Annotated in this window: 105 protein-coding genes and 2 tRNA genes (1 of these 107 running past the window's edge); 49 read left to right on the top strand and 58 right to left on the bottom strand. The window is 65.6% G+C overall.

Annotated features, from left to right (window positions below; genetic code table 11):
• On the bottom strand, positions 1–426 hold the 5' end (the start) of the coding sequence (locus AC3WOB_RS29225) for a glycosyltransferase family 39 protein (RefSeq protein ID WP_492276956.1). The gene continues 1152 nt to the left of window position 1, outside the view; the window shows 426 of its 1578 coding nt (coding positions 1–426); it begins with the start codon at positions 424–426; its stop codon lies off the left edge, out of view.
• A 1-nt stretch (position 427) separates the two neighbouring features.
• Complete coding sequence (locus tag AC3WOB_RS29220; RefSeq protein WP_013391460.1) at positions 428–1480, bottom strand: glycosyltransferase family 2 protein; 1053 nt, start codon at positions 1478–1480, stop codon at positions 428–430.
• Between the two features lie 257 nt (positions 1481–1737).
• On the opposite strand from AC3WOB_RS29220, the gene AC3WOB_RS29215 reads away from it, so the two are divergent.
• The 5 genes from AC3WOB_RS29215 (at position 1738) to AC3WOB_RS29195 (ending at position 5911) form a co-directional block, all read left to right on the top strand.
• Positions 1738–2235 carry a GNAT family N-acetyltransferase gene (locus AC3WOB_RS29215; protein WP_013391459.1) on the top strand — a complete coding sequence of 166 codons (498 nt, stop codon included), beginning with the start codon at positions 1738–1740 and terminating at the stop codon, positions 2233–2235.
• 187 nt (positions 2236–2422) lie between these two features.
• The gene (gltS, locus tag AC3WOB_RS29210) at positions 2423–3631 is read left to right on the top strand and encodes a sodium/glutamate symporter (protein ID WP_013391458.1); all 1209 of its coding nucleotides are present in this window, start codon (positions 2423–2425) and stop codon (positions 3629–3631) included.
• Positions 3628–5133: a TAXI family TRAP transporter solute-binding subunit gene (locus tag AC3WOB_RS29205; protein WP_492276955.1), complete on the top strand. Its 1506-nt coding sequence runs from the start codon at positions 3628–3630 to the stop codon at positions 5131–5133. Before gltS ends, AC3WOB_RS29205 begins: the two co-directional genes overlap by 4 nt.
• Before the next feature lie 42 nt (positions 5134–5175).
• On the top strand, positions 5176–5442 hold the full coding sequence (locus AC3WOB_RS29200) for a hypothetical protein (RefSeq protein WP_207470912.1): 267 nt from the start codon (positions 5176–5178) through the stop codon (positions 5440–5442).
• Positions 5443–5446: 4 nt separating this feature from the next.
• Positions 5447–5911 (top strand): YaiI/YqxD family protein, encoded by a 465-nt coding sequence (locus AC3WOB_RS29195; protein ID WP_492276954.1) that lies wholly within the window; start codon positions 5447–5449, stop codon positions 5909–5911.
• Between the two features lie 24 nt (positions 5912–5935).
• Here the strand turns inward: AC3WOB_RS29195 and AC3WOB_RS29190 are convergent, their stop codons facing one another.
• The 7 genes from AC3WOB_RS29190 to AC3WOB_RS29160 form a co-directional block, all read right to left on the bottom strand.
• The gene (locus AC3WOB_RS29190; protein ID WP_013391454.1) at positions 5936–6103 is read right to left on the bottom strand and encodes a hypothetical protein; all 168 of its coding nucleotides are present in this window, start codon (positions 6101–6103) and stop codon (positions 5936–5938) included.
• Between the two features lie 334 nt (positions 6104–6437).
• Positions 6438–6512, bottom strand: a tRNA-Val gene (locus AC3WOB_RS29185).
• A 59-nt stretch (positions 6513–6571) separates the two neighbouring features.
• The gene (gene dnaQ, locus AC3WOB_RS29180) at positions 6572–7294 is read right to left on the bottom strand and encodes a DNA polymerase III subunit epsilon (protein WP_013391453.1); all 723 of its coding nucleotides are present in this window, start codon (positions 7292–7294) and stop codon (positions 6572–6574) included.
• 3 nt (positions 7295–7297) lie between these two features.
• Positions 7298–10414 (bottom strand): efflux RND transporter permease subunit, encoded by a 3117-nt coding sequence (locus AC3WOB_RS29175; protein WP_492276953.1) that lies wholly within the window; start codon positions 10412–10414, stop codon positions 7298–7300.
• A 33-nt stretch (positions 10415–10447) separates the two neighbouring features.
• Positions 10448–11536, bottom strand: a complete 1089-nt coding sequence (locus tag AC3WOB_RS29170) for an efflux RND transporter periplasmic adaptor subunit (protein ID WP_013391451.1) — start codon at positions 11534–11536, stop codon at positions 10448–10450.
• Between the two features lie 180 nt (positions 11537–11716).
• Positions 11717–12178, bottom strand: a complete 462-nt coding sequence (rnhA, locus tag AC3WOB_RS29165) for a ribonuclease HI (protein ID WP_207470934.1) — start codon at positions 12176–12178, stop codon at positions 11717–11719.
• A 58-nt stretch (positions 12179–12236) separates the two neighbouring features.
• On the bottom strand, positions 12237–13010 hold the full coding sequence (locus tag AC3WOB_RS29160; RefSeq protein ID WP_492276952.1) for a class I SAM-dependent methyltransferase: 774 nt from the start codon (positions 13008–13010) through the stop codon (positions 12237–12239).
• Between the two features lie 20 nt (positions 13011–13030).
• Here AC3WOB_RS29160 and gloB point away from each other — a divergent pair, with 20 nt between their 5' ends.
• The 4 genes from gloB (at position 13031) to AC3WOB_RS29140 (ending at position 16529) form a co-directional block, all read left to right on the top strand.
• Positions 13031–13852 carry a hydroxyacylglutathione hydrolase gene (gene gloB / locus AC3WOB_RS29155; protein ID WP_492276951.1) on the top strand — a complete coding sequence of 274 codons (822 nt, stop codon included), beginning with the start codon at positions 13031–13033 and terminating at the stop codon, positions 13850–13852.
• Between the two features lie 7 nt (positions 13853–13859).
• Positions 13860–15278, top strand: coding sequence for a transglycosylase SLT domain-containing protein (locus tag AC3WOB_RS29150; RefSeq protein ID WP_207470950.1), 1419 nt, complete (start codon positions 13860–13862; stop codon positions 15276–15278).
• A 94-nt stretch (positions 15279–15372) separates the two neighbouring features.
• Positions 15373–15915 carry a PadR family transcriptional regulator gene (locus tag AC3WOB_RS29145; protein ID WP_492276950.1) on the top strand — a complete coding sequence of 181 codons (543 nt, stop codon included), beginning with the start codon at positions 15373–15375 and terminating at the stop codon, positions 15913–15915.
• Entirely contained in the window at positions 15897–16529 is a 633-nt protein-coding gene (locus AC3WOB_RS29140) for a GyrI-like domain-containing protein (protein WP_492276949.1), read from the top strand. The genes AC3WOB_RS29145 and AC3WOB_RS29140 overlap by 19 nt, the downstream gene beginning before the upstream one ends.
• A gap of 38 nt (positions 16530–16567) precedes the next feature.
• Here the strand turns inward: AC3WOB_RS29140 and AC3WOB_RS29135 are convergent, their stop codons facing one another.
• Entirely contained in the window at positions 16568–17500 is a 933-nt protein-coding gene (locus tag AC3WOB_RS29135) for a pyridoxal-phosphate dependent enzyme (RefSeq protein ID WP_492276948.1), read from the bottom strand.
• A 36-nt stretch (positions 17501–17536) separates the two neighbouring features.
• Positions 17537–18610, bottom strand: coding sequence for a succinylglutamate desuccinylase/aspartoacylase family protein (locus AC3WOB_RS29130; RefSeq protein ID WP_492276947.1), 1074 nt, complete (start codon positions 18608–18610; stop codon positions 17537–17539).
• 106 nt (positions 18611–18716) lie between these two features.
• Between AC3WOB_RS29130 and AC3WOB_RS29125 the strand changes: the two genes are divergently transcribed.
• Both AC3WOB_RS29125 and fabI read left to right on the top strand, forming a co-directional pair.
• Complete coding sequence (locus AC3WOB_RS29125) at positions 18717–19613, top strand: LysR family transcriptional regulator (RefSeq protein ID WP_492276946.1); 897 nt, start codon at positions 18717–18719, stop codon at positions 19611–19613.
• 104 nt (positions 19614–19717) lie between these two features.
• Entirely contained in the window at positions 19718–20503 is a 786-nt protein-coding gene (gene fabI, locus AC3WOB_RS29120) for an enoyl-ACP reductase FabI (protein ID WP_013391441.1), read from the top strand.
• 48 nt (positions 20504–20551) lie between these two features.
• On the opposite strand, the gene AC3WOB_RS29115 is transcribed toward fabI, so the two are convergent.
• Positions 20552–20950: an OsmC family protein gene (locus tag AC3WOB_RS29115; RefSeq protein ID WP_013391440.1), complete on the bottom strand. Its 399-nt coding sequence runs from the start codon at positions 20948–20950 to the stop codon at positions 20552–20554.
• Positions 20951–21136: 186 nt separating this feature from the next.
• On the opposite strand from AC3WOB_RS29115, the gene AC3WOB_RS29110 reads away from it, so the two are divergent.
• Positions 21137–21817 (top strand): tellurite resistance TerB family protein, encoded by a 681-nt coding sequence (locus tag AC3WOB_RS29110; protein ID WP_492276945.1) that lies wholly within the window; start codon positions 21137–21139, stop codon positions 21815–21817.
• A gap of 22 nt (positions 21818–21839) precedes the next feature.
• Here AC3WOB_RS29110 and AC3WOB_RS29105 read toward each other — a convergent pair whose 3' ends face one another.
• Together AC3WOB_RS29105 and nadC are read right to left on the bottom strand one after the other, a co-directional pair.
• The gene (locus AC3WOB_RS29105) at positions 21840–22826 is read right to left on the bottom strand and encodes a tripartite tricarboxylate transporter substrate binding protein (protein WP_492276944.1); all 987 of its coding nucleotides are present in this window, start codon (positions 22824–22826) and stop codon (positions 21840–21842) included.
• A gap of 80 nt (positions 22827–22906) precedes the next feature.
• Positions 22907–23791 (bottom strand): carboxylating nicotinate-nucleotide diphosphorylase, encoded by an 885-nt coding sequence (gene nadC / locus AC3WOB_RS29100; protein WP_492276943.1) that lies wholly within the window; start codon positions 23789–23791, stop codon positions 22907–22909.
• Positions 23792–24062: 271 nt separating this feature from the next.
• Between nadC and AC3WOB_RS29095 the strand changes: the two genes are divergently transcribed.
• The gene (locus tag AC3WOB_RS29095) at positions 24063–24329 is read left to right on the top strand and encodes a CopG family ribbon-helix-helix protein (RefSeq protein ID WP_492276942.1); all 267 of its coding nucleotides are present in this window, start codon (positions 24063–24065) and stop codon (positions 24327–24329) included.
• Positions 24329–24604 (top strand): type II toxin-antitoxin system RelE/ParE family toxin, encoded by a 276-nt coding sequence (locus tag AC3WOB_RS29090; protein ID WP_492276941.1) that lies wholly within the window; start codon positions 24329–24331, stop codon positions 24602–24604. Before AC3WOB_RS29095 ends, AC3WOB_RS29090 begins: the two co-directional genes overlap by 1 nt.
• A 52-nt stretch (positions 24605–24656) precedes the next feature.
• Here AC3WOB_RS29090 and AC3WOB_RS29085 read toward each other — a convergent pair whose 3' ends face one another.
• Positions 24657–25586 (bottom strand): NUDIX hydrolase, encoded by a 930-nt coding sequence (locus tag AC3WOB_RS29085; RefSeq protein WP_492276940.1) that lies wholly within the window; start codon positions 25584–25586, stop codon positions 24657–24659.
• 199 nt (positions 25587–25785) lie between these two features.
• Here AC3WOB_RS29085 and AC3WOB_RS29080 point away from each other — a divergent pair, with 199 nt between their 5' ends.
• Positions 25786–26013, top strand: coding sequence for a hypothetical protein (locus AC3WOB_RS29080; protein WP_492276939.1), 228 nt, complete (start codon positions 25786–25788; stop codon positions 26011–26013).
• Between the two features lie 57 nt (positions 26014–26070).
• Here AC3WOB_RS29080 and AC3WOB_RS29075 read toward each other — a convergent pair whose 3' ends face one another.
• Positions 26071–26976: a LysR substrate-binding domain-containing protein gene (locus AC3WOB_RS29075; protein WP_492276938.1), complete on the bottom strand. Its 906-nt coding sequence runs from the start codon at positions 26974–26976 to the stop codon at positions 26071–26073.
• A gap of 196 nt (positions 26977–27172) precedes the next feature.
• Here AC3WOB_RS29075 and AC3WOB_RS29070 point away from each other — a divergent pair, with 196 nt between their 5' ends.
• From AC3WOB_RS29070 to AC3WOB_RS29060, 3 genes are all read left to right on the top strand, one after another.
• Positions 27173–28162, top strand: coding sequence for a Bug family tripartite tricarboxylate transporter substrate binding protein (locus AC3WOB_RS29070; protein WP_492276937.1), 990 nt, complete (start codon positions 27173–27175; stop codon positions 28160–28162).
• A gap of 66 nt (positions 28163–28228) precedes the next feature.
• The gene (locus AC3WOB_RS29065) at positions 28229–29509 is read left to right on the top strand and encodes a hypothetical protein (protein WP_492276936.1); all 1281 of its coding nucleotides are present in this window, start codon (positions 28229–28231) and stop codon (positions 29507–29509) included.
• A 191-nt stretch (positions 29510–29700) separates the two neighbouring features.
• Positions 29701–31575 (top strand): PhoX family protein, encoded by a 1875-nt coding sequence (locus AC3WOB_RS29060; RefSeq protein WP_492276935.1) that lies wholly within the window; start codon positions 29701–29703, stop codon positions 31573–31575.
• A gap of 81 nt (positions 31576–31656) precedes the next feature.
• On the opposite strand, the gene AC3WOB_RS29055 is transcribed toward AC3WOB_RS29060, so the two are convergent.
• The 3 genes from AC3WOB_RS29055 to AC3WOB_RS29045 form a co-directional block, all read right to left on the bottom strand.
• Positions 31657–32862 (bottom strand): porin, encoded by a 1206-nt coding sequence (locus AC3WOB_RS29055; protein WP_492276934.1) that lies wholly within the window; start codon positions 32860–32862, stop codon positions 31657–31659.
• Positions 32863–32996: 134 nt separating this feature from the next.
• Positions 32997–34502 (bottom strand): sodium:solute symporter family protein, encoded by a 1506-nt coding sequence (locus tag AC3WOB_RS29050; protein WP_492276933.1) that lies wholly within the window; start codon positions 34500–34502, stop codon positions 32997–32999.
• A complete protein-coding gene (locus AC3WOB_RS29045) occupies positions 34499–34780 on the bottom strand; it encodes a DUF3311 domain-containing protein (protein WP_492276932.1) in 282 nt (93 codons plus the stop codon). The genes AC3WOB_RS29050 and AC3WOB_RS29045 overlap by 4 nt, the downstream gene beginning before the upstream one ends.
• A gap of 250 nt (positions 34781–35030) precedes the next feature.
• Between AC3WOB_RS29045 and AC3WOB_RS29040 the strand changes: the two genes are divergently transcribed.
• The 7 genes from AC3WOB_RS29040 to AC3WOB_RS29010 all read left to right on the top strand — a co-directional run bounded on the left by AC3WOB_RS29040 (position 35031) and on the right by AC3WOB_RS29010 (position 40502).
• On the top strand, positions 35031–35552 hold the full coding sequence (locus AC3WOB_RS29040; protein WP_492276931.1) for a helix-turn-helix domain-containing protein: 522 nt from the start codon (positions 35031–35033) through the stop codon (positions 35550–35552).
• Positions 35553–35633: 81 nt separating this feature from the next.
• Positions 35634–36131, top strand: coding sequence for a VOC family protein (locus tag AC3WOB_RS29035; RefSeq protein WP_492276930.1), 498 nt, complete (start codon positions 35634–35636; stop codon positions 36129–36131).
• A 42-nt stretch (positions 36132–36173) separates the two neighbouring features.
• Positions 36174–36593, top strand: a complete 420-nt coding sequence (locus tag AC3WOB_RS29030; protein ID WP_492276929.1) for a RidA family protein — start codon at positions 36174–36176, stop codon at positions 36591–36593.
• Positions 36590–37522 (top strand): dihydrodipicolinate synthase family protein, encoded by a 933-nt coding sequence (locus tag AC3WOB_RS29025; RefSeq protein WP_492276928.1) that lies wholly within the window; start codon positions 36590–36592, stop codon positions 37520–37522. The genes AC3WOB_RS29030 and AC3WOB_RS29025 overlap by 4 nt, the downstream gene beginning before the upstream one ends.
• A 2-nt stretch (positions 37523–37524) precedes the next feature.
• Entirely contained in the window at positions 37525–38730 is a 1206-nt protein-coding gene (locus tag AC3WOB_RS29020) for an NAD(P)/FAD-dependent oxidoreductase (RefSeq protein WP_492276927.1), read from the top strand.
• Positions 38723–39016: a (2Fe-2S)-binding protein gene (locus AC3WOB_RS29015; RefSeq protein ID WP_492276926.1), complete on the top strand. Its 294-nt coding sequence runs from the start codon at positions 38723–38725 to the stop codon at positions 39014–39016. Before AC3WOB_RS29020 ends, AC3WOB_RS29015 begins: the two co-directional genes overlap by 8 nt.
• Entirely contained in the window at positions 39006–40502 is a 1497-nt protein-coding gene (locus AC3WOB_RS29010) for an FAD-dependent oxidoreductase (protein WP_492276925.1), read from the top strand. Before AC3WOB_RS29015 ends, AC3WOB_RS29010 begins: the two co-directional genes overlap by 11 nt.
• Positions 40503–40726: 224 nt before the next feature.
• On the opposite strand, the gene AC3WOB_RS29005 is transcribed toward AC3WOB_RS29010, so the two are convergent.
• The 4 genes from AC3WOB_RS29005 to AC3WOB_RS28990 all read right to left on the bottom strand — a co-directional run bounded on the left by AC3WOB_RS29005 (position 40727) and on the right by AC3WOB_RS28990 (position 45688).
• Positions 40727–40817: transfer RNA gene (locus tag AC3WOB_RS29005), tRNA-Ser, on the bottom strand.
• A gap of 132 nt (positions 40818–40949) precedes the next feature.
• Positions 40950–42503 carry a SpoVR family protein gene (locus AC3WOB_RS29000; RefSeq protein ID WP_013391430.1) on the bottom strand — a complete coding sequence of 518 codons (1554 nt, stop codon included), beginning with the start codon at positions 42501–42503 and terminating at the stop codon, positions 40950–40952.
• The gene (locus tag AC3WOB_RS28995) at positions 42500–43759 is read right to left on the bottom strand and encodes a YeaH/YhbH family protein (protein ID WP_013391429.1); all 1260 of its coding nucleotides are present in this window, start codon (positions 43757–43759) and stop codon (positions 42500–42502) included. The genes AC3WOB_RS29000 and AC3WOB_RS28995 overlap by 4 nt, the downstream gene beginning before the upstream one ends.
• A 12-nt stretch (positions 43760–43771) precedes the next feature.
• Entirely contained in the window at positions 43772–45688 is a 1917-nt protein-coding gene (locus AC3WOB_RS28990; protein ID WP_371819061.1) for a PrkA family serine protein kinase, read from the bottom strand.
• 850 nt (positions 45689–46538) lie between these two features.
• Here AC3WOB_RS28990 and AC3WOB_RS28985 point away from each other — a divergent pair.
• Both AC3WOB_RS28985 and AC3WOB_RS28980 read left to right on the top strand, forming a co-directional pair.
• Positions 46539–47744: a DUF3142 domain-containing protein gene (locus AC3WOB_RS28985; RefSeq protein WP_492276924.1), complete on the top strand. Its 1206-nt coding sequence runs from the start codon at positions 46539–46541 to the stop codon at positions 47742–47744.
• The gene (locus AC3WOB_RS28980; RefSeq protein ID WP_492276923.1) at positions 47731–50199 is read left to right on the top strand and encodes a hypothetical protein; all 2469 of its coding nucleotides are present in this window, start codon (positions 47731–47733) and stop codon (positions 50197–50199) included. Before AC3WOB_RS28985 ends, AC3WOB_RS28980 begins: the two co-directional genes overlap by 14 nt.
• A gap of 56 nt (positions 50200–50255) precedes the next feature.
• Here the strand turns inward: AC3WOB_RS28980 and ribD are convergent, their stop codons facing one another.
• Positions 50256–51407 carry a bifunctional diaminohydroxyphosphoribosylaminopyrimidine deaminase/5-amino-6-(5-phosphoribosylamino)uracil reductase RibD gene (gene ribD / locus AC3WOB_RS28975; RefSeq protein WP_492276922.1) on the bottom strand — a complete coding sequence of 384 codons (1152 nt, stop codon included), beginning with the start codon at positions 51405–51407 and terminating at the stop codon, positions 50256–50258.
• A gap of 178 nt (positions 51408–51585) precedes the next feature.
• On the opposite strand from ribD, the gene AC3WOB_RS28970 reads away from it, so the two are divergent.
• Both AC3WOB_RS28970 and AC3WOB_RS28965 read left to right on the top strand, forming a co-directional pair.
• Positions 51586–52149 carry a cysteine hydrolase family protein gene (locus AC3WOB_RS28970; protein ID WP_492276921.1) on the top strand — a complete coding sequence of 188 codons (564 nt, stop codon included), beginning with the start codon at positions 51586–51588 and terminating at the stop codon, positions 52147–52149.
• A gap of 18 nt (positions 52150–52167) precedes the next feature.
• Positions 52168–53133 carry a GlxA family transcriptional regulator gene (locus AC3WOB_RS28965; protein ID WP_492276920.1) on the top strand — a complete coding sequence of 322 codons (966 nt, stop codon included), beginning with the start codon at positions 52168–52170 and terminating at the stop codon, positions 53131–53133.
• Positions 53134–53206: 73 nt separating this feature from the next.
• Here AC3WOB_RS28965 and nrdR read toward each other — a convergent pair whose 3' ends face one another.
• Together nrdR and glyA are read right to left on the bottom strand one after the other, a co-directional pair.
• Positions 53207–53686, bottom strand: a complete 480-nt coding sequence (gene nrdR / locus AC3WOB_RS28960) for a transcriptional regulator NrdR (RefSeq protein ID WP_013391422.1) — start codon at positions 53684–53686, stop codon at positions 53207–53209.
• A 197-nt stretch (positions 53687–53883) separates the two neighbouring features.
• Entirely contained in the window at positions 53884–55134 is a 1251-nt protein-coding gene (gene glyA / locus AC3WOB_RS28955; protein WP_207470988.1) for a serine hydroxymethyltransferase, read from the bottom strand.
• Positions 55135–55338: 204 nt separating this feature from the next.
• Between glyA and AC3WOB_RS28950 the strand changes: the two genes are divergently transcribed.
• Positions 55339–55974 (top strand): LysE family translocator, encoded by a 636-nt coding sequence (locus tag AC3WOB_RS28950; RefSeq protein ID WP_492276919.1) that lies wholly within the window; start codon positions 55339–55341, stop codon positions 55972–55974.
• 63 nt (positions 55975–56037) lie between these two features.
• Here the strand turns inward: AC3WOB_RS28950 and AC3WOB_RS28945 are convergent, their stop codons facing one another.
• Together AC3WOB_RS28945 and tyrS are read right to left on the bottom strand one after the other, a co-directional pair.
• Positions 56038–56691: a YbhB/YbcL family Raf kinase inhibitor-like protein gene (locus tag AC3WOB_RS28945; protein ID WP_013391419.1), complete on the bottom strand. Its 654-nt coding sequence runs from the start codon at positions 56689–56691 to the stop codon at positions 56038–56040.
• 72 nt (positions 56692–56763) lie between these two features.
• A complete protein-coding gene (gene tyrS, locus AC3WOB_RS28940) occupies positions 56764–57993 on the bottom strand; it encodes a tyrosine--tRNA ligase (protein ID WP_492276918.1) in 1230 nt (409 codons plus the stop codon).
• Between the two features lie 257 nt (positions 57994–58250).
• Here tyrS and AC3WOB_RS28935 point away from each other — a divergent pair, with 257 nt between their 5' ends.
• The gene (locus AC3WOB_RS28935) at positions 58251–59660 is read left to right on the top strand and encodes a M23 family metallopeptidase (protein ID WP_013391417.1); all 1410 of its coding nucleotides are present in this window, start codon (positions 58251–58253) and stop codon (positions 59658–59660) included.
• A 74-nt stretch (positions 59661–59734) separates the two neighbouring features.
• Positions 59735–60868 (top strand): anhydro-N-acetylmuramic acid kinase, encoded by a 1134-nt coding sequence (locus AC3WOB_RS28930; protein WP_492276917.1) that lies wholly within the window; start codon positions 59735–59737, stop codon positions 60866–60868.
• Positions 60869–60934: 66 nt separating this feature from the next.
• Here AC3WOB_RS28930 and erpA read toward each other — a convergent pair whose 3' ends face one another.
• The 12 genes from erpA to pmbA all read right to left on the bottom strand — a co-directional run bounded on the left by erpA (position 60935) and on the right by pmbA (position 72050).
• The gene (gene erpA, locus AC3WOB_RS28925) at positions 60935–61306 is read right to left on the bottom strand and encodes an iron-sulfur cluster insertion protein ErpA (RefSeq protein WP_013391415.1); all 372 of its coding nucleotides are present in this window, start codon (positions 61304–61306) and stop codon (positions 60935–60937) included.
• Between the two features lie 86 nt (positions 61307–61392).
• On the bottom strand, positions 61393–62139 hold the full coding sequence (locus AC3WOB_RS28920; RefSeq protein WP_041654831.1) for a DUF6776 family protein: 747 nt from the start codon (positions 62137–62139) through the stop codon (positions 61393–61395).
• 43 nt (positions 62140–62182) lie between these two features.
• Positions 62183–63247, bottom strand: coding sequence for an N-acetyl-gamma-glutamyl-phosphate reductase (gene argC / locus AC3WOB_RS28915; RefSeq protein WP_013391413.1), 1065 nt, complete (start codon positions 63245–63247; stop codon positions 62183–62185).
• A gap of 210 nt (positions 63248–63457) precedes the next feature.
• The gene (gene rpsI / locus AC3WOB_RS28910; RefSeq protein WP_006217310.1) at positions 63458–63850 is read right to left on the bottom strand and encodes a 30S ribosomal protein S9; all 393 of its coding nucleotides are present in this window, start codon (positions 63848–63850) and stop codon (positions 63458–63460) included.
• Between the two features lie 9 nt (positions 63851–63859).
• Complete coding sequence (gene rplM, locus AC3WOB_RS28905) at positions 63860–64288, bottom strand: 50S ribosomal protein L13 (RefSeq protein WP_013391412.1); 429 nt, start codon at positions 64286–64288, stop codon at positions 63860–63862.
• Between the two features lie 299 nt (positions 64289–64587).
• A complete protein-coding gene (locus tag AC3WOB_RS28900) occupies positions 64588–65298 on the bottom strand; it encodes an ABC transporter ATP-binding protein (RefSeq protein ID WP_013391411.1) in 711 nt (236 codons plus the stop codon).
• Entirely contained in the window at positions 65295–66083 is a 789-nt protein-coding gene (locus AC3WOB_RS28895; RefSeq protein ID WP_492276916.1) for an ABC transporter ATP-binding protein, read from the bottom strand. The genes AC3WOB_RS28900 and AC3WOB_RS28895 overlap by 4 nt, the downstream gene beginning before the upstream one ends.
• Positions 66076–66951 (bottom strand): branched-chain amino acid ABC transporter permease, encoded by an 876-nt coding sequence (locus tag AC3WOB_RS28890; protein ID WP_013391409.1) that lies wholly within the window; start codon positions 66949–66951, stop codon positions 66076–66078. The genes AC3WOB_RS28895 and AC3WOB_RS28890 overlap by 8 nt, the downstream gene beginning before the upstream one ends.
• A gap of 3 nt (positions 66952–66954) precedes the next feature.
• Complete coding sequence (locus AC3WOB_RS28885; protein ID WP_041652165.1) at positions 66955–67836, bottom strand: branched-chain amino acid ABC transporter permease; 882 nt, start codon at positions 67834–67836, stop codon at positions 66955–66957.
• A gap of 169 nt (positions 67837–68005) precedes the next feature.
• Entirely contained in the window at positions 68006–69160 is a 1155-nt protein-coding gene (locus AC3WOB_RS28880; protein ID WP_013391407.1) for an ABC transporter substrate-binding protein, read from the bottom strand.
• A gap of 255 nt (positions 69161–69415) precedes the next feature.
• Complete coding sequence (locus AC3WOB_RS28875; protein ID WP_492276915.1) at positions 69416–70513, bottom strand: TRAP transporter substrate-binding protein; 1098 nt, start codon at positions 70511–70513, stop codon at positions 69416–69418.
• Between the two features lie 172 nt (positions 70514–70685).
• Entirely contained in the window at positions 70686–72050 is a 1365-nt protein-coding gene (pmbA, locus tag AC3WOB_RS28870) for a metalloprotease PmbA (protein ID WP_013391405.1), read from the bottom strand.
• Positions 72051–72108: 58 nt separating this feature from the next.
• Here pmbA and yjgA point away from each other — a divergent pair, with 58 nt between their 5' ends.
• The 6 genes from yjgA to AC3WOB_RS28840 all read left to right on the top strand — a co-directional run bounded on the left by yjgA (position 72109) and on the right by AC3WOB_RS28840 (position 77056).
• The gene (yjgA, locus tag AC3WOB_RS28865; RefSeq protein ID WP_013391404.1) at positions 72109–72660 is read left to right on the top strand and encodes a ribosome biogenesis factor YjgA; all 552 of its coding nucleotides are present in this window, start codon (positions 72109–72111) and stop codon (positions 72658–72660) included.
• Between the two features lie 19 nt (positions 72661–72679).
• Positions 72680–73357, top strand: coding sequence for an alpha/beta hydrolase (locus AC3WOB_RS28860; RefSeq protein WP_492276914.1), 678 nt, complete (start codon positions 72680–72682; stop codon positions 73355–73357).
• Between the two features lie 340 nt (positions 73358–73697).
• Positions 73698–74702, top strand: a complete 1005-nt coding sequence (locus tag AC3WOB_RS28855; protein ID WP_492276913.1) for an ABC transporter substrate-binding protein — start codon at positions 73698–73700, stop codon at positions 74700–74702.
• On the top strand, positions 74702–75514 hold the full coding sequence (locus AC3WOB_RS28850) for an ABC transporter ATP-binding protein (protein WP_041654829.1): 813 nt from the start codon (positions 74702–74704) through the stop codon (positions 75512–75514). The genes AC3WOB_RS28855 and AC3WOB_RS28850 overlap by 1 nt, the downstream gene beginning before the upstream one ends.
• Positions 75515–75517: 3 nt before the next feature.
• On the top strand, positions 75518–76354 hold the full coding sequence (locus AC3WOB_RS28845) for an ABC transporter permease (RefSeq protein ID WP_207471010.1): 837 nt from the start codon (positions 75518–75520) through the stop codon (positions 76352–76354).
• Between the two features lie 9 nt (positions 76355–76363).
• Entirely contained in the window at positions 76364–77056 is a 693-nt protein-coding gene (locus AC3WOB_RS28840) for an isochorismatase family protein (protein ID WP_492276912.1), read from the top strand.
• A gap of 12 nt (positions 77057–77068) precedes the next feature.
• Here the strand turns inward: AC3WOB_RS28840 and AC3WOB_RS28835 are convergent, their stop codons facing one another.
• A complete protein-coding gene (locus AC3WOB_RS28835; RefSeq protein WP_041652161.1) occupies positions 77069–79510 on the bottom strand; it encodes a bifunctional acetate--CoA ligase family protein/GNAT family N-acetyltransferase in 2442 nt (813 codons plus the stop codon).
• A gap of 120 nt (positions 79511–79630) precedes the next feature.
• On the opposite strand from AC3WOB_RS28835, the gene gltX reads away from it, so the two are divergent.
• Positions 79631–81037, top strand: coding sequence for a glutamate--tRNA ligase (gene gltX, locus AC3WOB_RS28830; RefSeq protein WP_492276911.1), 1407 nt, complete (start codon positions 79631–79633; stop codon positions 81035–81037).
• A 105-nt stretch (positions 81038–81142) separates the two neighbouring features.
• Here the strand turns inward: gltX and AC3WOB_RS28825 are convergent, their stop codons facing one another.
• From AC3WOB_RS28825 to AC3WOB_RS28815, 3 genes are all read right to left on the bottom strand, one after another.
• Complete coding sequence (locus tag AC3WOB_RS28825) at positions 81143–82342, bottom strand: MFS transporter (protein ID WP_013391396.1); 1200 nt, start codon at positions 82340–82342, stop codon at positions 81143–81145.
• Between the two features lie 98 nt (positions 82343–82440).
• The gene (locus AC3WOB_RS28820; RefSeq protein ID WP_013391395.1) at positions 82441–82947 is read right to left on the bottom strand and encodes a hypothetical protein; all 507 of its coding nucleotides are present in this window, start codon (positions 82945–82947) and stop codon (positions 82441–82443) included.
• Positions 82948–83136: 189 nt separating this feature from the next.
• Positions 83137–84036: a LysR family transcriptional regulator gene (locus AC3WOB_RS28815; RefSeq protein WP_088138264.1), complete on the bottom strand. Its 900-nt coding sequence runs from the start codon at positions 84034–84036 to the stop codon at positions 83137–83139.
• Between the two features lie 85 nt (positions 84037–84121).
• Here AC3WOB_RS28815 and AC3WOB_RS28810 point away from each other — a divergent pair, with 85 nt between their 5' ends.
• Positions 84122–84967 (top strand): alpha/beta fold hydrolase, encoded by an 846-nt coding sequence (locus tag AC3WOB_RS28810; RefSeq protein ID WP_492276910.1) that lies wholly within the window; start codon positions 84122–84124, stop codon positions 84965–84967.
• Positions 84968–85027: 60 nt separating this feature from the next.
• Entirely contained in the window at positions 85028–85993 is a 966-nt protein-coding gene (locus AC3WOB_RS28805) for a Bug family tripartite tricarboxylate transporter substrate binding protein (protein ID WP_013391392.1), read from the top strand.
• A gap of 45 nt (positions 85994–86038) precedes the next feature.
• Here the strand turns inward: AC3WOB_RS28805 and AC3WOB_RS28800 are convergent, their stop codons facing one another.
• Positions 86039–86488 carry an Lrp/AsnC family transcriptional regulator gene (locus AC3WOB_RS28800; RefSeq protein ID WP_008159001.1) on the bottom strand — a complete coding sequence of 150 codons (450 nt, stop codon included), beginning with the start codon at positions 86486–86488 and terminating at the stop codon, positions 86039–86041.
• A gap of 129 nt (positions 86489–86617) precedes the next feature.
• Between AC3WOB_RS28800 and AC3WOB_RS28795 the strand changes: the two genes are divergently transcribed.
• From AC3WOB_RS28795 to AC3WOB_RS28775, 5 genes are all read left to right on the top strand, one after another.
• Positions 86618–90124, top strand: coding sequence for an indolepyruvate ferredoxin oxidoreductase family protein (locus AC3WOB_RS28795; RefSeq protein WP_492276909.1), 3507 nt, complete (start codon positions 86618–86620; stop codon positions 90122–90124).
• A 303-nt stretch (positions 90125–90427) separates the two neighbouring features.
• A complete protein-coding gene (locus AC3WOB_RS28790) occupies positions 90428–93358 on the top strand; it encodes a ribonucleoside-diphosphate reductase subunit alpha (RefSeq protein WP_492276908.1) in 2931 nt (976 codons plus the stop codon).
• 20 nt (positions 93359–93378) lie between these two features.
• Positions 93379–94578: a ribonucleotide-diphosphate reductase subunit beta gene (locus tag AC3WOB_RS28785; RefSeq protein ID WP_013391389.1), complete on the top strand. Its 1200-nt coding sequence runs from the start codon at positions 93379–93381 to the stop codon at positions 94576–94578.
• Positions 94579–94997: 419 nt separating this feature from the next.
• Entirely contained in the window at positions 94998–95684 is a 687-nt protein-coding gene (locus AC3WOB_RS28780) for a histone H1-like DNA-binding protein (RefSeq protein ID WP_492276907.1), read from the top strand.
• A gap of 182 nt (positions 95685–95866) precedes the next feature.
• A complete protein-coding gene (locus AC3WOB_RS28775) occupies positions 95867–96427 on the top strand; it encodes a YggT family protein (protein ID WP_013391387.1) in 561 nt (186 codons plus the stop codon).
• Between the two features lie 32 nt (positions 96428–96459).
• Here AC3WOB_RS28775 and AC3WOB_RS28770 read toward each other — a convergent pair whose 3' ends face one another.
• From AC3WOB_RS28770 to AC3WOB_RS28710, 13 genes are all read right to left on the bottom strand, one after another.
• A complete protein-coding gene (locus AC3WOB_RS28770) occupies positions 96460–97905 on the bottom strand; it encodes a D-alanine--poly(phosphoribitol) ligase (protein ID WP_492276906.1) in 1446 nt (481 codons plus the stop codon).
• Positions 97906–97921: 16 nt separating this feature from the next.
• On the bottom strand, positions 97922–99049 hold the full coding sequence (locus tag AC3WOB_RS28765; protein WP_492276905.1) for an MBOAT family O-acyltransferase: 1128 nt from the start codon (positions 99047–99049) through the stop codon (positions 97922–97924).
• Between the two features lie 7 nt (positions 99050–99056).
• A complete protein-coding gene (locus AC3WOB_RS28760; protein ID WP_492276979.1) occupies positions 99057–99266 on the bottom strand; it encodes a hypothetical protein in 210 nt (69 codons plus the stop codon).
• A complete protein-coding gene (locus tag AC3WOB_RS28755; protein WP_492276904.1) occupies positions 99263–100450 on the bottom strand; it encodes a D-alanyl-lipoteichoic acid biosynthesis protein DltD in 1188 nt (395 codons plus the stop codon). The genes AC3WOB_RS28760 and AC3WOB_RS28755 overlap by 4 nt, the downstream gene beginning before the upstream one ends.
• Entirely contained in the window at positions 100428–100667 is a 240-nt protein-coding gene (locus tag AC3WOB_RS28750) for an acyl carrier protein (protein ID WP_006226661.1), read from the bottom strand. The genes AC3WOB_RS28755 and AC3WOB_RS28750 overlap by 23 nt, the downstream gene beginning before the upstream one ends.
• A 417-nt stretch (positions 100668–101084) precedes the next feature.
• On the bottom strand, positions 101085–101588 hold the full coding sequence (locus tag AC3WOB_RS28745) for an outer membrane lipoprotein (protein ID WP_013391382.1): 504 nt from the start codon (positions 101586–101588) through the stop codon (positions 101085–101087).
• A gap of 195 nt (positions 101589–101783) precedes the next feature.
• Positions 101784–102725, bottom strand: a complete 942-nt coding sequence (locus tag AC3WOB_RS28740) for a carbohydrate kinase family protein (protein ID WP_207471040.1) — start codon at positions 102723–102725, stop codon at positions 101784–101786.
• A 12-nt stretch (positions 102726–102737) separates the two neighbouring features.
• Positions 102738–104195, bottom strand: coding sequence for a DUF3426 domain-containing protein (locus AC3WOB_RS28735; protein WP_492276903.1), 1458 nt, complete (start codon positions 104193–104195; stop codon positions 102738–102740).
• 22 nt (positions 104196–104217) lie between these two features.
• On the bottom strand, positions 104218–105147 hold the full coding sequence (prmA, locus tag AC3WOB_RS28730; protein WP_013391379.1) for a 50S ribosomal protein L11 methyltransferase: 930 nt from the start codon (positions 105145–105147) through the stop codon (positions 104218–104220).
• A gap of 104 nt (positions 105148–105251) precedes the next feature.
• Entirely contained in the window at positions 105252–106598 is a 1347-nt protein-coding gene (gene accC / locus AC3WOB_RS28725) for an acetyl-CoA carboxylase biotin carboxylase subunit (protein ID WP_013391378.1), read from the bottom strand.
• A 9-nt stretch (positions 106599–106607) separates the two neighbouring features.
• Positions 106608–107063 carry an acetyl-CoA carboxylase biotin carboxyl carrier protein gene (accB, locus tag AC3WOB_RS28720; RefSeq protein WP_013391377.1) on the bottom strand — a complete coding sequence of 152 codons (456 nt, stop codon included), beginning with the start codon at positions 107061–107063 and terminating at the stop codon, positions 106608–106610.
• 87 nt (positions 107064–107150) lie between these two features.
• Complete coding sequence (aroQ, locus tag AC3WOB_RS28715; RefSeq protein WP_013391376.1) at positions 107151–107585, bottom strand: type II 3-dehydroquinate dehydratase; 435 nt, start codon at positions 107583–107585, stop codon at positions 107151–107153.
• 89 nt (positions 107586–107674) lie between these two features.
• Positions 107675–108208, bottom strand: coding sequence for a TlpA family protein disulfide reductase (locus tag AC3WOB_RS28710; protein ID WP_492276902.1), 534 nt, complete (start codon positions 108206–108208; stop codon positions 107675–107677).
• Between the two features lie 92 nt (positions 108209–108300).
• Between AC3WOB_RS28710 and mpl the strand changes: the two genes are divergently transcribed.
• The 3 genes from mpl to AC3WOB_RS28695 all read left to right on the top strand — a co-directional run bounded on the left by mpl (position 108301) and on the right by AC3WOB_RS28695 (position 112281).
• The gene (gene mpl / locus AC3WOB_RS28705; protein ID WP_492276901.1) at positions 108301–109671 is read left to right on the top strand and encodes a UDP-N-acetylmuramate:L-alanyl-gamma-D-glutamyl-meso-diaminopimelate ligase; all 1371 of its coding nucleotides are present in this window, start codon (positions 108301–108303) and stop codon (positions 109669–109671) included.
• A 29-nt stretch (positions 109672–109700) separates the two neighbouring features.
• On the top strand, positions 109701–110303 hold the full coding sequence (locus AC3WOB_RS28700; protein ID WP_492276900.1) for a YqiA/YcfP family alpha/beta fold hydrolase: 603 nt from the start codon (positions 109701–109703) through the stop codon (positions 110301–110303).
• A 73-nt stretch (positions 110304–110376) separates the two neighbouring features.
• The gene (locus AC3WOB_RS28695) at positions 110377–112281 is read left to right on the top strand and encodes a ribonuclease catalytic domain-containing protein (RefSeq protein ID WP_492276899.1); all 1905 of its coding nucleotides are present in this window, start codon (positions 110377–110379) and stop codon (positions 112279–112281) included.
• Positions 112282–112466: the final 185 nt, after the last annotated feature.

The following is a 112466-nucleotide window of genomic DNA, read 5'->3' as shown; positions in this document are numbered from 1 at the left end:
CAGATTCGCGAACTGCGCGCCCCCATAGAAAAACGGCATGGTGGCGAGGACCAGCACGGTCAGCGCGGCCGCCGCGCTATCGCGGTAGCGCCGCACGAAGCAGTACAGAGCCGCCAGGGCGCCCCACGCGGCCAGCCAGGAAGGAACTCGCGCCGCCCAGGGATGCACGCCGAAGATCGAGAAGGACAGCTCGGTCAGCCAGTAATAGAGCGGCGGCTTGTGGAAGTACGGCATGCCGTCCAACAAGGGCACCGCATGCGAGCCGCTGCGCAGCATGTCCCAGGCCACGCCAGCATAGCGCCCTTCGTCCGGCAGGGTCAGCGGCCTGAGCCAGGCCAGGAAGGCAAGCCACGCGCCTATCGCGAGCAGGAAGCGTCCCGCCGGCGGGGTCCAATCGGAACGCCGCCAGAAAGTGGTGGCGGACATGTCAGCTCAAACCCTGGCCCGGCCGGGAAGCCCGGCCCTGGCGGCGGCGCACGACAAACAGAGGCCGGCCCTTCACTTCGTCGAAGATCCGGGACACGTATTCGCCCACCACGCCCAGCGAAATCAGATTCACGCCGGCAAAGAACAGCACCGCCGTCACGATCGTCGTCCAGCCCGAGACCTCGTTGCCGAAGAACAGGTATTCGCCAACCAAGTAAGCCGCATAGGCCAGCGCCAGCATGGCGAAAGCCACGCCGACCAGACTGACCAGGCGTAACGGCCAGGTGGTGAAGGCGGTCAGGCCGTCCAGCGCCAGCCGGAAGAGGCGCATGCTGCCAAAACGGCTGTCGCCATGCATGCGCTCGTCGGGGGTATAGGTCAGGGCCTCGCCCTTGAAGCCGACCCAGGCGTACAGGCCCTTCATGAAACGGGTGCGTTCGGGCAAGGCAATCAAGGCGTTCACCACGCTGCGGTCCATCAGGCGGAAATCGCCGGCGTGCGCCGGCACGTCCACGCCGCGCGCGCCACTGAGCAATTTGTAGAACCAGCGCGCGCCAGCGCGCTTGGCCCAGGATTCATCGGCGCGGGTCTCGCGCACGGCGTAGACCATCTCGGCGCCAGCCGCCCAGCGCGCCAGCATCTGCTCGATCAGCGCGGGGGGGTGCTGCAGATCGGCGTCCAGGCAGATCACTGCATTGCCGGTGGCCGCTTCCAGGCCGGCGCTGATCGCGGCTTCCTTGCCGAAGTTGCGCGACAGTTGCACGTAGCGGAAGCCATCGTGCTCGGTCCATTCGGCCATCAGCGCTTCCGTGCCGTCGGTACTGCCGTCGTCGGCCACGATGATTTCCCAGCTGGTGCACAGCGCCTCCAGACGGTTGCGCAGCAACGGCAGCAGCACCCGCAGGTTCTCGCATTCATTTAGGCAGGGAATGACGCAGGTCACGCAGGTGTCGTACGGTACGCTGGCCTCGGCCGCCGGCCACACCGATTCCAGGGGAAACGATTTGGTCAAGACTTGCGGGACGATGGGTTCGGACCGGAACTGGATGTGCATGGCTCTAGACTCGGATTGCAGGACTATGGCGAGCAGTATGCGCAGCGGGTCGTTGAATTTTCATAAAATGCGCCGCAGCCCGATCAGCCGGTAATCCAGGGCAAATTCTAGGAGCCCGATCCCTGAAAACAATAAAGTCCGGTGAACCTGTGTCCCCAATTTGTGAAGGCCTGTAAAGCCGGGGACCGCGCGCGCATCGGTAAAATGCGCCCGAGTTCTTGTTTTCGCAGGTTGTCATGCAATATCGAGTCCGGCCCATGCGGGCCAGCGACGTGGACGCCATCCTGGCCCTCCAGACCCTGGCCTACCCCGGTTTCCTGCTGGAAAGCGCCGGTTTCTTCCAGAACCGCCTGACGCTCGCCCCCACGCACTGCTGGGTCGCGCAAGCTTCCGCCAATCTGGACGGATTGCTGGGCTATCTGATCTCCTATCCCTGGGACGCGGGACTGCCCCCTGCCCTGGACGTCACGCTGGCTGCGTTGCCGGCCGGTGCCGACCATTGGTTCCTGCACGACTGCGCCGTGGCGCCCTCGGCGCAAGGACTGGGCGTCGGCCAGGCGCTGCTGCGCGCCGCCGCGGCCAGCGCACACGAAGGCGGTTTGCGCCGGGCAAGCCTGGTGTCCCTGGAGTCCGCCGTGGGCTATTGGCAGCGCCACGGCTATCAGCCGGTCAGCGCAGACAGCGCCGACCTGGCCGAAAAACTGGCCGGCTATGGGCCGCGCGCGCAGTACATGTCGCGCGCGTTTCCGCTCTAGCCGCCCCGGCCGCGGCGGCCTCCCGCCACGGCCTCTCCGCCCGCCCGGCTCCGCGCCGCGCGCCGCTCCCCTGCCCCCATGTACACCGCCATCGCGGCGGACGTAACATAAGCCACAGTCCGTGTGAGGCGGCAGGGTTCAAACAGCCAGAAAGTTCACCGTGCCCTGACAGGGCGCAAAGGTACCTATGATCTCGCTTACGCCCGTTCAATCGCTGCTGGCATGCTGCCTCGTCCTGGTCATCGGACGCGTGCTCACCACCAGGATCGGCGTCCTCGCCCGCTACAGCATTCCCGACCCCATCGTGGGCGGTCTGCTGTTCGCCGTGCTGGCCTACCTGCTGTCCACCTGGGGCGGCGTTTCCGTCTCGCTGGAAACCAGCATCAAGCCGACCTTGCTGCTGCTGTTCTTCGGCAGCATCGGCCTGACCGCCAACCTCAAGCTGCTGGCCAAGGGCGGCCCCAGGCTGATCGCCTTCCTGCTGGCCCTGATCCCCTTCCTGGTGCTGCAGAACGCCGTGGGACTGGGCATGGCCTGGCTGCTGGACATGCATCCGCTGATGGGCCTGCTGGGCGGCACCATCACGCTGGTGGGCGGACACGGCACGGGCGCGGCCTATGCCACGCGCTTCGCCGACTTCAACAACATCCAGGACGTCATGGCGCTGGCGATGACCTCCGCCACCCTGGGGCTGGTGCTGGGCGGCGTGGTGGGCGGACCGGTGGCCGAATGGCTGATGCGGCGCCACAAGCTGGCCGGCAGCCTCGACCATGCGCCGGGCGACGGCCACGAGGCCCCGGACCTCATGGAAAACGCGCCTACCTCCACCGCGGGCTCCTACATCGTGTCGCTGACCGCCGCGCTGGTCTGCCTGGTGGTGGGCGGCTACCTGGCCGCGCTGGTCGAGGACGCCCCGGTCAGCCTGCCGAACTTCCTCTGGTGCCTGGCCACGGGCGTGCTGATCCGCAACGGCGGCGAACGGCTGGGCCTGAAGCTGGACGACCGCGCCACCGAGATCATCGGCACCATCTCCCTGTCGCTGTTCCTGGGCATGACCATGATGACGCTGGACCTGTCCAGCGTGGCGCGCCTGGCCGGCCCCCTGGCGATGATGCTGGTGGTGCAGACCCTGGTATGCGCGCTGTACGCCGCCTGGGTGGTGTTCCGCATGCTCAAGCGCGACTACGAAGCCGCCATCATGTCGGCTGCGTTCTGCGGCTTCGCGCTGGGCGCCACGGCCACTGCCATCGCCAACATGCAGGCACTGACGCGGCGCCATGGCCCGGCGCCGGAAGCGTTCATCGTCGTACCGGTCACCGGCGCCTTCCTGGTCGACATCCTCAACGTGATCGTGCTGACCTCGCTGATCTCCTTGCCGTTCGTGGGGGGTATGTGACCATGCTCAAACGCCTCATCATCCTGAGCCTCTGCCTGCTGCTGGCGGCCTGCGGCCGCGCGCCGGATACCGACGCCTTGCGCGCCGACGTCGAGCGCAGCCTGGCCACCGCCTATGGCACCGGCCTGTTCCGCATCGCCGAACTCAAGCGCATGGGATCGGCCTCGGACAACAGCGCCCCCGCGGGCGAAACCCGCCGCGTGGTCTATTACGACGTCGAACTGGACCTGGGACGCAACGTCACCCTGGGCGCCTGGGACCAGCCCGGCGCCGCCGCGCTGGTTACGCTGCTGGGAGCCGGTCCGCGCAGCATCAGCGGCGTGAAATCCGGCGGCAATCAGGCCGGCGACCGCATCGTCGCGCACGCCAGCGCGATCTACCGCAAGGACGGCGACACCTGGAAACTGGTGACCCCGGCCGGCTTCAAGGCAGCCGAGGCGCCCAACCTGGACACCGGCGCGCCGCCGCCCGTCACGCGCCAGTTGCTGGACACGCTGGACCAGATCACCCATTCGGTTTCCTATAGCGCCTCCAGCACCGCGCAGCACGTGGTGCAGCAGGAACTGGAGCGTTCGGTGGCGCGCATCAACGGCCGGCTGGCCCGCATGCAACAGGGCTACCCGCTGGCCGGCGGCCCGGACCGCGGCGAGTACGTGGCCTTCGCGCGCGCCCTGAGCGACGTGGCGCGCAAGCAGCAGATCCGCGTCTCGCCCCTGATCACTGGCGGCGGCGCCGAGAACATCGCGCTGCTGCGCAGCGGCGACGCCGTGGTCGGGCTGGCCCAGGCCGACACGGCGCGTCTCGCCTATGACGGCAAGGGGCCGTTCGCGGGCCAGGGTCCGTTCACCGGGCTGCGCGCCTTGGGCAGCCTGTATCCGGAACTGGTCCATATCGTGGTGCGCGACGATGCCGCCCTGCGCGGTGTGCGCGACCTCAAGGGCAAGACCATCGCCCTCGGGCCGGAAGGCTCGGCGGTGCGCGCCACGCTGGAAACAGTGCTGGCCGCCCACGGCCTGCAGGCCGGCCGCGACTACAAGGTGGCCGACACACCCTTCACCGAGTCCCTGCCGGCCTTGAACTCCGGCACGGTCGACGCCGCCGCCCAGGTCATCGGCGTGCCCGCAACGCCCCTGCGCGACGCGTTGACCCAGGCGCGCCTGAAACTGCTGCCGCTGGACCCCGCCGCCATCAAGACGCTGACCGCGGCCGAGGACAACGCGCTGATGCCGCTGGACATCGCCGCCGGCACCTACCCCAACCAGACCGAAGCAATCCCCACCGTGGGCATGGCGGCGCTGCTGCTCACCACCGCCGACCTGACTCGCGATGAAGCCCTGGTGATCGTGCGCGCGGTTTACGTGACCGGGCAGGACCTGCTGGCCGCAGGATCGGCCCAGGGCGCCCAGGTCGGCATAGCGACCGCCCGGCGCGGGCTGACCGTGCCGCTGCACGACGGCGCCCAGGAAGGGCTGGCCAAGCTGGAACAGGCCAAACCGCAATGAAGCCGGTTGCGCTTATGATTGCGCTCCCTACCAGGAATTCCCATGAATAAATTCGATCTGCAGAAAAACCAGGCCCTGAAGCTGGCCGGCCAACTCAAGCAAGCCGCCACGCCGGACCGCTTCGGCACCGCCTCGCAAGCGCCCGACCGCCGCGAGCAGCGCAAGCTGGACCAGGCCGCCGGCCTGGTGCCCTTCCCGCTGAAGCTGTCGCAGGCGCACGCCGACAAGCTGCGCGCCCTGGCGGCCGAACGCGGCGTGTCCACCAACGACATCGTCGCCGAAGTGCTGCAGAACGCACTGGACAAGTAAGCGCATGCACATCTGGGTCGATGCGGACGCCTGCCCCGCGGTCATCAAAGACATCCTGTTCCGCGCCGCCCAGCGCTGGCAGGTGCCGCTGACGCTGGTGGCCAACCAGATGCTTTACACCCCGCCCTCGCCGCTGATCCGCGCAGTGCAGGTACCGCGCGGCTTCGACGTCGCCGACGCCCACATCGCCGAACGCGCGGAGCCGGGCGACCTGGTCATCACCGGCGACATCCCGCTGGCCGCGGAGGTCCTGGAAAAAGGCGCGCTGGCGCTGAACCCGCGCGGCGAGCGCTATTCGCCGGAAACCATCCGGGAACGGCTGGCGCTGCGGGACATGATGGAAGAATTGCGGGCCAGCGGCGTAGACACCGGCGGCCCGGCATCGTTCAGCCAGGCCGACCGCAAGGCCTTCGCCAACCAGCTGGACAGCCTGCTGGCGCGCACCGCGCGCAACGCGCAGAAGGGCTGAGTCCCCGGCGGCCGCGACAGGCGGTCAATAGAAGGTGATGTAGGCCTTGTAGATAATCGTGCCCAGGGCCGTGATCAGGCCTACGCCCATCAGCCCCATGCCGAGATTGCGGTCGCGCAGCCCGAAGCCGATCAGCATGAGCGCCACGCCAGCGCCGATGATGATCAACATGGTAGTGGTGTGCTCGGACATGACCTTCTCCTGTTCGCCTACGCCTGGCCCCACGGGCCAAAGCCTTTGTTATCAATGATAGTCAGGCTCGCATGCGATGCGGCTCAATCGATGAGAGTCCGCTTGCGTCAAATCAATCTAAGCGTAATGAAAGGGACGGTTCCGCGCAATGGCTGGCGTCCCATATGCAAAGCACCCCGGGCCAAAGCACTTGGGCTTGAAGGCGGGCTCGATATGTTCGACGCGCACAAAACAAAAAAGCCAACCTCGCGGCTGGCTTTTTGCTTTGCGTCTTTTTAACCTTGGGACGCCGACAACGTTGGACCTGGGGCCTGCGTTGTCTTCCAAGGGTCTTTGGTGGGTAGTACTGGGTTCGAACCAGTGACCCCTGCCGTGTGAAGGCAGTGCTCTACCACTGAGCTAACCACCCCGAAAGAGGCGAAATATTAGCACGTTTTTTTGAACGTGTGCAAGTCGCCTCGAAAAACTTTAGACGGCCGCCACCGGCGCGTCGATCTTGCGCCAGGTGCACTCCCCGCCCACGGACTTGTCCAGGGCCGCGAGATAGGTTTCATGCTCGGCCAGTTCCGCTTCGCTGGCTTTGATCACGGGCAAGCCCGACGCGTCGAAGCGAGCCAGTTCGACACCGTTGCCGCCAGCGCTGGCGCCATCGTCCACGTCGATCAGCAGCGCGTCCTGGCCGCGGGTCATGGCCAGCCAGACTTCCGCCAACAGCTGCGAGTCCAGCAATGCGCCGTGCAGCGTGCGGTGGGCGTTGGAGATACCGAAACGGTCGCACAGCGCGTCCAGCGAATTCCGCTTGCCCGGGAACAGCGAGCGCGCGTGCAACAGCGAATCGGTGACCGTCTCGCAGTAGTCGGTGACCGGGCCGCGCCCGGTCTTGGCGAGTTCGGCGTTGAAGAACTTGACGTCGAATGCCGCGTTGTGCGCGATCAGCTCGGCGCCCTGGATGAACTTGACGAACTCGTCCGCGACATCGGCGAAGCGCGGCTTGTCGGACAGGAACTCCGTGGTCAGGCCGTGCACCGCCAAAGCCTCGGGGTCGCTGTCGCGGTCCGGGTTCAGGTAGATGTGCAGGTTGTTGCCGGTGCTCATCCGGTTGACCATTTCCACGCAGCCGATCTCGACGATGCGATGGCCCTGGGCAGGGTCCAGTCCGGTGGTTTCAGTGTCAAAGATGATCTGGCGCATAACTTATTCCGACGCTTGGGCAGGCGATGCAGGCTGCGCGTGCGGCGCCGGAGCGGGGTCCGGATGATGCGCTGCGCTGCCGGCCTGGCCGGGTTTCTTGCGTGCGGTGGCGATCAAGGTATAGGCCACCGGCACGACGAACAAGGTCAGTAGTGTACCCAGCATCAGCCCGCCCACCAGAACCCAGCCGATCTGCTGGCGCGATTCCGCCCCAGCGCCCGTGGACAGCGCCAGCGGCACGGTGCCCAGCACCATGGCGCCGGTCGTCATCAGAATGGGGCGCAGGCGCAGCACGCTGGCCTCGACCACGGCCTCGAACAATTCCTTGCCCTCGTCGCGCAGCTGGTTGGTGAATTCGACGATCAGGATGCCGTGCTTGGTGATCAGCCCCACCAGCGTGATCAGGCCGATCTGGCTGTAGATGGACAAGGTGCCGCCGGTCAGCCACAGCGCCAGCAGCGCGCCGGTCATGGACAGCGGCACCGACAGCATGATGATGAAGGGATTGCGCCAGCTTTCGAACTGCGCGGCCAGCACCAGGTAGATGAAGGCCAGCGCCATGGCGAACACCAGATAGATGCTGCCGGAGGAATCGCGGAACTCGCGCGACTGGCCGTCCAGGTCGGTCACGATGGTGTTGGGCAACACGTCGCGCGCCACCTGGTGCATGTGCGCCAGGACTTCGCCCAAGGCGTAGCCCGGCGCCACCGCGCCGTCGATCTTCACGGCGCGCAAACGGTTGAAGTGGTTCAGCGACTGCGGCGACACGCCTTCGTGCACGCCCAGCAGGTTGTCCAGCTGCACCATGCTGCCGTCGCGCGCCCGGACATAGATGCCGGAGATGTCGGTGGGATTGGCGCGGTCGCGCGGCGTCACCTGCACGATCACGTCGTACTGTTCGCCTTCGTCCTTGTAGCGGGTGACCTGGCGGCCGCCCAGCATCGATTCCAGGGTGCGGCCCACGGTGTCCACGTTGGCGCCCACGTCGGCCATCTTGTCGCGGTCCACCCGCACCCGCAGCTCGGGCGTGTTCAAGCGCAGGTCGGTGTCCAGATTGATCAAGCCGGGATACTTGCGCAGTTCGGCCAGGAAGACTTCGGTCAGGCGCGACAGCTCCGCGTACGACGCCTGGCTCATGATGATGAACTCAACCGGCTTGGAGCGCGCCGACTGGCCCAGCGACGGCGGATTGGTGGGAAACGCCCGCACCCCGGGCAGCGAGGCGAACTGCGGCTGCAACTGCTGCGTGATGGCCTGCTGCTTGCGGCTGCGTTCTTCCCAGGGCTTCAGGCGCAGGATGGCGGTGCCGTCCGTCACCGTGGGGAAGCCCACAGTCACCTGGCTGCCGCTGGCCTCCGGAATCTCGGAATAGAACTTCTCGATGCCCAGCATGCTTTCCAGCGTGTAGTTCAGCGTGGCGCCTTCCGGCGAGCTGACGATGCCGAACACCACGCCGCGGTCCTCGATGGGCGCCAGCTCGCTCTTGACCACCTTGAACAGCACCCCGCTCGCGGCCGCCACCGCCACGCCTATCACAACCACCAGCCAGCGATGGCGCAGGGAGGCCCCAAGCGCGCGCCGGTAGCCGTTGCTCATGGCATTGAGCCAGCCTTCGATCATGTTGTACCAGCGGCTGTGGCTGCTCTGGTGGCGCAGCAGCACCGAGCACATCATGGGCGTAAGCGTCAGCGCCACGAAGCCCGACACCAGCACCGCGCCGGCCAGCGCCAGCGCGAACTCGATGAACAGCCGTCCGGTGCGGCCGGTGGCGAAGGCCAGCGGCGCGTACACGGTGACCAGGGTCATGGTCATCGCGACCACCGCGAAGCCGATCTCGCGCGAACCGCGCAACGCGGCCTCCTTGCGCGGCATGCCCTCTTCGATGTGGCGGAAGATATTTTCCAGCACCACGATCGCGTCGTCCACCACCAGGCCGATGGCCAGCACCATGGCCAGCAGGGTCAGCGTGTTGATGGAAAAACCGAACAGATACATCAGTGCACAGGCGCCCACCAGCGACACCGGAATGGTGACGATGGGGATGATGCTGGCGCGCAGGTTGCGCAGGAAAAAGAAAATCACCAGCACCACCAGGACGATGGCTTCGCCGATGGTGTGGAACACGGAATCGATGGAGCGCTCGATGAACACCGACGAGTCGTACGCGATGTTCAGCTTCATGCCGGCCGGCAGGTTCTCGTTGAGGCGCGCCACTTCCTCGCGCGCGGCCTTGGACAGTTCCAGCGGGTTGGCGGTGGATTGGCGCGTCACGCCGATGTTGATGGCGGGCTTGCCGTTGAACCGCGACAGCACGCGGTCGCTGGCGGCGGCGATCTCCACATTGGCCACGTCGCGCATGCGGACCGGGTAGCCTTTGACATTGGCGACAATCACGTTCTCGAACTGCGCCGGCGTCTGCAGATCGGTGGACGACACCACCGAGAACTCGCGGGCGCGCGATTCGATGCGGCCGGCTGGAATCTCCACGTTCTGGCTGCGCAGCGCGGCCTCCACGTCCTGCACGGTCAGACCGTAGGCGGCGAGCTTGTCGCGGTCCACGTAGATGCGCATGGACGGCAGGCGTTCGCCGAAGACGCGCACCTCGGCTGCGCCGGGCAGCACCGACAGGCGGGTCTTGATGTAGCGGTTGATGTAGTCCGAGGTCTGGATCGCGGAATACGTACCGGACTCGACCGCGATGTAGATGATGGGCTGGGAGTCCGCCTCGACCTTGCCGATGATGGGTTCATCGATCTCGTCGGGCAGGAAGCGGCGCGCGCGCGAGACCTTGTCGCGGACTTCCGCGGCTGCGGCGTCCGGATTGCGCGACAGATTGAACTTGATGTTGATGAGGCTGCGTTCCGAGCGGCTGCGCGAGGTCATCACGTCCACGCCCTCGATGCCGGCCAGCTGGTCTTCCAGCGGCTTGGTCACCTGCGACTCGATCACCTCGGGCGAGGCGCCCTTGTAGGTGGTGTCCACCGAAACGATGGGCTCATCGATCTTTGGGTACTCGCGCACGGTCAGGCGCGAATACGAAATCAGGCCGATCAGCACGATGATCAGCGACAGGACCGATGCGAACACCGGCCGCTTGATGCAGGTTTCCGAGATACGCATTGCGCTACCGCCAGATAGGGAAAAAAGCCGGCGTCACGCGCCGTTGGCCAGAACGGTCACCGCGGCGCCGTCCGTCACCCGTTGCAGGCCCGACACCACCAGCTGGTCGCCCGCCGCCACCCCGGTCAGGATCTCGACGCGGCCCTCGCGGCGCTCGCCGATGGTGACCTCGCGCCGCTCGGCCGCGCCGTTCTTGACCCGGTAGACATACTGCGTCGCGCCCGAGGGCGACAACGCGGCTTCCGGCGCGACCAGCGCCTTGTCCTGATTGAACTGCAACTGCACGCGGGCGAACATGCCCGGGCGCAGCACCGCATCCTTGTTGGCGACCGTGGCGCGCAGCAGGATGGAACGTCCACCCGCATCGACCAGCGGGCTGACCGCGTAAACCGTACCCGGCCGCTCCTGGCCGGGCAGCGCATCCATGCGCAGCGTCAACTGCTGGCCCACGCCCACCTTGCTCAGATACATTTCGGGAACGCGGAAGTCCACCTTGAGCGGATCGATCGCCTCCAGGGGGGCCAGGTCCTGGCCCTGATTGACGTAGTCGCCCACCGACACGCTGCGCAAGCCCACGATGCCGCCGAACGGCGCCGAGATCGTCATCTTGTCCAGCCGCGCCTGCGCCAGCGCCACGGCGGCTTCCTGCACCTTCAGCGTGCTGGCGGACTCGTCGCGCGCCTGCTGACTGACGAAGCCCTTGCCCTGCAACTCCACGGAGCGCCGGTAGTGGCTTTGCGCCAGCGTCAGATTGGCGCGCGCCTGGGCCAATTCCGCGCGCGGCACGGAATCGTCCAGGCGGATCAGCACGTCACCGCGCTTGACCGGCTGGCCTTCCTTGAAATCGATGGACTGGATGCGGCCGGCCACTTCCGGGCGCAGCACCACGGATTCGTCGGAGCGCAGGCTGCCCACGGCCGAGATGCCGCGCGCGAAAGGAATCTCTTCGACGGCGGCCACTTCGACTCGGACGGGCGCGGCGCGCGTGACCAGGGGCGCTTCGACGGCGCCGGGTGGTGGACTGACGGTTCCGAAGGCGAGCCAGCGCGGCACAAAAACGCCGAGCGCGGCCCCCGCGGCCACCCCTGCCGCTACGGCGGCGAGCAGTACTGCTTTTTTCATGCGCAAATGTGGCGGTATTGCGGCGCGGGCCAGGCATGCCCCCACGCGGACTGCGCCGCAGGAACTGGAATGAGGGTTGGCACTTTAGCACCCGGATTTACATACTGGAACAATCCTGAAGCCGGATGAAAGAACTAAATCCGCCCCTGAGGGCGGATTTGAGGGTATTTCCCGATGCCATCAGCCCCGCTTGGCCGATTCCACGCCCATATTGGCCAATTGGTCGGCCCGTTCGTTGCCCGGATCGCCGGCGTGTCCGCGGACCCAGCGCCAGGACACCGTGTGGCGTTGCACCTGTTCGTCCAGCAATTGCCACAGCTCGACGTTCTTGACCGGCTTCTTGTCGGCCGTCATCCAGCCGCGCCGCTTCCAGTTGGCCAGCCACTCGGTCATGCCCTTCATCACATATTGGGAGTCCGTGTGGATGATGACCGTGCACGGGCGCTTGAGCGCGCGCAGGCCCTGGATGACCGCCAGCAGTTCCATCCGGTTATTGGTGGTCTGGAGTTCGCCGCCATGTAGCGTCTTTTCGTGGCCCCCGGCGCGCATCAGCACACCCCAGCCGCCCGGACCGGGATTGCCCTTGCAGGCGCCGTCGGTCCACATTTCCACTTTCTGCTCGTTCGCTTTGTCGTCCTGCATGGTGCTGCCTGGTATTCCTTGCTAAAAAAATCGGCTCCGCGGCGCGGAGCCATGTCCTTCAGGAGCCGTCGTCCGCCTGGCGGTTGACCACCACCGACGCAGCGCGGGCACGCTTGGGCTTGGCCTTCTTCCAGGCTGGGCCAATGATACGCATGCCGGCCACCCGCTTGACCGCCGACACCACGTAGACCGCGCCGCCCAGGCTCCACCAGCGGGCGCCCGCCGACTCCAGGAAGGACCAGCGCTGCAGCCATTTTTCGCTGCGGCAGGCCGGCGCGTAGCAGCCGAAGTGGCTGGCGTCGACCTCCAGCGACAGCAGCTTGAACCAGTCCTTCAACCGCGGCAAGGACACCTGGGACGACGGCGGCTGAGGCAGCCAGGGCTCCATGCCGGGCATGCGCGTGCGCGCGCCCCACATGCTCCAGGGGTTGAAGCCCGAGATCACGACCCGCCCTTCCGGCACCAGCACGCGTTCGACCTCGCGCAGCACGTTGTGGGGTTCTTCGGCGCATTCGAAGGCGTGCGGCAGGATCAGCAGGTCCACGCTCTGGGATTCGAACGGCAGGGCCTCGGGCTCGGCCAGCACCACCCGCGACTGCCAGCTGGCCGCGCTTTCGGCGGACGGAGTCTCGGTACCCACGTAACCTTTGAAGGGCATACGGTTGGCGCGCAGCAGATTCATGTCCGCCAGGCCGACCTGCCAGGCGTAATATCCGAACACGTCCGCGACAGCCGCGTCGAACTGCGCCCGCTCCCAGGCCAGGGCGTACTGTCCCGGCGGCGTCTGGAACCATTCGGCCAGTTCTACAATCGGCGGAGTATCTTCTGCCACGTTTTATTCCTTCGAATCCCATGCAAGCCATGACCGCCCCCACAGGCGGCCGCGATCGCAACGCCGCGGTCTTGCCTCTACCCGCCTTCAACGACAACTACATCTGGACCATCGTCCACGGCGGCGAAGCCGCCGTGGTGGATCCCGGCGATGCCGGCCCGGTGCTGCAATGGCTGGACCGGACGGGCTTAAGACTGCGCGCCATTCTACTCACGCACCATCACGGCGACCACGTGGGAGGTGTTCCGGAATTGTCCCGCATCGAGGGCATCACCGTATACGGGCCCGCGCATGAACAGCTGCCGCGCTGCGACGTGCGCCTGGCGGAAGGCGACCGCGTGGCGATCCCGGAACTGGACCTGGATCTGACCGTGCTGGACGTGCCCGGGCACACTGCCGGCCACATCGCGTACTACGGCCGGGCAGCCGGCCAGCAGCCGGTTCTGTTCTGTGGCGACACCCTGTTTGCGGGGGGCTGCGGCCGTCTTTTCGAAGGCACTCCGGCGCAAATGCATGATTCTTTAGGGAAATTTTCTGTTTTACCGCCAGATACACAGGTTTTTTGCGCACACGAGTACACTCTAGCGAACTTGCGCTGGGCCTTGGCAGTCGATCCGGCCAACCGCAGCCTGCAACAGTGGCACCAGCAGGCCCAGCAATTACGAGCAGAAGGTCTTCCCACGCTTCCGTCCACGATCGGACAGGAACGCGCGGCCAATCCGTTTTTGCGCACGCAAGAAGTTGAGGTCGTCCACGCCGCAGAGCGCTGGGCCGGCCACAGCCACGCTACGCCGGTAGAGGTTTTTGCCTCCCTTCGTAAATGGAAGAACGATTTCAAGTGACAGCCTGATGAATCTATCCCGACTCCTTCTGCCGCTCATGCTGGCAGTCCTCGCCGGTTGCGCAGGAACCAAAGCCCCCGATAGCAAGAACCTCACCACCAATTCCCAAGGGCGATACATCGCCCGCGACACGTCCCGGACGGTGGATCTGACCAACCCGCCCGCCGACGCCTGGGACCGCATCCGCCGCGGTTTCGCCATCCCCAACCTGAACACCGACCTCTCGCAGCAGTGGACCGACTATTACGCGTCCCACCCCGAGTCTGTGCAGCGCATGGCGGAACGCGCCGGCAAGTACCTGTATTTCATCGTCGACGAGATCAACCGCCGCGGCCTGCCGACCGAGCTGGCGCTGCTGCCCTTCGTCGAAAGCGCCTACAACCCGACCGCACTGTCGCGCGCCCAGGCCTCGGGCCTGTGGCAGTTCGTGCCGGCCACGGGCCAGCACTTCAACCTGAAGCAGGACTGGTGGCGCGACGAGCGCCGCGATCCCATCGCCTCGACCAACGCGGCGCTGGACTACCTGGAAAAGCTGTTTGAAATGCAGGGCGACTGGTACCTGGCGCTGGCCTCGTACAACTGGGGCGAAGGCTCGGTGCAGCGCGCCATGGCCAAGAACGAAGCGGCCGGCCAGGGCACGGACTACCTGTCCCTGAACATGCCCGACGAAACCCGCAACTACGTACCCAAGCTGCAGGCCATCAAGAACATCATCGCCGATCCGCAGCGCTATGCGGTGGCCCTGCCCCCGGTGGGCAACACGCCCTACTTCGTGACGGTCCAGAAGAACAGCGACATCGACCTGGAAATCGCCGCCAAGCTGGCCGAAATGCCGCTGGACGAATTCAAGGCGCTGAATCCCTCGTTCAACCGCCCCGTCATCCGCGGCGACCACGGCCCGACCCTGCTGCTGCCGGCCGACCGCGTCGAGATCTTCAACGCCAACCTGACCAACTACAAGGGCGACCTCAGCGCCTGGAAGATCTACCACTCGCGCCGTGGTGAATCCTACGCCTCGATCGCCAAACGTTTCGGCGTGAGCGAAGCCACGCTGCGCCAGACCAACGACATCGGCTCGCGCCAAAAGTCGGCTTCCGGCCAATCCCTGCTGGTGCCGGGCGAACCCGGCACGGGCGGCGTGCAACTGGCCTCGTTGGCACCGCCGGTGGGCGCGCTGGACTCGGCGCCGTCGGACAACAAGGCCGCCGCCCCGCGCGGCCGCGCCGCGCAAGCGCCGGCTGCCCGCGTCGCCAGCGCCCGCCCCAATGTCCGCACCCACAAGGTGCGCCAGGGCGACACGCTGTTCTCGCTGGCCAAGCAGTACGGCACCTCGGTCGACGCGCTGCGCGCGCTCAACAACATCAAGGGCAGCGCCCTGAAGGTGGGCTCGCAGCTGCGCGTACCGGGCACCAACGCCCGCGGCTGAACGCCGCCGGAACAACAAGAGGCGCGTCCTTGCGGGACGCGCCTTTTTTTATTTCAGCTTGCCTGGCTTTTTATTCTAATACTAGAATAAAACAATGAACCTGACCGACTCCGAGCTCTTGCTACTAGGCCTCGTCGCAGAGATGCCGCGGCACGGCTATGAACTTGAACAAGTCATCGAAACCCGGGGCATGCGTGAATGGACCCAGATCGGTTTTTCCTCGATCTATTTCGTGCTTGGAAAGTTGGAGAAAGCGGGACTGGTTTTGGCGGAAGCCCCCGCTGGAACCAAGGCGCGCAAGACGTTTTCGGCGACTGCCGCGGGCCACCAGGCGCTGCTGGAACAAACGATCTCTGCCCTTGGCGCCTATCGCCCCACGCATTCATCCCTTTTGCTGGGAATGATTCATTGGCCAGCGCTGTCGCGCGAGTCAGCGCTGGCTGCGTTGGATAACCGCCTGTCTTCGGTCATGGCAGAAGCAGAACGGCTCGAACTCATGCGCCGGCAGCGGCAGCCGATGCCTGATCACATTGAAGTCCTTTTTGACTTTTCCGCGAGCCAACTGGCTGCAGAGCGCGGGTGGATCACCACCACCCTGGATTACATGAGGAGCAAGCCATGGCCGACGAAGGAATGATCGATTTGATCCGCGACAGAGCGATGCTCAGGGCGCTCTACGCCCCCCCGGCGGGGGCTTTCAGCATGATCGATGTGCCCAAGCTGCCATTCGCAGTCTGGGATGGTGCAGGATCTCCCGAACCGTCGTCCGTCACGGCAGCGATCAAGGGCCTTTACACCGCCATCTATCCCATACGGCGCAAAGCTCGTGAGCGCCTGGGAAAGGCCTTTGTCGAGCCTCCGGTGGAATTGCTCTATTGGGCAGACGATATGCGCGACTTCGCAGCAGGCCATCGCGAGAATTGGCGTTGGCGCGCGCAGATAACCTTGCCTGTGTGGGCGAATGCGGCGTGCCTTGAGGAATCCGCCGCGCAAATGCGCCACGAACTGAACGGTGCGCCAACGCCGCGCTGGGAGGCGCTGGTCGAAGGAAAGTGCGTACAGATTCTTCATGTGGGCCCAACCAACGATCTGCCCGCCATGCTTGAAAAGCTCTACGGAGAACATCTGCCGCAAGAAGGTTTGGCGCCGTCAGGGCCGTATCACGAGATCTATCTTGATGATTGGACTCGCACCGCCCCCACGAAACGCAAGGTCATTCTTCGGCAACCCGTGAGCCTTCTGCCCAAGTAAGGCCGAGCCGCACGACGAGTCACCTCTGGCCCGGGCCGCTAGCGGGGCTGCGCCGCGAATTGCGCGCTCCATTGCGCCAGCTGGTCCGCCGTGACCCCCACGCCGCCGCACAATATGACCGCTACCGAGCGAGCGTTCTTCAGGAACTCCGAACCGCTGTCCAGCGCCGCCACCGATGCGCCGCAGGCGGGCTCGACCAGGATGCGGTGCTCGAGCAGCACGTCTTCGCAGGCCGCCACCGCGGCGGCGTCCGATACGACGACGCTCTCGATGGGGTGCTCTTTCGCCAGTTCCAGCGCGCGGTCGCAGACCTGGCGCGCGCCCAATGACGTCGCAATCGACCTGATCTCGGGCAACAGCACGGGCGCCCCCGCGCTCAGGGCCTGGGCGTAGGAATCCGCGCCGGTGGTCTCGGCCGCGATCACCGGCACCTCGGCCCAGCCGTTGCGCCGCAGGCCTTCGACCACGCCGCACAGCAGCCCGCCGCCACCCACCGAGCAGATGACCACGTCCGGCCGCCCGCCCTGCCGGGCCAGCTCGTCGATCATGGTCGCGTGCCCCTCCCATAGCAAGGGATCATCGAAGGGATGCAGGAACGCGTCGGCCGGCGTCATGAGTTCGAGTGCGCGGGCGTTGGCCTCCATCCAGGAGGCGCCATGCACGATGACTTCGGCGCCCTCGGAGCGGATCAGGCTCTTGGCGCGTTCCGAGGTCGTGGCAGGCACCACCACGGTCACCGGCGTAGCGAGCATGCGGCCGGCGTAGGCCACCGCATAGCCGGCATTGCCGCCGGACGAAGAAATGAAGCGCCGGGCGCCGCGGGATTTGTAGATCTGGCAGGCATGGCCTATGCCGCGCGCCTTGAACGAGCCGCTGGGCTGCAGCGCCTCCATCTTCAGGCGCACGTCCTTGCCGCTGCGCAGGGAGAACGCGCGGGATGCGAGCGCCGGGGTTTCGATATGGATTGCCATGTTCTGATTTCTGAAAAAGTGAATCGGGCTGCGGCCTCACGCCGCGCTGGCCACCACGCAGCAGACGTTGCCGGGTACGACGATGCCAGGATGCCGCTTGGCGAAGACGACTCCGCTGGCCCCGTAAAGCAGTTCGACCGGCGCACGCCGCGGATCAAAGGTCTGGTGGATGCGGCCCGCCGGCTGGCCGGCTTCGACGGCCTCGCCATGCCGATGGTAAGCCTCGAACACGCCCCGCTCCGAAGCGATGACGTAGGACTTCGCGCCACTGACCTTGTACAGGGGCGCGGGCTGCGCCGCCAGCGGCTGGGCACAGGCCTGGTCCAGCACGCCCCAGTGCGCCAGCACGCGCAAGGCGCCGGCGCGGCATAGCGCGAGCGCGCTGTCCGTCACGGTGCCGCGCCCCGCCATCTCGGTGCTGACGCAGGTGAGTCCCGCGGCCACCGCCGTGGCGACGCTGGTGCGCGTGTCGCCCAGCGTATCCAGCAGCACGTTGAACGGCGCGCCGAAGGCCATCACGGCGTCGATATTGCGCTGGGTCTGCTCCGCATCCTTCGACGGCTGCACCAGGGCGCTGGGAATGATGTCCAGGGACGAACCGCCGGAGTGCAGGCTCAGGAACGCGTCGCCGCGCGAGAACAGCTGGTCGCTGACGTAGGCGGCGATCTGTTCCGTGATGCTGCCGGCATGGTCGCCGGGAAACGTGCGGTTCAGGTTCTTGCCGTCCAGCGGCGAGGTGCGCAGTCCGGCTTCGGCCGCCGGCGCATTGAGCGAGGGCATGACGATCAACCTGCCCCGGATACGGTCCAGCGACAGGTCGCGGATCAGTTCGCCCAGCACGATCTGCCCTTCGTACTCGTCGCCATGGTTGCCGCCTTCCAGGATGACCGTGGGCCCGTCGCCATTCGCCAGTACCGCCATGGGAATGCGCACCGTGCCCCAGGCGTCGTCGTGAGGCGACTGCGGAATATGCAGAAAGCCCGCCTGCCGGCCCGGCGCGTCGAGATCGATGTCGGTGAAGGCCGTCGCGCACTGCGGGTTGCGCGCGGGCAGGTGCGCGACCCGCCGGTCACGCAACGACGGCGAATCGCGGAAGGTGGCTTTTGTCATAGACCTTTTGGGTATACGTTATGGGATTCAATCGGAAAATATAGGTATTTGTAGCCGTCGCAACAAATACTTTTGTTGAGCATTACGTATGCCTGGGAGGCATGGCATGGAGTTGAGGCAGTTGCGTTATTTCGCGGCCGTATGCGCGGCCGGCAGTGTCGCCGGCGCGGCCAAGGCTTTGCATATCGCCCAGCCCGCGCTATCCCGCCAGATGATGGCCCTGGAAGAGGAACTGGGCGCGCAACTGCTGGTGCGGCTGCCGCGCGGCGTGGCATTGACGCGGGCCGGCGAGGCCCTGCTGGCCCAGGCGAAGCTGATGCTGGCGGGCAGCGAGGCCTTGCGGGCGCAGGTCGCGCTGGCGGCCAACGGCAAGGCCGGCTCGCTGAAGATCGGCGTCATGCCCGGCTATAGCTGGCTGCCCGGCCTGGGACGGGCGATCGCCGCCTTGTCGCGCGCCTCGCCCGATACCGACGTGATGGTGGAACCCGGCCTGTCGGCCTGGCAGCTGGATGCGATCAAGCGCCATGAATTGGACGCCGGCATCGTCGCCTGGCGCTCTCCGCTCGACAGCGAAGTAGAGGGGCTGAAAATCTATGAAGACCGCATGATCCTGGCCATGCCCGCGGCGGTGGCGCGCGGCGCGGGAAGCGTCCGCACGCTCAAGGATCTGGCCGGCCAGAAATTCATTCTGTTCCCGCGCGCCGGGTCGCCCTCGCACTATGACGCGCTGGTGCGCATCCTCAGGGCCGCCGGCATTCCGATGACCCGGCCGGCTGCCGTGGCGACCGATCTTCCCACCATTCTGGGGCTGGTGTCGGCCGGGCTGGGCTGCGCCGTCATTCCCGCCTCGTTCAGGCAGCACGGCCCCGCCAGCGTCGTCTTCAAGGAGGTCGGCGGCATAGACCTGACGTTCGACCTGGAGCTGGTCTGGCGCGCCGACCAGCGCGATCCCCTGCTCGCCAGCTTCGTGCGCCTGTTCCCGCCGCCCGGGCAACCGTCCTGAAGCGCAATCCGGGCAGATCCGGCCCCGGGTTTTTCATATCGCGAAACCGCGCAAACTCCTTAAAATAGGCGGTCTCCAGAGGGAAAAAATCAAAGGATAGATATATGGGCTTTCTCGCCGGCAAGCGCATCCTGGTCACCGGGGTGCTTTCCAACCGATCCATCGCCTACGGCATCGCGCGCGCCTGTCACCAGCAAGGCGCCGAACTGGCGTTCACCTACGTGGGCGACCGTTTCAAGGACCGCGTGGGCGAATTCGCCGCCGAATTCGGCAGCAAGATCGTGCTGCCCTGCGATGTGGCCGAAGACAGCCAGATCGAAGGCGCCTTCGCCGAACTCGGCCAGCACTGGGACGGCCTGGACGGCCTGGTGCACTCCATCGGCTTCGCGCCGCGCGAAGCCATCGCCGGCAACTTCCTCGACGGCCTGTCGCGCGAAGGCTTCCGCATCGCCCACGACATCTCGGCCTACAGCTTCGCCGCCATGGCCAAGGCGGCCCTGCCGCTGATGGAAGGCCGCAACGGCTCCGTGCTGACGCTGACCTACCTGGGTGCCGAGCGCGTGGTCCCGAACTACAACACCATGGGCCTGGCCAAGGCTTCGCTGGAAGCCAGCGTGCGCTACCTGGCCACGGCGCTGGGTCCGCGCGGCATCCGCGCCAACGGCATTTCCGCCGGCCCCATCAAGACGCTGGCCGCCAGCGGCATCAAGGACTTCTCGGCCATCCTGAAGTTCGTGGAAGCCCAGGCTCCCCTGCGCCGCAACGTCACCATCGAAGACGTGGGCAACGTCGCCGCCTTCATGCTGTCGGACCTGGCCGCTGGCGTGACGGGCGAGATCACCCATGTGGACGCGGGCTTCTCGACCATCGTCCCGGGCATGGAAGACTAAGTCCCTGCGCGGCGGGGCCGACGGCCCCAGCCGCGGCAGCCGGACCGCTCAGGCCGGCTGCACCACCACGGTGGACACTTGCACGTCCACTGCGGTCATCAGCTTGTGCACTGGGCACTTCTCGGCCACCGCCAGCAGTTCATCGATCTGCGCATCGGACAGCTCGCCATTCAACGTCAGTTTGGCCGTCAGGCGGTAGATGCCCTTGCGCTCCTCGCCGGCATCGCGCACTACCTCCACCCCCACCGATTCCAGCGGCAGACCCTTGCGCTGCGCGTAGACCATCAGGGTCATGGCCTTGCAGCCGCCCAGCGCGGTATCAAAATAGTCGTGCGGATCAGGGCCGGCGCCCTGCGGCTGGGGCATGTCCAGCGGCAGATCGTGGCCTTCGGCCGTGGCGGTGAATTGCAGCGAGTTGGGCGCATTCTGGCGCACGCGGATGCTCATGGGTCCTGTCTCCTGGTAACGGGTGCTGGCGGGCGGCCGCCGCGGCCGCCCCAGACCACGTTGTATCACCTGGCGACGCTAGCTGTACGTCGCCAGCGCAAGCAACTGACTGTAAGCTGAACTTCTGGCCGCTGGGCCGGTCGGATATCTCTATCCGCAATACCTGAGCACACTTAAGGGGGCCGCATGAGCGCCAGACAACTACTCGATCAACTGCTGCAGTCCGGGCAAGGGCTGCTGTCCGACACCACCAACCGCGTGCAGAACGCCACGGGCGGCAAGGGTTCGTCCTTCCTGACCGGCCTGGGCGGCGGCGCGCTGGGCGCGGGCGCCCTGGGACTGCTACTGGGCAGCAAGAAGGCCCGCAAGATCGGTGGCAAGGTCGCCATGTACGGCGGCATGGCGGCGCTGGGTGCCCTGGCCTACCGCGCCTATGGCGACTGGCAGCGCAGCCAGTCCGGCGCGCCGGCGGCCCCGCCGCAGACGCTGGACCGCCTGCCCGCGCCCCAGGCCGAGCAGCACAGCACGGCGGTGCTGACCGCCATGATCGGCGCGGCCAAGGCCGACGGCCACATCGGCCCGGAAGAACGCAGCCTGCTCGAAACCGAACTGTCCAAGCTGTCTTCGGACGCGCAAGACCGCCGCTGGCTCGAAGCCGAGTTGTCGCGCCCGCTGGATCCTTCCGTCATCGCGCAAGCCGCGCAAACGCCGGAAATGGCGGCCGAGATGTACCTGGCCAGCCTCTTGGTGGTGGACGAGGAAAGCTATATGGAACGCGCCTATCTGGACGAACTGGCGCGCCAGCTCAAGCTGCAGCCGGGCTTGAAGGAACAGCTGGAACGGCACGCCCGGGCCGCCGCGGCCTGAGACCGGGCGGCCTGCACATCGTTTAGTCGGCGCGCAGGCCGATTGCTGCCGTCAGGGCGGTATAGCGGTCGATATCCGCATCGATCATCGCCTGGAATTCGCGCGGCGTGCTGCTGGCAGGCGTAAAACCCTGTTCGCGCAGCGCCGCCTGCACATCGGGGCGCTGGACGATCTTCGCCACCGCCGCATTCAGCTTGGCTACCACCGCGGGCGGCGTCGCCGCCGGCGCCAGAAGGCCATGCCATTGGTCCAGCGCATAGCCAGGCACCCCTTGCTCGGCCACCGTCGGCACCGCAGGCAACAACGGCGAGCGAGCGGGCGAGGTCACCGCCAAGGCCCGCAGCTTGCCGGCCGCGATCAGCGGCGCGGCGCTGGACGCGGTCACCACGCCCATGCCCACCTGGCCCGCTGTCACGTCGGTCAGCGCGGGGCCGCAGCCCTTGTACGGCACATGCTGCAAAGACGCACCGGTGGCGCGCGCCAGCATCTCGCCCGCCAGGTGCTGCGGCGTACCATTGCCGCAAGACGCGAACGGCAGCGGCCGGTCCGGCGCGGCGGCGGCCAGCGCCTGGTCCAGGCTGTGCCAGGGCGACGCCGCCGGCACCACGTACACCGACGGCACGAAAGCCACATTGATGACCGCCGCGAAGTCCTGCTTGGGCGCGAAACCCAGGTTGCCGTAGACCCCCGGATTGATCGCGAAGGAGCTGTTGACCATCAGCAGCGTATAGCCGTCGGCAGGCGCCTCGGCCACGGCGCGCGCGCCGATATTGCCACTGGCGCCAGGACGATTCTCCACCACCACCGCCATGCCGAACTGCTCCTGCAGGCTGGCGCCGATGCGGCGCGCCAGCAGATCGGTGCCGCCGCCCGGCGGAAACGTCACCACGATGGTGATGGGATGGGAGGGGTACGCTGCGTCCTTGGGCGCTTCGCCCGAAGGCGAATTGCCGCAGGCGGCCAGCGGCAGGACCAGAAACGTAAGAACGGAGCTAAACAGGCGATTCATGATGCGGGCTTGCAAGCGTCCCTGCACGGCGTGCGCGCGCAGGGACTTGGGCGATGCCGGCTGAAAGCCGGCGAACAGGCTCAGGCGTCCAGGCCGATGTCGAGCACCTTGGCGCTATGGGTAATCCAGCCCACCGCGATCTGGTCCACGCCGGTGGCCGCTACCGCGGCGGCGGTTTCGGGCGTGATGCGGCCCGAGGCCTCGGTGATGGCGCGGCCGCGCGCCATGGCGACCGCGCGGCGCAGGTCGTCCAGACTCATGTTGTCCAGCAACACTACGTCCACGCCCAGCGACAGCGCCGTTTCCAGCTGCTCCAGCGTGTCCACTTCCAGTTCGATCTTGACCATATGGCCGATACCGGCGCGCGCCCGCTCAACCGCCGTCGCGACCCCGCCTGCCAGCGCGATGTGGTTATCCTTGATCAGCACCGCGTCGTCCAGGCCATGGCGGTGATTGCTGCCGCCGCCCACCCGCACCGCGTACTTCTGCACCGCGCGCAGGCCCGGCATGGTCTTGCGGGTGCAGGTGACGCGGGCGCCGTAGCCTTCGATGGCGCGGGCAATGGACGCGGTGGCGCTGGCCACGCCACTCAAATGGCAAAGGAAGTTCAGCGCCACGCGCTCGGCCGTCAGCATGGCGCGGGCGTTGCCGCTGATGCGGGCAATTTCCGCCCCCGGCCCCAATTCGCTGCCGTCGCGCAGCGCGACCTCGAACTTGATGCCCGGGTCCATGGCGCGAAACGCCAGGCGCGCCAGGTCCAGCCCGGCCAGCACGCCCTCCTGGCGCGCGACCAGGCGGGTCTGCGCCGTGGCGTCGGCGGGCACGATGGCATCGGTAGTCAGATCGCCGGCGCGCCCCAGATCCTCGAGCAAGGCCGCGCGCACCAGCGGCTCCAGCATGACTTCCGGCAAGGGAGGAACGGCCAGTCGGGCGACGGTCACAGGCGCTGCGGCTTTAATGCTCATTTTGAGTATTTAATGATTAAAAAAAGGCGCGCAGGGATTGCGCAGTAATTATGCTAGAGACGAGCATAAAGCTTGTCAAGCGTTCAGCCACGAAATCAACCGAACGTGGAGTTCCACTATCGAGCCTGGGATGGTTGATTTGATCGATTAGATTTTAATCACTATGATTATTTTGAGATCATAGAACCTGTCATCACGTCTGACATTCGTCTCGTCGTGATCACACTGTCGCCTGGTGCAGGCAAGATCAAGTTCCGAAAAAAGGTGCAACATGACAGCAGCAACCAAAGTTCTGACCGCACACGTACCGCTTCCTCTTGCCAACAAGGTAGATCAGATGGCCACCCGGCTTGAACGCTCGCGCGGCTGGATCGTAAAGCAGGCGCTTTCCGCCTGGATCGCCCAAGAAGAAGAGCGCGACCGGCTGACCCAGGAAGCGTTGGCCGACGTAGACGCGGGCCGCGTCATTGACCATCTGGCCGTGCAGGCATGGGCAGAGAGCCTGAGTACTGACGAGCCCCTGCCGGTGCCACGTTGATGGCGCTCAAGTGGACCAGCAAAGCGCTTGCCGACTTAGCGCGCATGTATGAATTTCTTGCCCCAGTAAACAAGCCCGCTGCCGCTCGGGCCGTGCAGGCGCTGACCAAGGCTCCAACCATCCTGTTGACCAACCCGCGCATCGGCGAGCAACTGTTTCAGTTCGAACCGCGGGAGGTAAGGAGAATTCTGGTGGGAGAGTACGAAGTCCAGTACGAAATTCAGGACTCGATCGTCTACGTGCTGCGGCTGTGGCACACCCGCGAGAATCGCTGAACCTCCCCACGTCGGGTAAGCTGGACTCGCAAGCCCATGACGCATCCGCCTGTCACATCGCCCGCGACAGCGGCAATTTGCTCCCCGCAATAGCACGCTCCAGCAGCACGTCGCGGCGGAAGCGGAACAGCTTGGCCGGCCTGCCGGCCGTGCCGGTGGCCATTTCACCGGTTTCTTCGACCAGCGCCTGCTGCTCGATAAGGCGGCGGAAATTCTGCTTGTGCAGGGCACGTCCGGCCAGCGCTTCCACGGCCAGCTGCAATTGCAGCAAGGTGAACTGCGCCGGCATCAATTCGAACACCACGGGCCGGTATTTAATCTTGGCGCGCAGCCGGGCAATGCCGGTGGCGAGGATGCGGCGATGGTCGTGGCGCATAGGTTCGCCCGGCACCACGGCGCCCTTGTTCCCGCGCCGCGCGGCTTCGGGCACCAGCCCGGCCTCGAACAACAGCTCGTAGCGCTGCAGCACCATGTCCTCGTTCCACGGCGAGCCGTCCAGCCCGAAGGTGATGGCGGCGCGCTGGCGGCGGCGCATGCGCACGGCCGCATCGGAACTGTCTTCGCACCAGGCGGCCAGGCGCGGCACGATCATTTCCTCCACCAGCGCGGGCGTGCCCGCGCGCCGGTCTTCCCAGGGGAAGTAGCGATACCAGTCCTGCCAGCCGACCTGCGCCACGCCAGTCTCGCCGGCCTCGCGCGTCAGGCCCAGGTAGCTGACCGACATGACGCGCGCGCCCGACTCATCGGAACGGTCGCCATCAGCGAAGGTGTAGAGCTGCTCCACATAACCCAGCGGGTGATGGGTCTGCTCCTCCACCCAGGCGCGCAAGCCGGCCTGCAAGGAACGGTGCGACAGTTCGAAGGGACCGGCCGGCAAGGCGCGCGCATCGTCGGTCGTCAGTACCCGCGGCTCGCCGTTGGTGACGGCGACCAGCACGGCAACGAGTTCAGCATGGACGGAGCGTTCGACGGATTCAGTCAAGGTAGGCGTAGGAAAAGTGAGAAACCGGGCGGCTGGCGGCAAACCGCAGGGCGCTGGAAATTATAAGGGTCGGGCTCCTGCAACAGCCCCTTGCAAACGTGACAGCCATTCCTGCTCCCGGGCGTGCGTGCCGTCCTAAGATGGAAGTGGCAACCAGGCGCGTCGCCATCCTGGGACGCCCGCAAGCGGAGCAGACATCATGTTGAAAACCGCCCCCGATCCGCAGGCGGCCAAAACCGCCGAAACGGAACAACCCGTCGCCATCGACCCGCGCAAAGGCACCGAAGTGCTGCCGATGGCGGACCACAGCAAGGAGGTCGCCGGCATGCCGCGGCGCGGACGCGCCATTGCGGAACCCGGCGAACCCGGCATCATCACCCCGGAAGATGACGTGCTGGATACTTCTTACGAGAACCGCAAGAGCTAAGCCCTCCCGGCGCGATGGCAAGATGATACGCGAGCCCGGACGCCGCCCGCGCGGCGCTCAGGCCGCGCCGGGCAACGCCTGGAATCCACGCGCCAGGATCTCCACAAAAGCCTCCGTCACCGACGACGGCGCGGTCTGCGCCGGATAAGCCATGCTGACGCGGACCGGCAGGCGCGGCGTGAACGGCCGTATCGCCAAGCGGTCCGCGAACACGGCGGCGATGTAGGGATTGACCACGCCCAGGCCGCTGCCGGCGGCGGCCAGCGCGCAGATGGTGGACGAATACGTGGTCTCGATTTCCGAGGCGGGCTGCGCCTGGTGTTGCTGCATGGCGCCGCGCAGTTGCAGATAGACGTCGTCATCGGCGTTCAACACCAGCAGACGCCGCCCGTCCAGGTCCATGATGCCGACGGACGGCTGCGCGGCGAGCGGATGATCGGGCCGCATCACGCAGACGGCGGCGCTTTCGTGCAGGCTTTGCATTTCCAACTGCGCGCCGTCCAGCGGCGCCGTGGTCACCACCACATCGTAGGTGCCGTGCAGCAGCCCTTCGCGCAGATACTGGCTGCCCACGGTCTGCATATTGATGTGCACGTCGGGATAGCGCTGCGCGAAGGTTTCGATCGCGCCCGGCAGCACGCCCAGGCCCAGCGCCGGGGTGCAGGCCAACCGCAGCACGCCGCTGCCGCTGCGCCGCATCGCCGCGACGCGATCCTCGATACGCTCCAGCCCCACGAAATGGCGCTGGACGGTATCGAACAAGTCCTTGGCCTCCCGCGTGGGCCTCAAGCGTCCGCGCTCCATGTCGAACAGCTTCAGGCCGCTGGCCTGCTGCACCTGCGCCAGCAGGCGGCTGACCGAAGGCTGGGTGGTGCGCAGCATCTGCGCGGCGCCCGTAGTGGTGCCTGCCAGCATGACCGCGTGGAAGGCTTCTATCTGGCGGAAATTCAGCGGTCGGCTCATGGGCTGGGGCAGGGGCAGGGGCAGGGGCTGGGGCTGGGGCTGGGGCTGGGGCTGGGGCAGGGGCAATGTATGGCAATTCTGCATAGCCTATGTTGAAAAAAGAATTTTTTCAAATACCCGCAGACTCCTACACTGGTTTTCCCAAGGGCGCCGCCAGATGCGCCCCCGCACTATCCAACCTCCCAGGGGAACCCACATGAACCTCCGCCGCTCCTGGCGCCACCTCCTGCAAACGCTGTGTCTGAGCGTGACGGCAGCGACGCTGTCGCTGGCTGCGCACGCGCAAGCCAACTATCCCGACCGGCCGGTGCGCATCATCGTGCCCTTCACCGCGGGCGGCAGCTCCGACATCCAGGGCCGCCTGCTGGCCGAGCACCTGGGCAAACTCTATGGCCAGTCGGTGGTGGTGGAAAACCGTCCCGGCGCCGGCGGCCATATCGGCGGCAAGTTCGTCGCCGACTCCGGACCGGACGGCTATACCCTGCTGCTCGGCTCCATCGGCCTGCACGCCACCTACGGGGTCTACAAGAACCTCAACTACCAGCCCGCCCGCGATTTGAAGCTGATCACCATCGTGGCCGAGATGCCGCACGTGGTGGTGGCCAATCCCGCGCTGGAAGCCAACACCCTGGCCGAACTCACCGCACTGGCAAAGGCCAAGCCGGAAACGCTGCACTTCGGCTCGGCCGGCGTGGGTTCGTCCGTGCATATGGTCGGCGAGCTCTACAAGATGGCCGCGCAGGCGCCCATCGTGCACATCCCGTACCGTGGCAGTTCAGCCGCCACCAACGATCTGCTGGGCGGCCAGATCCAGTTGCTGTTCGAGAACGTGCCCACCACCATCGGCTACATCCAGGCCAAGAAGCTGAAGGCGCTGGCCATTACCGGCGCCACCCGCTCGCCCGCCCTGCCCGATGTGCCCACCGCCGCCGAAGCCGGCCTGCCCGGCTTGACGGTCACCTCGTGGACGACGTTGGCCGCCAGCAAGGACGTGCCGGACGCGCTGGTCGAAAAAATCAGCGCCGACCTGCGCCGCATCTACGCCGACCCCGCCTTCCGCGACGGCCTGGAACGCCTGGGCATGACGCCGGTGGGCAACAGCCCCACCGAAGCGCGCGAGTTCGTCGAACGCGAACGGGCCCGCTGGAACAAGGTCATCGAGACCGAACACATCACCGCGGGCTGAACGCCTGCCTGGGGCGGCGCCTGCGCCGCCCTTTTTCTTTCCGACTTTATCTCTACCCCGCCATCCATGAACCGCATGCTCGCCACGCCCATCGCCTGCCGCCGCCTGGGCGCCACGCCGCACCACCATTTCTTCGGCTACTACAACAAAACCGTCTGGCATCGCGACGGCCGCTATCTGCTGGCCAACCGCACGCCATTCAAGGACGCGCCGCTCACGCCCGAACTGAGCGCGGAAGTGGGCTACTTCGACCTGCAGGATGGCGACCGCTACCACGCCGTGGGCAACACCACGGCCTGGAACTGGCAGATGGGCTGCCAGCTGCAATGGCTGGACGGCGAGGCCGAGCCGCAGATGATCTACAACTGCCGCCGCGACGACGACGGCGGCTTCTATCCGGGCTTTCGCTCCGCCGTCCACAACGTCGCCACCGGCCAGACCCGCTATCTGCCGCTGCCCATCTACGTGGCCGCGCCCAACAGCCGCTACGCGCTCTGCGTGGACTACCGTCGCCTCTACATCACGCACGAGACCATCGGCTACAGCGAACACGCGCCCGGCCCGGTGAGCAACGCCCCGGCCGACGACGGCATCCACAGCATGGATCTGGAGAGCGGCGCGCACCGCCTGCTGGTCAGCTATGCCGACCTGCGCAACTTCCATCCGCGCGACTCGATGGAACGCGCCATCCACTGGGTCAGCCATATCGAGATCAATCCCTCGTCCTCGCGCATCCTGTTCCTGCACCGCTGGACAGAACGCGTGAAGGACGAGACCTGCTTCCTGCACCGCCTGATCACCATGAACGCGGACGGCAGCGACATGCGCCTGCTGGAATGCTCCGATCACCCGCTGCCGCAACTGGCCGACGACTTCGATCCCAGCGCGGTCGGCACCTTCGATTACGAGAAATCCGAATATCAGATCTCGCATCCGCTGTGGCGCGATGACCATACGATCATCGTCTGGGGTCCGCATGACGGCAGCATCCATTACCACCTCTACCGCGACGCGCCCGGCGGCGCGGTCCAGGTGGTGGGCGACGGCGTGCTGACGGAGAACGGCCACATGACCTACTCGCCGGTGAACACGCGTTGGCTGCTGAGCGACACCTATCCGGACTCGACCACGCACGAACGCATCCTGTTCCTCTACGACATGCAGACCGGCCTGCGCCACGCGCTGGGCAGCTTCTACGCCGATCCCCATCTGTCCAAGGAAAACCGCTGCGACCTGCATCCGCGCTGGAGCCGCGACGGCACGCAGGTCTGCATCGACTCCGTGCATGAGGGCGAACGCCAGATGTACGTGCTGGACGTAACGCCCATCGTCGGACCGCGCGCTTAAGCCACGCCCAGCCACGCGCAGCCGCCGCCTCGGCCGCGAGTCAAGCCGCGACTCGGCCAGGCGGCGGACTACACAGACCACAGCAAGGACTTCACACTATCGTCACCCCTTTGTAACGACCGACCTTTAACCTCGCTTTCGTTTTGCTTACAGACAACTGAGCGACTCGTTCGCGACACTATGAGGTTGGAATGTCCTACTTGACTGATAAATTGCGCGCTCCCTATCGCGAAGCCCAGGACGAGGTCACCGTGCCCGGGCAGATGTTCGACGAGATCGTCGCCGCGAATCCCCAGCGCCGCACTTTGCTGAAGAACAGCTTCGGCCTGTCAATGTTGTCCGTGTTCGGCGCATCGACCCTGCTGACCGCCTGTGGCGGCAGCGACGATGACGACGACGATTCCCCTGGCACCCAGCCTGGCGAGGGCGGCGAAACCAAGCCGCCCCCCGGCCCCGACTACTCCGTCACGTTCACCCCGCTGGCCGACAAGATCGTCGCCGACACCGTCACCGTGCCTGCCGGTTACGTCGCCGAAGTGCTGTATTCCGCCGGCGACAAGTGCATGATCGGCTCGGCCGGCTACGCTGGCGTACCGCAGTCCTATCCCGCCACCGAGACCCAGTCCGGCGGACAGCACGACGGCATGCACTTCTATGCCCTGCCCGGCGTCGATCCCAACCAGGGCGGCCTGCTGGTGCTGAACCACGAAGCGCTGGACGACGAGACCCTGGACCAGAGCGTCGAAGGCGTGAAGACCCGCCTGTCCAACGTCGGCGTATCCGTCGTCGAAATCGCCCGTAACGCCAACGGCGCATGGGCCGTCAAGACCGACTCGCGCTACAACAAGCGCTACACCGGCAACACCGTCTACAACGTCAGCGGCCCGGCCAAGGCCGTGGTCGGCGACACCGTCGTCGGCACCCTGAACAACTGTTCCAGCGGCGACACGCCCTGGGGCACCTACCTGACCTGCGAAGAAACGCTCAACAACTACCACTACAAGACCGGCGACGCCGGCAAGCCGGCCGATGAAGGCTACGGCTGGGTGGTGGAAATCGATCCGCAGAACCCGGACTCGACCGCCGTCAAGCGCACCGCGATGGGCCGCTTCAGCCACGAAAACACGGCCTTCATGCTGGACGAGAACAACCGCGTCGCCTTCTACATGGGCGACGACACGACGCCCGGCTGCATCTACAAGTTCATCCCCACCAAGCCCTACGACCCGGCCAACCGCGCCGCCAACATGGGCCTGCTGGACGAAGGCACGTTGTACGCCGCGCGCTTCAACGACGACGGCAGCGGCAATTGGGTGGAACTGACGGTGGGCAAGAACAATCTGACCGCCGGCGCCACCGACCCGGGCAACTTCACGCAGGTCGCCAGCGGCACCGTGATCACCGGCAAGCTCATCAACTTCAACACGCAAGCCGACGTGCTGGTCAATACCGGGGCCGCCGCCCGCGTCGCCGGCGCCACGCTGATGGACCGCCCCGAGTGGATCACGGTGGGCGTGGACAAGACCGTGTACTGCACGCTGACCAACAACGGCAGCCGCAAGCGCACCAGCGCCGCCAACCCGCGCGTCAGCAACTCGCACGGCCACATCATCCGCTGGCACGAGCGCGGCGATTCGCCGCTGGCCACCACCTTCGAATGGGACCTGCTGCTGCTGGCCGGCCGCGACAAGGCCGACGGCGTGGCCGCCAACCTGACCGGCAACGTCAACGGCGACACCTTCTCCAGCCCCGACGGCATCCGCGTCGACCCCAAGGGCCGCCTGTGGGTCCAGACCGACGCCGGCACCAGCGCCTCGACCACGGATTTCTTCGGTAATAACTCGATGTACTACATCGACCAGAAGACCGGCGAATCCAAGCGCTTCCTGGTCGGCCCGCTGGGCTGCGAGATCACCGGCATCGCCTACACGCCGGACCTGACCACGTTCTTCATCAACATCCAGCACCCGGATAAGACGTGGAACACCCTGCGCGCAGGCGGCGGCGACGCCCGCTCCGCGACGGTGGTGGTGCGCCGGACGGATGGCAAGCCGGTAGGCGCGTAAGCGCTCTGGCACAGGACGCCGCCCGGCTGTGCAGGCCGGGCGGCGTCCTGCATATGGGCGGGTCCCCGGGCCGGCCCGCTGTCAGAACCGGTGGCTGAAACCCATCGTCACCAGCGCTTGCCTGTTGGACCCCGAATCGGCGCCCGCCCCCGGGATCTCCGCGATCGCGGACCGTCCGACCACGGCCCCGCCCGCCCCCAGCACGGGCGCGATCCCATCCCCGCCCGCCTTTTGCAGTACGACCGCGCTGTAAAGCTCCGTCCGTTTTGAAAGCGTGTAGCTGGCGCCGAGATTGACCTGATGGAACTTGGGCTTCAGCTTCTGATAGTCCGCGCGGCCAGCGTTATAGATGTAGGCCACGCCGAACGAAAACGCTGGCGTGAACCGATAGGTCGTCATCACCTCATAGCTGTCCATGGTGAAATCGCCGCCGTTGCCCGCGCCGGGAAAGCCGTTCACCACGAAGTACTGGCTGTTCCTGAGCAGCGTGCGCGCGTAGGTAAAGCCGACGGTCGCCGCGCCGAACTGATAGGACGCCCCGACGCCCAGCACCTTCATCGCATCGGCATCCTGCAAGCCCACATATTGGCCCAACGCGCCGACGTAACTGCCGTTGGATTCGTACACCCCGCCCGTGCCGTTGGCGCGGGTCGCGGGGGGATGAATGTCCAGATAGCCCGCGGCCATCGCGAACGGCCCGTTCGCGTACGAGCCGGCCAGCGCCCATGACCGGTTCGCGGCGAAGTCGCCGGTTTGCCCGCCGAAGCTGTACATGCTGTGCAGACGCAGGCCATTCGCGCTGGGACTCACATACTTCACCGCGTTGTTGATCCGGATCGATTGGTTCAGGTTGTTCAGGTCGCCAAAATGCGACCCATAGCCCGTGGCGAAGTTATTGCTGGACGGGAACATGCCGACCGTATCCGACAGCGGATCGTATTGGCGCCCGAGCGTCAAGGCGCCGTAGCGTTCACTGGAGAAGCCGACATAAGCCTGGCGGCCGAACAGCAAGCCGCCCTGGCCGAGCTTGCCGTTCTGCAGGTTGAAGCCGTTTTCCAGCACAAATACGGTGGCAACGCCGTCGCCCAGATCCTCCCGGCCGCGCAGGCCGAAACGGTTGCAGCCCTGCGGGCCGCAGATATCCGCGCGTATGGCGCTGCCATTGCCGCCGCCGCTGACATAGGTAAGGCCGGAGTCGAGCATGCCGTACAGCTCGACGCTGCTCTGGGCCGCAAAAGCCTGCGGGGCGACAACCAACAAGGACAGGCACAAGCCGATCTTCTTCATGGATAGCTCTCAAACAGTAATGGACAGGGGCGCAACGAAGCCGCGTCCGGCCGCATGGCGCACCGGACGAGCAAGACAGGGGATCGATTGGGGGGGAAAGGCAGCCTCCATGCACCCGGAGGCTGCGCGGGGCGCTAGGGAGTCTGGTCGCGCATGGATGCTGAAGGCGGCAGCAGCCTGGGATGCATGCCGACCGCAATCGCGGCGGCCCGGGGAGCGGACGTCAGCAGGCTGACCACGACCACGGCCACGGCGTTGATCGCCATCGCAATGAGGCCAGGCTCCCACTCAGGCGCCACGGCTTCCCAATACTGCGATGCGAACGGCGCAAGCAGCGCCACGAAGCCCGCGACCAGCCCCGCCAGCACGCCAGCCGCGGTGGTGCGCTTCCAGAGAAAGCCGAAAAACACCGGCGGCGCCAGCATCCCTATCGCGGCGTAGGCGTTCAGCAGAATCCGCACCAGCGAGCTGCCCTGATGAATCGACAGAAAAGCCGCGAGCAACGCGAAGCAGATCAACGACAACCGCGACAGGCGCAATGACATGGCCTCGGGCATTTCTTTCCAGAACGGCTGCACGATATTGCGCGTGAAGATGGTGCCCGCCGAGAGAAGCAGCAGCGAGCCGGGCACCAGCGCCAGCAGGAAGCCCGTGCCCGCCACCAGCCCCACCACCCACGCCGGATAGGATGTCGCGACGAATTGCAGCAGCGCGGCGTTCAGATTGTTCCCCGGCGGCTGCGTCCCGGCGAGCAAGGCCGCAAACCCCAGCAGGATGATGAAAAAGTAGGCCAGCGAATACAGCGGCTGCCAGATGGCGTTGCGCCGGATGACGGTTGCGCTATGCGCCGAATAGCACATCTGGAAGAGATGCGGAAAGACCCAGTTGCCCAGCGCAATGTTCAATGCGGACGTCATGAGCCAGACCGAAGTCGTCGGCGATGCCGGATCGATGCCCGGGAATTTGCCGATTCCCGGATAGGCGGCTTCGGCCATGTCGAAAATATCAAGCAGCGACGCAGCTCCGACCGTGCCCGCCACCGTGGCGCTGAGCACGACCACGACCACGATCATCAACACGTCCTTGACGCCCGCGGCAAATGCCGCCGAACGCATGCCGGCTGCGAACACGAACGCGATCATCAGCGCGGCCGCAACCAGGGTTGCCGTCACGGTCGAGACCCGGCCGTCCAGCGTCAGCTGCACCACCAGCCCGAGGCTGATGAGCTGGATCTGCACATAGATGACCAGCGAGGCAATGCCGATCACGCCTGTCAGCACGCCCAGCCAGGGTGCGCCATAGCGCGCGGCGAAGTAATCGGCCTGCGTGACGAAGCCGCCGGCCCGGCCGGCGCGCCAGATCTTGGGCATCAACCAATAGCCCAGCGCGTAGCTCAACGACACCGAGCAGAACGCCAGATAGGCGGGCGCTCCCAGCGCCCATGCGTAGCCCGAGATGCCCAGCACCGCGAAGGTGGTGTAGACCTCTCCCGCGTTCATGAACCAGAAGATCAGCGTCCCCAGGCTGCGGCCGCCGACCGCCCACTCCGCGAGCGTCTTGCCGCGCTTGGCGCGGCGTCCATAGCCCAGCGCGCCGGCGAGCGTCGCCAACAAGATGACGAAAACGATGCTCAGCGTCATGGGTGGCTCCCGTTGTGCGCAGGAGTCGCCGCGAGGAAAGCAGCCTCCTCGTCCTCGACGCCGGCGAGCCGGTCAAGCCTGAACACCACTCCGATCACGATGCTGGCCAATACGATTCCGGCCATCTGCCACGCCATCGGGAACGGCAGGCCCAGCGGCCGGTATGCCATGTCGTTCACCCAGGGAGCGAGCGCCGCTTGCCAGATGAAGGGGAGGATCAGCAGCCATCGATGCAGCTGCCGCCCAGACCGGCGAGCCGGTTGAACCGAATTTTCCATTAGGGACTCACGTAAAGTTGAACTGCACGGTTGCGGATTTATTTGTGCAACCACACTGCACATAAATTCTACGCACATCCCCAACTCAACACGCACTGGTGTTTACCACTACTCTACAAAACTTCTTTTTGTAGGGTGACCACCGAATCTTTGCTGTAAACTAAATGCATACAGAAGGCCAAGAAATGTGCAGCACAAATGCACACCAGGATTCAGCAGATACGGAATAGGCAACATGATTGGTGAACGCTTGAAAGAGCTGAGAACGGCACGCAACCTGTCGCTGCGCGATCTGGCGGCCCAGGCTGGGGTATCCGCTACCCTGCTAAGCCAGGTGGAACGCTCGATCACCGACCCCAGCCTCGAAACCATCCGCCGCCTGGCCGCGGTGTTTGGCGAATCCATCACTTCACTCTTTGCGGAACCCAGCGCGCCTTCGGTCTGGATAAGCCGTCCCGGCAATCGCACCAAATTGACCGCCCCGGCGGGGCAGGTCAGCTATGAACGGCTGACCGCCGGCCAGGGCGATCTGGAAGTACTGCGCGCGGTGCTCGAACCCGGACAGGTTTCCGCGGACGAACCCCGCGGCCACCCATCGAGCGAATCCGTCTACGTCATCCGCGGCGAACTGATCGCACAGATCGCGGGCGTGGACTACCTGGTCGCCAGCGGCGAGAGCATCTCGTTCGACGCCCGGCTTGCGCACCGCTACCGCAACGACTCCGCCACGGCGACCGAAATCCTACTTTCCATCACGCCTCCCAGCCCCTGACCGGGCTCCGACTACGCAGGTTCCATACGCCGCCGCGCCCCGGCGCGGCGGCACTCGTCCCGCCATTCATGGAGCAACGCCGTGCAGAACAATCCCTTGGGAATTTCTCGTATCGATCACGTGTCCTGGACCGTCGAAAAACTCGAGCCGGTGGTCACGTTCTATGAGCGCGTCTTCGGTGCGCGGGTGCTGTACCGGCTTGGCCCGGTCCATGCCACGCAACTACCGAGCGCCATCGATGGCCGCGACTGGACCGAGGCGCATCTGGGCGTCAAGGGAGCCGGGCTCGAACTTGCCATGCTGGCACTGCCCGGTGGCGCCAGGATAGAGATCTTCGCGTACGAAAAGACTCCCGGCCAAACCGGCGGCCCCGTCTCCTGTGACCGGGTAGGCAGCTACCACCTCAGCATCGAGGTGCAGGATCTGGACGCCGCGGCGCAAATACTGCGCGACAACGGATGCACGGTCTTCGAACGCATCGCCTTTGCCGACGGGCCGACGTCAGGTTCGCAGTTTCAGCGCTTTCTGGATCCCTGGAAAAACATCTTCGAGCTTGCAACCCATGCCCGGCCAGCCTGAACAGGCGACAGCCCCACTTGCACACTACTGGAGCATCACATCGTGACACGCACAGCCATCAACCCGGACTCCCTGTACGCGAGCCTGCCATTCGGCTTCTCGCACGCCACTGAACAGCGGGGCACGCGCAGCCTGCACCTGGCCGGCCAGGTCGCATGGGACAAGGACCGCAACCTGATCGGCGCGGGCGACGTTGTCGCGCAAGCCCGGCAGGCGCTGGACAACCTCAAGCAGGTGCTGGCCGCCGCCGGCGCCACACCGGCCGACGTGCTGCGCCTGCGCACCTACGTGGTCAATCACAAGCCCGAAAACCTGGGACCGATATGCGCGGAAATCAGCGCCTTCTATGGCGACGCGGTCCCTGGCGCCAACACCTTCATCGGCGTTCAAGCGTTGGCGCTGCCTGAATTCCTCATCGAAATCGAAGCCGACGCCGCGCTGGACCAAGGAACCTCTGCATGAACCGCAACGACATCAACTGGACCGGGTACATCCCCGCCATCACCACGCCCTTCAAGCGCGATGGCGATCTGGACTGGACAGCCCTGCCGCAACAACTCGAGTGGTATGTACAAGAGCGCATGCATGGCGTGATTCTCGCCGGGACCTCGGGCGAATGGTTCAGCATGAACGAGGCCGAACGCGCGCTGCTGTTCCAGGAATCGAGCCGCGCCATCAACGGCCGCATCACCGTGCTGGGCGGCTGCAATGCCTATACCGCCGCGGAAGCCATCCAGCATGCGCGCGCCGCTCAACGGGCAAGACTGGACGGCATCATCCTGACCCCGCCTCCCTACATCGTGCCCAGCCGCCGGGAACTCGTGCAGTTCTACCAGGACGTCTCCGACGCGACCGACATCCCCATCTGCATCTACAACTGGCCGCGTGGCTGCGTCGTAGACATGGACGTGGATCTCCTGGACGAACTGGCCGATATCGACCACGTCGTCGCGATCAAGAACTCCACTCCCGACTTCGGCATGTTCCTGAAGGGCGCGTATCAACTGGGCCACAAGGTCCGCTACTTCAACATGCCCACGTCGGCGCTGGGCGCCGACCTGACCGCACTGGGCGTGGCCGACGGACTCATGGGCGCCGGCGGCGTGCTCGGCTCGGATCACCCTGACTTCTGGCGCCGCATCGCGGCCGGCGACAAGGCTGCCGCCATCAAGTTGGGCGAACGCGACCGGGTCATCATGGGCGCCTGGTTCAACAAGGATTTCGCCGGCAATTTCGGCAGCGCCCAGGCCATACTCAAAACGGCGCTACGGCTGCGCGACGTACCCGCCGGACATGTCCGCCGCCCCCTGCTGGAACTGACCGAAGCCGAAGTCGGCCTGGTCCGCGCCACGCTGGAAGGGCTGGGCATCACGACGGTACCGCTGGAATAATCGTGACGCCTGTTGCTCAACCGGATGCGGGCGCCACAGTCCGCACCTCCACGCTTGTCATCGGCGGCGGCCTGCTCGGCTGCGCAATCGCCTATTACCTGGCCAAAGCGGGCGTCGACGTGCTGCTGGCGGAAAAAAGCCAGATCAACAGCCAGGCGTCCGGCCGCAACGCCGGCAGCCTGCATTTCCAGCTTGAATACCGCATGATCGAGCATGGCCTGGAGAGCGCGCGCAAGGCCGCCGAAGCCATCCCATTGCACCTGCATGCCCAACACGCCTGGAGCGGCCTCGCCGCCGAACTGCAAGACGATCTTGGCGTGGTGCAGCATGGCGGCCTGATGGTGGCCGAAACCGGCGACCAGGTAGAACGGCTGGAACAGAAGGTTGCGCTCGAGCAGGCGGCCGGCCTGCAGATCGAACTGCTCGATCGCGACGCGCTGCGGGCGCGCGCGCCCTACCTGAGCCCATCCATCCTGGCGGCGGCCTACTGCCCCGGAGAGGGCAAGGCCGACCCTAGGCGCAGCGCGTTGGCCTACGCCCGGGCTGCCGCCCGCTTCGGCGCGCGCATCCGCAGCGCAACCGCCGTGCGCTCGCTGCGGCGCAACGGACGGACTTGGCGCGCCGCGCTGGACGGCGGCGTCTCCTGCCTGGCCGACAACGTGGTGCTGGCCGCCGGCGTGTGGTCGGGCCGGATCGCGCAAATGGCGGGCGTGACGCTACCGGTCAGCGCCGTCGGCCTGACCATGGCCGCCACCGCGCGAACCCAGCCGTTCATCAAGCACCTGATCCAGCATGCGGGGCGGCGCCTCTCCATGAAGCAGACGCCCGAAGGCAATGTACTCATCGGCGGCGGCTGGCCCGCCACGCTGCCTCAGACCGACGGCATACTCGACCTCGACCGCCAGCCGGAACTGTTGCTGTCCTCGCTGGCGGGTAACCTGAACGCCGCCACGACCGTCATCCCCGCGGCCGGGGAGCTGCCGGTGCTACGTATCTGGACTGGCGCCACCGCGTTGGTTGCCGACCAATTGCCGCTCATCGGCGCGCTTCCCAAGGCCGCGGGGCTGTTCATCGCCACCGGCGGGTCGGCTTTCACGCTGGGGCCAACCTACGCCCAGGTTCTGGCCGACGACATACTCGGCCGGGCCAAGACATTCGACACCTCTCCCTACGACCCCAAACGCTTCGGGAGCCTGACCTTTGCCTGACGCCATACGACTGCAGGACCGGGTTGTCAGACCCGCCCGCATCCGCATCTACATCAACGGCCGCGAGACCTTGGCCTATCCCGGAGAGACCGTCGCCACCGCCCTGCTGGCGGCCGGCGTCGGCGTCTTCCGACGCAGCCATGGCCACGCGCCGCATGCGCCCGTCTGCAATATGGGCGTCTGCTTCGAATGCCTGGCCACCATCGACGGCTGCCAGTCGACACGCAGCTGCATGACCTTGGTAAGGGAAGACATGCGCATCGAGGTTCCTTCGAATGACGAATAGTGCCAACCAGAACACGCCCGATCCGGCGGATACGCGCTTTGATCTCATCATCGTGGGCGCCGGCCCCGCCGGGCTGTCGGCGGCCTTGACCGCCACCGGCCATGGACTGCGCGTCGTCGTGATCGACGAACAGCACGACGTCGGCGGCCAGATTTTCAGGCAAGCTCCCAGCACCTTCCAGAGCGAACCCAGCAGCGCCTTCAAAAGCTATCCCTTCGGGCGGCAACTGCTTGCACAGGCCCGGCAATCGACGCAGATCCAATGGCGCTTCGGCAGCACCGCCTGGGGCGTCTTCCGCACGCCGGACCACCCCGGCGTCAGAGTCGCGATCAACCGGGGCAATCAAGCCGCGCTGATCGACGGCGCCGCACTTTTGATCGCCACTGGCGCCTACGACTTGCCCGTCGCCTTCCCCGGCTGGACCCTGCCTGGCGTCATGTCCGCCGGCGGCGTGCAGACCTTGATGAAGAGCCAGTTCCTGCGCCCCGGAAAGCGCTTCGTCCTGGCCGGCTCCCATCCCTTGCTGCTGCTGGTCGCCGACCTGCTGGTCGAGTCCGGCGCGCAGGTCGCCGAAGTCGCCATCGCGCGGCCGAAGCCAGCGCTGGCCGAGCTGCTGTCCTCCTGGCGGGCGCTGCCTGGACACCTCAATCTCTTCCGACAGGCGGCCGGCGCGCTGCGCAACTTGCGGCGGCACCGGGTGCCGATACGCTTCAGCACGCTGCTGACAAGCGCCGCGGGCGATCAGGCAGTGGAGCAGGTGGTGCTGAGCGACGCCACGCCGGCATGGGAGCCCATCGCGGGCACCGAACGCACGCTCCAGGCTGACGCCCTGGTCACTGGCTACGGCCTGCTGGCCTCCACCGAACTGGCCCGCCAGGCCGGCTGCGCAAGCGTATGGCGGCCGGCACAAGGCGGCTGGATCGTGTCGCACGACGAGCGCATGCGCACCAGCCAGCCGAGGATTTTCGTGGCGGGGGAACCCGCCGGCATCGGCGGCGCCGAACTGGCGGCCATCGAAGGGCGCATCGCCGCCTTGCAGGCCGTGCAGGACCTGCGCGGCGGCACGCCCGATCAGAGCATCCAGGAATCGCTGCACCGGGAAGACGACGCGCATCGCAAGACAAGCCGCTTCAGCGACACCGTGCTTCAGTTCTTCGAACCCAGGATGGACGCCCTGGCAAGACTCGCCACGCCGGAAACCACCATCTGCCGCTGCGAGGAAGTCACGGCCGGCGCCGTGCAATCATTCCTGGCCGACAACCCGCACGTCAGCGACGTCAACAGCGTCAAACTGGCCTGCCGCACGGGGATGGGATACTGCCAGGGACGCTATTGCCAACACACCGTCGCCCATATATTGGCCGCGACGCGCGACGTGGAAGTCGGCACGCTGGGCGCCTTCACCGCGCGCGCACCGGTGAAGCCGGTGCCGGTCGCGGCGCTGGCCAGCCTGCAGGAGCCAGCACGATGTGGAAGCCGCCCTTGAAGAGAGAGCCGTCTAAAGCTGCTTGAAGCGACTGGACGCCCTCCAAGGCACCTCGACGGTTGACGCCTCCACCGCGTTGGCCTGCTCAACGATGCGCCCCGGACGCCCAGGACTTCCCTGGATGAAAACGTCCAACAAATAGGCATGAAAAAAGCCCCACCGTGCATCACGTGTGGGGCTTTGCCATTCATCGCTTCGTTCCGAGCGACGATGCATGAGATTCTTGGCGGACAGAGGGGGATTCGAACCCCCGATACGCTTTTGACGTATACACGCTTTCCAGGCGTGCGCCTTCAACCGCTCGGCCACCTGTCCTATTTGCGATTTTTGCCACGGGCAAGCCGCTGCAGAAAATGCGAATCCGCGATTCTAGCAGATTTTGCGCACCGCCCACAAGCAGGCAAAGAAAAGGGGACGACATATGCGTCCCCTCTGCCTGCGTGGACACTAGGCCGATGCCGGCGGGTCCTGTTCCCGGTAGGAGCTGACCGTGCCGTCCGGCTCGGTCTCTTCCAGACGCACCTTGAAGCCCCACAGCCGGGCCAGATGCTTCATCACCTGCTCGGCGTCGTCGCCGGCCAGCGGGCGGCCCCGGCTCTTCAGGTGGCGCAGCACCAGCGAGCGGTCGGAGTCGCGGTTGAAGCGGACCACCTGGATGTCCGGCACCTGGTTGTCGCGGTTGTGCTGCGCGGCCAGCAGGCGACGGATGTCGCGGTAGCCTTCGTCGTCATGGATGGCGGCGACTTCGAGCTTGGGGTTGGCCTGATGGTCGGAGATCGCGAAGAAGCGGAACTCGCGGATCAGGCGGGGCGACAGGTACTGCGAGATGAAGGACTCGTCCTTGAAGTTGCGCATGGCGAAGTCCAGCGTCTTCAGCCAGTCGCCGCCGGCGATGTCGGGGAACCAGCGCCGGTCCTCGGGCGTGGGCGCTTCGCAGATGCGGCGGATGTCGGACATCATGGCGAAGCCCAGCGCATAGGGGTTGATGCCGCCGTAGCCGCGCTCATCGAAGCCGCGCTGGCTGACGACGTTGGTGTGGCTTTGCAGGAACTCCATCATGAAGCCGTCATTCACCAGCCCCTTTTCGTGCAGCCGGTTCAGGATGGTGTAGTGCCAGAACGTGGCCCAGCCTTCGTTCATGACCTTGGTCTGGGTCTGCGGATAGAAGTACTGCGCGATCTTGCGAACGATGCGCACCAGCTCTTTCTGCCAAGGCGCGAGCTTGGGCGAGTATTTCTCGATGAAGTACAGCAGGTTTTCTTCGGGCTCCGGCGGAAAAACCGAGGCTTCGACGTGGGCGTCCTTGTCGGCTTCAAGGCGCGGCAGGGTCCGCCACAGATCGTTGTATTGCAGGCGCGCGTGCTCCTGGCGTTCGGCCTGGCGCGCGGCCTCTTCCTTGTAGGAGATCGGCGTCGGGCGCTTGTAGCGGTCCACGCCATGGTGCGAGAGCGCATGGCAGGAGTCGAGCAGGGCTTCCACCGCGTCGATGCCATAACGGTCTTCGCAGGACATCACGTACTTGCGAGCGAAGACCAGATAATCCAAAACCCCGTCCGCGTCGGTCCATTGGCGGAACAGGTAATTGCCCTTGAAGAACGAGTTGTGGCCGTAGCAGGCGTGCGCAATCACCAGCGCCTGCATCGTCATGGAGTTTTCTTCCATGAGATAGGAGATGCAAGGGTTGGAGTTGATGACGATCTCGTACGCCAGCCCCTGCATGCCGCGGCGATAGAACTGCTCGTTGCGGATGAATTCCTTGCCGTACGACCAGTGCGGATAGCCAATGGGCAGCCCGGCCGAGGCGTAGGCGTCCAGCATCTGCTCCGAGGTGATGACCTCGATCTGGTTCGGGTAGGTGTCCAGCCCGTATTCGGCGGCGATCTTGGAGATGGCGTCGTCATAGGACTGGATCAGTTCGAAGGTCCATTCGGAACCCTGGGAGATCGGCCGGGCGCTGCCGGCGGCCTCCGGTTCCACGAGCGCTCCCACGATGGCATTCATGCGGTTTCCTTTTTGAACAGGTCATGGAACACGGGGAAGATCTCGCCGCGTTCGCAGATGCGCCGCATGACGAAATGCGGCTCCAGTTTCTGTTCATATTCCGCCCACAGGCTGCTCTTGCGCGCCTCCTGCGAGTCGGGCACTTCGATGTAGGCGAAGTAACGCGTGGCCGGCAACAGGTGCTCGGCCAGGAAGCGCGCGCTCTTGCCCGCGTCGGCGCCGAACGAATCGCCGTCGCTGGCCTGCGCCGCGTACACGTTCCACGCGGTCGGCGGATAGCGCTTCTCCAGGATCTCGCGCATCAATTCCAGCGCCGACAGCACGATGGTGCCGCCGCTCTTGGGATCGTAGAAGAAGGTTTGCTCGTCGACTTCCTCGGCGTTGTCGGTGTGGCGGATGAAGACCAGATCCACGTGCTCGTACTTGCGCGACAGGAACAGGTAGAGCAGCGAGAAGAAGCGCTTGGCCAGATCCTTCTTGTTTTCGTCCATGGAGCCCGACACGTCCATCAGGCAGAACATGACGGCGCGCGCCATCGGGATGGCCACCGACACGCGGTTGCGATAGCGCAGGTCCAGGTCGTCCAGGAAAGGCACGCGGGCGAGGCGCTCGCGGCAATCCTCGACATCCTGCTCCAGCGCCTTGATGTCGTCGGCAGAGGCGCCGGCCTCGCGGGCCTTGGCCAGGCGCTCCTCGGCATCCTCGAGATCCGCGCGCGCCTTCACGCTGAGCGCGACGCGGCGCGCCAGCGACGATTTGAGCGTGCGGCTGATGCTCAGCATGCTGGGCGAGCCGGTGGTCGTGTAGCCGGCACGCTGCCACTTCTTCTGGCTGACCTCGCCCAACTGGGTGCGCGCCATGTGCGGCAGTTCCAGATCTTCGAAGAACAGGTTCAGGAACTCGGCCCGCGACAGGCTGAAGGTGAACTGGTCGACCGATTCGCCTTCGCCCGGCTCGGACCCGCCTTCTCCCTGCCCGCCTTGCGGCCGGTCGAAGGTGTCGCCCTTGGCAAACTCGCGGTTGCCGGGGTGCACCATCTCGCGGTCGCCGCCCTGGCCGTGATGAAAGGTCGGCTCGGAAATGTCGCGGGCAGGCAGGTTGATCTCGCCGCCCTGGTCCATGTCCTGGATGGAGCGGTCACGGATCATCCCGTGTACCGCCTTGCGGATCTGGTCCTTGTAACGCCGGAGAAAACGCTCCCGGTTGACGGCGCTTTTGTTGCGCCCGTTAAGACGGCGATCGATAAGTGAATTCATGATTCACCTCGCTCAGGAAGACTTCCTCACACGGAGATACCACTCGCACAGCAGCCTGACCTGCTTTTCCGTGTAGCCCTTTTCAACCATGCGATCAACGAAGCTTTGGTGCTTGGACTTGTCCTCGGCCGAGGCCTTGGCGTTGAACGAGATCACCGGCAGCAGGTCTTCGGTGTTCGAGAACATCTTCTTCTCGATCACTTCGCGCAGCTTTTCATAGCTGGTCCAGGTCGGGTTGCGGCCATTGTTGTTGGCGCGCGCCCGCAGCACGAAGTTGACGATCTCGTTGCGGAAGTCCTTCGGATTGGCAATGCCGGCCGGCTTCTCGATTTTTTCCAGTTCATCGTTGAGCGCGCTGCGGTCGAAGCTTTCGCCGGTTTCCGGGTCGCGGAATTCCTCGTCCTGGATCCAGCAATCGGCAAAGGTCACGTAGCGGTCGAAGATGTTCTGGCCGTATTCCGAGTACGACTCCAGGTAGGCGGTCTGGATTTCCTTGCCGATGAATTCGGCATAGCGCGGCGCCAGGAAGCCCTTGATGAATTCAAGATAGCGCCGGCGGATTTCCTCGGGATAGTCCTCGCGGCCGATGCGCTGCTCGAGCACGTACATCAGGTGCACCGGGTTGGCGGCCACTTCGGTCTGGTCGTAGTTGAAGACGCTGGACAGGATCTTGTACGCGAAACGCGTCGACACCCCAGTCATGCCTTCGTCCGTGCCGGCATAGTCCTTGTATTCCTGCAAGGCCTTGGCCTTGGGATCCACGTCCTTCAGGCTTTCGCCGTCGTAGACGCGCAGCTTCGAATAGATGCTGGAGTTCTCGGGTTCCTTCAGGCGCGTCAGGACCGAGAACTGCGCCATCATGTCGAGCGTTCCCGGCGCGCACGGCGCCGTGGACAGCGAACTGTGGTGCAGCAGCTTTTCATAGATGCGGACTTCTTCCGACACCTGCAGGCAGTAAGGCACCTTGACGATATAGATACGGTCGAGGAACGCCTCGTTGTGCTTGTTGTTGCGGAAGGTCTGCCATTCCGATTCGTTCGAGTGGGCCAGGATGGCGCCATTGAACGGGATCGCGGAAAAGCCCTCGGTGCCCTTGAAGTTGCCTTCCTGGGTCGCCGTCAGCAAGGGGTGCAGCATCTTGATCGGGGCCTTGAACATCTCCACGAATTCCAGCAGCCCCTGATTGGCCAGGCACAAGCCGCCGGAGTAGCTGTAGGCGTCCGGGTCGTCCTGCGAGTGGCGGTCGAGCATGCGGATGTCGACCTTGCCCACCAGCGAGGAGATGTCCTGGTTGTTCTCGTCGCCCGGTTCGGTCTTGGCGATGGCGATCTGGCGCAGCACCGAGGGGTTCAGGCGCACGACGCGGAACTTCGAGATGTCGCCGTCGAATTCCTTCAGGCGCTTCACGGCCCACGGCGACATGATGCCGCTCAGGTAGCGCCGCGGAATGCCATATTCCTTTTCGAGCGTGTCGCCGAAGCGTTCCGGATGGAACAGCCCGAGCGGCGATTCGTTCACCGGCGAACCCTTCAACGCGTAGATGGGATAGGCCTCCATCAGCGACTTGAGGCGTTCCGCGATGGACGACTTGCCGCCGCCCACGGGACCCAGCAGATAGAGGATTTGCTTGCGCTCTTCCAGTCCCTGCGCGGCGTGTTTGAAGAACGCGACGATCTGTCCGATCACGTCCTCCATGCCGTAGAACTCCTGGAACGCCGGATAGCGTCGGATGGTCCGGTTGGAAAACAAACGGGAAAGACGTGGGTCGTTGCGCGTGTCCACGATTTCGGGTTCGCCTATCGCCGCCAGCATGCGCTCTGCGGGGCTGGCGTACGCCATGGGATCGCTTTTGGCGAGGTTGAGGTACTCCTCGAGAGAGAGTTCCGATTCCTGCTCTTTTGCATACTGCGACTTGAAGCCTTCGACGATGTTTTGCACGGAAACCTCCTACAACACGCGAAAAATCCAATACGTCCCTACCTGCCCCCATTGTGCCTCAGCGCTCGCGCATTACTAGACAATCTCGCGATAAGCACTGTCGGCCGGATGGTATGTTGCTTTCGCCACACATCAACCAAAGGCATGATCAGGCCCTTTCCAATTAGGCTGCACTCTTCGGATACAAGTTCCGTCAGGGAATGCAACTTAAGTGAATAAGTTCACTCGTCCGGTTTCAGCATATCGCTGTATGCGCGCGTGCATGATGCAGTCGCACGTGAAATGCTCAGCAATGATTTGAAGGGAAGAGCGATGTCCCAGGGATTTTTATGATGCGGGTAAAAACCCGATGCGCCCGCTGTGCGATGGCAGCGGACGGTCTGAACGGCGCATGGCGTCTTCGTTCAGCAGCGCGCCGGTTCGGTGGTGAAAAACGCCGATAACGCGGCACGAGGATCCGTGGTGACGAGGGCGCGTGGCATTGCACGGTGTAGTCCATCAGTGCGTGGCGCCAAGTCATGTGCCTATGCTAAAGCCAATTGACGTTTTTGTGGCAATTCATTTAGCGCAATGCCAAAAATAGTCACGCCGCACGCGTCCAGATTCGTGCAGCAGACATGCGCAAACTTGATGGCATATCGATAGCACTTGCGCATCGCAATGGCCCGCAGGCCGCGGATTACGGGCGTGTTCGCGATTGGCAGCCGCAAGCACAGAGTGCTAGTACCCCTGCGCGCAGCGATAGAATCACGCATCCGCAATGCGCCGCGCATTCATTGCGCTTCATTCCATCCGCCCATCGTCGCCGCCGCGTCATGCTTTTCCGATCCTGGCCAGCCGCATGAATGCCCTTGCCAAACGCTGTTCCGCAGCGGTTTTCAGCGTCTTGCTGCTGCTCCTGGCCGCTTGCGGCAAGCAGGCCGATCTGCCCGGCGACGCTTATGTCTGGCAACGGGTATGGACGCCGCCCGTCAGCCAGGCGCTGGCCGACAGCGCAGACATCGTGCGGGCATGGCGCGTGCTGATGGGGGAGATGAACCCGGACGGACGATGGTTCACTGCTGCGCCGGATCTGGCCGCGTTGGCCGCGGCCAAGCGTCCCGTCATCATGGTTCTGCGCCTGGACGGCCGCGCCGATGCGCTGCCGTCCGCGGAGGTGCTGGCGCGGATTGCGGCCGCGCGCAGCGCATGGAGAGACGCGGGCGTCGCCTTGGCCGGCATCGAAATCGACTACGACTGTCCCACCTCCAAACTACCCGCCTACGCGGCATTCCTTGCGGCCTTGAAGCCAGGGCTGGGTCCGGATCTGCCATTGTCGATAACCGCGCTGCCAACATGGCTGAACGGCTCCGGACTCGATGCGCTGCTCCGGATTCCCGATGAAGCCGTGTTGCAAGTCCATGCCGTGCTGAGCCCGGAACAGGGTTTGTTCAACGCCAAGCGCGCAAGCGCCTGGCTGACGGCTTTCGCTGACCGAACCCAGCGGCCGTGGCGTGTGGCGTTGGCGACTTACGGCAGTCGCGTGAGCTGGAACGACGACGGCAGCATCGCCGCGGTCGAAAGCGAGCGTTCCGCGCTGCTGCCGGGCGGACGCGCCAGCGAACTGGTAGCCACGCCCGCGTCGATGGCGGCTTTCGTCGACGAGATCCACCGCTCCCGTCCGCGCGGACTGGCGGGCATCGTCTGGTTCCGCCTGCCCACCGCGCGCGACGAACGCGCCTGGAGCCTGGCCACCTGGCGCGCCGTGCTGACGCGCCAGCCCCTGTTGCCGGCGCTGTCCGTCACGGCGCGCGCGACGGGCGGCAACGGCGCACAGGACCTGATACTGTCCAACGGCGGCAACGCCGACGCGGCCCTGCCCTTCGCGATCCGCTGGGACGGCGCCTGCCGCGCGGCCGACGGCATCAACGGCTATACCCTCGAACATGATTCCGGCGGCGCGTTCCTGCGCCGCTCCCAAGACGGCCTGCTGCACGCCGGCGGCCAACGCAATATAGGCTGGATACGCTGTGAAAATGGGCCTTCGAGCTTCCATGTACAACCGTAAATCGCTGGCGGCGCTGCTGCTGTTGACAGGCGCCGGCATCGTCATCGCCTGCGGACCGGAGTTCCCCGCCCAATTGCTGGACGACCGCGCGGCCACGCTGCGCGCCACGCCGGCCAACTCTTTCGGCTACGAAGCTGCCCGCCTTGTCGGCGCCAGCGATGCGCTGCAGGCCCAGGAAGCCTACGAATTGCCGGACGGCAGCTATCAGCAGAACGCCTTGCCGGAAGACCGTGATCCCGCGCTCACGCCGGCACAACGGGTCACGACGCGCGCGATGCGGGCGCAGCCCGACGGCGAGCAGGCCTATGCCCTGGGCGCCAGTTTGCCGGAAGCCGTGCGGCTTTACACCGCGGCCGCGGTCGACACGCATGCCGCCCGCGGGGCGGATACCGACCGCCTGCTGGAGCAGGCGCGCGCACGCTATCGCGCCATCCTCCAGTTGCCGCCGCAACAGGCGGCGGCGCGCAGCGTATGGGCCGCCTACATGCTGGCTGAAATCGGGGACGAGGCAGAACTGGCGGCCAGCGACGCGGACGCGCAGCGACAGGCCGCAGCGCAGGCCTATGCCCGCGTGCGGCAACTGGCGCGCGACGGCGCGCCGGATCCATTGGGTCTGGCGGTGGCCAGCTACGGCCAGGAGGCCCGCTTGTTCCTGGCCGGACCGCAGGGGCAATGCAGCTATATGGAACTGGTCAACGCCGAGCCCTGCATGGACGCCATCCCCGCCGCCTCGCTCAAGCATGCGCTGCGCCGGTATGCCGAACAGGCCGCGCGCGAGTCCGCCAGCGGCAATGCCTCGCTGCGCATGCTGGCGCAATGGGCGCTGGAAGATCCGGCGCGCACGCGCAAGCTGATCAACGATCCGGTCGCACAACGGCTGCTGGTGGCTTACGCGCTGGCCCGGGTCGGCGACATCGTGGACGGCAGGCCCGACAGCGCCACCGACCCCTACGCCGCGTACGACACGACCGGCCAGGCCGGGTTTGCCGACGCCGCGCAGGGACATGAGGTCACGCCGAATCCAGCGCTGCAATCGCTGGTTGCCGCGCTGGAAACCCAGGACCTGAAGCAGGTGCCGGACGCCGACCGCGTGGCGGCGCTGGCCTACCGCATCGGCCGCTACGACCTGGCGCAAACGCTGGCCGCGCGGCTGGACACGGCCCTGGCGTGGTGGGTGCGCGCGAAACTGGCGCTGCGGCAAGGCGACACGCAAGCGGCGGCCCAGGCCTATGCGCAGGCGGCCAGCGCCTTTCCACGCGCCGACGGCAGCGTGGAAGCGCCGGGCGCGGCGCGCCTGCTGGGGGAACAAGGCGTGCTGACGCTGTCGCGAGGCCAGTACGTCGAGGCGCTGGACCAGCTGCTGCACGCCACCGTGCCGGACGGGCCGGGAGGCTTCTGGCAGTCCACACCGTATTGGAACGACGCAGCCTACGTCGCCGAACGCGTGCTGACAACCGCTGAACTCAAGGCTTATGTGGACCGGCACGCTCCCGCCGCAGCCGCGGCCGTCGGATCGGCGCCGCCAGATCCCCAGCATTTCTACAAATGGCTAGAGGAGCATCCCATCACCGCATCCGACCGCCTGCGCCTCCTGCTGGCGCGGCGCCTGGTGCGCGAGGGTTCGATCGCGCAGGCGCTGCCCTATTTCCCCGCCGATTCGGACGCCCGCTACGTCACGCTGGACTATATCGACGGCAAATTGGAGCTGCGGCAGCAACGAAGCCGGCAGCTCGCCGCCGAGTACGGCGCCGCGTTGCGCAAGGCCGGCAGCGCGTGGGGCCGCACGACGCGAGCCGAAGCCTGGTTCGAAGCCTCCCGGCTGGCGCGGCGTGACGGCATGGAGATCATGGGCTACGAGCAGGAGCCGGATTTCGCGACCTATGGCGGCAACACGACTTATGGCGCGGGGCGCAGCGCGGTCCCCGGCTCGACGACCGCTGACGACACCAATCGGCCCGACACGCCAGCGCTGCGCGCCGCGGCCGCGCTGCCGGGTCCATTCATCACCGAAGAGGAACGCCGGCGCTACGCCGCAAGCGAAGCGCAGCCGTATGCCCGCTTCCATTACCGCCAGATCGCGGCCAATCATGCGTTGCGCGCGGCCGACGAGCTGCCGCGCCGCTCGCAAGCCTACGCCGCCGTGCTATGCCAGGGCGCCCGATACATCATCGACGACTCGCCCGAACAGGCCTCCGCGATCTACCGGCGCTATATAGAACAGGGCGCGCAGGTGCCGTTCAGCGGCTCTTTCGGCCGCGAATGCGCCGCGCCGGACTTCCAGGCGGCGGCCTGGTTCCACTACACGCAGGCCCAGAAGTCCTGGGACCGCCTGCGCCGCAACCATCCGGGCCTGCTGCTTGCGGCGGCATTGATGGCGCTGATTGGCGCTGGCGCCGCGGTCCTGGCCTGGCGCTATACGGCGGCGCGTACCGGCCGGACCGAGGGGCGGGGCTGACGCGGGCGCAATGCCAGGATCTGTTCACACTAACTTATGGAAGGCCGGCGCCGGCCCTAGGACAACTCCGGCAGCGCCACCCGCTGCGTCAGCTGGCTCCAGGTTTCCGCCACCCGGGCGCGCACGCGCAGGTCCGCGCCCACCGGCGCGGTCTCGATGAACTCGTAACGCCGGGCACCGTCCAGGTGCTCCAACATGGGCAGGCGCACCATCCCGGCCGCGTCGCCCAGCAGCACGGGCGCCAAATACAGCAGCAGCTCGTCCACGCAGCCCGCGGCCACCAGTGCGCCGCTCAGACCCGCGCCGGCTTCCACGTGAATCTCATTGAACTGTTCCTGGGCCAGCCAGCGCATCATCGCCGGCAGATCGACCCGGCCGGGCGCCTCGCCCGGCAGCAGTACCACGCGGGCGTTCTTGGCCTGCAGGCGCGCGGCCTTGGCGGCATCTTCGCGGGCGGTGAAGAGGATGACCTCGGCGCCGTCGAACAGCCGCGCGTCTTCCGGGATCTCGAAACGACCGTCCACCACGGCCTTGCGCGGCTGGCGCGGCGTGTCCACGCCCCTGACGTTGAGCTGCGGATCGTCTTTCAACACGGTGCCCATGCCGGTCAGGACCACGCAGGCACGGGCGCGCCAGCGGTGCCCGTCGGCACGGGCGTCGGGTCCGGTGATCCATTGCGACACGCCGTTATGCAACGCGCTGCGTCCGTCCAGCGATGCCGCCATCTTCAGCCACACCCACGGCAGGCCGCGGCTCATGCGCGAGATGAAACCCGCGTTGATGGCCAGCGCCTCTGCGCGGCAAACGCCGGTGGTCACCGCGATGCCCGCTGCGCGCAGGCGTGCCAGCCCCTGCCCGTTGACCAATGGATTGGGATCGCCGATGGCCACCACCACCCGCGCCGGCCGGGCCGCGAGCACGGCGTCCACGCAGGGCGGCGTGCGGCCGAAATGGCTGCAAGGCTCCAAGGTGACGTAGAGCGTGGCGCCCGCCACGGACTCGCCGCGCGCCTGGACGTCGCGCAAGGCGCAGACTTCGGCGTGCGGGCCGCCCGGCGGTTGCGTCGCGCCTTCGCCCAGCACGCGCCCGTCACGCACGATCACGCAGCCGACCCGGGGGTTGGGCGCGGTGGTGTACATGACGGTCTGCGCCAGCGCCAGGGCGCGCCGCATCCAGAAAATGTCGTCGTTGTCGCTGGGATTCATCATGATCAGGATTGTATGTCCGCCACGCGGCGGGCAGACGGTCCGGCGCTGGCTCTCGACGGCGTCGGCTGCGCATGTCCGTTTTGGGCCGACAGCCGTCTTTCGCCGCGCTCGCCCGGGCCTCGGATTGCAGTAAAAATGACCTCACACCGCTACAATTTCCGCTCCAGGAGCCCGGACCATGAAACAAGCACTGATCGTCATCGACGTACAAGACTCTTTCCGGCAACGTCCGTTTTGGGATGAAACCGAGTATCCGGCCTTCGTGGCACAGATCCAGTCCCTGATCGACGCGGCCGAGGCCCAGGACATTCCGGTGCTGCAGGTGTTTCACACCAGCGTGTCGAACGACCCCGCCAATCCCTTCTCGCTGGCCTCCGGGCACGTCAAGACGCTCAAGGAATTGCGCATCGCACCCACCGCCGTGTTCCACAAGACCGTGCATTCCTCGCTCTATGCCAAGGACGCGGACGGCGCCAGCCTGCAAGACTGGCTGGTGAAGCATGGCATCGAAGGCATCATCGTCAGCGGCATCCGCACGGAGCAATGCTGCGAAACCACCTCGCGCCATGCCAGCGACGCCGGCTACAAGGTAGTGTTCCCCACCGACGCCACCCTGACCTTCGCCATGCAGAGCCCGTCCGGCCAGCACTACACGCCGGCCGAGATCCGCGACCGGACCGAACTGGTGCTGCAGGGCCGCTTCGCCCGCATCGCACGCGCCGCCGACGCGCTGGCGGCCTAGCGCTGGCGAGAGGGCCGCATGGTTCCGGTGTATTTCGTGCTGACGCGGGGCATCGTGCTGCTCGACGTGGCAGGCCCGGCGGAGGCCTTCCGCGTGGCCAACAAGCTGATTCCCGGCGCCTTCGAGCAGCATTTCTGCGGCCCGTCGCGAGAGGTCGAAAGCGGCTTGCCCGGCCTGCATCTGGCGCATATCCAGGCGCTGCCGGCCGCGCTGCCGCCCGAAGCGCTGGTCATCATTTCCGGCGTGGTGGGCAAGCCCACGCGCCTTGATGACCCCGACTCGCGCGCCATCATCGAGTGGCTGGCGGTCCGCCATCCCGCCGACGGCTTCACCCTGATGACGGTGTGCGCCGGCGCGCTATTCGCCGCCGCCGCCGGCCTGACGCGGCAACGGGATTGCACCACGCACCACACCTGCCTGGAACAACTGGCCAGCATCGACCCGAGCGCGCGGCTGCATGACAACCGCATCTTCGTCGAGGACGGCAAGCTGGTCAGCAGCGCGGGAATCACGGCCGGCATCGACCTGGCCTTGCACATGGTGTCGCGCCATTGCGGGCCGCGCGTGGCCAGCGAAACAGCACGCGACATGGTCGTCTACCAGCGGCGCGCCGGCACGGATTCCACACTGTCGCCCTGGCTGGATCACCGCAGCCATATGCATCCAGGCGTGCACCGGGTGCAGGATGCGGTCATTCGCGATCCGGCGGCGCCCTGGTCGGCGCAATCGCTGGCGGACCAGGCGCATACCAGCGCCCGCCACCTGACCCGGCTGTTCCGCGAACACGCGGGCTGCACGCCGATGGATTACCTTTATCAGATACGCGTGGCGCTGGCGCGCGACCTGCTGCGCGACACCCGGCTGGACCTGGAGCGCGTGGCCGAGAAATCGGGCTTCGGCTCGGCCCAGCACATGCGCCGCGTGTGGCGCAAATTCCAGCCGCTGACGCCCAGCCTGGCGCGCGCGGCGCCCGCCATGCAATGACGGCGCCGCGGCGCCGTCATTTTCTGCATCCGCGCCGCTCGACGGCCCCGGACGGGTTAGCGTCGAGCCTTCTCTAGTCCTTGCGCAGCTTGCCCGGCAGCAGCGGGCCCTGCATCTCGCGGATGGCCTCGACGAATTCGCCGATGTCCTCGAAGCTTTTGTAGACCGAGGCAAAGCGCACGTAAGCCACCTTGTCGAGCTTGCGCAGTTCGTTCATGACGAGCTCGCCGATGTGTTCGCTAGGCACTTCGCGCAGTCCGCTGGCCAGCAACTGCTCTTCGATGCGGGCAACCGCCGCGTCCACGTCTTCCGTGCTGACGGGGCGCTTGCGCAGCGCCAGGCTCAGGCTGGCGCGCAGCTTGCCAGGGTCGTAGTCGCTGCGGCTGCCATTGCGCTTGACGATGGAAGGCATGGCCAGCTCCACCCGTTCATAGGTGGTGAAGCGCTTGTCACAGGACAGGCAGCGGCGGCGACGGCGTATGGCGTCGCCCTCTTCGGAGACCCGGCTGTCGACGACCTGTGTTTCGGCATTGCCGCAAAATGGACACCGCATGTGTGATCCCTAAAGGCGCTGAGGGCAATAGTTAAGCATATTGTAACGAGGCGCCGGACCGCCAGCGCCAATACGGGCTAATCCGCCCCCGTATTTTTTGCCAGGATGCCGCCCCGAAAGCAAAGGGACGGCGCCTTGCGGGGCCGTCCCTCATGGAGCGTTACGGCCGGGCCGCAGCCCGCCGTAGGGATGCTCGATTACTTCTTGCCGTAGACCGGCAGGCGCGAGGTCAGTTCATTGACCTTGGCACGCACGGCGGCGATGTTGGCTTCGTCGCGCGGATTGTCCAGCACGTCGGCGATCAGGTTGGCGGTCAGCTCGGCTTCGGCTTCGGTGAAGCCGCGCGTGGTCATGGCCGGCGTGCCCAGGCGGATGCCGCTGGTCACGAAAGGCTTTTCCGGATCGTTCGGGATGGCGTTCTTGTTGACCGTGATGTGGGCCTGGCCCAGCACGGCTTCCGCTTCCTTGCCCGTGATGCCCTTGGAACGCAGGTCCACCAGCATGACGTGGCTTTCGGTACGGCCGGAAACGATGCGCAGGCCGCGCTTGACCAGCGTGTCGGCCAGCACCTTGGCGTTCTTGACCACTTGCTGCGCGTAGTCCTTGAAGCCGGGCTCCAGCGCTTCCTTGAAGGCCACGGCCTTGCCGGCGATGACATGCATCAGCGGACCGCCCTGGATGCCGGGGAAGATCGCCGAGTTGATGATCTTCTCGTGTTCGGCCTTCATCATGATGACGCCGCCGCGCGGGCCGCGCAGCGACTTGTGCGTGGTCGAGGTGACGAAGTCGGCGTGCGGGACCGGGTTGGGATAGGCGCCGCCGGCGACCAGGCCGGCGTAGTGGGCGATGTCGACCATGAACAGCGCGCCGTTTTCACGGGCGATGCGGGCCATGCGCTCGAAGTCGATGTGCAGGGCGTAGGCGGAAGCGCCAGCCACGATCAGCTTGGGCTTGTGCTCTTTGGCCAGTTGCTCGACCTGGTCGTAGTTCAGGACTTCGTTTGCGTCCAGGCCGTAGGAGATGAAGTTGTACAGCTTGCCCGAGGCGTTGACCGACGCGCCGTGCGTCAGGTGGCCGCCTTCGGCCAGGCTCATGCCCAGCACGGTGTCGCCCGGCTTCAGGACGGCCATGTACACGCCCTGGTTGGCCTGCGAGCCCGAGTTGGGCTGCACGTTGGCGGCTTCGGCGCCGAAGATCTGCTTCAGGCGGTCGATGGCCAGTTGCTCGACCACGTCCACGTACTCGCAACCGCCGTAGTAGCGCTTGCCCGGATAGCCTTCGGCGTACTTGTTGGTGAGCTGCGTGCCCTGGGCTTCCATGACGGCCGGGCTGGCGTAGTTCTCCGAGGCGATCAGCTCGATGTGCTGTTCCTGGCGGACGTCTTCCTTCTGGATGGCGGCCCAAACGTCCGGGTCAGCCTTGGACAAGGTGAGGTTGCGGTCAAACATGACGGGAGTTCCTGAGGCGGTAAGAGAGGAGAAAACTGCGCCCGGGTGGGTAAACCCGGAGAATGACGGATAGTTTACCGCGTCGGGGAGGATCAATTGCTCCCAAAATACCTGGAACCCGGGCAAAATTGCCTCGATGAGCGTGAAAACCACGCCATCCTTCATCGGCCGAAAACCCGTCTCAACCCGACTTGAGAAACTTTCATGCAAAGCGCCACGCTCATAACCTACTCGCTGGTAGCTGCGGTCAGCGTCGTCAGCCCCGGGCCCGCCACCATGCTGGCGATCCGCAACGGCGCGGCGGGCGGCTTGCGGGCCGTGCTGCCGTCCACCCTGGGCAATGTGACAGGCCTGTTCCTGCTGTCGGCCGCCGCCATGCTGGGGCTAGGCGTGGTACTGCAATCGTCCGCCATGCTGTTCATGCTGCTCAAAGTGGCAGGCGCCGCCTACCTGCTTTACATCGGCCTGCGCCACTTGCTGGGCCGCTCGAACATCGCACCACCTTCCGACCCCGCCGCATTGGCGCCGCGCAGCGCTGGCCGACTCTATTCGGAAGCTGCCCTGGTAGCCACGCTGAACCCCAAGCCCATCCTGTTCTTCACGGCGCTGTTTCCCCAGTTCCTGAACGCCGCCGAACCGCTGCTGCCGCAGTTCTTCATCCTGACGGGCATCTTCACGGCCATGTCGCTGGCGTCTCTGTTGGCCTACGGCACCCTGGCTCACCGCGCCCGGCGCCTGCTGCGCCGGCCCCGCATCGTGGCCTGGATCAACCGCCTGGTCGGCGCCATTTTCATTACCTTCGGATTGGCGTTGTTGCGGCTCAAGCGCACAATGGGCTGAACCTTTTCGGAAATGGAAAAGGCCGCAGTTTGCGAGACTGCGGCCTTTCTGCGGCGTGACGGATCAGGCCGAAGTGGCGCCGATCTGCTTGGGAGCCAGCTTGGGATTGAGCGTATAGGTGCCCGTCAACGACGCCTGCGCCAGCACGTGCTTCTGGATGGCGCGCAGCGCGTCCTCGCCCGTGAAGGAACCCTGCAGGTTCAGCGTGGGCACGTCCAGCGCGTACAGGGTGAACACGTAGCGGTGCACGATCGCGTCGTTCCAGGGCGGGCATGGGCCGTCATAGCCGAAGTAGTCGCCGCTCATGTCGTGGTCGTTGGCAAACCATGACGAGTACGAGTTGATGCCCTGGCGCGCGTCCATCGGCGCCAGCGGGCCGCCCTTGCCGCGCGGCGTGATGCCGCTGGAAAAGGTGCCTTCCTCGATGTCGCGCAGGTCGGCCGGCAGGTCGACCAGCACCCAGTGGAAGAAATCCACGCGCGGCAGGCTGGCCGGCACCTCGCGGCCTTCCTGGTTGACGTCGTCGGGTTCGGAGGGCACATCGGGGTCGTGGCAGATCAGCGCAAACGACTGCGTACCCGCCGGAACGTCGTCCCAGGAAAACTGCGGGTTGAAGTTGTCTGCCAGCGCGACGTGCGATTGCGCATCGATCCGGCCGAAGGCGTAGCGTTCGGGAATCGACTCGTTATCGGAAAAGGACAAACTCGAAAGTTTCATGTCGTGCTCCTAGAAGTGCCGCAAAGGCCCCACTGCCCCTGTCTGTACCCTCAGCGTATCAAAACTTCGCAATCATGGGTTCAAGTTAACACGCGCAAATTTGCGCTTGCCCACCTGAACGACGTAAGTCCCCGCCGGCAATTGCAACGTTTTGTCTTCCACCCGGTCGCCGTTGACGCGCACGCCGCCCTGCTCCACGTTGCGCTGCGCTTCCGAACCGGACGCCACCAAGCCGGCTTCGCGCAGCAGCTTGAGGATGCCCACCGGCGCGCCGCCGATGTTCACCTCGGGCATGTCCTCGGGGATCGCGCCGTCGCGGAAACGGGCCTCGAACGAGGCCAGCGCCTCGTCGGCGGCCTTGGCGGAATGGAAGCGCGTGATGATTTCCTGGGCCAGCATGACCTTGGCGTCGCGCGGGTTGCGGCCGCCATCGATCTCCTGCTTGAGCGCGGCGATGTCTTCCAGCGAGCGGAACGACAGCAGTTCGAAGTAGCGCCACATCAGCGTGTCGGAAATCGACATGAGCTTGCCGAACATCGAATCGGGCGACTCCGAAATGCCGATGTAGTTGCCCTTGGACTTGGACATTTTCTCTACGCCGTCCGTCCCCACCAGCAAGGGCATCGTCAAGATGCACTGCGGCTCCTGGCCATACTCCTTTTGCAGCTCGCGCCCGACCAGCAGGTTGAACTTCTGATCGGTGCCCCCCAGCTCCAGATCGGACTTCAGCGCCACCGAGTCATAGCCCTGCATCAGCGGATACAGGAATTCATGGACCGAGATCGGGATGCCGCCCTTGAAGCGCTTGGTGAAGTCCTCGCGCTCCATCATGCGCGCGACCGTGTAGCGGGACGCCAGCTGGATCATGCCGCGCGCGCCCAGCGGATCGCACCACTCGGAGTTGTAGCGGATCTCGGTGCGGGCCGGGTCCAGCACCAGGCTGGCCTGGGCGTAATAGGTCTTGGCGTTGGCCTCGATCTGTTCGCGCGTGAGCGGCGGGCGAGTGTTGTTGCGGCCGCTGGGATCGCCGATGGTGGAGGTGAAATCGCCGATCAGGAAGATGACGTTGTGCCCCATGTCCTGCAGCTGGCGCATCTTGTTCAGCACCACGGTATGGCCCAGGTGGATGTCCGGCGCGGTCGGATCCAGCCCCAATTTGATGCGCAGGGGCACGCCCGTGGCGCGGCTCCTGGCAAGCTTGCGAGCGAATTCGGACTCGACCAGCAACTCATCGCAGCCGCGCTTCGCTATACGCAGGTCTGCTTCGACTTCGGGGGTAATCGGGGCTTCTGTGGATGACATGGCAGGGGGACCAACTCGGCTTCAGCCGATAAAAAGGTGTAAAAAGTGACGAAAACTATCGAAAATTCTAGCCGAATCAGCTAGGATACCGCCCTAATCATACGCAATTGTCATATATACGCAGTTGCGGTCCGGTTTACACCCCGTCGTTCACAAGATGCGCCCCGCGCCCAGCCCTTGCCCCGAAAATGTGCGCGCGAGGGCAGTTCGTGTCACGCACCCTGCGAGCTCAAGCCACCTGAGAGGGTAACTTCACGATGAATCGTGGCCTCCACGAACTGGCGAGTAGCATCAAGCGCAAAGTTGCTGCCCTGTTTGCGCCCGTTGAGCCCAAGCCCCAGCGCTCGGGACTTTTCCGCCGCACTATTCTCGTCACCGCCATTGGTCTGTTCGCAGGCGCCGCCGCTCTCGGCATGGTGCAGCAACCCGACCGCACCGAACTCCCCCCTTCGCGCATCATCAGCAGCGTCCTGCCGTTAAGCGCCGAGCAAGTCGAAGTCAGCACGCCCAGCGCCGCGCCCTATATCAGCGAAACCCGGATCCGCGCCGGCGACACGCTGGCCGCGGTGCTACAGCGCCTGGAACTGGACGCGCCCAGCCTGCAGACCTTCCTGACGCATGAAGCCAGCGCCCGCAGCATCTACAAGCTGTACCCGGGCCGCTCGGTACAGGCCGCGACGGACGAGGCCGGCAACCTGATCTGGCTGCGTTACATCCACACCCCCGGCAACGAGGCGGATGGCCAGGTCGTGACGCGCATGCTGCACGTCGCGCCCGCGGGCGACAGCTACAAGGCCGAGGAAATCACCGAAAGCACCGAGCGCCAGACCCGCGTCGCCGTGGGCACGATCCGCTCGTCGCTGTTCGGCGCCACCGACGCCGCCGGCATCCCGGACTCGGTCACCATGCAGATGGCCGACATCCTCAGTGCCAAGATCGACTTCCTGCGCGACCTGCGCCAGGGCGATAAATTCCGCGTGGTCTACGAAGTGCGTTCGCACGACGGCCGCTACGCCGGCGCCGGCCGCGTGCTGGCCCTGGAATTCATCAATGGCGACAAGACCTACAACGCGGTCTGGTTCAGCCCCGACGAAAAGAGCGGTTCGTACTACGACTTCGACGGCACCAGCCTGCGCGGCGCGTTCCTGCGCACCGCCCTGAAGTTCAGCCGCATCAGCTCCACCTTCGGCATGCGCATGCATCCCATCCATAAGACCTGGACGGGACACAAGGGCGTGGACTACGCGGCGCCCTCGGGCACGCCGATCCATTCCACCGCCGATGGCACTGTGGAATTCTCCGGCTGGCAGAACGGCTACGGCAACGTCGTCATCGTCAAGCACCACGGCAAATACTCGACGCTGTACGCTCACCAGAGCCGCATCGCCGAAGGCGTCACCAAGGGCTCGAAGATCTCGCAAGGCCAGCTGCTGGGCTATGTCGGCGCCACCGGCTGGGCCACCGGCCCGCACCTGCACTACGAATTCCGCGTGGACAACCAGCCCATCGATCCGCTGTCGGTGGACCTGCCGGTCGCCCGCAGCCTGGAGCCCGCCGAAGTCCGTGCCTTCAACCAGGCCGTGGCGCCGTACAAGGCGCAGATCCAGTTGCTGACCGAATTCCAGCAGACCCTGCCCGACGCGCTGACCAACGTGGCCAGCCGCTAAAGCCGGTCGAACGCTCCCGCAAAGCGGCCCCGCAGGTTCTGCTGCGCGGCCGCTTTTTCTTTGCCGAGGCTCTCGTGAATTCCTCCGTCCCCTTGCAACACCAGGACTCGCAGCTCTACATCGGACTGATGTCGGGCACCAGCGTCGACGGTGTGGACGGCGTGCTGGTGCGCCTGGACGACGGCCAGGCGCCGGCCGTGCTGGCCAGTGCCAGCCTGCCCATGCCGGCCGACCTGCGACGCGAATTGCTGGCGCTGAATCTGTCCGGCGACGACGAGCTGGCCCGCGCCGCCCTGGCCGCGAACGGGCTCGCCCGCCTGTACGCCCAGGCCGTGGCCGCCCTGCTCCGGCAAGCCGGCGTCCAGGCCGGCGAGGTGACCGCCATCGGCGCGCATGGCCAGACCGTGCGGCACCGGCCGGACCTGGGCTATACCGTGCAGCTCAACGCCCCCGCCCTGCTGGCGGAACTGACCGGCATCGACGTGGTGGCGGATTTCCGTAGCCGCGACGTGGCGGCGGGCGGCCAGGGCGCGCCGCTGGTGCCGCCCTTCCATGCCGCCATCTTCGGTGCGCCGCAAGGCCGCGCCGTACTCAATCTGGGCGGCATCGCCAACGTGACGCTGCTTACGCCCGGACAGGCGCCCCGCGGCTTCGACACCGGACCCGCCAACGTTCTGCTGGACGGTTGGTGCCAGCGCCACCTGGGCCAGCCCTATGACGCCGACGGCCGCTGGGCCGCCAGCGGTCAGGTGCTGGCCGCGCTGCTGGAACAATTGATCGCCAGCGAGCCCTGGTTCGCCCTGCCGCCGCCCAAGTCCACCGGACGCGACCTGTTCAATATGCAATGGCTGGATGAGCGCCTGGCGGCGTTCGACGGCCCCAAGCCCGCGCCGCAAGACGTGCAGGCCACCTTGCAGCGCCTGACCGCCCGCACGGTCGCCAATGCGGTCGACGCCGCCGCGGCGGGCACGCAGGAAGTGTTCGTGTGCGGAGGCGGCGCGCGCAACCCGGGCCTGATGCGCGAGCTGGCGTATTGCTTGCAGCGCCCCGTTCGCGCCACGGATGCGCTAGGCGTGCCAGCGCAGGAAGTCGAGGCCCTGGCGTTCGCCTGGCTGGCGCAGGCGTTCGTGCAGCGCAGGCCGGCGGGCCTGCCCGCCGTCACCGGCGCGCGCGGCCCCCGTATCCTGGGCGCGCTGTATCCCGCCTGAAGCCCGTGCCCCAATGCAAAAAGCCCTTCGGCGCGCCGAAGGGCTTTTTATTTCCTGACGGGGCGATTACACCGAGAACGAGGAACCGCAGCCGCAGGTGGTGCTGGCGTTGGGATTGCGGATGACGAACTGCGCGCCTTCCAGGTCTTCCTTGTAGTCGATCTCTGCGCCGACCAGGTACTGGAAGCTCATCGGATCGACGAGCAGTTGCACGCCAGCCTTGTCCAGCACGGTGTCGTCATCGTTCACGACTTCGTCGAAGGTGAAGCCGTACTGGAAACCCGAACAGCCTCCGCCCTGCACGAAAACGCGCAGCTTCAGTTCGGGATTGCCTTCTTCGGCCAACAGATCCTTCACCTTGGCCGCAGCCGAATCGGTAAACACCAGGGGAGCAGGCGGGGCGGCCTGCAGGTCGACGGTTTCAGTCACTGCATTCATGGTTCACTCCTGGCCGGTTCGGCCATATTTCGGTGAGCGGCAACGGCGCTCGCATGGTGTCACTATAGCTCAGGGCTTGCGCAGACTCAAAGTTCGAGCTTGACGCTTCTTGACGCCCGGACGGTATCGCCCTCCAGGACGCTGACCGTCACGCTTTCGGGGACAAATCCCTCGGGCAGCGCCAGGATGCCCTGGCTGCGCTGGTATTGATCGAACTGCAGGGCCAGGGGCGAGGTCTGCACGTTGTCGCCAGGGATGGCGACCGAGCCGGACTCGGCCTTGACCTGCATGGGCGCCAGATCCACCTTCACGGTCTCGCCCTTCAGGACGCCGGTGGCCTGGAAACGCAGGGCGCCCGAAAACGGCGCACTGCCATTACGGCCGCTGCGCATCAGCAGGACCTTGTAGCGCAGGCCGCCGCCGCTGCGATCGATCTCGACGCCGCGGATGTCCACCGAGCCCTCGGGCCCTGGCGGCAGCAATTGTTCGTAGAACGCCAGTTGATCGCGCACCCTGCCGACCTCGGCCTGGACGGTCCGCAACTGCGTTTCCAGTTCCTGGCGCGCGGCGCGTTCGATGACCAGCTCGCCATCGGCGGTGTCGAGCTGACCTTGCGTATAGCGCAGCTGCGTCGACTGTTGGCGCATCGCCTCTTCCTGGACCTCGGCCTGCCGGGCGCTGATCACTACTGCGTCCTGCGGCCGGTAGAGCTTGCGGGCGTAGAAAAAGCTGGCCGAACCGCCCAGCAGCACACCGATCAGCAAGCCCGCGAATACGCGCATCAGCCCGCCCGCAGGGCTAGGTTTAGGTGTGATGGAGGAATCAGCGGGCATAAAGAGCAGCAGCTTGCGGCCCATGGCCGCAAGCCTGCAAACATCAAGGCAGAATCGCGACCTGATCCAGGCCGGTCGATTCAGGGATGCCGAACATCAGGTTCATGTTCTGGACGGCCTGGCCGGCGGCGCCCTTGACCAGGTTGTCCTGGACCACCAGCACGATCAGCTGGTCACCATTGCCGGGGCGGCTGAGCGCGATGCGCAGGTTGTTCGAGGCGCGCACCGAACGGGTTTCCGGCAGGCTGCCAGCAGGCATCACATCGACGAAGGGTTCGTCGGCGTAGCGCTGTTCGAACAGGGCCTGGAAGTCGGTATCGCGGGCCTCGGGCAGGATGCGCGCGTAAATAGTGGAGAACATGCCGCGGATCATCGGCACCAGATGCGGCACAAAGGTCAGGCCAACCTTGCCGCCGGCGATCTTTTCCAGTTGCGCGACGATTTCGGGGTGGTGGCGGTGGCCGGCCACGCCGTAGGCCTTGAAGTTGTCGGAGGCTTCGGAAAACAGCGAGCCCACTTCGGCCTTGCGGCCGGCGCCCGACACGCCCGACTTGCAGTCGGCGATCAGGGTTTGCGCGTCGACCAGCTTCTTGCCGCCTTCCAGCAGCGGCGCCAGGCCCAGCAGCACGGTAGTGGGATAGCAACCGGGGTTACCGATGACGCGGGCCTTGGAAATGGCCTCGCGGTTCAGTTCCACCAGGCCATACTGGGACTCGGCCAGGATGTCCGGGCAGGTATGGGGAATCTTGTACCAGCGTTCGAAGGTGGGGATGTCTTGCAGGCGGAAGTCCGCGGCCAGGTCGATGACGCGGGTGCCCGCGGCGATCAGTTCCTGGGCCTGGGCCATGGCCACGCCGTGGGGCGTCGCGAAGAACACGACGTCGCAATCCGTCAGCGAGGCCTTTTCCGGCGCCGAGAACGCGAGGTTCACGCGGCCGCGCAGGTTGGGATACATGTCAGCCACCGGCAGCCCGTCTTCCTTGCGGGACGTGATGGCGGTCAACTCCACATTGGGATGCTGCGACAGCAAGCGCAGCAGCTCGACGCCGGTGTAACCGGTGCCGCCGACGATACCAACCTTGATGCGGGTGTTCGATGCTTGGGCCATGATGTGTGCTCTTCGTAGAACGAGGATCGATTGTATCGCTCGGGAAAGCGGGTGTTGCGGCTAAGAGCCCGAAATGGCACCGCAGTCCTTCTTTCCGACCGGACGGAATGCGCGGAGTTCCGCGCGCGGCGCGCAGCAACCGGGCAGCGCCGGCGCTGGAACCAAAGGTGCGAAAAAAAGCCCGCCGAAGCGGGCTTTTTGAGCAGCGTATTAACGCTTGCTGAACTGCTTGCGCCGACGTGCCTTGCGGAAGCCGACCTTCTTGCGTTCGACTTCGCGGGCATCGCGGGTGACAAAACCAGCTTGCGACAGTGCGGGCTTCAGGGTCGCGTCGTAGTCGATCAGGGCACGCGTGATGCCGTGACGGACTGCGCCGGCCTGGCCGGTTTCACCGCCGCCGTGCACGTTGACCTTGATGTCGAACGATTCCAGGTGGCCGGTCAGTTCCAGCGGCTGGCGCACGATCATGCGGCCAGTTTCGCGGGCGAAGAAATCGTCGACGGGCTTGCCGTTGACAACGATCTTACCCGTGCCCTTCTTGATGAAAACGCGAGCCACCGAGGTTTTGCGACGGCCGGTTCCGTAATTCCAGTTACCGATCATGGCGTTTCCTTAGATATCCAGCGTCTTGGGCTGCTGGGCGGTGTGCGGGTGCTCGGCACCGGCGTACACCTTCAGTTTCTTGATCATGGCGTAGCCCAGAGGACCCTTGGGCAGCATGCCCTTGACAGCCTTCTGAATGGCGCGGCCGGGAAAACGCTCTTGCATTTTCTCGAAGTTCGTTTCACGGATACCGCCCGGGTACGTCGTGTGGCGGAAGTACTTCTTGTCCTTCGCCTTGGCGCCCGTAACAACGATATCGGCAGCGTTGACGATGACGATGTAGTCACCGGTATCAACGTGCGGCGTGAATTCAGGTTTGTGCTTGCCACGCAGACGACGTGCGACTTCGCTGGCCACACGACCGAGGACTTTGCCCTTGGCGTCGATCACAAACCAGTCACGTTGGACTTCATGCGGCTTGGCCACAAAGGTCTTCATGATGGTTCCTAAGAATAAAAATTTCCCTGGCTGGACCATCCAGCCAGTTCCTTTCCCCGAACTGGGCCGAAATTGCGGAAAAACCCATTGGGTTTCCAGCAGACTTCAGCCGATATCAGCGTCCCGCCTAAGCGTTATTACCCGCCCGTGCAATAGCCAAAACGAGGGAAAGCCTGCGATTCTAACACAGCTGCTCAAAAAGTGGGCAACTGATTGGCCGCAGGAAATGAAGAGGCGGCGCCCCAAGGCGCCGCCCAGCCATGCCAATAACAGGGGACACAGCCCCGCCTGCCCGCCGGTCAGGCGCCCAGATAGGCTTCCAGCACGCGGGGATGACCCAACAGTTCGCGGCCGGTGCCGGTCAGCGCCATGGCGCCATTTTCCAGCACATAGCCGTGCTGGGCGATCTTGAGCGCCTGGCGCACGTTCTGCTCGACCAGGAACAAGGTCAGCCCGTCGGCATTGATCGCGCGCAGCGAGCGGAAGATCTCCTGCACCACGATGGGCGCCAGGCCCATGGAGGGCTCGTCCAGCAGCAGCAGGCGCGGCTTGGCCATCAGGGCCCGGCCGATGGCCAGCATCTGCTGTTCGCCGCCGGACAGGTTGCCGGCGATGCCAGTGATCCGTTCCTTCAGGCGCGGGAACAGGTTGAACACGTATTCCAGGTCCGAGTCGACGTTCTTGAGGCCGCGGCGGTAGGCGCCCAGCTCCAGGTTTTCGAGCACGGTCATGGTGGTGAGGATGGCCCGCCCTTCCGGCACCTGGACGATGCCGCGCGCCACCAGTTGGTGCGGCGCCAGGTTGGTGATGTCCTCGCCTTCGAAGGTGATCTTGCCGCGCGCCTTGGGCAACAGGCCCGACAGCGCCAGCAGCGTGGTCGATTTGCCGGCGCCGTTGGCGCCGACCAGGGCGGTGATTTCCTTGGCGTTCAGGTCCAGGTCGATGCCGCGGACGGCTTCGATGTGGCCGTAATTGACCTCGAGTCCGCGGACTTCCAGCATGACGCTCATTGTGCGGCCTCCGCTTGTTCGGTGTCTTCGTCGTCTTCGCGGCCCAGATAGGCTTCGATGACCTGTTCGTTGTTGCGGATCTCGTCGGGTCCGCCGCAAGCGATGATCTTGCCGAAGTTCAGCACCGCGATGCGTTCGCACAGGCCCATGACGAAGCGCATGTCGTGCTCGATCATCAGGATGGTGTAGCCGCGGTCGCGGATGGCCAGGATCTCGCGCATGAGTTCGGCGCGTTCGCCGGTGTTCATGCCCGCGACCGGCTCGTCCAGCAGCAGCAGCTTGGGCTCTGTGGCCAGCGCGCGCGCCAGCTCCAGGCGGCGCTGCTCGCCGTAGGACAGGTTGTCGGCCAGATCATTGGCCTTGTGATCCAGGCGCATCCAGGTGAGCAATTCGTGCGCGCGCTCGCGGGCGCGCTTTTCGTGCTCGCGGTAGCCCGGCAGGCCCAGCAGCAAGCTGGGGAAGCCGTAGTTCATATGGCGATAGGCGCCGACCACCACGTTTTCCAGCAGCGTCATCTCCTTGAAGAGACGGATGTTCTGGAACGTGCGAGCGATGCCCATGCGCGTGATGCGGTGCGGCTTCTTGTTCAGGACGCTCTGGCCATTGAACGTGATGGTGCCGCCGCTGGGCGGCAGCAGGCCGGTGATGAGGTTGAACACCGTGGTCTTGCCAGCGCCGTTGGGGCCGATCAAGCCGAAGATGGCGCCTTCGGGCACGGACAGGCTGACGTCATGCAGCACATGCAGGCCGCCGAAGCTCTTGGAGACGGAAGAAAGCTCAAGCATGGCGCTTGCCTCCCTGGCGTCCTTGGCGCATCCAGCGCTTGAAGCGCGCCGGATCCCAGATGCCTTGCGGCAGGAACAACACAATCACCACCAGAATCACTCCGTTCGCGACCAGGCGCAGATCGGCAAAACCGCGCAGCATTTCGGGCAGCACGGTAATGATGAAGCTGCCCAGCACGGGACCGGCCAGGCCGCCGATGCCGCCCAGGATCGCCATGGTCAGGATTTCCACGCCACGGTCGAAACCGTATTCGTTGGGACCGATGAAGAAGGTCAGGTGCGCATTCAAGGCGCCGGCCAGGCCCGCGATCATCGCGCCGGCCACGAAGGCCAGCATCTTGTTGGCGCGCACGTCGATGCCCATCAGGCCGGCCGCGGTTTCGTCGCCGCGGATGGCGTCGAACGAACGCCCGATCTTGGAGGCGCGCACGCGCCACAGCACGAATAGCACAATGACCACGGCCAACACCACGTGCCACCACTGCGTCAGCTGCGGGATGCCATTGAGGCCCAGCGCGCCGCCGGTGATGGATTCGGTGTTGAGGATGGTCACGCGGACCACTTCGCCAAAGCCCAGCGTGGCCATGGCGAGGTAGACCCCGGACAGCCGCAAGGTCGGCAAGCCGATCAGGGCGGCCACCAGCGCGGGCGCCGCCATGCCGCCGGCGAGCGCGACCGAGAACGGCGCGTCATAGTTCATGGTGAGCAGCGCGGCGGTGTACGCCCCGATGCCCATGAAGGCTGCGTTGGCCATGGCCAGCATGCCGCAAGCCAGGGTCAGCCAGATGGAGAGGGCCAGCAAGGCGTTGGTGCCCAGCGTGAGCACCAGGTTGCCGTAGATGGCCCAGAAGTTTTCGAATCCGCTCATTCTTTAAGCCTTGCGTTGAACCACTTTGCCGAACAGACCTTGCGGGCGCACCAGCAGGATCAGGAACAGCAGGCCGAAAGCCACCGCATCGCGCATGGTGGAGCCGATGTAGGCCACCGACAGCACCTCGGCGAAGCCCAGGAACAGGCCGCCCAGCATGGCGCCGCGGATGTCGCCCATGCCGCCCAGGATGATGACCGCGATGCCCTTGTGCAGCATCGGCTGGCCCATCAGGGGGAACAGCGCATTGGAGTACAGGCCGATCAGCACGCCGGCCACGCCGCCCAGGGCAGCCGCGGCAAACGAGGTGGTGACGAACAGCTTTTCGACGTTGATGCCCAGCAGCCAGGCGGCCTTGGGCGATTCGGCGATGGCGCGCAGGGCGCGGCCGAATTGCGTGCGGCGCATGACGTACATCAGCACGGCCATCAGCGCGAAAGACAGGAAGATGATGCCCAGCTCGATCACGGTCAGGTGCAGACCGGCGACCTCGATCACTTCCTCGGGCACGGTGCCGTGCGGGAAGCGCAGGTTGCTGGCGCCGAAGATGCTCTGGGCGCCGTTGTTCAGGATGATGCCTACGCCAATGGTGGCGATCATGGGGATCAGGTGGGGCGCGTTGCGCTTGCGCAGCGGCTTGAGCACCAGGTAGTCGATGATGACCCCGGTGAAGCCGGCGACGAAGAACGCGGCCATCAGCCCGGCCCACAGGGGCAGGCTGAATTGCTGCACGACGAACAGTGCCGCGTAGGCGCCAACCATGAAGACGGCGCCATGCGCCAGGTTGATCACCCCGAGCACGCCGAAGATCAGCGTGAAGCCCAGCGCGAACAGTGCATACACACAGCCCAGCGACAAGGCATTGACGAATTGTTGTTCGAACATGATGGGACTTTCCAAAGCTGTGAGGGCCCCATGCAGCGCCCACTGCATGGCCTTGAGCCTCCCGACGGGGAGGCATTTTTTCTAGGGTGACGGCCCTGCGATAAAAAGCGCCTTGCGGACAGCCGCGCCGTCCGCAAGGCGCATCCCCCCGCGCGGGGATGCGTAGCGCTTACTTCTCGATGACGTACTTGCCGTCCTTCGTCACGCTGACGATGGGGGCTTGGTCGGCGTCGTAACCGGCCGGCTTGCCGGCGCGGTCATTGGCCTGGCGGAACTTGAACGGGCCGGTAGCGCCGGTCCAGGTCACGGAGGGCAGCGCGTCGCGCAGGGCCGTGCGATCCTTGGGCAGATCGCCAGAGAGCTTGACGTTCTTCAGCGCCTGGGCGGCGATGTACATGGCGTCATACGACTGGGCCGCGAACTGGTCGGGCGCGCCGTTGAACTTGGCCTTGTAGGCGTCGATGAACTTGACGTTCTCGGCCGCCTTGTTCTCGATCGACCACGGGCTGCCGATCCACAGATTGTTCGACGCGCCGCCGGGGGCCAGGTCGAAAATCTTGACCGAGTTCATGCCGTTGCCGCCGATGACGGGCACGTTCAGGCCCAGTTGACGGGCCTGCACCATGATCGGGGCGCCTTCGGCCAACAGTGCGGACAGCACGATGGCGTCGGGGTTGGTGCCCTTGATCTTGGTCAGCTGGGCCTTGAAGTCCACGTCGCCCTTGGCGAACGTTTCGGTCGTGGTGACCGGGATCTTCTGGTCTTCCAGGGCCTTCTTGAAGTTGTCGTAGCCGCTCTTGGTGAAGACGTCGTCGTTGCCGTAGAGCACCGCCACGTTCTTCAGGCCGGTCTTGGCCTTGACGGTGGAGATGGTGGCCGGCAGCACGTCGGCTTCGGTAACCGAGTTGCGGAACACGTAGTTGCCGATGGAGGTGATGCCGTCGGCGGTGTTGGAGGTGCCGAAGGCGACCGTCTTGGCAGCCTGGGCGATCGGGTCGGCGGCCTGGGCCGAGTTCGACAGCGTCGGGCCGAAGACCATCAGGACGTTGTCCTTGAAGATCAGCTTCTTGAAGACGTTGATCGCTTCTTCTTTCTTGCCTTGTTCGTCCTCGACCACGAGCACGATCTTGTTGCCGTTGATACCGCCGGCGGCGTTGATTTCATCAGCGGCCAGCTGGAAACCGTTGCGGATCGACACGCCGTACTGGGCGGCGCCGCCCGACAGGGCTTCGGCCACGCCGATCTTGATGTCGGCCGCATGGGCAGCCGGGACGATACCGGCAGCGATCAGCGCGGCCAGCAGCTTCTTGGTCTTGGATTGCATGGTTGTTACCACCTTAAAGTCTGTCTCGGAATATTGGTATCCGGGCTGATGTAATCCTGCCGGATTGACGTCGGATGGCGCCTAAAGGCGTCATGTTTGCGCGTCAAGACCCGGGATATTACTCCTTTGTATCAGGCGGCTACTCGAACGCCATTCAACAAAAGCCTACAAACCGCCCATTTTTTTGTAAAAAACGTGTGGTTACTAGCAAAAACCCTAACACTCGCCGAATGTTATTCGGCAGGCGTAAGTGTCCTACGTTCTGGCCGATAGCGCTACGCCCAGATACTGGTCGTAGGCGCTTTCGGTCAGGCGGAACCATGGCATTTCGCTGTCGCGAAAACCCATGTAACTATCGTGCATCGCCTTGAATCTGGGGTCTTTGGCGCCCAAGTCCTTATAGACCTGCTGCGTGGCCTCGAACGCCAGGTCCATGATGGACCTCGGGAATGTCCGGATTTGGGCGCCGTTTGCGGTCAATTGGGCCAGCGCGGCCGCGTTGCGGGCGTCATAGCGGGCGATGGTGGCGGCGTGCGCGGCCTGGGCAGCGGCGTCGACCACGGCCTGGTAGTTCTTGGGGAGCGCGTTCCAGGCCTCGTCATTGATATAGAGCGACAACTGCTCGCCGGGCGCCCACCAGCCGGGTGCGTAGTAATACTTAGCAACCTTATTAAGGCCAAGCTTGTCGTCATCGTAAGGCCCCGCGCCCGCCACCGCCTGCAGACCGTCCTTCTCGAAGGCTTCCGCCAGCTTGGCCAGGTCGGCCTGCTGCGGGGCCACGCCCAGCTTGGCCAGCACGTCTGCGGCCAGGCCGCCGACGCGCATTTTCAAGTCCTTGAGGTCGCCCGCGCGCTTGATTTCCTTGGTGTACCAACCACCCATCTGGGCGCCGGTATTGCCCAGCGGAAAGTTGATGATTTTTTCGGGCTTGAAGAGTTCGCGAGTCAGCCGCAGGCCGCCGCCCTCGTTCATCCAGGCGTTCATCTGCCGGGCGTTCAGCCCGAAGGGCACGGCGGCGTCGAAGCAGAAGACGGGGTTCTTGGCGTAGTAGGCGCGGGACGACGCGTGACCGCACTCCACCTTCTTGGTGGATACCGCTTCCATCAGGTCCGCGGCGGGCACGATCTCGCCTTCGGGAAAGTGGCGGATGTTGAATTTGCCGCCAGTGGCTTCCGAGACGAACTTGCAGAAGCTTTCGCCGGCGCCGATGCGCAGATCCAGGATGCTGGGGAAGCCGGACGACAGGCGCCAGCTCAATGACGGCATGTCCTGCGCGAACGCGGGCGCGCTGACGGCGGCTCCGGTAGCGACGGCGCCGAGACCGGCGTGCTTCAAGAACGAACGTCGTTGCATCTCTTTGCTCCTTTACAGCAACACCTGGGACATCAAGCGATACCCGGCGGATATTACACGCTGATATCGGCCTGCCTGGCCACACTATCAGGTAAGGGATTGCAAAGACCGGAACGACTGCGGGGATCTCAAGGCAGCCGCGGCGCATGGCGCCGCGGCTGCATCTGGAAGATCAGGTTCCGGCAATGGCCATCTGTTCGATCAGGATCGAACCGGTGGTCTTGGTGCCGCGCGAAATCGTGTCGGCGCCTATTGCCACGATCTGCTTGAACATGTCGGCGAGATTGCCGGCAATGGTGATTTCCTGCACCGCGTGCTGGATCTGGCCGTTTTCCACCCAGTAGCCGAATGCGCCGCGCGAGTAGTCGCCGGTGACGTAGTTGACGCCCTGCCCGATCAGTTCGGTGACGAGAAAGCCCGTGCCCATCTTCTTGAGCATGGCTTCGAAGTCGTCGCCGCGGCGAGTGCGGGTGGAGCTGAACACCAGGTTGTGCGAGCCGCCGGCATTGCCGGTGGTGACCATGCCCAATTTGCGGGCGGTGTAGGAAGACAGGAAGTAGCCTTCCAGCACCCCGGCCGACACCACGTTGCGGCGACGCGTGCGCACGCCTTCGTCGTCGAAGGGCGAGCTGCCCATGGCGCCGCGGATGTGCGGGTCTTCGGTCAGGTTGATGTGATCCGGGAAGATGGGCTTGCCCAGCGCGTCCAGCAGAAAGCTGGCCTTGCGGTACAACGCGCCGCCGTTGGCGGCCTGGGTCAAGGCGCCCACCAGCCCCAGCGCCAGCGGCGCTTCGAACAGGACGGGGAACTTGCCGGTGCGGATGCGGCGGGCCGACAGGCGCGACAGCGTGCGCTCGGCGGCGTAGCGGCCGATGGCTTCGGGCGATGCCAGCTTGGCCGGATCGCGCTCGGAGCTGTACCAGTAGTCGCGCTGCATGCCGTTGCCGCGGCCGGCGATGGGCGCGACCGACAGGCTGTGGCGGGAGTACGGATAGCCGCCCAGGAAGCCGCGCGTGTTGCCCATCACGAATTGGCCTTCGTAGGTGCCCACGGTGGCGCCATCGGTATTGGTGATGCGCGCATCGACCTCGCGGGCGGCGCGCTCGGCGCGCAGCGCCAGCTCGGCCGCTTCTTCGGTGGACACGCTCCAGGCGCGGTGCAGGTCCAGGTCGGGGAATTCGGTGGCCAGCTGGTCGGCGTCGGGCAGGCCGGCGGCCGGATCGGCGGCGGTGTGGCGCGCGATATGCCAGGCGGCTTCGACCGTCTGGCGCAGCGCGGCTTCGGAAAAGTCGGAGGTGGAGGCGGAACCGCGGCTCTGGCCGGCGTAGACCGTCAGGTCCAGGGAGCGGTCGCGGGTCTGTTCGACGGTTTCGATGTCGTTCTTGCGTACGGACACCGACAGGCCCAGGCTTTCCGAGACTTCCGCCGCGGCGTCGGAGGCGCCGATCTGGCGCGCATAGGCGAGGGTTTGTTCGACGAGTTCGGAAAAACGCGCGTGATTCGCCGCCAGCGGCAAGGATGAGGAGGTTTTAACCATTGCAGTCCAATTTGCAGAGACGGTTATCATAGCCAAGTCTGTCATTGCGCAGTTTTCCATGAATTCCCATACTGAAGAAGAATCCGTCGACGACGGTTACGACGAGAACGGCTACGACCGTCCCAGCAAGTCCCAGGTCAAGCGCGAAATGCACGCCCTGCTGGACCTGGGCAAGCAGCTGATCGAACTGTCCCCCGAACGCCTCAAGCAATTGCCCCTGGCCGAGCGCCTCTATGAGGCCATCCGTACGGCGCAGCGCACCACTGGGCGCGAAGGCAAGCGGCGCCAGGTGCACTTCGTGGGCAAGTTGATGCGCGACGCACCGGCCGACGAGATCCGCACCCAGCTCGACATCTGGGAAAACGGCTCGCGCGAGGAAACCGCCGCCATGCACCGGCTGGAAACGCTGCGCGACCGCCTGCTGGACGACGACGAGGCCTTGACCAAGTTGCTCAACAGCAATCCGCAAGCCGACGTCCAGCAACTGCGCGCGCTGATCCGTGCCGCCCGCAAGGAAAAGCAGGCCAACGCCGCCCTGCTGCAAGGCCAGGAGCCGCAAAAAAAGCACTACCGCGCGCTGTTCCAGGCCCTGAAGACCCTCACCCTCTGATTTTCACCGTCCGCCGTCCATGAACGCTCCGACCGACCTGCTCGATTGCATCGAAATCGAAACCGCCCCCAATCCCACGCATGCCGTGATCTGGCTGCACGGCCTGGGCGCCGACGGCAACGATTTCGCGCCCATCGTGCCGGAGCTGGACCTGCCGGCCGGCGCTTCGGTGCGCTTCGTGTTCCCGAATGCGCCGGTGCAGCGCGTGACGATCAATAACGGCATGGCGATGCGTTCCTGGTACGACATCCTGGTCATGGACCTGGTGCGCGTCGAGGACGCCCGCGGCATCCGCGCCTCGGAAGCCGCCATCCACAAGCTGATCGCACGCGAGAACGCCCGCGGCATTCCTACTTCCAGGATCGTGCTGGCGGGCTTTTCGCAGGGCTGCGCCATGACCCTGCATACCGGCATCCGCCTGCCGGAAAAGCTGGCGGGCATGATGGGTTTGTCGGGCTACCTGCCGCTACTGGATACGGCCGAGGCCGAGCGCCACGGCGCCAACCAGGACACGCCCATCTTCCTGGCCCACGGCCAGTACGATCCGGTGGTGTCGCTGCCGCGCGCCCAGGCCTCGCTGGCCGAACTGCAGCGGCTGGGCTACGACGTGCAATGGCACACCTACCCGATGCCGCACTCGGTTTGCGCCGAGGAAGTGGCCGACATCTCGAAGTTCCTGAACCAAGTCCTGGTCTGAAGTGAAGACCATGCAGGGCCGCTCCCGGCGGCCCTGATCCCGGCGGATGGGCGCTGCGCGCCCTGCCGGTCCATCGCAGGCCCTGGCGGCCTGCGATTTCATTTTGTATACCAACTGGCATTCCAGCCTGAATTTTTAGCGGGCTGAGCTTCTCTCGTCCATAGAGAAAAACGCCAACTGCAAAATGCTTGTCGCCTCTTTGTATTGAATATAGTATTCGATCCAAGCCTTACCGGCCCGGGCAACCAGTTCGGGCTTCCCTGTTGTTGTTGTCGATCCATCCCATTGGCCGTGTTGCGCCGGGTTTCGGCGTGGCATTCAAGACGCAGGAGAAAGTCCCGTGAAATCCTTGCCATCGCCCCGTCTGGCGGCTGCGGCGCTGCTCGCGCTGCTCGCCCCCCTGGCCGCCCAGGCCGAAGCCCTCAATCCCCCCGTGAAGGTCCGCTACGAAGAAGTGGTGCGGTCCATTCTTTACGTGCCGAAATACGTGGCCCTGTCGCAGGGCTACTTCAAGGACGCCGGCCTGGACGTGTCCATGAAGACCTCGCAGGGCACGGACAAGGGCATGACCGCGCTGCTCTCCGGCAGCGCCGACATCGTGCTGATCGGCCCCGAGGCGTCCATCTACGTCCACAACAGCGAATCGCCGGTCAAGCCCAAGATCTTCGCCGGGCTGACCGCCACCGACGGCTTCTTCCTGCTGGCGCGCAAGCCGGTGGAGAAGTTCGACTGGTCCATGCTCAAGGGCAAGGAGGTCATCGGCTTCCGGCCCGGGTCCAATCCCATCGTGTTCCTGGAAACGGCGCTGCGCAAGCACGGCGTGGATCCGCAAAAGGACGTGAAGCTGCTGAACAACATCGGCATCCCGGCGCGCGCCGGGGCGTGGATGGCCGGCCAGGGCGAATACGGCATCTTTCTTGAACCCGAGGCCGGCGAACTGGTGCGCAACGGCAAGGGCTACATCGTCGCCTCGGTGGGTCATGAGGTCGGTCAGGTGGACTACACCGTATTCACGGCCACCGACAAATACATCCGCGACAACCCCAAGGTCATCCAGGCCTGGACCAATGTGGTGGCGCGGGCCGAGAAGTACGTAAAGGACACGCCCGCCGTCGCGCTGACTCCGCAGATCATGACTTACTTCCCCGGCATGGACCAGGCCGCGGTGACTGAAGCCATCGAACGCTACAAGCAATACCAGATATGGAAGACCACGCCGCTGGTGACGGCCGAGGCCATGAACCAGCTGCAGGACATGCTGATCGCCAGCGCGGTCATGAAGGACAACGCCCGCGTCAAATATGAGGACGTGGTGGTGACCGACTTCGCCAAGAAGGCCCAATGATGGGCGCCGTCATCCACAACCTGAAGCCGGATCCCGCCACCGCGAAGATCGAACTGCGCGAGGTCTGTCTTTCCTACTTCACCCAGGAAGGCGAGACCGAGGCACTGGCCAACGTGTCGTTCACGCTGGCGGCGGGCGAATTCGTCAGCCTGATCGGGCAAAGCGGCTGCGGCAAGAGCACGCTGCTGTCCCTGATCGCCGGACTGATTCCGCCCACTTCGGGCGCGGTGATGATAGACGGCCAGGCCGTGACCAAGCCCAATCCGCGTATCGGCTACATGCTGCAGCAGGACTACCTGTTCGAGTGGCGCACCATCCTGGACAACGTCATGCTGGGCGCGGAAATCCAGGGCCGCCGCGACGCGCGCAGCGAGGCGCGAGCCGTGCACCTGCTGGAAAAATGCGGGCTGGGCGCCTTCCTGTCGCACACGCCTCGTCAGCTGTCGGGCGGCATGCGGCAGCGCGCCGCGCTGGCCCGCACCCTGGTCACCGAGCCTGACGTGATCTTGCTGGACGAGCCCTTCTCCGCGCTGGATTCGCAGACGCGGCTGGCGATCTCCGATGAAGTGGTGGACATCCTGCGGCGCGAAGGCAAGACCGTGGTGCTGGTCACGCACGACATCGGCGAAGCCATTGCCATGACGGACCGCGTGATCGTGCTGTCGCGCCGGCCCGGCCGCCTGAAGAGCCAGTACCGCATCCACTATGGCGACGGGACCCGGCCGACGCCGTTCCAGGCGCGCTCGCGGCCTGAATTCAATACCTACTTCAAACAGCTGTGGGACGAGCTGGACGTCCACGTGGAGGGTTGACCCATGAACGCGCCCGTCGCCAATACCGTTCCGCTGCGCGCCGTGCGCGCGCCCAGCGAGAAGTACCTGAACTACCTGCAACGCGACCGCGCGCGGCGCAGGCATATCCGCATTGCGCAGGCCCTGCTGCTGCTGATCTTCCTGTGCGCCTGGGAAATCCTGCCGCGCATGCATATCCTCAACCCGCTGTTGACCAGCTATCCCAGCGCGCTGTGGCCGACGTTCATCGAGCTTTGGAACAACGGCCAACTGGGCAAGCACATCATGACCACGCTGAGCGCCACGCTGGTGGGCTTCGGCCTGAGCATGGCGATCGGCATCGTGGTGGCGGCGGCGCTTTGGTGGTCGGACTTCCTGTACAAGGTGCTGGACCCCTTCCTGGTGGTGGCCAACGCCATGCCCAAGATCGCCTTCGTGCCGATCTTCTACCTGTGGCTGGGATCGGACTACGCGGTGTACGGCATGGCCGTGGCGATCGCGGTGTTCGTGACCATCATGGTGATCTATGCGGGCTTTCGCGGCATAGACCTGAACAAGGTCAAGCTGGCCCATACCTTCGGCGCCAGCCGCTGGCAGGTGCTGACCAAGGTGGTGCTGCCGGGCAGCGTGCCCACGCTGATCGCGGCCGTGAAGATGAATATCGGCCTGGCGCTGGTCGGGGTGATCGTGGGCGAGTTCCAGTCTGCGGATTCCGGCCTGGGCTTTCTCATCATGAACGGCAGCCAGGTGTTCAAGCTGAACATCGTCATGACCGCCATCGCCATCCTGGCCCTGATCTCCAGCGTGATGTACCTGATCGTCTACCGCATCGAAGCCGCCATCGCGCGGCGCTACGGATAAGGAGCCGCCATGGAATTCCCGCAATGGGTGCAGGACCGCGTGATCGCCCGCCAGGGCCGCCTGCACCCCTATGACGAGCTGCCGGCCGCGCGCCTGGCGGTGGTGGTGGTGGACATGCAGCAATACTTCACGCTGCCCGGCTACCAGGGTGAATGCGCGCCGGCGCGCGAACTCATCGCGCCCATCAACCGCCTGTGCAACGCGGTGCGCGCCGCGGGCGGCACCATCGTCTGGGTGCAGACCGCGTCGGACAACGCCGACCTGTTCTGGTCGCACCACCATCGCGTGATGCTGACGCCGGAGCGCAGCGCCCGGCGCCTGGAAACGCTGCGCCGCGACGCTCCCGGCTACGCGCTGCACCCGGACCTGCATGCGCGCGACACTGACCTGCGGGTGACCAAACGCTTCTACAGCGCAATGGCGCCTGGCTCTTCCGAACTGGAGCCGCTGTTGCGCGGGCGCGGCGTGGATACGCTGCTGATCGCCGGCACGGTCACCAACGTGTGCTGCGAATCCACCGCCCGCGATGCCATGATGCGGGACTTCCGCACCATCATGGTGGACGACGCGCTGGCCGCGGTCACGCCGGCCGAGCACGAGCACGCGCTGCACGGCTGGATGCTGTTCTTCGGCGACGTGCTGTCGGTGGACGAATCGATCGCGCGGCTCAAGCCCGCCCAGACGGTCCGGAAGACCGCCTGAACGAGCCTGATATCAGGCCAGGTCCAGCCACACCCGGCGCATGGTCGGGTCTTCCGGATCCGCGTCGTTGGTGAAGCCCAGGCTGGTCATCAGCGCCAGCATGGGCCGGTTGGTCGACAGCACCAGGCCGTCGATGTACTCCAGCCCCTGCTCGCGCGCCGCATCGATCAGCGCCGTCATGAGCTGGCGGCCCAGGCCGCGCCGCTGCCAGTCGTCGCCGATCACCAGGGCGTACTCCGCTCCCCGGCCGTCCGGATTGCGCAGGTAATGCGCGAAACCCACCAGCACCTCTCGCGGATGGCCGCGGTTGGCCGGGTTCGGCACCTGCGTGGCGGCCACCAGGGCCAGCTCGCGGTGGTAGTCCACCTGCGTGTAGCGCGACACCATGCGCGGCGTCAGCTCGCGCATCATGGAGACGAAGCGCATGTAGCGCGAACGCTCGGACAGGCCGCGGATGAACTCCTGCAGCGGATCGGCGTCCTCGGGACGGATGGGGCGCAGCACCCAGGGAATTCCGTCCGCGAAGCGGCGCACCTGCACCAGCCGCGCCGGATACGGATGGATCGCCATATGCGGATAGCCGGCGGTCTGCGGCGTTGCGCAGCCCGGCTTCTCGGTCAGCGTCATGCGCAGTCCGCCGGCGCGCAGATGCGTTTCGCCGGCATATAGCGGGTCGATGTCCAGGGACTCGATGTCGGGCAGTTCCGACACCAGCTCGGACACCAGCACCACCGCCTGCTGCAAGGCCTCGGCGGCCATGTGGCCGATGCGCGGCGCCAGCACGCGACGCCACAGCCGGCTGCGCTCGATCAGCTGGCGGGCCAGGAAGCCGTTGAGCGGCGGCAGGTCGACGCCGCGGTCGGACTGGGACAACACCGCGTCGGGACCGCCCGCGCCGAAACGGATGACCGGGCCGAACTGCGGATCGCGCCGCACCCGGATCGCCATGGGGCGGGATTCCGGCTCGGCGGCCGCCACGTCCATCGGCGTGTCGCGCAGCGGCACGTAGAACAGGGCCAGCAGGCTGCGGATTTCGGAAGTATTGAGCTCGCGCCGGCACTCGGCGCGCACGCGCGCCAGGATCTCGCGCGCGGCCGTCAGGTCCGGCACGTGGGTGGCCGGTTCCGGCGGCTGCGTCTGCAGCAGCAGTTGCTGGTTGTAGTGATGGGTCGCCAGCACGCCGAAGGCGTCGGCGGCCGATTCGGGCGTGCGGAACGCCGAGGTGCCCGCGTCGTCCAGCATGCGCCGCAGCGGCCGCATGCCGGCGTCGCCCATGAAACAGGTCACCACCGGCTTTTTCGCCTTGGGCGCGATCTGCGCCAGCTCGCGCGCCACCGCCGGCATGTCCGCCAGCGCGTCGGGCGCCAACAGCACCAGCACGCCGTCCACGCCGGCGTCGTCCAGCACCGCGTCCAACATGGCGCGGATGCGCTCCGGGGTCAGCGGCGTGAAGGTGATGACGGGATTCGCCGTGGCCGCGTCCGGCTCCAGCATGGCCACCAGCGCGCGCTGGGTCGCCGGTGCGAGTTCGGCACGCAGCACGGCGGCGTCGGGGCCGATCAGGTCCATCGCCAGTTGCGGAGGCCCGCTGCCGTTGGAGATCAGCGCCACGCGCCGGCCCTTGGGGCGGCGCGTATAGCCCAGCACCTTGACCGCCGAGAACAGCTGCACGAAGTAGCGCACGCGGACCGCGCCTGCGCGGCGCAGGGCCGCGTCGAAGATGGCGTCGGCGCTATCGGTGTCGGCGCGCCCCGCCTTCAGCACGATCACGGGCTTGACCGAGGCCGCGGCGCGCAAGGTGCTCATGAATTCGCGGGCCGGGCCCACGTCTTCCAGATAGAGCACGATGCTGTCCGTGCGCGGATCGCTGGCCAGGTAGTCCAGCACCTTGGACAGGCCCACCACCGCCTCGTCGCCCAGCGACACGGCGGTGGAAAAGCCGATGTGCACGTCCTCGGCCCAATCCATGACCGCGGCCATGATGGAGCGCGACTGCGCCAGCAGCGCCACGCGGCCGGCGCGCGCCAGCACCGGGTGCTGGCTCAGGTTCAGGCCGGCGTGCGGCCGCTGGGCGCCGAAAGAGCGCGGACCCAGCAGTTCGCAGCGGTTTTCCTCGGCCCAGGCGCGGCACAGCGCCAGCGTGCCGCGCGGATAGGGATCCGGGAGTTCATGCGGCAGCAAGATCACCGAACGCGGCGCCAGGGGCGACAGCCGCCGCAGCGTTTCCGGCAGGACCGCCGGCGACACGCAAACCAGGGCCAGATCAGGCCGCTCGCCCGGGGCCAGGCCTTGCAGCGTGTCCGGCAGATCCGGCGCGGCGCCGACTTCGCAGGCAACCACCGTGGTCTTGCCCTTGAGCGTGGGCGGCAGCGAAGCCGCCGCCGGCAGCGGCCGGTCAGCGACGATCACCAGCGAGGCGGGCTCGAACATCGGGGCGAGAGCGTGTCGCAACATGGTGTTAGCAGGCCCTAATCTAAAATACCCTTCATCGTAACAAGACAACCCCGCCCTACGTTTGACATGGGCCCAGCCTGACGCCGATTTGTGGCGCCGCAGCCGCTATCATTGCCACCTATGACTTCCAACGCCTCTACCCCCATTCGTACCCGTTTCGCGCCTTCGCCCACGGGTTTCCTGCATCTGGGCGGCGCACGCACCGCGCTGTTCTCCTGGGCCTTCGCGCGCCACCATCAGGGCACCTTCGTGCTGCGCATCGAAGACACGGACGTCGAACGCTCCACGCCGGAAGCGGTGCAGGCCATCCTGGACAGCATGGACTGGCTGGGCATGCAGCCCGATGAAGGCCCCTTCTATCAGATGCAGCGCATGGACCGCTACCGCGAAGTGGTCGCGCAGATGCTGGCCGCCGGCACCGCCTACCACTGCTACAGCTCGCCCGAGGAAGTGGAAGCCATGCGCGAAGCCGCCCGCGCACGCGGCGACAAGCCGCGCTACGACGGCACCTGGCGTCCCGAGCCCGGCAAGACCCTGCCGGCCATCCCGGAAGGCCGCAAGCCCGTGGTGCGCTTCAAGAACCCGCAGGAAGGCGCGACCTCCTGGAACGACATGGTCAAGGGCACGATCAGCTTCGACAACACCGAACTCGACGACCTGATCATCGCGCGCCCGGACGGCACGCCCACCTACAACTTCTGCGTCGTGGTCGACGACTGGGACATGGGCATCACCCATGTGCTGCGCGGCGATGACCACGTCAACAACACCCCGCGCCAGATCAACATCCTGCGCGCGCTGGGCGCCGCCCTGCCCGAGTACGGCCACGTGCCCATGATCCTGGGCCCGGACGGCGAAAAGCTGTCCAAGCGCCACGGCGCCGTCAACGTCATGGAGTACGACAACGAGGGCTATCTGCCCGAGGCCATGGTCAACTACCTGGCGCGCCTGGGCTGGAGCCACGGCGACGACGAACTCTTCTCGCGCGAACAGCTGGTGTCGTGGTTCGACACCAAGCACCTGTCCAAGTCGGCCTCGCAGTGGGATCCGAAGAAGCTGAACTGGGTTAACGCCCACTACATCAAGCAGATGGACAACGCCGAACTGGCCGAGCGCGTGGCGCCGCGCGTGGCGAACCGCGGCGGCCATCCGGAAAAGATCGACCTGCCGGGCGTCATGGGCCTGTTGAAGGACCGCGCCGAAACGCTGGAGCAACTGGCCGACGGCGCCATGCTGTTCTGCGCCGAGTTCAAGGGCGCGCCCGCCGAGCTGGCCGAGCAGCACCTGACCGCCCCCGCGCGCGAAGCGCTGGCCGACTTTGCCCAGCGCGCCCAGGACACGGACTGGACTCGCGAAGCCCTGTCCGCCCTGATCAAGGCCGTGCTGGCCGACCGCGGCATGAAGATGCCGCAACTGGCCATCCCGCTGCGCGTGGCCGTCACCGGCCAGACCCAGACCCCGGCAGTGGACGCGGTGCTGGCCCTTCTGGGCAAGCAGACGGTGCTCAAGCGCCTGGCAGCGATCTAAACGCATCTGCCGAAAACACCGCGGGCCTTGCTCATTCCAGGATGAGCAAGGCCCGCGGTGTTTTCAGCCTGCCTGCCTGTTTGCCTGTTTGCTTGCGACAGCCCCTCAGGCCTGCTGAATCGCCGCGCGCGCCTTCAACGCACGCGCGAAGAACGCCCCCAGCAGCGGCAGCAGCGCCGCCGAACCGCCGAACAGCGCGCCCGGTCCGATCTCGTCGACCACCGCGCCCGCCAGCGCCACGCCAGCCGCCTGCCCCATGAACAGGCAGGACGCGAACCAGGCCACCGCCGTGCCGCGTGCCGAGGGCACCATCTGGGTTGCGTTGGTCTGCAACGTGGCGTGCAGCAAGTAATAGCCGAAGCCCGCCAACACGCTGGCCAGCAAGCTCCACATCCAGACCGGCCCCAGCAGATAGGACAGGAACGCCACGCCCAGCACCAGCCCGCCGGCGATCGCCAGGCCGCGTTCGCCCAGGCGCTTCAGGATGCGGCCGGCCACCACCGTATAGATCAGGCCGCCCACGGCGTACACGGCCACCAACGCGCCCGCGGCGGTCAAGGAAATATCGAAGCGTTCATGCAGATAGGAAGGCGCGAAGGCCAGGGCGCCGAAGACCAGCAACCCTTCGACGAACACGGTCGCCAGCACGATGCGGGCCCAGGGCGTGCCCAGCACCAGCCGCGCCTGCGCCACGAAACCCTGGCGCACCGCGCCCGGGTCCACCCGGCCCAGGCCCGAGACCTGCTGGCGCCGCACTTCCAGCAATAGCAGCACGCCCACTATCAGGTAGCCGCCGACCAGCGCAGCGAACGCCCAGCGCCAACCCACCGTGTCGGCGAACAGGCCACCAGCCAGCTGGCCGGCCGACATGCCGAGGATGGTGCCGGTCAGGAAGCGCGCCAGGGTCGCCTGGCGGCGTTCATACGGGACGTTGTCGCCGATCCAGGCCATGGACAGTGGCACGATGCCCGCCCCCGCGGCGCCGGACAGGACGCGGCAGAACACCAGCACGTCCAGCGAGCCGGCCATCACGGCGCCGGCGCTGCCCAGGGCGCAGGCAAAGGTCGCGATGCTGACGACGCGATACTTGCCGTAGCGGTCGCCCAGGGGGCCGAAAAACATCTGCAGCACGCCATAAGCCACGGCGAACGCGGTCACCGCGCGCGCGGCCTGCCCCGTGGTGGTGCCGAATTCCGCCGCGAGCTGCGGCAACATGGGATCACAGATGCGGAACGCGCTGGCGCTGACGAAGGCGGCCAAGGCAAGCAGCGCGATGGCGCGCGCTTCGGAGGAAAGGGCGGGCATGGATGACCGGCGACGGGGCGGTGGCTGAAGACCGCACCTTACCCCAGCCCGGCCATCCTGGCTTTGCCGCCGGGCAGAATGTCCGCCCGGCGCAACGCTCAGTAAGGCAGGCGGTAGCCCGCGGGCATGCGGCGCGCGGTCATGACCTGGCCGCCGTTTTTTAGCTCGCGCATCGTCAGGCGGGTCTTCTCGACCTTTTCGACGCGGTAGCGGTTCAGGTAGATAGGATCGTTGGCGTCCACGAGCTCACCGGCGGACTTGGTGGTCTGCATCGTGTAGATGCCGTCCGCCACGCTCCAGCAGCCGGTCTCGCGCAGCGCGGGACGCGTCTTGCGGCCGATCTTCAGCAGGGATTCGTAGGCCATGGTGCCGTCGGGGGACAGCACGATCAGCGATTGCAGATCGCCGCTGACGTCGCGCGGGCGGGTGTTCGACAGCCACGTGCCTATCATCGGATCGCCGGCCTTGGCGGGCACGCAGGCCACCGGCTTGGGCGGTTCCGCGGGCTGGGCCTCGGTGATGGTGGCGGGTTTCCTGGCGGCGCAACCGGCCAGGATCAGAACGGCGCAGGCGATGCCCGCCGTACGCAAATACACACTGCTCATGACTTCCTCAACACGTCTGTCGACGCGCCGCGCCGATCATCCCGGCACATCCCTCGCGCAGCAAACATCACGCACTCTAAAGAGCCGTTTGCGAAGAATCAACGGCGATCCGCAGCGCGTGCAATTGCGCAACAGTCGCCCCCGGAATTGGCCTGTTTTATGGCCGTAAATCGCAAAAATGCGTTGGTTTCAAGCGACAGTGCGGCCGCGTTTCGCCGCCTTCGCGCGCAGCATTTCCTCCATGCGCGCGGCGGCCGGAGACAGGCTGCGGCCGGCCAGCCGGGTGATGCCCAGCTCGCGCTCGATGCGCGGGCCGGACAGCGGCACAAAGGCCAGGCCGCGCGAGTCCGGCGGCACGCCCAGCCGCGCCAACACCGTGACGCCGACGCCGCGTTCCAGCATGGCCAGCAGCGACATCATGTTGGACACGAAGACCTGCCGGTCCAGCATGAAGGCCGCCTGCGGATAGCCGGCAAGCTGGCGGTGCGCGATGGTGCCGACCAGGGGCAGATCCTCGATCTCGCGCCAGGTCACCGACTTGCGCCTGGCCAGCGGGTGGCCGCGATGGCACACCAGGCCGAAAGCGTCGCGCAGCAAGGGCTCGAACGACAGCCGCCGATCCTGCGACACCGGACTGCATACGCCCAGCTCCGCCTCGCCCGCCAGCACCATGCGCTCTACGCCCTCCGAGTTGTCGTCGAACAGGCGCAGCGCCACCGCCGGATAGCGCTCGCGGTACACAGCTACCAGTTCCGGCAGCCAATGCGTGGCCACGGTAGCCACCGACGCCATGGTCAAGGTGCCGGCCTCGTTACTGGCCAGTCCCGACAGCGCCCCCGCCACGCGGTCGTGGTGCTGCACCAACTCGCGCGCCAGCGGCAGGCAGTCCTGCCCGAAACGCGTGAGCGTGCCACGGTTGCCCGGCTCGAACAGCGGCTGCCCCAGGCGCTGTTCCATTTCGCGGATGGACAGCGACAACGCCGGCTGCGAGCGGAAGGCCCGGGCTGCCGCCGCGCGGAAACTGCGCAGCTCGGCCACCAGCAGGAAGTGGCGATAGTGCGTGATGGAAATCTCAGGCAAGGGGCGCATGGCTGGCATCGATTAGTCAAACTTATCCAATCATATGAAAAATAAAGTTTTCTGATCGAATCGCCCCACCTAAGATGACCGCACCATGAATGCCGACTCCTTGCTGTTCCCACCGCCCGCCTGCACCGACCCGCTGGATTTCAGCCTGATCGACCGGCTGCCCGACCGCCCCGCCGGCCAGGGCCGCCTGATCCTCGGCGCCGCCCCGCAAGACGACAGACCCGGCCTGCTGTTGGTGCCCGGCGCCTACCACGGCGCCTGGTGCTACGCGCACTACCTCGATTATTTCGCCCGCGCCGGCCTGGCCTGCGCGGCGCTGGACTTGCGCGGCCATGGCGCCCTGCCGCAAGACGATGCGTTTACGTCGGCCGGCATCGCCGACCTGGCCCAGGATGTCGTCAGCGCGCTGGACGCGCTGGCGCGCCCCACGGTCGTCGTCGGCCACAGCATGGGCGCACTGCCGGCGCTGCTGGCCGCCAGCCAGCACGCGGTGGCTGGCGTGATCCTGCTGGCGCCGTCGCCTCCCGGCGACCTGCCCGGCGCGCAAGCGCTGCCGCCCGTCCCCGAGGGCATGCTTCGCCGCGCGCCGAACGACGCTGAAATCCGCGCGCGCTTTCTGGCGACTTCGCCCGACCGCGACGTCGCGCCGGTATCGCAGCGCCTGTGCGCCGAAAGCCCGCAAGTGCTCAACGACCGCTACCTGCTGCGCGTGCCTGTCGACGCCGCCGCCATCGGCGCGCCCGGCCTGTGCCTGGAAGCCGGACTGGACACGCATGACCGCCATCCGCCCGGCCAGGACCTGGCGATCGCGCGCCGCTTCGGCTTTTCCCACGCCGTGCTTGCCGGGCAGCCGCATTGCATGATGTACGCGGACCAGTGGCAAGTCAGCGCCGCCGCCATCCTGGATTGGCACCGCGGCCAGTTCGGCTGAGCCCCGCAGATCAACCACAACAACGACAACGACGCGCAACCGCGCCATCAGGAGACAAGCATGTCCATACCCCGCTACATCCGTCCGGCCCTGATCGGCGCCGGCCTGCTGTTGGCCGCAACGGCGCACGCCGCCGGCTGGCCCGAGAAGCCCGTGACCCTTATCGTGCCGTCCGCCGCGGGCGGCGCGGCCGACCTCACCGCGCGTACCCTGGCGCAATACCTGGGCGAGAAGACCGGCCAAACCGTCGTGGTCGAAGACCGCCCCGGCGCGGGCGGCATCGTCGGCACCAACGCCGCCAAGAACGCGGCGGCGGATGGCTACACCTTCCTGCTATCCACCAATTCCACCCACTCCGCCAACCAGTTCCTGTACAAGAGCCTGCCCTACGACGCGCAGAAGGACTTCCGCCAGGTCGGCATGCTGGGCACCTTCGGCACGGTCGGCGTGGTCTCTCCCGACAGCCCGTACCGCACGGTGCCGGATCTGGTCGACTACGCCAAGAAGCATCCCGGACAGGTCTTCTTCGGCTACTACAGCTCGTCCTCGCAAGTGCCGTCCGAGCTCCTGAAGCAGCGCGCCGGCATCGAGATCACCGGCGCGGCCTACAAGAACATCACGCAGATCATCACCGACCTGCGCGGCAAGCAGATCAACTTCGCCTTCGTCGACTACCTCACCGCGATGGGCCAGATCGACGGCAAGGGGCTGGTCCCCATCGCCGTCACCGGCGCCCAGCCGCAAGCGGCCTGGCCCAGCGTGCCGACCATGACCACCTACTATCCGGATTTCGTCGTCGCCGGCTGGCTGGGCCTGTCGGCGCCGGCGGGCACGCCGCCCGAGATCGTGGAAAAGATGAACGCCCACATGCAGGCGGCGGTCAAGGACGAAGCCACCGCGAAGAAGCTGCGCGCCCTGGGCCTGACGCCGGAATCGATGGACGTGGCCCGCTTCGACGCCTTCGTGAAGGAAGACACGGCGCGCTGGAAGGAATGGATCCGGATTTCCGGCATCCAACCCCAATAAACTCGCGGCCCTCCCTATATCTATATAGAGAGGGCACCGCGGCGCCTACAGCGGCAGGCGCTGCTCGTGCTTGATTTCACGCAGCGCGACAATGGTGCGCGTCTGGCGTATGCCCGGCATGTTGAACAGGAAACGGTGCAGGAACCGGTCGTAGGCTTCCGGGCTTTCCACCAGGATCTTCAGCAGGAAGTCCGAATCCCCCGTGACCGCATAGCACTCAAGGATCTCCGGCGCGTCGCGCACCGAGCGCTCGAAGTTCTCGACCGTATTGGCAGAATGCCGCTCCAGGCTGATCTGCGCGAACATGCAGCCCAGCCCCACCTTGCTGCGGTCCACCTGGGCGCTATAGCCCTGGATCACCCCGCTGGCTTCCATCGCTTTCACCCGCCGCCACACCGGCGCGGCCGACAGGCCCACCTTCTCTGAAAGCTGCTGCGCCGAGGCCCGGCCGTCCTCCTGCAAGGCCTTGAGGATGCCGATATCGGTCTTGTCCATCGCTTAGTCTCCTGGTTTTTGTCGTACACGAAATGTTCATTGCGAATTATAGGGATAGCACGATCCAAAAACGCAATAAACCTGATGGCTCGCGAACCTATCATGGTGCCGAAACCAGGAGTATTCACCATGGACGGTACCCCCGCCGCCGAACCCCAGCTGGACCTCGAGTACCAGCTCGCCGACAACCTCACTCGCAGCTCCGGCCGCATCTTCCTGACCGGCACCCAGGCGCTGGTGCGCATCATGCTCACCCAGGCCCGGATGGACCGCGAGCGCGGCCTGAACACGGCCGGCTTCGTCTCGGGCTACCGCGGCTCGCCGCTGGGCGGCGTGGACATGGCCATGTGGAAGGCGCAGAAGGTGCTGGACGCCAACCAGATAACCTTCCTGCCCGCCATCAATGAAGACATGGCGGCCACCGCCGTCATGGGCACCCAGCAGGCCGGCGTGCGCGCCGACCGCAACGTCGATGGCGTCTACGCCATGTGGTACGGCAAGGGCCCGGGCGTGGACCGCGCCGGCGACGCGCTGCATCACGGCAACGCCGCGGGCGCATCGCGCAACGGTGGCGTGCTGGTGGTGGTGGGCGACGACCACACCGCCGTCTCGTCCTCGATCCCGCATGCCAGCGAGGCCTCGCTGATCGGCTGGCAGATGCCCATCGTGCATCCCGCCTCCATCGACGAATACGAGACTTTCGCGCTCTGGGGCTGGGCCCTGTCGCGCTACTCGGGCACCTGGGTCGCCTTCAAGGCCGTGTCTGAAACCATCGAATGCGGGCATTCCTTCGTCCCCGCCCCCGCCCAGCGCTACGACATGCCGGCGGACCCGGACATGCCGCCCGAATCGCTCGAATACTCCGCGCGCGACTTCCTGTCGCTGGCGATCGAAACGCGCATGAACCTGCGCATGAAGGCCGTGGCCGCGTTCGCGCGCCGCCACAGCATCGACCGCCTGGCCTGTCCGGCGCCCAAGGCGACCGTGGGCATCGTCACGGTCGGCAAGGCGCACCTGGACACCATGGAAGCGCTGTCGCGCCTGGGCGTGGACACCGTCACCGCCAACGCGCCGGTGCGCATCTACAAGCCCGGCCTGACCTGGCCGCTGGATAGCGAACGCCTGCTGGAGTTCGCGCGCGGCCTGTCGCACATCCTCGTGATCGAGGAAAAAGGCGCGGTGGTCGAAAGCCAGATCAAGGACCTGCTGTTCAATATGCCGGAGCGCCCCTCGGTCATCGGCAAGAAAGGCTTCGACGGCGCCGCGCTGGTGCCCTCGGCCGGCCAGTTGCGTCCTTCCCTGCTGGCGCAGCCGCTGGCCAGCTGGCTCAGCCGCGCCGCCGGCCTGCCGCTGGCGGCCGACCTGTCCGCGTTCGCCTGGCAGGCGCCGCTGTCCAACGATGCCGACGGCATGCGCCGCCGCCCCTACTTCTGTTCGGGCTGCCCGCACAGCACCTCGACCAAGGTGCCGGAAGGCAGCCAGGCGCTGTCGGGCGTGGGCTGCCACTACATGGCCGCCTGGATGGACCGCGACACCGGCGGCCTGACGCAGATGGGCGGCGAAGGCGTCGACTGGATCGGCCTGTCGCGCTACACCAAGATGCCGCACATCTTCCAGAACATGGGAGAAGGCACCTATTACCATTCCGGCTATCTCGCCATCCGCCAGGCCGTGGCCGCCAAGGCCAACATCACCTACAAGATCCTGTTCAACGACGCCACGGCCATGACGGGCGGCCAGCCCATCGACGGCCCGATCTCGGTGCCCAGCATCTGCCAGCAATTGCGCGGCGAGAACGTGACGCGCATCGTCGTCACCACGGACGAGCCCGAAAAATACCAGGGCGTGGACCTGGGCGCCGGCATCACGGTGCACCACCGCCGCGAACTGGACGCGCTGCAGCGCGAGCTGCGCGAGATCGCCGGCGTGACCGTGCTGATCCACGACCAGACCTGCGCCGCCGAAAAGCGCCGGCGCCGCAAGAAGAACCAGTTCCCCGACCCGGCACGCCGCATGCTGATCAACAGCGCCGTCTGCGAAGGCTGCGGCGACTGCGGCGTGCAGTCGAACTGCCTGTCGGTGGTGCCGCTGGAAACGCCCTATGGCCGCAAGCGCGCCATCGATCAGTCCAGCTGCAACAAGGACTATTCCTGCGCCGAAGGCTTCTGCCCCAGCTTCGTATCCGTCATGGGCGGCAAGCCCAGGAAGAGCGTGGCGCCCAAGGCCGACCAGGAACGCCTGCAAAAACTGATCGCGCAATTGCCCCTGCCCGCCATGCCCGCGCTGGACCATCCCTACCGCCTGCTGGTGGCAGGCATGGGCGGCACCGGCGTCATCACCATCGGCGCCATCGTGTCGATGGCCGCGCACCTGGAAGGCCTGTCCGCCGCCGTGCTCGACCTGACCGGCCTGGCGCAGAAAGGCGGCACGGTGGTCAGCCACATCCGCCTGGCGCCTGCCGGCGCGCCGGCAGGCCCGGTGCGCCTGGACTGGCAACAGGCCGACGCCGCGATCCTGTGCGACCCGGTCGCCTCCGTGGCGCCGGATTCGCTAGGCGCGCTGCGCCGCGGCCATACCCAGGTCACGGTCAACAGCTACGTCGCGCCGGTCTCCGATTTCACCCGCAACCCGGACGCCGCCATGCGGCCCGAAGCGCTACTGGCCAAGATCCGCCACGCGGCGGGCGAATCCAACACCGCCGCGATCGACGCGCATGAAGCGGCGCTGGCCCTGTTCGGCGACAGCATCCTGTCCAATATGTTCATGCTGGGCTATGCCTGGCAGCGCGGCGGCGTGCCACTGTCGCAAGCGGCCATCAACCGCGCCATCGAACTCAATGGCGTGGCAGTGGCCGCCAACCGGGCCGCGTTCGACAGCGGCCGCCTCGCGGCGCACCAGCCCGACGCGCTGGAAGGCGCGCTGCGGCCGCGCGCCCAGGTGGTGCAGCTGCATGTGCCCGAGTCGTTCGAGCGCGCCGTCGCCCGCCGCATCGACGACCTCACCGCCTACCAGGACGCCGGCTATGCCCGCCAGTTCCAGAACGTGGTCGAAGCCGTCGCGGCGCGCGAACGCGAACTCGCGCCCGAGGCCAAGACCCCACGCCTGGCGCTGGCGGTCGCGCGCGGCCTGTTCAAGCTCATGGCCTACAAGGACGAATACGAAGTCGCGCGGCTCTACACCGGCGAGTCGTTCCAGGCACAGCTGAAGGGCCAGTTCGAAGGCGACTACAGCCTGCGCTTCCACATGGCGCCGCCCATCTTCGCGCGCAAGGATCCGCGCACCGGCGTGCCGCGCAAGATGACGCTGGGTCCGCGCACCATGACCGCGCTGAAAATGCTGACGCGCCTGAAGGGCTTGCGCGGCACCTGGTTCGATCCCTTCGGCCACACCGCCGAACGCAAGATGGAACGGTCGCTGGTGCGCGAGTACCGCCAGACCATAGACCAGTTGCTCGCAGGGTTGACCCGCGACAAGCTGGCCCAAGCGGCTACAATCGCCGGCCTTGCAGAAACCATCCGCGGCTTCGGTCACGTGAAGGCTGCAAACGTCGAAAAGTATCGGACGGAGTTAGGCCGCTTGATGCAAACCTATACGGCGCCTGCCCCGCAAGATATGCCCCTGCGGAAAACCGCATAAACATTCGCTCTGAGCGGCACCTTCCTGGGCGCGCCTTGCTGGGCGCGCCTAGTGCATTTGGTAACAATCTTTTGTGAACTTCGTCTTATCTTCTTCTTGTCCCTGTCGTACTCGATCACTAGAATTAGTGTCCAACGAGGGGTGCTACACTACATGTTGTGGTCGCCTAAGCGCTGATTCCCGTCGGCCACGCCTTTTGGACTAGCCCGTCCAGAACGTTGCGACCCCCTCAAAAGATCCAATTTCGTACCTGACATGACGTCGTCATGTCGCTATCTACGCGCTTTTCGCACAGGAGCTTCCATGCAGACTACGATCGCCTCTGTGACCCGGCCTACGGCCGTGCCGCCCTCGCAAACCGATTCCCCTGCCGACGCCAATGGCGGGCAATGGGCCAGCTACAACATCATTCGCCGCAATGGCTCGGTGGTCGGGTTCGAACCCAACAAGATCGCCATCGCCATGACCAAGGCCTTCCTGGCCGTCAACGGCGGCCAGGGCGCGGCCTCGGCGCGCGTGCGTGAGCTGGTCGAGAACCTGACCAGCCAGGCCGTCAACGCCCTGGTGCGCAACCGCCCCAACGGCGGCACCTTCCATATTGAAGACATCCAGGACCAGGTCGAACTGGCCCTGATGCGCTCGGGCGAACACGACGTTGCCCGCGCCTATGTGCTGTACCGCGAAAAGCGCACGCAGGAACGCGCCGCAGCCGCGGCCGCCGCCGACACCCAGGAGAAGGCCGCCGCTCCGCAGGAGCACGTGCTGAACGTGACCGACGCCGGCGTGCGCCGCCCGCTGGACCTGGCTGAACTGCGCGCCACCATCGAAGCCGCCGGCGAAGGCCTGGCCGAATTCATCGACACGGAAGCGATCCTGAAGGAAACGGTCAAGAACCTGTACGACGGCATTCCCGTCGACGAAGTGTTCAAGTCCGCCATCCTGTCCGCGCGCGCGCTGGTCGAAAAGGACCCGGCCTACAGCCAGGTCACCGCACGTCTGCTGCTGCACACGATCCGCAAGGAAGTGCTGGGCGAGGAAGTCTCGCAGGACGGCATGGCCGCCCGCTACGCCGAATACTTCCCCACCTTCATCGCCCGCGGCATCGAAGGCGGCCTGCTGTCGCCCGACCTGGCCAGCTATGACCTGACCAAGCTGGGCCACGCCCTGAACGCCAAGCGCGACCTGCAATTCGGCTACCTCGGCCTGCAGACCCTGTACGACCGCTACTTCCTGCACATCCGCGGCACCCGCATCGAACTGCCGCAGGTGTTCTTCATGCGCGTGGCCATGGGCCTGGCGCTGCGCGAAGCCGACCGCGAAACCCGCGCCATCGAGTTCTACGAGATCCTGTCCTCGTTCGACTTCATGAGCTCGACGCCGACGCTGTTCAACTCCGGCACCCTGCACTCGCAGTTGTCGTCGTGCTACCTCACCACCGTCTCCGACGACCTGGAAGGCATCTACGACGCCATCAAGGAAAACGCGCTGCTGGCCAAGTACGCCGGCGGCCTGGGCAACGACTGGACCCCGGTGCGCGCGCTGCGCAGCCACATCAAGGGCACCAACGGCGAAAGCCAAGGCGTCGTGCCGTTCCTGAAGGTCGTCAACGACACCGCCGTCGCGGTCAACCAGGGCGGCAAGCGCAAGGGCGCTGTCTGCACGTACCTGGAATCGTGGCACCTGGACATCGAAGAATTCCTGGAACTGCGCAAGAACACCGGCGACGAACGCCGCCGCACGCACGACATGAACACGGCGAACTGGATTCCCGACCTGTTCATGAAGCGCGTCATGGAAGGCGGCGAGTGGACGCTGTTCTCGCCGTCCGACTGCCCCGACCTGCACGACAAGTACGGCCGCGCCTTTGAAGAAGCCTACGTGGGCTACGAAGCGCGCGTCGCCAGCGGCGAACTCAAGCTCTTCAAGAAGATGCCGGCGCTGAACCTGTGGCGCAAGATGCTGTCGATGCTGTTCGAAACCGGCCACCCCTGGATCACGTTCAAGGATCCTTGCAACATCCGTTCGCCGCAGCAGCACGTCGGCGTGGTCCACAGCTCGAACCTGTGCACCGAGATCACGCTGAACACCAACGAATCCGAAATCGCGGTGTGCAACCTGGGTTCCGTGAACCTGGTCGCGCACATGAAGCCGGCTGCCGGCGGCGGTTTCGAACTCGACCACGACAAGATCAAGCGCACCGTCAGCATCGCCATGCGCATGCTCGACAACGTGATCGACATCAACTACTACGCCGTCGACAAGGCTCGCAATTCCAACGCGCGCCATCGTCCGGTGGGCATGGGCATCATGGGCTTCCAGGATTGCCTGCAGATGATGCGCGTGCCTTACGCATCGCAGTCCGCCGTCGAATTCGCCGACCGTTCGATGGAAGCCGTGTGCTATCACGCGTACTGGGCCTCGAGCCTGCTCGCTGAAGAGCGCGGCCGCTATCAATCGTATGAAGGCTCGCTGTGGTCGCGCGGCATCTTGCCGCAAGACACGTTGAAGATGCTGCGTGATGAACGCGGTGGTCATGTTGAAGTCGATGAGTCGAGCACGCTCGATTGGGATACGTTGCGCGCGCGCATCAAACAACATGGCATGCGCAACTCCAATTGCATCGCAATTGCCCCAACCGCGACTATTTCCAATATCATTGGCGTATCTGCGTGCATCGAACCCACTTTCCAGAACTTGTACGTCAAATCGAATCTCTCCGGCGAGTTCACGGTCGTTAACGATTACCTCGTGCGTGACCTGAAGAAACTCGGTCTCTGGGACGAAGTCATGGTCGCCGACCTCAAGTACTTCGACGGCAGCCTGTCCCGCATCGATCGCGTACCTTCCGAACTCCGCGACCTCTACGCCACTGCGTTCGAAGTCGAACCGAGCTGGCTGGTTGAATGCGCGTCGCGCCGCCAGAAGTGGATCGATCAAGCACAGTCGCTGAACATCTACATGGCCGGCGCGTCGGGCAAGAAACTGGACGACACCTACAAGCTGGCTTGGAAGCGCGGCCTGAAGACGACCTACTACCTGCGTACCCTGGGCGCCACCAGCGCCGAGAAGTCCACGGGACGCGGCGGCGAATTGAACGCCGTTTCCGCAGGAGGCCAGTCCACGTCCGCCGCTGTCGCTGCTGCACCTGTTTTGCCGGAACCCGAAGTTCTCGGGGCGGTTTGCACCATGCGGCCGGGCGACCCCGGCTTCGAAGAGTGCGAAGCCTGCCAATAACCGCCTCCGGAGAATGAATCATGATTAATTGGGAAGACGACACCATCGCCACGCAAGCTGCTCAATCGCCCGCACCCGCGGCCGGTGGGCAGGCTGCGCCCGAAGTCCGGGCGGCGACCGGTGTTTTCGGCGACACCGCCATGCCCACGCCCGCCGCGCCTGAACACGCGGCCGGCCTGGCCGCCAGCGGCGCCGCCACCTCGCAACGCGTGAAGGTTGCCGACAAGCGCATCATCAACGGCCAGACCGACGTCAACCAGCTCGTACCGTTCAAGTACAAGTGGGCGTGGGAGAAGTACCTGGCCACTTGCGCCAACCACTGGATGCCGCAAGAGATCAACATGTCGCGCGACATCGCCCTCTGGAAGAACCCGAACGGGCTCACCGAGGACGAGCGCCGCATCGTCAAGCGCAACCTGGGTTTCTTCGTCACCGCCGACTCGCTGGCTGCGAACAACATCGTGCTGGGCACCTACCGCCACATCACGGCGCCCGAGTGCCGCCAGTTCCTGCTGCGCCAGGCGTTTGAAGAAGCGATCCACACGCACGCCTATCAATACATCGTCGAAAGCCTGGACCTGGACGAAGCGGAGATCTTCAACGCTTACAACGAAGTGCCGTCCATCCGCGCCAAGGACGAGTTCCTGATCCCGTTCATCGACGCGATCGCGGACCCCAACTTCAAGACGGGCACTCCCGAAGCCGACCAGACGCTGCTGAAGTCGCTGATCGTCTTCGCTTGCCTGATGGAAGGCCTGTTCTTCTACGTTGGCTTCACGCAGATCCTGGCGCTGGGCCGCCAGAACAAGATGACCGGCGCCGCCGAACAGTACATGTACATCCTGCGCGATGAATCCATGCACTGCAATTTCGGCATCGACCTGATCAACACCGTCAAACTGGAAAATCCGCATCTGTGGACGCCGGAATTCCGCGAAGAAATTCGAGAACTCTTCCGCAAAGCGGTCGAACTCGAATACGCTTACGCCGAAGACACGATGCCGCGCGGCGTGTTGGGCTTGAACGCACCTATGTTCAAATCCTATCTGCGCTTCATCGCCAACCGTCGTTGCCAGCAAATCGGTATCGAACCGCTGTACCCCCAGGAAGAAAATCCCTTCCCGTGGATGGCGGAAATGATCGATCTTAAAAAGGAACGCAACTTTTTTGAAACTCGCGTGATCGAATACCAAACCGGTGGCACGCTGAGCTGGGAGTAAAAGCAGTACGTCATCAGGCCCGGCGCGGGCACGCTCCAGAAGCAAGGAGCGTCGCGTTCGCGACAGGCTTGATGACGCTCTCCCTGGTCAGGGTGTTTTGCCGCCGGGCCGTCTCAAGGAAAAGCGCACCCCTCGGGGGCAGCGAGCCGAAGGCGCGGCGTGGAGGCATTTCGAACACGTAGAACAAGCGGTCGGCGGCCTGTGATCAGGTCGCCTGCCGGCGCCATTTGAAATGGCTCGCGCCATAGGAGCGGGGGCCATATCAAATGGCTGTGCCGAATTCATTAGCGCAAACCGTAGTAGCTGTTGCTCGCACAGAACAGCGGCTTGCGCCGATGAATAGCCCGGGCACGATGCGCCGTTGGCGGATCGGGGCACGGGTTTAAGTTCTGGGACCCCTGAACCTAAGGAGCATGACCATGGCAACAGCCAAGAAAGCCGTAAAGAAAGCGGTGAAGAAGCCCGCCGCCAAGAAGGCAGTAGCGAAGAAGGCCGCACCGGCCAAGAAAGCTGCCGTCAAGAAGGTAGCCGTCAAGAAAGTCGCTGCCAAGAAGCCGGCAGTGAAGAAGGTTGCCGCCAAGAAGCCGGCAGTCAAGAAGGTCGCCGCCAAGAAAGCGGTAGCCAAGAAGGCCGTGGCCAAGAAAGCGGTAGCCAAGAAGGTCGTCGCCAAGAAGGCCGTGGCCAAGAAAGCCGTCGCCAAGAAGGCGGTTGCCAAGAAGGCCGTCGCCAAGAAAGCCGTAGCCAAGAAAGTCGTCGCCAAGAAGGCTGTCGCCAAGAAAGCGGTAGCCAAGAAGGCCGTCGCCAAGAAGGCTCCTGCTGCCAAGAAGGCTCCTGCTGCCAAGAAGGCGGTTGCCAAGAAGGCCGTCGCCAAGAAGGCGCCTGCTGCCAAGAAGGCTGCTGCCAAGAAGGCCCCCGCTGCCAAGAAGGCTCCCGCTGCAGCCAAGCCTGCTGCCGCCAAGAAGCCTGCCGCCGCCAAGAAGCCCGCTGCGAAGAAAGCCGCTCCGAAGAAGCCCGTAACGCCGCCGTCCACGGCTGCCGCCCCGGGCGCGAAGACCGCGCTGAACCCCGCCGCGTCGTGGCCGTTCCCGACGGGTGGCCGTCCCTAATCCGGACGGTTCGAAGCGCTAGCTTCGCAGAGCCGCCTGGCCTAGGCCGGGCGGCTTTTTCATGTCCGCCCGGTCCGCAATCGGCCAGCCTCTCCCCCAGACGTCGAGCACGCGCTGCCTGCCGGCGATTTTTCGCTTGGGCGTGCGACAATTGACTCCTCTTTTTCAGGGTGACCGTGTCCATGCTCGATGAAATCTTGCGCTTCCTTCTCGAAATCGTGTTCACGCTGTTCGGCGCGGCGCTGATTGCCCGCGCCTGGATGCACGCGATACGGCTGCACCCCTTCAACCCCTTGTCGCGCTTCATCTACCAGGTCACCAACTGGCTGGTGCTGCCCCTGCGCAAGATCATTCCCGCCAGCAACAAGATCGACTGGACCAGCCTGGTCGCCGTGTGGCTGTCCGCGCTGATCTATCTGGTGCTGGTCTGGCTGGTGGCGATCGGCGCGCTGATTCCGGTGGAATACCTGCCCAAGGCCATGGGCTCGGCCCTGATCATGGCCATCAAATGGGCGCTGAATCTGGTGGTGTGGCTGACGCTGATCCAGGCCGTGCTGTCGTGGGTCAACCCGATGGCGCCCATGATGCCGCTGCTGCAAGCGCTGACCGCGCCCATGCTGGACCCCATCCGCCGCCTGCTGCCGCGCACCGCGATCGACTTTTCGCCGCTGGTGCTGCTGATCGTCGCGCAGGTGCTGCTGATGGTGCTGTCCAACATCAGCCAGCGCATGATGGGCCTGTAAAGCAGCGGGGCCGCACGCGGCCCCGCAAGCGCTTACGCCGGAATGCCGGCGTAGATCTCGACCAGTTTCTTGCGGTCGATCTTGTGGTTGTTCGACATGGGAAGCGCCGGACAAGCCACCAGCTCGGACGGCACCATGTAAGGCGGCAGACGCTGCGCCAGCCGCTCCTTCCAGCCCGCCAACGCGTCCGGCGCCAGCATGCACGGCGCCTGCCCGGCCTCCACCCCCGCCACGAATCCGATCAATCGCACCGCCGTGCCGTCGGGCCTGCGCAGCACCGCGCAGGCGCCGCCCTCCACGCCTGGCAGGCCGTGCAGCGCTTCATCGATCTCGGCCAGTTCGATGCGATAGCCGTTCAGCTTGATCTGGTCATCCATGCGGCCGCGGCAGAACAGCAGGCCGTCGCCCTCCATCTGGCCCAGGTCCCCCGTGCGAAAAGCGCGACGGCCGTCGGCGTAGGTGTAGAGCTTGGCCTGGTTCAGGTCGGGGCGGTTCAGATAGCCGCGCATGACGTGGTCGCCCACGATGCAGATCTCGCCCTCGTCCACGATCAGCACGCTGTCGGGCTTGGCATGCCCCACCGGCAGCGGATCGTGCGCGGCCAGGACCGCGTCGGTGACCTCGATCCAGGTGGTCGCCACGGTGGCTTCCGTGGGGCCGTAGGTATTCAGAATGACGGCCTCCGGGAAGCGCTGGCGCAGTTTCTTGGCCAGCGCCGACGGCAACGGTTCGCCGCAAAACAGGAAGGTGCGCAGCGTGGGCAAGGCGGCTGGCGAGAAATCGCGGTTGGCCAGTTGCTGGTGCGCGAATGACGGCGTGGACACCCAGGCGGTAACGCCGTGCTCGGCCAGGCGGGCCATCCAGGTTACCGGCGCGGCGATCTGCTCACGCGCATTCAGCACGCAGCAGCCTCCTGCGGCCAGGGTGGCGAACACTTCGTACATGGACAGGTCGAAGCTGAACGGCGCCTGGTTCATGAACACGGGCGCCTCGCCCAAGCCGAAGCTGCCCAGCATCCAGTCGCCCAGCAGGCCGACGCTTTCGCGGCCGATCTGCACGCCCTTCGGATCGCCGGTGCTGCCGGACGTGAACATGACGTAAGCCAGGCCGCGCTCGGCCAGCATGGCGCCCTCGCCCGGCGTGAAGCTGCCGCTGGCGGCATCGAACACGGCGGCGGCACGCACGATCTCGACAATGCGGCGCAGGCGCTCCTGCGGATAGATCCTGTCCACCGGCACGAACGGCGCCCCGATCAACAGGGCGCCGACCATGGCGACGAAGAACGAGGCTTCCTTGTGACCGTAGATGGCCACCGGCACATCCGGCGCCGCGCCATGCCTGCGCGCCTCTTCAGCCCAGGCGCCGGCCTCGTCGCGCAGTTGCGCCCAGCTCAGGCTGCGGTCGGCGGCGACGACAGCGGGCGCATCGGGCGCGCGCTCGCCATCGATGAACTGGAAAGACTTCAGATCGAAACGCATGCCGAAACTCCCGGCGTCAGATGGGGCTGCGGCCACTGAACACGTAAAGCGCCAGCGCAGCAAGAATCAGGGTGAGCACGCGCCCGAGAAAGCGCATGACCGGTTGCGCCAGCGCGGCCTGCAGGCCCGGACGGGTGCGGGCGGCGTTGATCAGCAGGTTGTGGCCCACCGAATACGCGCCGAACATAAGCCCGCTGACGATGTAGTGCAGCGACAGGCCGTTCCAGACGCCCATGGCCAGCAAAGTCGCGAAGATGCCGATGTTCTGCGCCGCCATGCGATGGCGTCCGAAGAACTTGGTCTTGCTCAGCGCCTTATAGATGGGCATGAACACCACGTCGCGCAGCCACTCCGACAGGCTGATGTGCCAGCGGCGCCAGAAATCCTGCGGGTTGAGCGTGGCCAGGGGATTGCGGAAGTTGATCGGCAAGGTGAAGCCGAACAGCATGCCGATCCCGATCGCCATCGTGGAATAGCCGGCAAAGTCGAAGAACAGATAAGCGCTGTAGAGCGAGGCGTTGAGCGCCACCCCGGTGAAGGAGTAGTCGTGCGCGTCCAGCGTCGCCAGGCCGTAGCGCCAGATCAGTTCGGCCACGCCGAACTTCTGGATCACGCCCAGCATGATGAGCTCCAGGCCGCTGAGCCAGGTGTTCAGGTTCACGCCTTCATAGCCGCGCTTCAGGTCTGCCTGGAAATTGCGCCAGCGGTACATGGGACCGGCCAGGAGCGTGAGCGGAAAGAACAGGTAGATGAAGTAGTCCAGCGGCGACACGCGTTCATTGCGTTGCGCGAACAGCAGCACGTCGATGGCGCGGAACGTGGCGAAGGACAGCCCCAGCATGGCGCCCAGGTGCGAAACGCCCGTCTTCACCAGCAGCAGCGGCGTCATGGTGATGATCACGGCCAGCCAGGTGGGGATGTAGTTGCGGCGCATGGCCCACAGCGCGCTGCCCGAAATGGCGAGCAAGGCGATGGGCTGGTAGGGACGCGCCCAGAACACCGCCATCCACACCCCCAGGCAGATCACGCCGATGATGTGGCGATAGCCGATGTGGAACGGCATGCCGAAGGAGCGGTAGGCCAGCAGGCCCAGGCCGCCGCACAGGGCGCCGCCGAAAAAGCTCAAGCTTGCGAACAATTCCATGGCGGGCTCAGAACTGTTGGTATTGGAATTCGACCTTTATCGGCCCGCCGCTGCCCGTGGTGGGCTGTGCCTGCAGCACGAACACCAGGATCAAGCCGATATATAGGCACAGATGCCAGAAGAAGCGGCGCCCCCAGGCGGTAGCCGCCTTGCGGGCATCCTGCGCGTCGTCGGCACGGCCGGCTTCAGGCGCGGCCGCGGGAAGAGTCTTGTTCATCGGGAAAAGTACTCCGCAATGCCTTGATCGGCCATGGCCCAGCCGAGTTCGGCCAGATGCATGTCGTCGCGCAGCATGCCCGGCTCGAACGGGATGCTGTAGAGATCCAGGCAGCCCATCTGGTAGCGCTCGCACATGCCGGTGATGGCGGCCACCACCGGGTCGAAGCGCTCTACATCCAGAATGAGCTTGGGATTGAAGGGCTGGATGACGAAGTAGGCGTGAACCTTACGCTTCTGCAGCAGGGCCATCACGCGTGACAGATCGCCGAGTTCCGCGCGCGTGATCGGATCGACGTCGGCGAATTCGTTGCGGGCCGGCGAATACAGCGGCGCCAGGTACTGTTTGTAGTAATCGTCGCGCACGTCGTAGGGATTGTGCCCGCCCAGGTCCTGCTCGACCGCGCGCGCCTGATGCGTGAGGCGGCCCCACTGGCCCTGATCGAGGCGCGCAGCCGCCGGCCAGGACACATAGCGGTGCGCGGGCACGGACAACTTGCTGCGGGGACGGTCGGGCGCCGGTTCCTTGCGTGCATGCCACCAGAGCGCCAGCTTGTCCTTCAGCTCCGCGACCTGGCCATTGGCGATGAGCCACAGCAGGCCCCAGTTGGCGTTGTCGCTGATCCAGGTCTGCATCTGCTCGCGCGTGCTGGGCTGGTCCCAAAGCCGGTCCCAGACCGGTCCGGTGACGTGCTCGGCGAACGCGCTGCGCGGCAACTGGCCGCCCGAGGCAAACCAGGCCGGCGACAGCATGATCACCAGCCGCGTATTGGGCGTGAGCGAATCCGCCACCGACTCCAGCACGCTGACGATGCCGTAGGACTGGAACATGGCGTGGCCATAGGCCAGCGTCGGCACCTTCAGTTCTTCGGGAAAGAAGCGGTAAGGCACGAAACGCAGGTCATGGCTGGACAGCTCGGACGAGCCCAGCACGACCAGCGTGCCGTCGCTCAGGGCGTTGCCCAGGCGGTTCAGGTTGACGTGCTGCGTGCCCCAGTCCGGCCCCAGGTTGGGCAGGTAGTTGCTCTTGGCGGCTGCGGTGGCCGAAGGCGCCGACATCGGGTTCACGACTCGGCTCAGCAGATCGTCCGCGCCGCAATACGTACCCACCGCCAGAGCCACCGCCGTCGCGGCAGCCGCGACGTGAGACAACAGCCGGCTATTACGAAGTATGGGCAGCGACATAGCCGGCAAGCGTGCGGACCGACTGTAGGTGCTCCGCGATCTCGGGAGCCGGGATGCTGCAGCCGTACTCCGACTCGACCGCCAGCGTGATGTCCACGGCGGCGAGCGAATCGACCAGGCCGGTGGCAATCAACTGCGTATCGGGGGTGACTTTCTTCATGACGATCGACTCGACGATCTCGCCGATCTTGGTGTGGAGTTCTTGCTCGGTATGCATAGATAGTGCGGCGTTACGGGCCTGGTTGGCCAAACATCCCCCGCCCCGGGATTCAGGACGACGAGATTACAAAGAAACGGCTGAAACCGGGCTGAACATTCAGCCCCCCAACGAACGACGTTTCAGATGCACTCAGTTACATGATTTTCGCAATGCGACGTCGATCGCAGGCGCAATCATGGCACCACGCTCGTCAAATCGCCATTGAACTTATGGAGGAAATGGCGAGAAAAGGCTGGCAAACGTAACGTTCGCGGGTAATTCCCCAGGTACCGCGTTGCGGCTTAGCGACAGATTCTTACGCTTGCAGGGCTGACTCAGCCCTGCCCCCGTTATAGGCGCATAGGCGTCGACAATAAAAAAGCCCCCTGACGGGGGCTTGGTCTGATCGCGCCGCGAGCGGCGCTGGACCAGTACTTACATCGGCGTGACACGGGTCGGGCCGGAGCCGCTGATCACCTGCACACGCTGGCCCACGCTGATGGGTACATCGGCTTCCTGCGCCACGACGCGGGTTTCGCCATTGTCCAGGCGCACGGTGATTTCGTAGCCGGAATTCTTGCCGGTCTGGTTCTCGATGGCGTTGCCCGCCAGCGCGCCCAGGATGACGCCGCCCACGGTGGCGATGGTGCGGCCGGTGCCGCCGCCGATGGCGTTGCCCGCCACGCCGCCCAACGCGCCGCCGGCCACCATGCCGACGCCGCTGGACTTGTCGTTCTGGATCACGATGGGACGCACGCCGGTGACCGTGCCGGTACGGACGATCTGTTCGCGCTGCGCCTGGTCATAGCTGTAGACGCCGCTGGACGCGCTGCGATTGGCGCAGCCGCCCAGGACCGCCATCGAGGTCACGACGGCGGCGATCGCCAGCCAGCGCCCCGCGCGCGGCGTCACCAGGGAAAAAGTTTTGCTTTGATTCATTTGGACTCCTCGATCGGCCGTTGCCGACGATGTACTCATCATACCCTGGCCCCGAATCGGGGCCAGCGATGCTGCAACACACTGAAACGCACCGCCAGAAGCTGAAAAACCCGGCTGGGAAAGGCGCTACAACTCGCCGCCTTCACCCCTCTCCCACGGTTCGACCGCGGCCCAACTACCGGGTTCCCGAAGAGTTCAAACAGGCAGGTGGATGCCGTAGGTCGCGTGCAGCACGGCGTCGATCTCGGCGCGCGAAGGAGCATGGTTTTGCGGCCCGCGCGAAGCGATCTTGATGGCGCCCATGACGTTGCCCAGGCGGCAGCTGTCTTCCCAGCTCCAGCCGCTGGTCAAGCCGTACAGCAGGCCGCCGCGCTGCGCGTCGCCGCAGCCGGTCGGGTCCACCACCTGAGCCGCGCGCACCGGCGCGATCTGGATGGTCTTGCCCTCGGTCAGCAACGTGGCGCCTTCCGCGCCGCGCGTCACCACCACGGCCTGCAGCGAGCGGGCGATGTCTTCCATGCTGCGGCCCGTGCGCTGTTCCACCACGCCGGCTTCGTAGTCGTTTACCGTCAGCGCCTGCGCCAGCTTGAGCATGCGCTCCAGGTCCGCGCCGTCGAACAGCGGCATGGCCTGACCCAGGTCGAAGATGAAAGGAATGCCGCGCTTATGCAGGCGCTCGGCGTGGGCGAACATGCCTTCCTTGGCATCGGGCGCGACGATGGCCCAGGCTGCATCGGCGTCGCTCAAGTCATTTTCCGCCGCGTGCGCCATGGCGCCGGGGTGGAAAGCCGTGATCTGGTTGTCGTCCAGGTCGGTGGTGATGAAGCACTGCGCGGTGAACGTGTCCGGAATCACCTTGACGCGGCTGACGTCGATGCCCAGCCCGGCCATGCGCTCCATGTACTCGCCTGCATCTTCGCCCACGGTCGCCACGGGCACGGGCTTGCCGCCCAGCAGATTCATGCTGTAGGCGATATTGCCCGAGCAGCCGCCGTATTCCTTGCGCATGCTGGGCACCAGGAACGACACGCTCAGCGACTGGATACGGTCGGCAAGAATGTGCTCCTTGAAACGCCCTTCAAACACCGCGATGGTGTCGAACGCCATCGAACCGCAAACCAGGACTGGGGTTGCCATGCTAGTCATCCCTTAAGGAAAGAATTTATTGAGTTGAAAGCCATTGACCTGGACGCCAGTCACTTCAATCGGCACGGAAATCTTCAATTCGGCCTGGGGCGCGAAAGGACCGCGCAACTGCTCGGGCGTCAGATAATCTTCGGGCTTGAGCGCGCGGCGCACCACCACCGTATCCGACAGATCATTCAAATCCAGCACCAGAGCGGGCCAGTGCTGAGGCTTGTCATGACGGTTGCGCATCACCACCGTCAGCACCAGGCGGCTGCGTCCATCATCGATCGCCGCTGCGCCGGTCGGCGGCTGCAGCGACGAGGAGGTAATGTGGATGAGTTCCAGGCGGCGCGCATAGCCCACGGTGCAGCCCAGCGGCTGGCACGCGGTCTCCAGCACCGGCCGCAGAAGGGGCACGGAATTGGCGATATCGGTGCGATACACGTACACCAGTTGCAGGGCCAGCGCGATCAGTCCGATCAGGCATGCGTAGCCCCACAGCTTGCGCAACAGACCATGACGCTCCTCGCGGTCCTGGTCGAGGAATTCAGGCGGAGAGCGGCCGACGTCGGTGGCGCTGGAATAGCGCGTGCGCGTGTCGCCCAGCATCGGTTCACCGGATTCGTCGCGGTCCGGGCCGTGATGGTCGCTGTAGTCATCGCGCTCGTGGTCCCGGTGCTCGTCGGCGTACTCGTTGTCGTATTCGTCGTCGCGCTCTTCGTCGCGCACGTCGGCGCGGGCGCGGCCGATGGTGAAGGCCGGCTCCGCATGCGCGCCGCGCGAGACGGCATCGGGGCGATAGGCGGGCTGCGTCGGCGTGGGGACGGTCCAGCGCGGCGGATTTTCGTCCTGTGCAATAACCTCGTCGGCCGGACGATGAGCGGTCCGGTGTTGCGCGGGGCCTTCGGCCCAGTCATCGACCAGGTCATCGGCCAGATCGTCGTCTTCGTCCTGCTCGCGCTCGTGCGCGTCGTGCGCAGGCTCCGCACGCCGCCGGATGTCGTCGCGGCCGCGCAGCACGGCGGGTGGACCCTCTGGCGCACGGTAAGGCGGCGCCACGGGCGCGCGCGGGGGTTCCGGTTCATCGTCCCACGGCGCGGTCTGTGAAAAATCCACCGCTGGCGCGGGAGGCGGAGCCGGCCGCGCGGTCTGGAACGGCGGTGCGGCGGCTGGCTGCGGCGCAATAGGAACTGCGGGCGCAAGCGAAGCTTGCGTTGCTGCGGGCGCTTGCGGCGCGACGGGAGCTGCGGGCGTCGCCAGGACCGGCGCGGCCTGGCTGGCGGCCGGCGTCAACGGTATCGCCGGCGCAGCGGGCGGCACGGATTGCGGCGTCGCGCCCGCGGCCGGCAGCAGGCAGGCGCGCCCGTCGAACACGGTCGAGCAGGCGCCGCAGCGCACCAGGCCATTACGGACCCGCAACTGGTCGGGCACCACCTTGAAGGTGGTGCCGCACTGCGGGCAGCGGGTGGTCAAGGCCATGGCGCGATCCTGCCGGCGGCGCTCAGGCCTTCTGGCCGTGCAGGCACACCCAGCCGTCGCGCGCCCGCCAGACCGACATCGCGATCCAGGGCGCGTAGGCGGCGGCCACTTCCTCAGCCTGCCGCTCCAGCACGCCGGACAGCACCAGATGGCCGCCCGCGGCGACGCGTCCGGCCAACATGGGCGCCAACACCTTCAGAGGGTTGGACAGGATGTTGGCCACCACCACTTCGAAGGTGCCTTCGGCCAGCGCGTCGGGCAGCATGGCTTGCAGGTCGACGTGGTTGACCTCGGCATTGAAAATCGTGCTCTGCACCGCCTGGGCGTCGATATCCACCGCCTGGGTCGGACCCGCGCCCAACTTGCGCGCGGCGATCGCCAGGATGCCCGAGCCGCAGCCGTAATCCAGCAGCGTGGCGCCAGCCGGCAATTCGGCTTCCAGCCAGGCCAGGCACAGATGGGTCGTGGGATGGCTGCCGGTGCCGAATGCCAGGCCCGGATCCAGCTCGATGTGGATCGCGCCCTCCTGGGTGGCGGCATCCGGCTCGAACGCCGGCACATCGGGATTGTCACGATGCCAGCTGGGCACGATCCACAGGCGTTCGGCGATATGGATGGGGCCGAACTGCGACTGCGTCAGTCGCACCCAGTCGGCGTCGGGCACGTCGCGCAGGCTCCAGCCCTTGAACACGGCGGGGTCCAGTTCACCGGCCGCGGCGGCCTCTTCCATGATCTGCGCGGGATCGGCCCCGTCGGGCAGCAGCGCGACAACGCGGTTGCGGTCCCAGGCCTGCACGTCGGGCTCGGTGCCCGGTTCGCCGAACAAAGGACGCTCGTCGTCGGTGCCCAGGTCGGCATCTTCGACGGATACCGACAGCACGCCTGCTTCCAGCAGAGCGTCCGAGAGGGCTTCGGCCTGCGCCTCCAGGCAATGGAGCACGAGTTCACGCATGATGATTCTTCCATCTGGTCAACGGGCCGCGGCTTGCGCCGCGGCCCGTTGACCGTAAAACAAAAACAGGAGCGGCCCGGGAGCGGAAAGCCCCCGGATCGCGGTCAGGGACGCTGAGCCAACTTGTGTTCCAGGTAATGGATGCTAGTGCCGCCTTCAATGAAGCGGGCGTCCTGCAGCATTTCGCGATGCAGCGGGATGTTGGTGGAAATGCCTTCCACCACCATTTCCGACAGCGCGGTGCGCATGCGGGCCAGCGCCTGGTCGCGCGTATCGCCGTAGGTGATGACCTTGGCGATCATCGAGTCGTAGTTCGGCGGCACGAAATAGCCGTTGAACGCATGCGAATCGATACGCACGCCCGGACCGCCCGGCGTATGCCAGTTGGTGATACGGCCGGGGCTGGGCACGAAGCGGAACGGATCTTCCGCGTTGATGCGGCATTCGATCGCGTGGCCCTTGAATTCGATGTCGCGCTGGCGCAGCGTGAACTTCTCGCCGGCGGCGATCAGGATCTGCTGCTGGACCAGATCGATACCGGTGATCAGTTCGGTGACCGGGTGTTCGACCTGGATGCGGGTGTTCATTTCGATGAAATAGAACTCGCCGTTTTCATACAGGAACTCGAACGTGCCCGCGCCGCGGTAGCCCATCTTGCGGCAGGCGTCGGCGCAACGGTCGCCGATGCGCTCGATCAGCCGGCGCGCGACGCCAGGCGCGGGCGCCTCTTCGATGACTTTCTGGTGGCGGCGCTGCATGGAGCAGTCGCGCTCGCCCAGCCAGACGGCGTTGCGGCCGCCATCGGCCAGCACCTGGATTTCGATATGGCGCGGGTTCTCGAGGAACTTCTCCATATAGACTTCCGGGTTGTTGAACGCGGCGCCCGCTTCCGAGCGCGTCATCGTGACGGCGTTCAGCAGCGCGGCCTCGGTGTACACCACGCGCATGCCGCGGCCACCGCCGCCGCCTGCCGCCTTGATGATGACCGGATAGCCGACTTCGCGCGCAATGCGGATGATTTCCTGCGGATCGTCGGGCAACGCGCCTTCCGAACCCGGCACCACCGGCACGCCGGCTTCGATCATGGCGCGCTTGGCGCTGACCTTGTCGCCCATCAGGCGAATGGTGTCCGGACGCGGACCGATGAAGACGAAGCCGCTCTTTTCGACGCGATCGGCGAAGTCGGCATTTTCGGACAAGAACCCGTAACCCGGGTGGATTGCCTCGGAATCCGTGACTTCGGCCGCCGAAATGATGGCCGGCATGTTCAGGTAGCTTTCACGCGACGGCGCGGGCCCGATGCACACAGATTCATCGGCCAGGCGCACGTACTTGGCTTCGCGGTCAGCCTCGGAGTGCACGACCACGGTCTTGATGCCCAGCTCGCGGCAAGCGCGCTGAATGCGCAGGGCGATTTCGCCCCGATTGGCGATCAGGATTTTTTCGAACATTTTCAGCTATCAGCCAATGACGAACAGGGGTTGACCGTACTCGACGGGCTCGCCGTTTTCGACCAGGATTTCTTTGATGACGCCGGACTTGTCGGCTTCGATCTCATTGAGCAGCTTCATGGCTTCAATGATGCACAGCGGGTCGCCTTCCTTGACGGTGGCGCCGACGTCGATGAACGGCGCCGCACCCGGGTTCGGCGCGCGGTAGAACGTGCCGACCATGGGGGCCTTGACGACATGGCCCTGAATCACCGGCGCGGCTTCCGCGGCGGGTGCGGCCGGAGCCACGGCCTGGGCCGCCGGCGCGGCCGGCACGCCGGCTTCGGGGTGGTGGTACGCGACCGGCTGCAAGGTCTGCGAGAACTTGACGATCCTCACCTTGCCTTCGCCTTCGGTGATTTCCAGCTCGGCGATGCCCGATTCAGCCACCAGGTCGATCAGGGTTTTGAGTTTTCGGAGGTCCATAGAAGCTGCTTCCCGAGATAGTGTCGGCGACGTCCCAGCGTCGGGTCCGCGCCGTATAAGATGTAAATGCTGTGGTTTGGTGCGAGATCAGTGCCGCACTGCGTAACGCAGAGCCGCCTCGTAGCCGTCCGCGCCCAGGCCGCTGATGAGGCCTACCGCCAAGTCGGACAGATAAGAGTGATGCCTGAAGGGCTCTCGCTTATACAGATTGGACAAATGTACTTCAATAAATGGGATCGCGACCCCAGCCAGCGCATCGCGAATTGCGACGCTGGTGTGCGTATAAGCCGCCGCGTTGATGATGATGAAGTCCGTGCCGTCTTGCCGGGCCGCCTGAATGCGGTCAACCAGTGCGCCTTCGTGATTGCCTTGCCACGCTGTCAGCGTGGCGCCCAATTCTCCTGCGAGCAACTCCAGGCCCTCGTTGATCTGTTGCAGCGTGAGGCTGCCGTAGATGTGAGGTTCCCGGGTGCCGAGCAGGTTCAGGTTCGGGCCATGCAATACCAGTATGTTTTGCGCCATGCGCTTGCCAATGAGTGGTTTGCCAATTGTTGGCAAAACAGCCGATAAACCAGCTTTTTACGCCAATTCCTACTATTTGTCCAACAGACTTACGCCTTTAAACCAGACAGGGTGCGGTCCAGATCATCGGGTTGGATTTCACCCAATATCTTCCGGTTAATGCCGCCATCTGCATTGAAAACAATAGTAAAAGGCAGACCCCCACTGGGATTCCCCAGCTTGCGCAGAGTGTCGATGGCACCTGCGCCTATTACCCAGAGAGGATAGGAAACCTGTACTTTCTCGACAAACTTTTGCATGTTCGCAGCCGAATCGACACCAATGCCGACAAATCGTACATGCGGGTATTTTTTCTGCAAGGCATCGAGTTCGGGCATTTCTCGGACGCATGGCGCGCACCAGGTTGCCCAGAAATTGACCACGATGGGCTGGCCTTTCCAGCCTGCCAGGGTATGGGACGCCCCGTTCAGGTCGGGAAGCGGCATCTGCATCAGGCCGGCGACGGGATCGCCGGCGTCGGCCGGGGCCGAGGGCGTCGAGGTCTTGCGGGCCATCAGGGTATAGCCGCCCGCAACCGTGGCGGCTATGGCCACGCCGGCGGAAAGAAGTAGGCGTCGATTCATGGCGCGATCATAACCGCTGCCGCCGTTTCGCGCCGCGCCCGCCGCAGTCCGGCGCCTCTCTATATATACAATGCAGGACAGGAGAGTTTTCAATGCACCTGCATATTCTTGGCATCTGCGGTACGTTCATGGGCGGCTTGGCGCTGATCGCGCGCGCCGCCGGCCACAAGGTCACCGGTTGCGACGCGGGCGTGTACCCGCCCATGAGCACGCAACTGTCCGAGCAAGGAATCGAGCTGATCGAAGGTTTCGGCGCCGAACAACTGGCGCTCAAGCCCGATCTGTACGTGATCGGCAACGTGGTCAGCCGCGGCAATCCGCTGATGGAGGCCATCCTGGAATCCGGCGCGCGCTACGTGTCCGGCCCGCAATGGCTGGGCGACAACATCCTGCCCGGCCAGCACGTGCTGGCGGTGGCGGGTACCCACGGCAAGACCACCACCAGCTCGATGCTGGCCTGGGTGCTGGAAGCCGCGGGCATGGCGCCCAACTTTTTGATCGGCGGCGTGGCACAGGACCTGCACGTGTCGGCGCGCTTCGACCCGTCGCGCCGTCCCTTCGTGATCGAGGCGGACGAGTACGACACGGCTTTCTTCGACAAGCGCTCGAAGTTCGTCCATTACCGTCCGCGCACCGCCATCCTGAACAATCTTGAATACGATCACGCCGACATCTTCCCCGATCTGGCCGCGATCGAAACCCAGTTCCACCACCTGGTGCGCACCATCCCCGGCTCGGGCCGCATCGTGCGCCCGTCGCACTGCGCCGCGCTGGATCGCGTGATTGCGCGCGGATGCTGGTCTGAAACCGCCACATTCGGCGCCGATGGCGCCTGGCAGGCGACGGCGCCGGACGCCGAGGGCGCGTTCAGCGTGCTGCGCGGCGGCGTGACCGCTGGCACCGTGCGCTGGAACCTGAGCGGCGAGCACAACCGCATGAACGCGCTGGCGGCGCTGGCCGCCGCCGAACATGTGGGCGTGCCGGCGGCGCAAGGCATCGACGCCCTGACCCGCTTTGCGGGCGTGAAACGCCGCATGGAATTGCGCGGCACGGTCAACGGCGTCAAGGTCTACGACGACTTCGCGCACCACCCCACGGCCATCGCCACCACCCTGGAAGGCCTGCGCCGCCAGGTCGGCGCGGCCCGCATCCTGGCGGTGCTGGAGCCGCGCTCCAACACCATGAAGCTGGGCACCATGGCTGCCCGCCTGCCCGAGGCCCTGGCCGACGCCGACCTGGTGTTCTGCTTCGGCGCCCATGCCGGCAAGCACGCCCTGGGCTGGAATCCGGCCGAAGTGCTGGCGCCCCTGGGCGACCGCGCTTCCAGCTACGATGACATCGGCGCGCTGGTTGCCGCCGTGGCGGGCGCCGCCCGCCCGGGCGACCAGGTTCTGGTCATGAGCAACGGCGGTTTCGGCGGCGTGCACGGCAAGCTGCTGGACGCCCTGCAGGCGCGCGCCTGATTCCGGCAACGACACCGCAAAGGCGAGCCATGATTCTTTATCTGCACGGTTTCCGTTCCTCGCCGACCTCACTCAAGGCCCGGATGATGGCCGACGCCATGGCCGAGCGCGGCCTGTCGGCGGCCTGGGCCTGCCCTCAACTGCCCGCCAGCCCGCGCGAAGCCATCGCTCTGGCCATGGGCATCGCCCGGCGCCAGTTGGAAGGGGCGGACTCGCCCCGGGCGCTGACCGTGATCGGCTCTTCGCTGGGCGGCTTCTATGCCACCTGGCTGGCCGAACAGCTGGGCTGCAAGGCAGTGTTGCTGAATCCGGCGGTCGAGGCCGCCCGCGACCTCGCCACCCAGATCGGCGAACACCGCATGTATCATTCCGACGCGCCGTTCGTCTTCCTGCCCGAGTACGTGGACGAACTGGCCGCCATCCACGCCCCACGCGTCACCCAGCCCGACCGCTACTTCCTGTTGGCAGCCACCGGCGACGAGGTGCTGGATTGGCGCGAAATGCGCGACCGCTACGCGGGCTGCCGCCAGCGCATCGTGCAAGGCAGCGACCACGGTTTGTCCGATTTTGCGGAATGGATGCCCGAAGTGCTTGAATTCGCCCTTGGCGACAAGCAGGTTCGCCCCCAATAATCAGTATCAAACATCAACACTCTATAAAGCTGCGCAAGGCGGCGCATGCGCGCCGCCCAGGACGATCCCCACCATGTATGTGTTTTACGAAGACGACGGCAGCTTCAAGGCCGGCAATATCCTGTCCGAGACCGATGCCAGCCTGCAGGTGGAATCGGAATCCGGCAAGCGCAGCAAGATCAAGCGCGCCAATACCTTGTTCACCTTCGCGGCGCCCGAACCGGCCGCGCTGATGAGCCAGGCGGCCGCGACCGCCGAAACGCTGGACCTGCAGTTCCTGTGGGAATGCGCGCCGCAGGAAGAATTCGACTCTCCCGCCCTGGCCGCCGACTACTTCGGCCACGCCCCCACGCCCGTGGAACAGGCCGCCCTCTTGATGCGCCTGCACGGCGCGCCGGCCTATTTCCACCGCCGCGGCAAGGGGAGCTACCGCCCCGCGCCACCCGACATTCTGGCCGCCGCTCTGGCCGCTCTGGAAAAGAAACAGCGCCAGGCCGAGCAGCAGCAGGAATGGGTGGACGAAATGGCCGCGGGGCGCCTGCCCGAGCCCATCGCCCAGGCCGCGGAATCGCTCCTGATCCGCCCCGACAAGAATTCGCAGCAATGGAAGGCGCTGGACGCCGCCTGCGCCAAGCTGGGCAAGAGCCCCGACCGCCTGCTGTTGGAACTGGGCGCCTGGCCACACGCGCTGGCGCTGCACAAGCGCCGCTTCCTGGCGGTGAATTTCCCGCGCGGACTGGCGTTCCCGGACCTGGAACTGCCCGCCATCGACCGCGAGCTGCCGCTGTCCGACGCCGAAATCTATTCGGTGGACGACGTCACCACCACCGAAATCGACGACGCCCTGTCCGTCTCCACCTTGCCCGACGGCCGTCTGCGCGTCGGCGTGCACGTGGCGGCGCCGGGCATCACCGTGACCCGCGACAGCGATTTCGACAAGCTGGCGCGCGCCCGCCTGTCCACCGTCTACATGCCGGGCGACAAGATCCCGATGCAGCCGGACAGCATCATCCAGGCGTTCTCGCTGGACGCCGGCCGCGAAGTGCCGGCGCTGTCCCTGTACGTCGTGGCCGATCCGGAAACCGGCGAAATCATCGAATCGGAAACCCGCCTGGAACGTATCGTGGTGCGCGAGAACCTGCGCCACAACATGCTGGACGCTCAGGTCACGGAAGCCAGCCTGTCCGATCCGTCGGCCGACCTGCCCTATGGCCATTGGCTGCGCCCGCTGTGGAAGCTGGCGCAGGCCCTGTCGGCGCAACGCGAAAACGTGCGCGGCAAGCCGGAGAACAATTCCCGGGTGGAGTACAGCTTCTACCTGGATGGCAACCCCGACGATCCCGACACGCCGGTACGCCTGGTGCCGCGCCAGCGCAACGCGCCGCTGGACCGCATGGTGGCGGAATACATGATCCTGGCGAACAACCTCTGGGGCGGCCTGCTGCACCAGCATGGCGTGCCGGGCATCTACCGCTCGCAACAGGCGGGCCGCGTGCGCATGAGCACCCAGGCCTTGCCACACGAGGCCATCGGGGTGCCGCAATACGCCTGGAGCACCTCGCCGCTGCGCCGCTACGTGGACCTGGTCAACCAGTGGCAGCTGATCGCGGCAGTCGAGCACGGCGTGTCCGCCCGCCTGGTCGCCCCGTTCAAGCCGCGCGACGCGGACCTGTTCGCCATCATCGGCGCCTTCGACGCGCAATACGCGGCCTGGGCGGAGTTCCAGAGCGCGATGGAGCGCTACTGGTGCCTGCGCTGGCTGAAGCAGCACAACGTGACGCGTACCGTGGCGCACGTGCTGCGGGACGACCTGGTGCGGTTCGCGAATGCGCCGCTGGTGACTCGGGTTGGGGGGATGCCTGAGTTGGAGCGGGGAACTGCGGTGGAGATTGATATTCTGGGGATGGATGAGTTGTCTCTGGAGCTGGATTGCCGGTATATCGGGGAGATTAGTCCTGCTGTGGGTGGGCAGGAGTAGGTTTCTTCTGCTCGGCGTCTTGGGGCTATGCGTTGCGAGTTCTTCGTAGGCCGCCCATCGGCGCGGGCGCCTGAGTGGCGGGCGCCCACGATTGCGGTCCGGAGCCTTCGCTCCGGACTGCCCCTTCGTCATCTTCGTCCAGGCCTTCGGCCTTCCCTTCAGATTCCCTCGGGCGCATCGAGGTT

It is taken from the genome of Achromobacter sp. FW305-C-30-7, assembly GCF_058783105.1.
The sequence above is the reverse complement of the archived record's forward strand: the minus strand, read 5'-3'. Positions and strand labels throughout refer to the sequence as shown.

Coding starts and splice junctions, on each gene's coding strand:
- AC3WOB_RS28970 (WP_492276921.1), top strand. CDS start 51,586: ATGAAACAAGCACTGATCGTCATCGACGTACAAGACTCTTTCCGGCAA.
- AC3WOB_RS29080 (WP_492276939.1), top strand. CDS start 25,786: ATGTTGAAAACCGCCCCCGATCCGCAGGCGGCCAAAACCGCCGAAACG.
- AC3WOB_RS28800 (WP_008159001.1), bottom strand. CDS start 86,488: ATGGACAAGACCGATATCGGCATCCTCAAGGCCTTGCAGGAGGACGGC.
- AC3WOB_RS28795 (WP_492276909.1), top strand. CDS start 86,618: ATGGACGGTACCCCCGCCGCCGAACCCCAGCTGGACCTCGAGTACCAG.
- AC3WOB_RS28890 (WP_013391409.1), bottom strand. CDS start 66,951: ATGAGCGGATTCGAAAACTTCTGGGCCATCTACGGCAACCTGGTGCTC.
- gltX (WP_492276911.1), top strand. CDS start 79,631: ATGACTTCCAACGCCTCTACCCCCATTCGTACCCGTTTCGCGCCTTCG.
- AC3WOB_RS28780 (WP_492276907.1), top strand. CDS start 94,998: ATGGCAACAGCCAAGAAAGCCGTAAAGAAAGCGGTGAAGAAGCCCGCC.
- AC3WOB_RS29050 (WP_492276933.1), bottom strand. CDS start 34,502: ATGACGCTGAGCATCGTTTTCGTCATCTTGTTGGCGACGCTCGCCGGC.
- AC3WOB_RS28765 (WP_492276905.1), bottom strand. CDS start 99,049: ATGGAATTGTTCGCAAGCTTGAGCTTTTTCGGCGGCGCCCTGTGCGGC.
- AC3WOB_RS28790 (WP_492276908.1), top strand. CDS start 90,428: ATGCAGACTACGATCGCCTCTGTGACCCGGCCTACGGCCGTGCCGCCC.
- AC3WOB_RS28840 (WP_492276912.1), top strand. CDS start 76,364: ATGGAATTCCCGCAATGGGTGCAGGACCGCGTGATCGCCCGCCAGGGC.
- AC3WOB_RS28985 (WP_492276924.1), top strand. CDS start 46,539: ATGAATGCCCTTGCCAAACGCTGTTCCGCAGCGGTTTTCAGCGTCTTG.
- AC3WOB_RS29195 (WP_492276954.1), top strand. CDS start 5,447: ATGCACATCTGGGTCGATGCGGACGCCTGCCCCGCGGTCATCAAAGAC.
- AC3WOB_RS29220 (WP_013391460.1), bottom strand. CDS start 1,480: ATGCACATCCAGTTCCGGTCCGAACCCATCGTCCCGCAAGTCTTGACC.
- AC3WOB_RS29175 (WP_492276953.1), bottom strand. CDS start 10,414: ATGCGTATCTCGGAAACCTGCATCAAGCGGCCGGTGTTCGCATCGGTC.
- AC3WOB_RS28745 (WP_013391382.1), bottom strand. CDS start 101,588: ATGAATCAAAGCAAAACTTTTTCCCTGGTGACGCCGCGCGCGGGGCGC.
- AC3WOB_RS29125 (WP_492276946.1), top strand. CDS start 18,717: ATGGAGTTGAGGCAGTTGCGTTATTTCGCGGCCGTATGCGCGGCCGGC.
- AC3WOB_RS29135 (WP_492276948.1), bottom strand. CDS start 17,500: ATGGCAATCCATATCGAAACCCCGGCGCTCGCATCCCGCGCGTTCTCC.
- AC3WOB_RS29105 (WP_492276944.1), bottom strand. CDS start 22,826: ATGAATCGCCTGTTTAGCTCCGTTCTTACGTTTCTGGTCCTGCCGCTG.
- nadC (WP_492276943.1), bottom strand. CDS start 23,791: ATGAGCATTAAAGCCGCAGCGCCTGTGACCGTCGCCCGACTGGCCGTT.
- ribD (WP_492276922.1), bottom strand. CDS start 51,407: ATGATGAATCCCAGCGACAACGACGACATTTTCTGGATGCGGCGCGCC.
- AC3WOB_RS28945 (WP_013391419.1), bottom strand. CDS start 56,691: ATGAAACTTTCGAGTTTGTCCTTTTCCGATAACGAGTCGATTCCCGAA.
- AC3WOB_RS28760 (WP_492276979.1), bottom strand. CDS start 99,266: ATGAACAAGACTCTTCCCGCGGCCGCGCCTGAAGCCGGCCGTGCCGAC.
- AC3WOB_RS29150 (WP_207470950.1), top strand. CDS start 13,860: ATGAATCTATCCCGACTCCTTCTGCCGCTCATGCTGGCAGTCCTCGCC.
- AC3WOB_RS29025 (WP_492276928.1), top strand. CDS start 36,590: ATGAACCGCAACGACATCAACTGGACCGGGTACATCCCCGCCATCACC.
- AC3WOB_RS28740 (WP_207471040.1), bottom strand. CDS start 102,725: ATGGCAACCCCAGTCCTGGTTTGCGGTTCGATGGCGTTCGACACCATC.
- gloB (WP_492276951.1), top strand. CDS start 13,031: ATGCAAGCCATGACCGCCCCCACAGGCGGCCGCGATCGCAACGCCGCG.
- AC3WOB_RS29055 (WP_492276934.1), bottom strand. CDS start 32,862: ATGAAGAAGATCGGCTTGTGCCTGTCCTTGTTGGTTGTCGCCCCGCAG.
- AC3WOB_RS29000 (WP_013391430.1), bottom strand. CDS start 42,503: ATGAATGCCATCGTGGGAGCGCTCGTGGAACCGGAGGCCGCCGGCAGC.
- gltS (WP_013391458.1), top strand. CDS start 2,423: ATGATCTCGCTTACGCCCGTTCAATCGCTGCTGGCATGCTGCCTCGTC.
- glyA (WP_207470988.1), bottom strand. CDS start 55,134: ATGTTTGACCGCAACCTCACCTTGTCCAAGGCTGACCCGGACGTTTGG.
- AC3WOB_RS28775 (WP_013391387.1), top strand. CDS start 95,867: ATGCTCGATGAAATCTTGCGCTTCCTTCTCGAAATCGTGTTCACGCTG.
- AC3WOB_RS28850 (WP_041654829.1), top strand. CDS start 74,702: ATGGGCGCCGTCATCCACAACCTGAAGCCGGATCCCGCCACCGCGAAG.
- AC3WOB_RS28920 (WP_041654831.1), bottom strand. CDS start 62,139: ATGCCCGCTGATTCCTCCATCACACCTAAACCTAGCCCTGCGGGCGGG.
- AC3WOB_RS29060 (WP_492276935.1), top strand. CDS start 29,701: ATGTCCTACTTGACTGATAAATTGCGCGCTCCCTATCGCGAAGCCCAG.
- AC3WOB_RS28825 (WP_013391396.1), bottom strand. CDS start 82,342: ATGCCCGCCCTTTCCTCCGAAGCGCGCGCCATCGCGCTGCTTGCCTTG.
- aroQ (WP_013391376.1), bottom strand. CDS start 107,585: ATGGCGCAAAACATACTGGTATTGCATGGCCCGAACCTGAACCTGCTC.
- yjgA (WP_013391404.1), top strand. CDS start 72,109: ATGAATTCCCATACTGAAGAAGAATCCGTCGACGACGGTTACGACGAG.
- AC3WOB_RS28845 (WP_207471010.1), top strand. CDS start 75,518: ATGAACGCGCCCGTCGCCAATACCGTTCCGCTGCGCGCCGTGCGCGCG.
- erpA (WP_013391415.1), bottom strand. CDS start 61,306: ATGAATGCAGTGACTGAAACCGTCGACCTGCAGGCCGCCCCGCCTGCT.
- accB (WP_013391377.1), bottom strand. CDS start 107,063: ATGGACCTCCGAAAACTCAAAACCCTGATCGACCTGGTGGCTGAATCG.
- AC3WOB_RS29065 (WP_492276936.1), top strand. CDS start 28,229: ATGAACCGCATGCTCGCCACGCCCATCGCCTGCCGCCGCCTGGGCGCC.
- AC3WOB_RS29095 (WP_492276942.1), top strand. CDS start 24,063: ATGACAGCAGCAACCAAAGTTCTGACCGCACACGTACCGCTTCCTCTT.
- AC3WOB_RS29115 (WP_013391440.1), bottom strand. CDS start 20,950: ATGAGCATCCGCGTGCGCCAGAATGCGCCCAACTCGCTGCAATTCACC.
- AC3WOB_RS28805 (WP_013391392.1), top strand. CDS start 85,028: ATGTCCATACCCCGCTACATCCGTCCGGCCCTGATCGGCGCCGGCCTG.
- AC3WOB_RS28700 (WP_492276900.1), top strand. CDS start 109,701: ATGATTCTTTATCTGCACGGTTTCCGTTCCTCGCCGACCTCACTCAAG.
- AC3WOB_RS29010 (WP_492276925.1), top strand. CDS start 39,006: ATGACGAATAGTGCCAACCAGAACACGCCCGATCCGGCGGATACGCGC.
- AC3WOB_RS28815 (WP_088138264.1), bottom strand. CDS start 84,036: ATGCGCCCCTTGCCTGAGATTTCCATCACGCACTATCGCCACTTCCTG.
- mpl (WP_492276901.1), top strand. CDS start 108,301: ATGCACCTGCATATTCTTGGCATCTGCGGTACGTTCATGGGCGGCTTG.
- AC3WOB_RS29070 (WP_492276937.1), top strand. CDS start 27,173: ATGAACCTCCGCCGCTCCTGGCGCCACCTCCTGCAAACGCTGTGTCTG.
- AC3WOB_RS29045 (WP_492276932.1), bottom strand. CDS start 34,780: ATGGAAAATTCGGTTCAACCGGCTCGCCGGTCTGGGCGGCAGCTGCAT.
- AC3WOB_RS29110 (WP_492276945.1), top strand. CDS start 21,137: ATGAGCGCCAGACAACTACTCGATCAACTGCTGCAGTCCGGGCAAGGG.
- AC3WOB_RS28820 (WP_013391395.1), bottom strand. CDS start 82,947: ATGAGCAGTGTGTATTTGCGTACGGCGGGCATCGCCTGCGCCGTTCTG.
- AC3WOB_RS28965 (WP_492276920.1), top strand. CDS start 52,168: ATGGTTCCGGTGTATTTCGTGCTGACGCGGGGCATCGTGCTGCTCGAC.
- accC (WP_013391378.1), bottom strand. CDS start 106,598: ATGTTCGAAAAAATCCTGATCGCCAATCGGGGCGAAATCGCCCTGCGC.
- AC3WOB_RS29090 (WP_492276941.1), top strand. CDS start 24,329: ATGGCGCTCAAGTGGACCAGCAAAGCGCTTGCCGACTTAGCGCGCATG.
- rpsI (WP_006217310.1), bottom strand. CDS start 63,850: ATGATCGGTAACTGGAATTACGGAACCGGCCGTCGCAAAACCTCGGTG.
- AC3WOB_RS28860 (WP_492276914.1), top strand. CDS start 72,680: ATGAACGCTCCGACCGACCTGCTCGATTGCATCGAAATCGAAACCGCC.
- fabI (WP_013391441.1), top strand. CDS start 19,718: ATGGGCTTTCTCGCCGGCAAGCGCATCCTGGTCACCGGGGTGCTTTCC.
- AC3WOB_RS28895 (WP_492276916.1), bottom strand. CDS start 66,083: ATGCTTGAGCTTTCTTCCGTCTCCAAGAGCTTCGGCGGCCTGCATGTG.
- AC3WOB_RS28755 (WP_492276904.1), bottom strand. CDS start 100,450: ATGTCGCTGCCCATACTTCGTAATAGCCGGCTGTTGTCTCACGTCGCG.
- tyrS (WP_492276918.1), bottom strand. CDS start 57,993: ATGTCATCCACAGAAGCCCCGATTACCCCCGAAGTCGAAGCAGACCTG.
- argC (WP_013391413.1), bottom strand. CDS start 63,247: ATGGCCCAAGCATCGAACACCCGCATCAAGGTTGGTATCGTCGGCGGC.
- prmA (WP_013391379.1), bottom strand. CDS start 105,147: ATGCGTGAACTCGTGCTCCATTGCCTGGAGGCGCAGGCCGAAGCCCTC.
- AC3WOB_RS29170 (WP_013391451.1), bottom strand. CDS start 11,536: ATGAAAAAAGCAGTACTGCTCGCCGCCGTAGCGGCAGGGGTGGCCGCG.
- AC3WOB_RS28770 (WP_492276906.1), bottom strand. CDS start 97,905: ATGCGTTTCGATCTGAAGTCTTTCCAGTTCATCGATGGCGAGCGCGCG.
- AC3WOB_RS28785 (WP_013391389.1), top strand. CDS start 93,379: ATGATTAATTGGGAAGACGACACCATCGCCACGCAAGCTGCTCAATCG.
- nrdR (WP_013391422.1), bottom strand. CDS start 53,686: ATGCGGTGTCCATTTTGCGGCAATGCCGAAACACAGGTCGTCGACAGC.
- AC3WOB_RS28885 (WP_041652165.1), bottom strand. CDS start 67,836: ATGTTCGAACAACAATTCGTCAATGCCTTGTCGCTGGGCTGTGTGTAT.
- dnaQ (WP_013391453.1), bottom strand. CDS start 7,294: ATGCGCCAGATCATCTTTGACACTGAAACCACCGGACTGGACCCTGCC.
- AC3WOB_RS28835 (WP_041652161.1), bottom strand. CDS start 79,510: ATGTTGCGACACGCTCTCGCCCCGATGTTCGAGCCCGCCTCGCTGGTG.
- AC3WOB_RS28935 (WP_013391417.1), top strand. CDS start 58,251: ATGAATCGTGGCCTCCACGAACTGGCGAGTAGCATCAAGCGCAAAGTT.
- AC3WOB_RS29200 (WP_207470912.1), top strand. CDS start 5,176: ATGAATAAATTCGATCTGCAGAAAAACCAGGCCCTGAAGCTGGCCGGC.
- AC3WOB_RS28695 (WP_492276899.1), top strand. CDS start 110,377: ATGTATGTGTTTTACGAAGACGACGGCAGCTTCAAGGCCGGCAATATC.
- pmbA (WP_013391405.1), bottom strand. CDS start 72,050: ATGGTTAAAACCTCCTCATCCTTGCCGCTGGCGGCGAATCACGCGCGT.
- AC3WOB_RS28750 (WP_006226661.1), bottom strand. CDS start 100,667: ATGCATACCGAGCAAGAACTCCACACCAAGATCGGCGAGATCGTCGAG.
- AC3WOB_RS28950 (WP_492276919.1), top strand. CDS start 55,339: ATGCAAAGCGCCACGCTCATAACCTACTCGCTGGTAGCTGCGGTCAGC.
- AC3WOB_RS29075 (WP_492276938.1), bottom strand. CDS start 26,976: ATGAGCCGACCGCTGAATTTCCGCCAGATAGAAGCCTTCCACGCGGTC.
- AC3WOB_RS28980 (WP_492276923.1), top strand. CDS start 47,731: ATGTACAACCGTAAATCGCTGGCGGCGCTGCTGCTGTTGACAGGCGCC.
- rnhA (WP_207470934.1), bottom strand. CDS start 12,178: ATGCAGGACGACAAAGCGAACGAGCAGAAAGTGGAAATGTGGACCGAC.
- AC3WOB_RS28810 (WP_492276910.1), top strand. CDS start 84,122: ATGAATGCCGACTCCTTGCTGTTCCCACCGCCCGCCTGCACCGACCCG.
- AC3WOB_RS29190 (WP_013391454.1), bottom strand. CDS start 6,103: ATGTCCGAGCACACCACTACCATGTTGATCATCATCGGCGCTGGCGTG.
- AC3WOB_RS29140 (WP_492276949.1), top strand. CDS start 15,897: ATGGCCGACGAAGGAATGATCGATTTGATCCGCGACAGAGCGATGCTC.
- AC3WOB_RS29215 (WP_013391459.1), top strand. CDS start 1,738: ATGCGGGCCAGCGACGTGGACGCCATCCTGGCCCTCCAGACCCTGGCC.
- AC3WOB_RS28875 (WP_492276915.1), bottom strand. CDS start 70,513: ATGCAACGACGTTCGTTCTTGAAGCACGCCGGTCTCGGCGCCGTCGCT.
- AC3WOB_RS28880 (WP_013391407.1), bottom strand. CDS start 69,160: ATGCAATCCAAGACCAAGAAGCTGCTGGCCGCGCTGATCGCTGCCGGT.
- AC3WOB_RS28735 (WP_492276903.1), bottom strand. CDS start 104,195: ATGGCCTTGACCACCCGCTGCCCGCAGTGCGGCACCACCTTCAAGGTG.
- AC3WOB_RS29130 (WP_492276947.1), bottom strand. CDS start 18,610: ATGACAAAAGCCACCTTCCGCGATTCGCCGTCGTTGCGTGACCGGCGG.
- AC3WOB_RS28995 (WP_013391429.1), bottom strand. CDS start 43,759: ATGAATTCACTTATCGATCGCCGTCTTAACGGGCGCAACAAAAGCGCC.
- rplM (WP_013391412.1), bottom strand. CDS start 64,288: ATGAAGACCTTTGTGGCCAAGCCGCATGAAGTCCAACGTGACTGGTTT.
- AC3WOB_RS29145 (WP_492276950.1), top strand. CDS start 15,373: ATGAACCTGACCGACTCCGAGCTCTTGCTACTAGGCCTCGTCGCAGAG.
- AC3WOB_RS28710 (WP_492276902.1), bottom strand. CDS start 108,208: ATGAATCGACGCCTACTTCTTTCCGCCGGCGTGGCCATAGCCGCCACG.
- AC3WOB_RS28900 (WP_013391411.1), bottom strand. CDS start 65,298: ATGAGCGTCATGCTGGAAGTCCGCGGACTCGAGGTCAATTACGGCCAC.